Source organism: Streptomyces sp. NBRC 109706, from assembly GCF_000974485.1.
Classification (GTDB): domain Bacteria; phylum Actinomycetota; class Actinomycetes; order Streptomycetales; family Streptomycetaceae; genus Streptomyces.
Genome location: NZ_BBOM01000009.1, coordinates 398,319 through 511,064, shown reverse-complemented (window position 1 = coordinate 511,064; position 112,746 = coordinate 398,319). Strand labels below are relative to the sequence as shown.

At 71.9% G+C, this 112,746-nt stretch carries 105 protein-coding genes and 3 pseudogenes (2 of these 108 running past the window's edge); 59 read left to right on the top strand and 49 right to left on the bottom strand.

The window, feature by feature from the left end; all coding sequences use genetic code 11:
- The 16 genes from AOM46_RS21850 to AOM46_RS21775 form a co-directional block, all read left to right on the top strand.
- Positions 1–2,170, top strand: the 3' portion of a protein-coding gene (locus AOM46_RS21850; protein ID WP_062214269.1) for an NB-ARC domain-containing protein. 572 nt of this gene lie to the left of the window's left edge; only the last 2,170 of its 2,742 coding nucleotides appear in the window; its start codon lies beyond the left edge, outside the window; it ends in the stop codon at positions 2,168–2,170.
- A 211-nt stretch (positions 2,171–2,381) separates the two neighbouring features.
- Positions 2,382–2,723 carry a hypothetical protein gene (locus tag AOM46_RS21845; protein WP_062214268.1) on the top strand — a complete coding sequence of 114 codons (342 nt, stop codon included), beginning with the start codon at positions 2,382–2,384 and terminating at the stop codon, positions 2,721–2,723.
- A 52-nt stretch (positions 2,724–2,775) separates the two neighbouring features.
- Entirely contained in the window at positions 2,776–3,093 is a 318-nt protein-coding gene (locus tag AOM46_RS21840; RefSeq protein WP_062214267.1) for a hypothetical protein, read from the top strand.
- 59 nt (positions 3,094–3,152) lie between these two features.
- Positions 3,153–3,533, top strand: coding sequence for a hypothetical protein (locus tag AOM46_RS21835; protein WP_062214266.1), 381 nt, complete (start codon positions 3,153–3,155; stop codon positions 3,531–3,533).
- A 3-nt stretch (positions 3,534–3,536) separates the two neighbouring features.
- A complete protein-coding gene (locus AOM46_RS21830; protein WP_062214265.1) occupies positions 3,537–4,955 on the top strand; it encodes a hypothetical protein in 1,419 nt (472 codons plus the stop codon).
- A gap of 48 nt (positions 4,956–5,003) precedes the next feature.
- The gene (locus tag AOM46_RS21825) at positions 5,004–5,354 is read left to right on the top strand and encodes a hypothetical protein (RefSeq protein WP_062214264.1); all 351 of its coding nucleotides are present in this window, start codon (positions 5,004–5,006) and stop codon (positions 5,352–5,354) included.
- A 55-nt stretch (positions 5,355–5,409) separates the two neighbouring features.
- On the top strand, positions 5,410–7,929 hold the full coding sequence (locus AOM46_RS21820) for a hypothetical protein (RefSeq protein ID WP_062214263.1): 2,520 nt from the start codon (positions 5,410–5,412) through the stop codon (positions 7,927–7,929).
- 38 nt (positions 7,930–7,967) lie between these two features.
- Positions 7,968–12,005, top strand: a complete 4,038-nt coding sequence (gene eccCa, locus AOM46_RS21815; protein ID WP_234313901.1) for a type VII secretion protein EccCa — start codon at positions 7,968–7,970, stop codon at positions 12,003–12,005.
- Positions 12,002–13,483, top strand: coding sequence for a type VII secretion integral membrane protein EccD (gene eccD / locus AOM46_RS21810; protein WP_078857058.1), 1,482 nt, complete (start codon positions 12,002–12,004; stop codon positions 13,481–13,483). Before eccCa ends, eccD begins: the two co-directional genes overlap by 4 nt.
- A 2-nt stretch (positions 13,484–13,485) precedes the next feature.
- On the top strand, positions 13,486–14,847 hold the full coding sequence (locus AOM46_RS21805; protein WP_078857057.1) for a S8 family serine peptidase: 1,362 nt from the start codon (positions 13,486–13,488) through the stop codon (positions 14,845–14,847).
- The gene (gene eccB / locus AOM46_RS21800; protein WP_062214259.1) at positions 14,848–16,278 is read left to right on the top strand and encodes a type VII secretion protein EccB; all 1,431 of its coding nucleotides are present in this window, start codon (positions 14,848–14,850) and stop codon (positions 16,276–16,278) included. It abuts the gene before it with no gap.
- On the top strand, positions 16,275–17,414 hold the full coding sequence (locus AOM46_RS21795; protein ID WP_062214258.1) for a type VII secretion protein EccE: 1,140 nt from the start codon (positions 16,275–16,277) through the stop codon (positions 17,412–17,414). Before eccB ends, AOM46_RS21795 begins: the two co-directional genes overlap by 4 nt.
- Positions 17,415–17,532: 118 nt before the next feature.
- Positions 17,533–18,261 carry a hypothetical protein gene (locus AOM46_RS21790; RefSeq protein WP_062214257.1) on the top strand — a complete coding sequence of 243 codons (729 nt, stop codon included), beginning with the start codon at positions 17,533–17,535 and terminating at the stop codon, positions 18,259–18,261.
- Positions 18,262–18,265: 4 nt separating this feature from the next.
- Complete coding sequence (locus tag AOM46_RS21785) at positions 18,266–19,189, top strand: LLM class F420-dependent oxidoreductase (RefSeq protein WP_062214256.1); 924 nt, start codon at positions 18,266–18,268, stop codon at positions 19,187–19,189.
- A gap of 5 nt (positions 19,190–19,194) precedes the next feature.
- The gene (gene mmuM, locus AOM46_RS21780; RefSeq protein WP_062214255.1) at positions 19,195–20,100 is read left to right on the top strand and encodes a homocysteine S-methyltransferase; all 906 of its coding nucleotides are present in this window, start codon (positions 19,195–19,197) and stop codon (positions 20,098–20,100) included.
- A gap of 504 nt (positions 20,101–20,604) precedes the next feature.
- Positions 20,605–21,246, top strand: coding sequence for an NADPH-dependent F420 reductase (locus AOM46_RS21775; RefSeq protein WP_062214254.1), 642 nt, complete (start codon positions 20,605–20,607; stop codon positions 21,244–21,246).
- Positions 21,247–21,250: 4 nt separating this feature from the next.
- On the opposite strand, the gene AOM46_RS21770 is transcribed toward AOM46_RS21775, so the two are convergent.
- The 5 genes from AOM46_RS21770 to AOM46_RS21750 form a co-directional block, all read right to left on the bottom strand.
- Entirely contained in the window at positions 21,251–22,033 is a 783-nt protein-coding gene (locus AOM46_RS21770) for an alpha/beta fold hydrolase (protein ID WP_062214253.1), read from the bottom strand.
- Between the two features lie 175 nt (positions 22,034–22,208).
- The gene (locus AOM46_RS21765) at positions 22,209–22,775 is read right to left on the bottom strand and encodes a GNAT family N-acetyltransferase (RefSeq protein ID WP_062214252.1); all 567 of its coding nucleotides are present in this window, start codon (positions 22,773–22,775) and stop codon (positions 22,209–22,211) included.
- A gap of 65 nt (positions 22,776–22,840) precedes the next feature.
- Positions 22,841–23,839: an ornithine carbamoyltransferase gene (gene argF, locus AOM46_RS21760; RefSeq protein WP_062214251.1), complete on the bottom strand. Its 999-nt coding sequence runs from the start codon at positions 23,837–23,839 to the stop codon at positions 22,841–22,843.
- Positions 23,840–24,008: 169 nt separating this feature from the next.
- A complete protein-coding gene (locus tag AOM46_RS21755; RefSeq protein WP_062214250.1) occupies positions 24,009–25,244 on the bottom strand; it encodes an arginine deiminase in 1,236 nt (411 codons plus the stop codon).
- Between the two features lie 67 nt (positions 25,245–25,311).
- Positions 25,312–26,577: an Nramp family divalent metal transporter gene (locus AOM46_RS21750; protein ID WP_062214249.1), complete on the bottom strand. Its 1,266-nt coding sequence runs from the start codon at positions 26,575–26,577 to the stop codon at positions 25,312–25,314.
- 149 nt (positions 26,578–26,726) lie between these two features.
- On the opposite strand from AOM46_RS21750, the gene AOM46_RS21745 reads away from it, so the two are divergent.
- From AOM46_RS21745 to AOM46_RS21735, 3 genes are all read left to right on the top strand, one after another.
- Entirely contained in the window at positions 26,727–27,602 is an 876-nt protein-coding gene (locus tag AOM46_RS21745; RefSeq protein WP_062214248.1) for an isocitrate lyase/phosphoenolpyruvate mutase family protein, read from the top strand.
- A gap of 205 nt (positions 27,603–27,807) precedes the next feature.
- Entirely contained in the window at positions 27,808–28,536 is a 729-nt protein-coding gene (locus AOM46_RS21740; protein ID WP_062214247.1) for a class I SAM-dependent methyltransferase, read from the top strand.
- A 770-nt stretch (positions 28,537–29,306) separates the two neighbouring features.
- Positions 29,307–29,732: a helix-turn-helix domain-containing protein gene (locus tag AOM46_RS21735; protein WP_062214246.1), complete on the top strand. Its 426-nt coding sequence runs from the start codon at positions 29,307–29,309 to the stop codon at positions 29,730–29,732.
- Positions 29,733–29,756: 24 nt separating this feature from the next.
- On the opposite strand, the gene AOM46_RS21730 is transcribed toward AOM46_RS21735, so the two are convergent.
- Positions 29,757–30,029, bottom strand: coding sequence for a hypothetical protein (locus tag AOM46_RS21730; RefSeq protein ID WP_062214245.1), 273 nt, complete (start codon positions 30,027–30,029; stop codon positions 29,757–29,759).
- 403 nt (positions 30,030–30,432) lie between these two features.
- Between AOM46_RS21730 and AOM46_RS21725 the strand changes: the two genes are divergently transcribed.
- The 5 genes from AOM46_RS21725 (at position 30,433) to AOM46_RS21705 (ending at position 35,133) form a co-directional block, all read left to right on the top strand.
- Entirely contained in the window at positions 30,433–30,906 is a 474-nt protein-coding gene (locus AOM46_RS21725) for a septal ring lytic transglycosylase RlpA family protein (RefSeq protein ID WP_234313900.1), read from the top strand.
- 43 nt (positions 30,907–30,949) lie between these two features.
- Positions 30,950–31,555 (top strand): hypothetical protein, encoded by a 606-nt coding sequence (locus AOM46_RS21720; protein ID WP_062214244.1) that lies wholly within the window; start codon positions 30,950–30,952, stop codon positions 31,553–31,555.
- Between the two features lie 13 nt (positions 31,556–31,568).
- Positions 31,569–32,441, top strand: a complete 873-nt coding sequence (locus AOM46_RS21715; RefSeq protein ID WP_062214243.1) for a MauE/DoxX family redox-associated membrane protein — start codon at positions 31,569–31,571, stop codon at positions 32,439–32,441.
- Positions 32,442–32,601: 160 nt separating this feature from the next.
- Positions 32,602–33,891: an ABC transporter substrate-binding protein gene (locus AOM46_RS21710; RefSeq protein ID WP_158920542.1), complete on the top strand. Its 1,290-nt coding sequence runs from the start codon at positions 32,602–32,604 to the stop codon at positions 33,889–33,891.
- A 174-nt stretch (positions 33,892–34,065) separates the two neighbouring features.
- Positions 34,066–35,133 carry a hypothetical protein gene (locus AOM46_RS21705; RefSeq protein WP_062214241.1) on the top strand — a complete coding sequence of 356 codons (1,068 nt, stop codon included), beginning with the start codon at positions 34,066–34,068 and terminating at the stop codon, positions 35,131–35,133.
- A 65-nt stretch (positions 35,134–35,198) separates the two neighbouring features.
- Here the strand turns inward: AOM46_RS21705 and AOM46_RS21700 are convergent, their stop codons facing one another.
- A complete protein-coding gene (locus AOM46_RS21700; protein ID WP_062214240.1) occupies positions 35,199–36,728 on the bottom strand; it encodes a UDP-N-acetylglucosamine 1-carboxyvinyltransferase in 1,530 nt (509 codons plus the stop codon).
- Positions 36,729–36,921: 193 nt separating this feature from the next.
- Between AOM46_RS21700 and AOM46_RS21695 the strand changes: the two genes are divergently transcribed.
- The 3 genes from AOM46_RS21695 to AOM46_RS21685 all read left to right on the top strand — a co-directional run bounded on the left by AOM46_RS21695 (position 36,922) and on the right by AOM46_RS21685 (position 39,227).
- Complete coding sequence (locus AOM46_RS21695) at positions 36,922–37,890, top strand: DUF1648 domain-containing protein (protein WP_062214239.1); 969 nt, start codon at positions 36,922–36,924, stop codon at positions 37,888–37,890.
- Positions 37,890–38,264, top strand: a complete 375-nt coding sequence (locus AOM46_RS21690) for a GntR family transcriptional regulator (RefSeq protein WP_062214238.1) — start codon at positions 37,890–37,892, stop codon at positions 38,262–38,264. Before AOM46_RS21695 ends, AOM46_RS21690 begins: the two co-directional genes overlap by 1 nt.
- An 87-nt stretch (positions 38,265–38,351) precedes the next feature.
- Positions 38,352–39,227 carry an aminoglycoside phosphotransferase family protein gene (locus AOM46_RS21685; protein ID WP_062214408.1) on the top strand — a complete coding sequence of 292 codons (876 nt, stop codon included), beginning with the start codon at positions 38,352–38,354 and terminating at the stop codon, positions 39,225–39,227.
- Positions 39,228–39,272: 45 nt separating this feature from the next.
- Here the strand turns inward: AOM46_RS21685 and AOM46_RS21680 are convergent, their stop codons facing one another.
- The gene (locus tag AOM46_RS21680) at positions 39,273–39,803 is read right to left on the bottom strand and encodes a hypothetical protein (RefSeq protein ID WP_062214237.1); all 531 of its coding nucleotides are present in this window, start codon (positions 39,801–39,803) and stop codon (positions 39,273–39,275) included.
- 354 nt (positions 39,804–40,157) lie between these two features.
- On the opposite strand from AOM46_RS21680, the gene acnA reads away from it, so the two are divergent.
- The 10 genes and pseudogenes from acnA to AOM46_RS34760 form a co-directional block, all read left to right on the top strand.
- Positions 40,158–42,878 (top strand): aconitate hydratase AcnA, encoded by a 2,721-nt coding sequence (gene acnA, locus AOM46_RS21675; protein ID WP_062214236.1) that lies wholly within the window; start codon positions 40,158–40,160, stop codon positions 42,876–42,878.
- 282 nt (positions 42,879–43,160) lie between these two features.
- Complete coding sequence (gene ngcE / locus AOM46_RS21670; protein ID WP_062214235.1) at positions 43,161–44,573, top strand: N-acetylglucosamine/diacetylchitobiose ABC transporter substrate-binding protein; 1,413 nt, start codon at positions 43,161–43,163, stop codon at positions 44,571–44,573.
- A gap of 84 nt (positions 44,574–44,657) precedes the next feature.
- A complete protein-coding gene (locus tag AOM46_RS21665; protein WP_078857056.1) occupies positions 44,658–45,635 on the top strand; it encodes a carbohydrate ABC transporter permease in 978 nt (325 codons plus the stop codon).
- A gap of 49 nt (positions 45,636–45,684) precedes the next feature.
- Complete coding sequence (locus AOM46_RS21660; protein WP_062214234.1) at positions 45,685–46,623, top strand: carbohydrate ABC transporter permease; 939 nt, start codon at positions 45,685–45,687, stop codon at positions 46,621–46,623.
- 177 nt (positions 46,624–46,800) lie between these two features.
- A complete protein-coding gene (locus AOM46_RS21655; RefSeq protein ID WP_062214233.1) occupies positions 46,801–47,982 on the top strand; it encodes an ROK family transcriptional regulator in 1,182 nt (393 codons plus the stop codon).
- Positions 47,983–48,268: 286 nt separating this feature from the next.
- Positions 48,269–49,390 (top strand): sugar ABC transporter substrate-binding protein, encoded by a 1,122-nt coding sequence (locus AOM46_RS21650; RefSeq protein ID WP_062214232.1) that lies wholly within the window; start codon positions 48,269–48,271, stop codon positions 49,388–49,390.
- 118 nt (positions 49,391–49,508) lie between these two features.
- Entirely contained in the window at positions 49,509–50,327 is an 819-nt protein-coding gene (locus AOM46_RS21645; protein WP_062214231.1) for an ATP-binding cassette domain-containing protein, read from the top strand.
- Complete coding sequence (locus AOM46_RS21640) at positions 50,324–51,553, top strand: sugar ABC transporter permease (RefSeq protein ID WP_062214230.1); 1,230 nt, start codon at positions 50,324–50,326, stop codon at positions 51,551–51,553. The genes AOM46_RS21645 and AOM46_RS21640 overlap by 4 nt, the downstream gene beginning before the upstream one ends.
- Positions 51,554–51,711: 158 nt before the next feature.
- The gene (gene dxs, locus AOM46_RS21635; RefSeq protein WP_062214229.1) at positions 51,712–53,631 is read left to right on the top strand and encodes a 1-deoxy-D-xylulose-5-phosphate synthase; all 1,920 of its coding nucleotides are present in this window, start codon (positions 51,712–51,714) and stop codon (positions 53,629–53,631) included.
- Positions 53,632–53,703: 72 nt separating this feature from the next.
- A pseudogene (locus AOM46_RS34760) lies at positions 53,704–53,886 on the top strand (IS5/IS1182 family transposase); the annotation flags it as partial.
- On the opposite strand, the gene AOM46_RS21630 reads toward AOM46_RS34760, so the two are convergent.
- Positions 53,886–54,401: a DinB family protein gene (locus tag AOM46_RS21630; protein WP_062214228.1), complete on the bottom strand. Its 516-nt coding sequence runs from the start codon at positions 54,399–54,401 to the stop codon at positions 53,886–53,888. The pseudogene AOM46_RS34760 and the gene AOM46_RS21630 overlap by 1 nt on opposite strands.
- Before the next feature lie 192 nt (positions 54,402–54,593).
- Here AOM46_RS21630 and AOM46_RS21625 point away from each other — a divergent pair, with 192 nt between their 5' ends.
- From AOM46_RS21625 to AOM46_RS21615, 3 genes and pseudogenes are all read left to right on the top strand, one after another.
- Positions 54,594–54,989, top strand: coding sequence for a VOC family protein (locus AOM46_RS21625; protein ID WP_062214227.1), 396 nt, complete (start codon positions 54,594–54,596; stop codon positions 54,987–54,989).
- Entirely contained in the window at positions 54,986–55,879 is an 894-nt protein-coding gene (locus AOM46_RS21620; RefSeq protein ID WP_062214226.1) for a sigma-70 family RNA polymerase sigma factor, read from the top strand. The genes AOM46_RS21625 and AOM46_RS21620 overlap by 4 nt, the downstream gene beginning before the upstream one ends.
- A pseudogene (locus AOM46_RS21615) lies at positions 55,876–56,993 on the top strand (FAD-dependent oxidoreductase). The gene AOM46_RS21620 and the pseudogene AOM46_RS21615 overlap by 4 nt, the downstream one beginning before the upstream one ends.
- 10 nt (positions 56,994–57,003) lie before the next feature.
- On the opposite strand, the gene AOM46_RS21610 reads toward AOM46_RS21615, so the two are convergent.
- The 5 genes from AOM46_RS21610 to AOM46_RS21590 all read right to left on the bottom strand — a co-directional run bounded on the left by AOM46_RS21610 (position 57,004) and on the right by AOM46_RS21590 (position 59,350).
- Positions 57,004–57,279 (bottom strand): DUF397 domain-containing protein, encoded by a 276-nt coding sequence (locus tag AOM46_RS21610; RefSeq protein WP_062214225.1) that lies wholly within the window; start codon positions 57,277–57,279, stop codon positions 57,004–57,006.
- Positions 57,280–57,322: 43 nt separating this feature from the next.
- On the bottom strand, positions 57,323–57,679 hold the full coding sequence (locus AOM46_RS21605) for a hypothetical protein (RefSeq protein WP_062214224.1): 357 nt from the start codon (positions 57,677–57,679) through the stop codon (positions 57,323–57,325).
- A gap of 150 nt (positions 57,680–57,829) precedes the next feature.
- A complete protein-coding gene (locus tag AOM46_RS21600; protein ID WP_062214223.1) occupies positions 57,830–58,117 on the bottom strand; it encodes a DUF397 domain-containing protein in 288 nt (95 codons plus the stop codon).
- Positions 58,118–58,270: 153 nt separating this feature from the next.
- On the bottom strand, positions 58,271–58,471 hold the full coding sequence (locus AOM46_RS21595; protein ID WP_062214222.1) for a DUF397 domain-containing protein: 201 nt from the start codon (positions 58,469–58,471) through the stop codon (positions 58,271–58,273).
- A 15-nt stretch (positions 58,472–58,486) separates the two neighbouring features.
- A complete protein-coding gene (locus AOM46_RS21590) occupies positions 58,487–59,350 on the bottom strand; it encodes a helix-turn-helix transcriptional regulator (RefSeq protein WP_062214221.1) in 864 nt (287 codons plus the stop codon).
- A gap of 177 nt (positions 59,351–59,527) precedes the next feature.
- Between AOM46_RS21590 and AOM46_RS21585 the strand changes: the two genes are divergently transcribed.
- The 3 genes from AOM46_RS21585 to AOM46_RS21575 all read left to right on the top strand — a co-directional run bounded on the left by AOM46_RS21585 (position 59,528) and on the right by AOM46_RS21575 (position 60,946).
- Positions 59,528–59,866 (top strand): ATP-binding protein, encoded by a 339-nt coding sequence (locus AOM46_RS21585; protein WP_062214220.1) that lies wholly within the window; start codon positions 59,528–59,530, stop codon positions 59,864–59,866.
- A 207-nt stretch (positions 59,867–60,073) separates the two neighbouring features.
- Complete coding sequence (locus AOM46_RS21580; protein ID WP_062214219.1) at positions 60,074–60,454, top strand: hypothetical protein; 381 nt, start codon at positions 60,074–60,076, stop codon at positions 60,452–60,454.
- Between the two features lie 42 nt (positions 60,455–60,496).
- Positions 60,497–60,946 (top strand): NUDIX domain-containing protein, encoded by a 450-nt coding sequence (locus AOM46_RS21575; RefSeq protein ID WP_158920540.1) that lies wholly within the window; start codon positions 60,497–60,499, stop codon positions 60,944–60,946.
- Positions 60,947–60,963: 17 nt separating this feature from the next.
- Here AOM46_RS21575 and AOM46_RS21570 read toward each other — a convergent pair whose 3' ends face one another.
- The 7 genes from AOM46_RS21570 to AOM46_RS21540 form a co-directional block, all read right to left on the bottom strand.
- Positions 60,964–61,365 (bottom strand): VOC family protein, encoded by a 402-nt coding sequence (locus AOM46_RS21570; protein WP_062214217.1) that lies wholly within the window; start codon positions 61,363–61,365, stop codon positions 60,964–60,966.
- Between the two features lie 76 nt (positions 61,366–61,441).
- Entirely contained in the window at positions 61,442–61,897 is a 456-nt protein-coding gene (locus tag AOM46_RS21565) for an NYN domain-containing protein (protein WP_062214216.1), read from the bottom strand.
- A gap of 10 nt (positions 61,898–61,907) precedes the next feature.
- The gene (locus AOM46_RS21560) at positions 61,908–64,034 is read right to left on the bottom strand and encodes a 3-hydroxyacyl-CoA dehydrogenase NAD-binding domain-containing protein (protein ID WP_062214215.1); all 2,127 of its coding nucleotides are present in this window, start codon (positions 64,032–64,034) and stop codon (positions 61,908–61,910) included.
- A gap of 46 nt (positions 64,035–64,080) precedes the next feature.
- Positions 64,081–65,292: an acetyl-CoA C-acyltransferase gene (locus AOM46_RS21555; protein WP_062214406.1), complete on the bottom strand. Its 1,212-nt coding sequence runs from the start codon at positions 65,290–65,292 to the stop codon at positions 64,081–64,083.
- Between the two features lie 104 nt (positions 65,293–65,396).
- Positions 65,397–66,659 (bottom strand): HRDC domain-containing protein, encoded by a 1,263-nt coding sequence (locus AOM46_RS21550; RefSeq protein ID WP_062214214.1) that lies wholly within the window; start codon positions 66,657–66,659, stop codon positions 65,397–65,399.
- Between the two features lie 109 nt (positions 66,660–66,768).
- Complete coding sequence (locus AOM46_RS21545; RefSeq protein ID WP_062214213.1) at positions 66,769–67,428, bottom strand: response regulator transcription factor; 660 nt, start codon at positions 67,426–67,428, stop codon at positions 66,769–66,771.
- 200 nt (positions 67,429–67,628) lie between these two features.
- Positions 67,629–68,222, bottom strand: a complete 594-nt coding sequence (locus AOM46_RS21540) for a DUF3000 domain-containing protein (protein ID WP_107080133.1) — start codon at positions 68,220–68,222, stop codon at positions 67,629–67,631.
- Positions 68,223–68,354: 132 nt separating this feature from the next.
- On the opposite strand from AOM46_RS21540, the gene hemE reads away from it, so the two are divergent.
- A complete protein-coding gene (gene hemE / locus AOM46_RS21535; protein ID WP_062214211.1) occupies positions 68,355–69,386 on the top strand; it encodes a uroporphyrinogen decarboxylase in 1,032 nt (343 codons plus the stop codon).
- Positions 69,387–69,426: 40 nt separating this feature from the next.
- On the opposite strand, the gene AOM46_RS21530 is transcribed toward hemE, so the two are convergent.
- Positions 69,427–70,524 (bottom strand): DUF4349 domain-containing protein, encoded by a 1,098-nt coding sequence (locus AOM46_RS21530; RefSeq protein ID WP_078857055.1) that lies wholly within the window; start codon positions 70,522–70,524, stop codon positions 69,427–69,429.
- Between the two features lie 130 nt (positions 70,525–70,654).
- On the opposite strand from AOM46_RS21530, the gene hemG reads away from it, so the two are divergent.
- Both hemG and hemQ read left to right on the top strand, forming a co-directional pair.
- The gene (hemG, locus tag AOM46_RS21525) at positions 70,655–72,058 is read left to right on the top strand and encodes a protoporphyrinogen oxidase (RefSeq protein WP_062214209.1); all 1,404 of its coding nucleotides are present in this window, start codon (positions 70,655–70,657) and stop codon (positions 72,056–72,058) included.
- A 5-nt stretch (positions 72,059–72,063) separates the two neighbouring features.
- On the top strand, positions 72,064–72,774 hold the full coding sequence (gene hemQ, locus AOM46_RS21520) for a hydrogen peroxide-dependent heme synthase (RefSeq protein WP_062214208.1): 711 nt from the start codon (positions 72,064–72,066) through the stop codon (positions 72,772–72,774).
- Positions 72,775–72,911: 137 nt separating this feature from the next.
- Here the strand turns inward: hemQ and AOM46_RS21515 are convergent, their stop codons facing one another.
- From AOM46_RS21515 to zapE, 3 genes and pseudogenes are all read right to left on the bottom strand, one after another.
- Positions 72,912–73,820 carry a TIGR04222 domain-containing membrane protein gene (locus AOM46_RS21515; RefSeq protein WP_158920538.1) on the bottom strand — a complete coding sequence of 303 codons (909 nt, stop codon included), beginning with the start codon at positions 73,818–73,820 and terminating at the stop codon, positions 72,912–72,914.
- A 5-nt stretch (positions 73,821–73,825) separates the two neighbouring features.
- Positions 73,826–75,125: pseudogene (locus AOM46_RS31410) on the bottom strand (DUF692 domain-containing protein).
- Positions 75,126–75,258: 133 nt separating this feature from the next.
- Positions 75,259–76,353, bottom strand: coding sequence for a cell division protein ZapE (zapE, locus tag AOM46_RS21500; protein WP_267887815.1), 1,095 nt, complete (start codon positions 76,351–76,353; stop codon positions 75,259–75,261).
- Between the two features lie 66 nt (positions 76,354–76,419).
- Here zapE and AOM46_RS21495 point away from each other — a divergent pair, with 66 nt between their 5' ends.
- From AOM46_RS21495 to msrB, 4 genes are all read left to right on the top strand, one after another.
- Positions 76,420–77,193 (top strand): dihydrofolate reductase family protein, encoded by a 774-nt coding sequence (locus AOM46_RS21495; RefSeq protein WP_062214204.1) that lies wholly within the window; start codon positions 76,420–76,422, stop codon positions 77,191–77,193.
- 138 nt (positions 77,194–77,331) lie between these two features.
- Complete coding sequence (locus AOM46_RS21490; RefSeq protein ID WP_062214203.1) at positions 77,332–77,799, top strand: hypothetical protein; 468 nt, start codon at positions 77,332–77,334, stop codon at positions 77,797–77,799.
- 87 nt (positions 77,800–77,886) lie between these two features.
- A complete protein-coding gene (gene murC, locus AOM46_RS21485) occupies positions 77,887–79,281 on the top strand; it encodes a UDP-N-acetylmuramate--L-alanine ligase (protein WP_062214202.1) in 1,395 nt (464 codons plus the stop codon).
- 52 nt (positions 79,282–79,333) lie between these two features.
- Positions 79,334–79,750 (top strand): peptide-methionine (R)-S-oxide reductase MsrB, encoded by a 417-nt coding sequence (gene msrB / locus AOM46_RS21480; RefSeq protein WP_062214201.1) that lies wholly within the window; start codon positions 79,334–79,336, stop codon positions 79,748–79,750.
- On the opposite strand, the gene AOM46_RS21475 is transcribed toward msrB, so the two are convergent.
- From AOM46_RS21475 to AOM46_RS21465, 3 genes are all read right to left on the bottom strand, one after another.
- Entirely contained in the window at positions 79,704–80,684 is a 981-nt protein-coding gene (locus tag AOM46_RS21475) for a carbohydrate kinase family protein (protein ID WP_067226437.1), read from the bottom strand. The two genes, msrB and AOM46_RS21475, sit on opposite strands and share 47 nt — an antisense overlap.
- A 59-nt stretch (positions 80,685–80,743) precedes the next feature.
- Complete coding sequence (treZ, locus tag AOM46_RS21470; protein ID WP_062214200.1) at positions 80,744–82,546, bottom strand: malto-oligosyltrehalose trehalohydrolase; 1,803 nt, start codon at positions 82,544–82,546, stop codon at positions 80,744–80,746.
- An 85-nt stretch (positions 82,547–82,631) separates the two neighbouring features.
- The gene (locus AOM46_RS21465; protein ID WP_062214199.1) at positions 82,632–83,552 is read right to left on the bottom strand and encodes a GNAT family N-acetyltransferase; all 921 of its coding nucleotides are present in this window, start codon (positions 83,550–83,552) and stop codon (positions 82,632–82,634) included.
- A gap of 209 nt (positions 83,553–83,761) precedes the next feature.
- Here AOM46_RS21465 and AOM46_RS21460 point away from each other — a divergent pair, with 209 nt between their 5' ends.
- The gene (locus tag AOM46_RS21460) at positions 83,762–84,328 is read left to right on the top strand and encodes a DUF1707 and FHA domain-containing protein (protein WP_062214198.1); all 567 of its coding nucleotides are present in this window, start codon (positions 83,762–83,764) and stop codon (positions 84,326–84,328) included.
- A 165-nt stretch (positions 84,329–84,493) separates the two neighbouring features.
- Here AOM46_RS21460 and AOM46_RS21455 read toward each other — a convergent pair whose 3' ends face one another.
- Both AOM46_RS21455 and AOM46_RS21450 read right to left on the bottom strand, forming a co-directional pair.
- A complete protein-coding gene (locus tag AOM46_RS21455; RefSeq protein ID WP_078857054.1) occupies positions 84,494–85,396 on the bottom strand; it encodes a lytic polysaccharide monooxygenase in 903 nt (300 codons plus the stop codon).
- A gap of 185 nt (positions 85,397–85,581) precedes the next feature.
- Positions 85,582–86,661: a lytic polysaccharide monooxygenase gene (locus tag AOM46_RS21450; protein ID WP_062214197.1), complete on the bottom strand. Its 1,080-nt coding sequence runs from the start codon at positions 86,659–86,661 to the stop codon at positions 85,582–85,584.
- Positions 86,662–86,991: 330 nt separating this feature from the next.
- Between AOM46_RS21450 and AOM46_RS21445 the strand changes: the two genes are divergently transcribed.
- Positions 86,992–87,507: a DinB family protein gene (locus tag AOM46_RS21445; protein ID WP_062214196.1), complete on the top strand. Its 516-nt coding sequence runs from the start codon at positions 86,992–86,994 to the stop codon at positions 87,505–87,507.
- Between the two features lie 365 nt (positions 87,508–87,872).
- Here AOM46_RS21445 and treY read toward each other — a convergent pair whose 3' ends face one another.
- Positions 87,873–90,287 carry a malto-oligosyltrehalose synthase gene (treY, locus tag AOM46_RS21440; RefSeq protein WP_062214195.1) on the bottom strand — a complete coding sequence of 805 codons (2,415 nt, stop codon included), beginning with the start codon at positions 90,285–90,287 and terminating at the stop codon, positions 87,873–87,875.
- Between the two features lie 123 nt (positions 90,288–90,410).
- Here treY and AOM46_RS21435 point away from each other — a divergent pair, with 123 nt between their 5' ends.
- Positions 90,411–91,640 carry an SAV2148 family HEPN domain-containing protein gene (locus tag AOM46_RS21435; RefSeq protein WP_062214194.1) on the top strand — a complete coding sequence of 410 codons (1,230 nt, stop codon included), beginning with the start codon at positions 90,411–90,413 and terminating at the stop codon, positions 91,638–91,640.
- Positions 91,641–91,648: 8 nt separating this feature from the next.
- Here the strand turns inward: AOM46_RS21435 and AOM46_RS21430 are convergent, their stop codons facing one another.
- Complete coding sequence (locus AOM46_RS21430; RefSeq protein WP_062214193.1) at positions 91,649–92,197, bottom strand: GNAT family N-acetyltransferase; 549 nt, start codon at positions 92,195–92,197, stop codon at positions 91,649–91,651.
- Between the two features lie 141 nt (positions 92,198–92,338).
- Here AOM46_RS21430 and AOM46_RS21425 point away from each other — a divergent pair, with 141 nt between their 5' ends.
- Positions 92,339–93,334, top strand: a complete 996-nt coding sequence (locus AOM46_RS21425) for an NAD-dependent epimerase/dehydratase family protein (RefSeq protein ID WP_062214192.1) — start codon at positions 92,339–92,341, stop codon at positions 93,332–93,334.
- Positions 93,335–93,777: 443 nt separating this feature from the next.
- Here AOM46_RS21425 and AOM46_RS21420 read toward each other — a convergent pair whose 3' ends face one another.
- The 3 genes from AOM46_RS21420 to AOM46_RS36135 form a co-directional block, all read right to left on the bottom strand.
- The gene (locus AOM46_RS21420; protein WP_062214191.1) at positions 93,778–94,173 is read right to left on the bottom strand and encodes a rhodanese-like domain-containing protein; all 396 of its coding nucleotides are present in this window, start codon (positions 94,171–94,173) and stop codon (positions 93,778–93,780) included.
- 34 nt (positions 94,174–94,207) lie between these two features.
- On the bottom strand, positions 94,208–94,714 hold the full coding sequence (locus tag AOM46_RS21415; RefSeq protein ID WP_062214190.1) for a cysteine dioxygenase family protein: 507 nt from the start codon (positions 94,712–94,714) through the stop codon (positions 94,208–94,210).
- 143 nt (positions 94,715–94,857) lie between these two features.
- Positions 94,858–94,944, bottom strand: a complete 87-nt coding sequence (locus AOM46_RS36135; RefSeq protein WP_370592758.1) for a putative leader peptide — start codon at positions 94,942–94,944, stop codon at positions 94,858–94,860.
- 94 nt (positions 94,945–95,038) lie between these two features.
- Between AOM46_RS36135 and AOM46_RS36130 the strand changes: the two genes are divergently transcribed.
- The 3 genes from AOM46_RS36130 (at position 95,039) to AOM46_RS33400 (ending at position 96,954) form a co-directional block, all read left to right on the top strand.
- The gene (locus AOM46_RS36130; protein ID WP_370592752.1) at positions 95,039–95,176 is read left to right on the top strand and encodes a putative leader peptide; all 138 of its coding nucleotides are present in this window, start codon (positions 95,039–95,041) and stop codon (positions 95,174–95,176) included.
- Positions 95,177–95,523: 347 nt separating this feature from the next.
- Positions 95,524–96,423 (top strand): TauD/TfdA family dioxygenase, encoded by a 900-nt coding sequence (locus AOM46_RS33405; RefSeq protein ID WP_062214189.1) that lies wholly within the window; start codon positions 95,524–95,526, stop codon positions 96,421–96,423.
- Positions 96,424–96,450: 27 nt separating this feature from the next.
- Positions 96,451–96,954 (top strand): winged helix-turn-helix domain-containing protein, encoded by a 504-nt coding sequence (locus AOM46_RS33400; RefSeq protein WP_062214188.1) that lies wholly within the window; start codon positions 96,451–96,453, stop codon positions 96,952–96,954.
- A gap of 9 nt (positions 96,955–96,963) precedes the next feature.
- Here the strand turns inward: AOM46_RS33400 and AOM46_RS21400 are convergent, their stop codons facing one another.
- The 14 genes from AOM46_RS21400 to AOM46_RS21340 all read right to left on the bottom strand — a co-directional run bounded on the left by AOM46_RS21400 (position 96,964) and on the right by AOM46_RS21340 (position 110,005).
- Positions 96,964–97,731: a sirohydrochlorin chelatase gene (locus tag AOM46_RS21400; protein WP_062214187.1), complete on the bottom strand. Its 768-nt coding sequence runs from the start codon at positions 97,729–97,731 to the stop codon at positions 96,964–96,966.
- Positions 97,728–98,642 carry an ABC transporter permease gene (locus AOM46_RS21395; protein ID WP_062214186.1) on the bottom strand — a complete coding sequence of 305 codons (915 nt, stop codon included), beginning with the start codon at positions 98,640–98,642 and terminating at the stop codon, positions 97,728–97,730. Before AOM46_RS21395 ends, AOM46_RS21400 begins: the two co-directional genes overlap by 4 nt.
- The gene (locus AOM46_RS21390; RefSeq protein ID WP_370592757.1) at positions 98,629–99,420 is read right to left on the bottom strand and encodes an ABC transporter ATP-binding protein; all 792 of its coding nucleotides are present in this window, start codon (positions 99,418–99,420) and stop codon (positions 98,629–98,631) included. Before AOM46_RS21390 ends, AOM46_RS21395 begins: the two co-directional genes overlap by 14 nt.
- A 53-nt stretch (positions 99,421–99,473) precedes the next feature.
- A complete protein-coding gene (locus AOM46_RS21385) occupies positions 99,474–100,595 on the bottom strand; it encodes an ABC transporter substrate-binding protein (protein ID WP_062214184.1) in 1,122 nt (373 codons plus the stop codon).
- A 213-nt stretch (positions 100,596–100,808) separates the two neighbouring features.
- On the bottom strand, positions 100,809–102,167 hold the full coding sequence (locus AOM46_RS21380; protein WP_062214183.1) for a sulfate adenylyltransferase subunit 1: 1,359 nt from the start codon (positions 102,165–102,167) through the stop codon (positions 100,809–100,811).
- Complete coding sequence (cysD, locus tag AOM46_RS21375; RefSeq protein WP_062214404.1) at positions 102,167–103,102, bottom strand: sulfate adenylyltransferase subunit CysD; 936 nt, start codon at positions 103,100–103,102, stop codon at positions 102,167–102,169. The genes AOM46_RS21380 and cysD overlap by 1 nt, the downstream gene beginning before the upstream one ends.
- A 26-nt stretch (positions 103,103–103,128) precedes the next feature.
- Entirely contained in the window at positions 103,129–103,674 is a 546-nt protein-coding gene (gene cysC, locus AOM46_RS21370) for an adenylyl-sulfate kinase (protein WP_062214182.1), read from the bottom strand.
- 41 nt (positions 103,675–103,715) lie between these two features.
- Entirely contained in the window at positions 103,716–104,435 is a 720-nt protein-coding gene (locus tag AOM46_RS21365) for a phosphoadenylyl-sulfate reductase (protein ID WP_062214181.1), read from the bottom strand.
- A gap of 8 nt (positions 104,436–104,443) precedes the next feature.
- Positions 104,444–104,629 (bottom strand): hypothetical protein, encoded by a 186-nt coding sequence (locus AOM46_RS21360; protein ID WP_062214180.1) that lies wholly within the window; start codon positions 104,627–104,629, stop codon positions 104,444–104,446.
- Positions 104,626–106,320 (bottom strand): nitrite/sulfite reductase, encoded by a 1,695-nt coding sequence (locus tag AOM46_RS21355; protein WP_062214179.1) that lies wholly within the window; start codon positions 106,318–106,320, stop codon positions 104,626–104,628. The genes AOM46_RS21360 and AOM46_RS21355 overlap by 4 nt, the downstream gene beginning before the upstream one ends.
- Positions 106,321–106,475: 155 nt before the next feature.
- The gene (locus AOM46_RS36125; protein WP_312846103.1) at positions 106,476–106,559 is read right to left on the bottom strand and encodes a putative leader peptide; all 84 of its coding nucleotides are present in this window, start codon (positions 106,557–106,559) and stop codon (positions 106,476–106,478) included.
- A 197-nt stretch (positions 106,560–106,756) separates the two neighbouring features.
- On the bottom strand, positions 106,757–107,242 hold the full coding sequence (locus AOM46_RS21350) for a hypothetical protein (protein ID WP_062214178.1): 486 nt from the start codon (positions 107,240–107,242) through the stop codon (positions 106,757–106,759).
- Entirely contained in the window at positions 107,242–107,865 is a 624-nt protein-coding gene (locus tag AOM46_RS21345) for a hypothetical protein (RefSeq protein WP_062214177.1), read from the bottom strand. Before AOM46_RS21345 ends, AOM46_RS21350 begins: the two co-directional genes overlap by 1 nt.
- Positions 107,866–108,352: 487 nt before the next feature.
- Positions 108,353–110,005 carry an acyl-CoA dehydrogenase family protein gene (locus tag AOM46_RS21340; protein ID WP_062214176.1) on the bottom strand — a complete coding sequence of 551 codons (1,653 nt, stop codon included), beginning with the start codon at positions 110,003–110,005 and terminating at the stop codon, positions 108,353–108,355.
- 120 nt (positions 110,006–110,125) lie between these two features.
- Here AOM46_RS21340 and AOM46_RS21335 point away from each other — a divergent pair, with 120 nt between their 5' ends.
- Positions 110,126–111,040, top strand: coding sequence for a helix-turn-helix transcriptional regulator (locus tag AOM46_RS21335; RefSeq protein WP_062214175.1), 915 nt, complete (start codon positions 110,126–110,128; stop codon positions 111,038–111,040).
- A gap of 245 nt (positions 111,041–111,285) precedes the next feature.
- On the top strand, positions 111,286–112,746 hold the 5' portion of the coding sequence (lon, locus tag AOM46_RS21330; RefSeq protein WP_062214174.1) for an endopeptidase La. 936 nt of this gene lie beyond the right edge of the window; the window shows 1,461 of its 2,397 coding nt (coding positions 1–1,461); its start codon is at positions 111,286–111,288; its stop codon lies off the right edge, out of view.

Sequence of the window (112,746 nt, the reverse complement as noted above, 5' to 3'; positions counted from 1 at the left end):
CGATCTCCCGGAGTGGGCCGCCGTCGACGAGTGGGAGCATCCGGACGGGGTGGTGGTCGAACACGACCTCGGCTCGGGGGAGTTCGCCGAGCTGGCCGAGTCGGCCGCCGAGCCGGACGAGCCGCATCCGGCGGTGGGCCTGCCGGCCGGCATCGGCACCTTTGTGGCCAGGGCGGTCGAACTGGGCCGGCTCAGACGCTGGTTGACGGACGCCTCGGCCGCACCCTCGGTCTGTCTGATCGACGGTTCGGGCGGCGTCGGCAAGTCGACGCTCGCGGTGCGGGTGGCCCGCGAGTTGGCGGATCGGTTCCCCGACGGGCTGCTCTATGTGGATCTGCGCGGGGCCGATCCGAGGAACCCGCCGCTCACGGTGGGCCAGGCGTGCCAGGTGCTGCTGGCGGCGATGGGGCGTCCCGGCAAGGAGATGCCGCAGGACGCCGAGATCGTCGGCGTGTACCAGCGGGAGTTGGCGGGCCGGCGGGTGCTGTTGCTGCTCGACAACGCGGTGGACTCGGCGCAGGTCGTGCCGCTGCTGCCGACGGAGGCCGGGGCGGCCGCGCTGGTCACCAGCCGTTCGCTGCTCGCCGGCTCGGTCGGCGGCCAGCGGCTGCATCTGGAGGCGCTGAGCACCCGCGACGCCACCACCATGGTGCGGGCCATCGCGGGCGCCACCGAGGGCCGGGGCGAGGACGAGGAGTGGGCCGAACTGGCGCGGCTCTGCGGCCGGTTGCCGCTGGCGCTGCGGATCGTCGCGACCCGGATGGCGGCCCGCCCGCGCTGGCGGGTGGCCGACTTCCTGGCGCGGCTGCGCGACGAGCGACGCCGGATGGACGAGCTGACGGCGGACGATCTCGATCTGCGGGCCAGCCTGATGGTCAGCATCGACCAACTGGCCGCCGGGGCACGGGCCGACGAGCGGCTGGCCACCGAGATCTTCCCGGCGCTCGGCGCCTCGGCGGTGCGCTCCTACTCGCCGGGTTCGGTGGCCGCGATGGTGGGCAGCACCGCGCGCGAGGCGGCGGCCGCGCTCGACCGGCTGACCGACGCGCGGATCGCCGACAGCCCGCGCCCCGAGGTGTACACCCTGCACGATCTGGTGCGTTCCGCGGCCGGCTGGCAGGCCGCCAGGAAGCCGAGGGAATGGCTGGTCGGCCGGCTCACGGCGCTCGCCAACTGGTGCGTCGGCTCGCTCTACCGGCTGAACCAGCCGCTGGCGCTGCCGGCCAACTACGAGCTGCGCTACCGCCGTGGCGCCGACCGTTTCCCCGGCGGGCGGCTGTTCACCTCGGTGGACGAGGCGCTGCCCTGGGCGGACGAGATGATGGAGGATGTGCTGGCGCTCGCCGAGCAGCTGTCCGGCCCCGAGTTCGACACGGGCGACGAGCTGGGCGGCGCGCCGCTCTCCGACTTCGCCCTGGAGAGCGTCAGGGCGCTGGAGAGCTACTTCGGCACCCGACTCGCCTGGAGCGCCCAACGCCGGCTCTGCGAGCTGACGTTGACCGTCGCCCGCCGGCGGGAGCAGCGCTTCGCGGAGGCAGCGGCGCTGGGGCAGCTGGGCAAGATGTGGGGACAGCAGGGGGACGGGCTGCGCGGCGCCGAGATGCTGCGCCGGGGGATCAGGATGTTCCGCTCGCTGGGCGAGGCCGAGGAGGCGCTGGCCCTCACCGCCAATCTGGTGCCCTGCCTGGGGTCCATCGGGCGGCTTGAGGAGGCGAAGGCCCTGGCCGAGGAGACCGTGGCCGAGCTGGTCGGCGAGGGCCAGGACGAGTTCCGCATCCAGCTGACCAACAACCTGGCGCGCTGCCACCTCTATCTGGGGGACCACGCCAGGGCGCGCGACATCCTGCTGGACAACTACGCCAGGGCCCAGGTGCCCTACCAACGCACCATGGCGGCCGGCGTGTTGACCGAGTACTACCTGGAGGTCGCCGAGTACGCGGAGGCGGAGCGCTGGAGCGAACGGGGCATGGCGCACGCGGCGGAGCAGCCGTTCGACCCGTTTGTGGCGGCCCAGCAGCGCACCTGGCGCGCCGAGGCGTTGCGCGGTCTCGGCAGGGAAGAGAGCGCCCATGTCGAGGAGATGCAGGCCAAGGCCGTGATCGAGGACCTGAACAGCCGCGAGAACAGTCACTTGCGGGTGCGAATCACCGATCGCTATCTGGCCGGCTGAGCCCCGCAACCTCCTGTTCACCGCCGGAGTTTACGGTTGCTGCAGATCTGATACATAGATGCTGCTGCAATTTTTGGCCCGGTGGCCCACCATGGATGGCGAAGCGTCAGACCCTGCCCCGCGCTGTCCTGCGAAGGCATCGGATCGCAGGGGCGAACGGTTCTGTCGAAACCGCTGAATCTGCTGAAGCCGCCGAAGTGGGAGGAATCCGATGAGTGACGAGATCAAGCTCTCACCCGAAGAGGTCGACCGGGTGAAGTTGATCATCAGCGAGGCGTTCAGCGACATGGACGAGGTGGCCCTCGGCATCGGCGGACACGGTGCCACGGTGAGCAGCGCCTACTCCGGATGCGGCACCGGCCGCGCGGTGGAGAACTACGAGGATCTCGGCCGCGCCGGCCAGGCCCTGGCCAGGGCGCTGGACGGGCTCTCCCAGGACCTCGGCCTCACCGCCAACACCGGTCGCGAGATGGACGCCGACGCGATGAGCGTGCTCAACGGCGTGCAGACCCCGGGGGTCATCCCCGACGCGGGCATCGCCTCGGCGATCTGAACACCACGCACGGCCACCAGTACTGCGGGCAGACGAGGAGAGGGAACGAGCCATGGGCGACTACGGCAAGGGCATGGTCCGGTTCGCCAACGAGGGTCTGGACACCATCCAGTCGCAGACCACCGGACAGCAGGAGCGGTACGCGGACATCTGGGCCGGCGTGCACAACCAGCTGCTCGGCCTGATCGAGGACGGGAAGGTGGACGCGTCGATCGCCGGGGTGCTGCACGAGCGGGACGAGCAGTTCCAGCGCGAGATCGGCACCTTCGACGACAGCGTCTCGGGACAGAACCGCGCGATGCGCGACGTCCAGACCATCGGCAACGAGGGCGGCGCCGCCATGGTGCGCGCCGTCGGCGGCGGCCGCTGACCCGTCCCCCGTCCCGTTGAGCAGCAGCGAGTTCCAGGAGAAGAAGGACCACCGCGCCCATGGATCCCGACGTTGAACTCAACCCCGAGGCGATGCGCGACGCCGAGTCCGCCGCCGACGGCAGCGGCGAACTCGCGGCGATGCGCGAGAAGTTCATCGATATCGCCGCCGCACGTGGCCTCTTCGGCTCGGTGCCGGGCGGCGCCGAGGCCGAGACGGCGCTGGAGACCGCGGCACGCACCATGCTCCAGGAGCTGGAGCGCGCCGGCACCTCCGTCGCCGATATCAGCGCCAGCGCCGGGGAGGCCGCCCGGATCGCGGACGAGACGGACGCGTACGCGCATCTGCGGCTGACCACCGCCCAGGAGGCGGCCGGCTACTTCGACGGCCTGATGACCGCGAGCGAACGCGGCGGCGGGCAGCAGCGGGAGGTGTACTGAACGATGGGGTTCGACGAGCGGTTCCACGGCATCGTCAACGACATCTACAGCGCCCGGCATGTGCGGATGTATGCCGCGGGGGCCGCCTGGACCGCGCTGGCCGGGGCCGGCACATCCGAGAACGACCGGCTGGCCGGGGCCGCCGAGACGGCGGCGGCCGAGCCGGGCGTCGGACTGATCGAGCTGTCCGACCGGATGATCGGCACGGCCTCCTGGGCGGCCGGGGCCAGCGCGGTGGCGATGCAGATCGCCGGGCAGCTCCAGGCCGCCGGGGACGCGGCGGCGGTCGCGACCGAGGAGGCGCTGTTCCTTGAGGAGCGGTTCGACGAGGCGTCCCAGCCGCTCGGCGGCCCCGATGTCGGCTTCGCCGCGGTGGAGGCCGCCGGGTGGCAGAGTGAGGAGCGGGCGCGGCTGGTCGCCGAGGCGCAGTCCTCGTTGGACCGGCTGGCCGCCAGCTTCGCCGCCGTGACGGGCGGCAACGCGCCCGCCGCCCCGGGCGGCGGGGCCGGCGGCGGCGTCTCCGGCGGGGGGATGGCCGGTGGCGTCGCGGGGGTCGGCGGGGGCATGGCCGGCGGGGTCGCCGGAGTCGCCGGTGGAATGGTCGGGAGTATGGTTCCGGCGGCCAACGGTGGCATGGTCGGGGTCGGCGACTATCCGCACGGCCGGCTGCTGGGCCCCGAACGCGGCGATTTCGCCGGCTGGTTGCACAGCCCAGGCACCGGTTTCCTGGTGGACCCGGCGACCGGGCGGGAGTTCGACCCACAGTCGGGCCGTTGGATCGACCCGGTCACCGGGCAGCCGTTCGGCGCCGTCACCGAGTACGCGGCCCGCTTCTCCGGGCTCGGCGTGGGCCCCGGCTCCATCGTCACCACCGGCGGCCTGGCCGCTACGGGCGCCGGAGCGGCCGGGCTGACCGGCCTGGCCGGGCTCTACGGCGGGATGATGCCGCCCAGCATCGGACCCACCGGGCCGGCGCGCGGCCAGATGGCCCGGCAGGCCGTGCGCAACCTGGGTCAACGCGCCCATGTGGCCAGCCGGTTCGCGATGCACGAGGCGGGCCAGGGCGGACGCCCGTTCACCCCGCCGCCCGGCGCGGCCGCCCACCGGCCCGGCACCAGGGCCGCCGCCGCAGGACGCGGCCTCGCCCCGCCCCCGGCCTCGACCGGCGCCGCCGCCGGCCGCCGCGCCCAGGCGGCGGGCGCCCCGCGCGGACGCGCGCTCAACGAGCGCGGCGGCGTCTGGGCGGCCCGCGCCCGAGACGCCGGCGCCCGCCACCAACTGGCCCCACCACCGGCCGCCGGCCGAACCACCCCCCGCCCCAGCGACGCCCGCCGCCCGGACGCCCGCCCCACCGACCTCACCGAGGACCCGGACGTGTGGACCGGCCAACGGCGGGCTGCCAGGGGCGTGTTGGGCGAGTAGCCGGACGGCACCCGACAGTTCGGACAGCATGGGAAGGAGAGATCTCTGATGGCCGACGGGCTCGAATACATTCCCGAGTCGATGCGCGCCGGGGGCCAGGGCAGCTACGCCGCCTCGGACGCGGCGGAGGACGCCCACACCTATCTGCGCACCGTCTCCGCCAGCGGCAGCAGCTTCGGCGGCGCCGACGGTTTCGCCAACGCGGTCAACGAGACCCGCGACACCCAGTCCCGAGGCGTGGAGAACGCGGTCGAGGGCCGGTCGGCCCTGGGCGACATCGGCTACCAGACCGCTTCCTACGGCGAGGACATGGACGCCGCCAGCCAGAGCGCGGTGCTGCGCGGCGTCGCCCAGAACAGCCGGAGCGGCGAGTTCATCCGCATCGCCGACGCCATCTGACCGATTGCCGGGCCCCGGCCCGCACCGCACGCAGCAAGGAGCGAGGACCACTTCCATGGCCGGCGTTGACTTCACCCGTGAGGACGTGATCGAGGAGTCCGGCGTCGACCCCTGGGAGCTGGCCGACGACTTCGCCGAGGAGGTCGACCCGGAGGAGATGGCCGAGGCGTCCCGTGGGTTCGCGGCGGCCGCCGGCGAGGCCGGCAGCGCCGGCGAACTGGCCGTCCGGGCCTCGGAGCTGTCCCAGGACGCGGCCATGACCGACGAGGTGGCGCACCACAACGCCGAGGAACACATCACCATCACCGACCAGGACCTCCAGGGCAGCGGGCAGGACATCCAGGACGTCGCCGACATCATCAACTCCGCCACCGAACTGGCCCTGGAAACCTGGGAGTCGGTCGCCGACCGCCGCTCGGACGCGGTCGGCAAGGTCCATGAGCACCTGACCGATGCCAGGACCATGTACAACGTCAAGTTCGGGGAGCTGAAGGAGCAGGCCGACGCCGAGGTGGTCATGGACAACCCCACGGTCTACTTCCAGGGCACCGCCTACGAGGCGGACGGCAGCCGGCAGATGGGCTGGTCGATGCCGAGCCATCTGGTGACCGCGATCCGCGAGGAGTACCTGGGGAAGGCGGTGGAGGACGTCACGGCCATCCACGAGCGGATGGACACCGAGATCGACGAGTACCGGAGCTGGATGATGGCCCGCGCCGGCGAGTTGAGCGACCTCGGCTACGACCTGGGCACAGGGCCGCACACGATGTGGCACACCGAGGACATGGCGGAGTGGGCCGCCGAGGGCATCGAGGAGGAGCTGGCCAAGGACGAACCCGACCACACCGCGCTGGAGAACTACACCGCCGGCCTCGCCGCCATCAGCAACGGCATCTACGACCCCAACGACCCCACCACCCCGCTGCGCGACCTCGAACCCGGTGAACTCGACTACCTGGAGGCGTTCTACAACAACATCGACGAGGAGACGCTGGCCAAGCTGGGGGAGCTCCAGCCCGATCCGCGGGGTTCGCTGGACGCCGCAGCGGCCTCGGCCGAACGGCTCGCGGCGATCCAGGCGAACGTCGCCAACGGCATCAACATCATGCTGAACAGCGATATCGGGGGCATCGACATCGATGTCGACGACCCCGCCTCGGTCGTCCCCGAGTCCGTCAGGGCCTACGTCTACGAAGCCGCCGACGATCTGGGCGCCGCAGGGGGACTGGAAAGCCAGCGCGAGGTGCTGGACCGGTTCAACGGCTTCGGTGCCCTGATGGAGCAGGCCACCGTACCGCCCAGCGGCGACTTCGCCGACCATCTGACCACCGCGGCCATCGACGTCCAGCATGAGACCCAGGAGATCAACCGCCGAGCCTACCTCGCGGCAAGGGGGGAGGAGCTGGAGTACAACTCCGGCTTCGTCATGCCCGACTTCCTGGAGAACACCGGCAGCAGCGGGCTGTTGACCAACGTCGCGCAGAACACCGAAGCGTCGTTCGACCTCCTCAACGACGAAGGCGTCCGCGAGGATCTGCTCAACGCTCAGTGGGCCGACAGCGACGGCGTCGGGGACTTGGTGCGCAGTGCCGTCCTCCCCCAGGGGGACGCGAACGACGACGCGCGCAACGCCCTCGCGGACGAAGTGATCCAGCACTTCCTGGGAGAAAATCGAAAGCTCCTCATCGAGGACTGGGACAACTCCGGCCTGCACGGAGGCCAGGGTCGCTACCCCTGGGACCCCACCGGACTTCAGGGTGCGATCGCCGACGCCACGGTCTCCCGACTGGACGCCATCATCGACTTGAAAAATGGAGAGTTTCCCGGTGTCTGGAGTACGGCGGACCGGCATGAGGTGTTCAGCCTGATGGCCGCCTCCGACGGCAGCGTCTACCAGGACTTCAAGGCCGGGGTCTTCGAGATGCAGAGGAACCTGGCCTGGGAGTACTACTCCTCCCCCCCCGGCGAGGTGCTGCCGGGCGACGTGCCCGAGACATTCCAGAACATCGGCATTCTGAACGGGCTGCTGAACTGGGGTGAGCAGGACGTCATCAATTGGTATGGAGGTCGGGCCGACGCCGCAGCGGCGCTGGAGCACAAGTTCACCACAGCAGGCATCGGCGCCGCCTTCTCGTTGGCGGGTACGTTCAGCCCGGAGAAGTACGCCACCGGGGTCAGCCTCAGCTCGACCGCGTACAGCCTGGCAGAGTCGACGCTGTTCCCCGCCCCATCGCCGCAGGAGCCGCTGGACCAGGAAATCTTCGAAATGACAGAGGGAGAGATCAACAACATGATGGCGCACCGTGCCATCGCCGCCGGCGCCATCGACGCGCATAACCAGAATCTCGAGCCCGGGGCAGAGCTGATGGAAGTGATCTCCGGCGGAGAGATCGTGACTGACTGGTCGGGGCACGGGTCTACGCCCACAGCCCTCAACAGGGCTGCCGATGGTGTGAAACTAGACGCTGCGTACGAGGCGGTCTACGGGGGGAATTTGATGGTCGAAAATGAGGTCAGCGGATACGACTTCGAAGAGACCAAAAGTCTCTCCTACCGAAACCGCCACGGCAGCTGAGCCCGCCCCGCCCACGACCCCCGATGAAGGAACGTGCGTTGACCACCCCCACCACCGTGCTTCGCCGGCCGCCGCGGGCCGTGCGGCCGGCTGTGCCGCAGGAGGAGCTGCTGCTCAAGGCGCCGCCGGAGCTGCCCAAGCCGGAGGACAACAACGTCTGGATGACGGCGCTGCCGGCCCTCAGCGGGCTCGGTTCGGTGCTGTACATGCTGACGATGGGGCGGGGCCCGATCGGCTACATCGTGGGCGGCATGTTCCTGGTGTCCTGTCTGGCGATGGTCGTCGGCTCCGTGCTCCGTCAGCGCGGTTCCACCAAGAACCAGGCGCGCAACGACCGTCGCGAGTACCTGCGGTACCTGGAGCGGACCCGCGCCGAGGTGCGGGGCACGGCCGACGCGCAGCGCACCGCGCTGCTGTGGGACGGCCCGCCGCCCGACACCCTGTGGACGGTCGCGGAGAGCCGCCGGCTGTGGGAACGGCGCGGCGGCGACCAGGACTTCGGGGTGGTGCGGGTGGGCACCGGGCCCCGTTATCTGGCCACCCCGCTGGTGCCGGGGGAGTCCGCGCCGGTGGAGGATCTGGACCCGCTCTGCACCGTGTCGCTGAAGCGGTTCATCGACACCCAGGCCGTGGTGCCGGAGCTGCCGGTGCAGGTGGCGCTGCGCCGGTTCGCGTCGTTGGCCGTCGTCGCCGGGGAGGATCCCGACCGGGCCAGGGCGCTGTTCCGCGCGGTGCTGGCGCATGCCGTCACCTTCCACTCGCCGCGCGATCTGCGGATCGTGGTGTGCACCGGCGATGTCGAGGGGCCCGGCTGGTCCTGGGTGAAGTGGCTGCCGCACGCGCACCATCCGGAGGAGTTGGACCATGTCGGTCCGCTGCGGATGACGCATGCCTCCCTCGCGGTGCTGGAGGAGTGGCTGGGCGCCGAGCTGACCCGGCGCACCCGTTTCCAGCGCGGGGCTGAGCCCGATCCCGATCTGCCGCATCTGCTGGTGGTGTTGGACGGCGGCGTGGTCAGCGGTGCCGAGGCGCTGCTCGACCCGCATGGCATGCAGGGCGTCACGGTGCTGGACGTGGACGGTCGCGCCGCCGCGCTCACCGAGGCGCACGGGGTGCTGCTGGAGATCGACTCGGCCGGCGCGCTGGCGGTGCGCGCGGGGGAGACCAGCGACGAACTGGGCGTCGCCGACGGGCTGTCCGTCGCCGAGGCCGAGGCGCTGGCCATGCGGATCGCGCGGTTCCGGATGGACAGCGGAGCGACCGGCGGCGACAGCGAGGATCTGGCCACCGCCGTGAACACCCTGCCCAGCCTGCTGGGCATACCCGACCCGGGACAGCTGGATCTGGACACGCTGTGGCGGCCGCGCCCGATGCGGGACCGGCTGCAGGTGCCGATCGGCGTCTCGGCGGACGGCGGGCTGCTGGAGCTGGACATCAAGGAGTCCGCGCAGAACGGCATGGGCCCGCACGGGCTGCTGGTCGGCGCCACCGGATCCGGCAAGTCCGAGCTGCTGCGCACCCTGGTGCTGGGCATGGCCACCACCCACTCCTCCGAGCAACTGAACCTGGTGCTGGTCGACTTCAAGGGCGGCGCCACCTTCGCCGGGATGGCCGAGCTGCCCCATGTGGCGGCGGTGATCACCAACCTGGAGGACGATCTCACCCTGGTCGACCGGATGCGGGAGGCGCTTTCGGGCGAGATGAACCGCCGCCAGGAGGTGCTGCGGGACGCCGGCAACCTGGTCTCGGTGCGCGACTACGAGCGGGCCAGACAGCGCGGCGCGGCCCTGCCGCCGCTGCCCAGCCTCTTTGTCGTGGTCGACGAGTTCTCCGAACTCCTCGCCCAGAAGCCGGACTTCGCCGATCTCTTCGTGCAGATGGGCCGGCTGGGCCGCTCCCTCGGCCTGCATCTGCTGCTCGCCTCCCAACGTCTGGACGAGGGCCGGCTGCGCGGTCTTGAGGCGCACCTGTCCTACCGGGTCGGGCTGCGCACCTTCTCCGAGAGCGAGAGCCGCACCGCGATCGGCGTGCCGGACGCCAACCACCTGCCCAGCGCCCCCGGGCACGGCTATCTCAAGACCGACACCAGCACCCTCAAACGGTTCCGGGCCGCCTATGTCTCCGGCCCCTACCGCACCGGCGACGACGCGGGCGGCCCCGGGCTCGGCGGCGCGTTGACGGTGCGCCGGTTCCCCGCCGGGGTGGTGCCCGTGCCCGCCGAGCAGCGCGCCCCGGAGCCCCGACCGGAGCCGGCCGCCGACGAGTTCGGCGAGTCGGAGGAACTGGGCGCCACCGTGCTCGGGGTGATGGTGGAGCAGCTGACCGGGCAGGGCCCCCAGGCGCACCAGGTCTGGCTGGAGCCGCTGGAGCACCCCGAGCCGCTGGACCGGCTCCACGGCGACCTCGCCGTCCGCCCCGGACGCGGCTTCGGCTCCGATCCGTCGGGCCCGCCGCTCACCGCCCGGATCGGCATCCTGGACCTGCCGTTCCGGCAGCGCCGCGATCCGTTGACGCTCGACCTCTCGGGCGCCGGCGGCCATCTGGCCGTGGTGGGCGGCCCGCACAGCGGCAAGTCGACGGCGCTCCGCGCGCTGATCTGCTCGCTGGTGCTGCGCCACACGCCGGAGGAGGCGCAGTTCTACTGCCTGGACTTCAGCGGGACGCTCTTCGCGTTGGCCGGGCTGCCCCATGTGGGCGGCGTCGCCGGCCGGTTGGACGCCGAGGTGGTCAACCGGACGGTCGCCGAGGTGCTTGAGGTGCTGGAGTACCGGGAGACCCGCTTCCGGGAGCTGGGCATCGAGTCGATGTCCGCCTACCGCACCGCGCACGCCGAGGGCCGGATCGCCGAGGACCCGACGGAGTCCGGCCGGGGCATCCCGCGCGGCGACGTCTTCCTGGTGGTGGACGGCTGGGCGGTGCTGCGGCAGTCCTACCCCGATCTGGAAGCCACCCTGATGGCGCTGGCCGGGCGGATGCTCACCTACGGCATCCATCTGGTGGTCACCGGCAACCGCTGGATGGACCTGCGGATGGCGCTGCGCGATCTGATCGGCACCAAGGTCGAGTTGAAGCTCGGCGACGCGCTGGACTCCGAGATGGACCGCAAGGCCCAGCGCACCATCCCCGCCGGCCGCCCGGGACGCGGTATCAACGCCGACAAGGAGCACTTTCTGATCGCGGTGCCCCGGGTGGACGGGCGGCGCACCGACGACGGGCTGTCCGACGGCGTGGCCGAGCTGGTGCGCCGGGTGGCCGAGGCATGGGAAGGCCAGCGCGCCCGCCAGGTGCGGCTGCTGCCCACCTCGTTCCCGCTGGAACGGGCGCCGGCCGCCGCCGGCGGCGTGGTCGTCGCGCTGGAGGGGAACCGACTGGAACCGGTGGTCTTCACCCCGGGCGAGGAGGCCGGGCTGATCGCCATCGGCGACAGCGAGTCGGGGAAGACCTCCCTGCTGCGCGCCGTCGGCCGCCAGGTGATCGCCCGGTACACGCCGGAACAGGCGAAGCTGATCGTGCTCGACCACCGGATGAGCATGCTGCGCGAGCTGGACGGGCCCAACCTGCTGGGCTACTCGACCACCCACGAACGGTCCATGGAGGTCGTCAGCGGGCTGGCCGAGGGCCTGAAGAAACGCCTGCCCGGCACCGATGTCACCCCCGAGCAGCTGCGCGACCGCTCCTGGTGGACGGGCCCTGAGATCTATCTGCTGGTCGACGACTACGATCTGGTCGCCACCTCGCGCGGCAACCCGCTGCGGGCCCTCGCCGACTTCCTGCCGCAGGCCCGCTCCATCGGCCTGCACATCTACCTCGCCCGGCAGGCGGGCGGCGCCGCCCGGGCCGTCACCGAGCCGGTCCTCGGCCGCCTCAAGGAACTCAACACGCCCGTCGCGCTGTTGAGCGTCCCCAAGGACGAACTGCCCATCTGGGGCGTCAAACCGGCCAAACGCAAGAAGGGCCGCGCCCTGCTGATGCACCGCCGGCTCGGCAACGTCCCGGTGCAGCTGGTGCGCGCCGACTCCCCGCTGAACTCCCCGCCGCCGGCCCCCACCGGACCCTCCGTCAGGAACACGCCATGACCGCCCACCTCGTCCACCCCCCGTCGGGACAGCCGGCCCCCGGCACAGCTGCTTCCCACGGCGGAGCTGCTTCCCACGGCGGAGCTGCTTCCCACGGCGGAGCCGAGTTCATCCGCATCGGGCTCGCCGGTCCCGCCGGCCGCGCCGATCTCGCGGTGCCGGCCGGCGTCCCCGTCGCCCGGCTGCTGCCCACCCTGCTGGAGCAAGCCGGCGCCGAGCCGGGCCCCGACGGCTGTGTCGGGCACGGCGGTTGGGTGCTGCGCCGGGCCGACGGGACCCGGCTGGGCGCCGCCGACCCGCTCGCCGCCCAGGGCGTGGTCGAGGGCGATGTGCTCTTCCTCGGCCACGGCGCCGGCGACGCCACCGAACCGCTCTACGACGATGTGGTCGAGGTCATCGGCCGGCACGGGGTCGGCGGCGGCTGGCCGGCGCCGGCCACCCGCCGGGTGAGCGGCGCGCTGGCCGGCGTGGCCACGCTCGCCGCCACCGGCGCGCTGGCCGCCGCGCCGGGCCGGCTGCCCGGCTGGCTCGGCCTGGCCGTCGCGCTGCTGGCGCTGCTCGTCGGCGTGCTGATGTCCCGCGCCTTCGGCGATGTGCCGGCCGGCACCTGCGCCGCCGTGCTGGCCGCGCCGCCCGCGCTGCTGGGCGCGGTGCGGCTGCTGGGCACCGAGGCCGGCACGGTCGACGGCTTCACCGCCGGCCATCTGCTGCTGGCCTGCGCCGTGTTGGCGTTGCTCGGCATGCTCGGCCCGCTGCTGGTCGGCGGCGGGGACACCGCCTTCACCGCGCTGCTGGTCGCCGGCCCGCTGGCCGGCGTCGGCGCGCTGCTCTGCACCGTCTGGGACGTGCCGCCGGCCAGGGCCGCCGCCGTGGTGGCGCCGCTGGCCCTGGCGTTGACGACGCTGTGGCCGACGGTCGCGCTGCGCGCCGCCCGGATGCCGGCGCCCGCGGTCGCCGCGTCCACGGAGGACCTGGAGGCGATCCCCAGCCAGTTGGCCCAGGACCAGCTGCGGGCCCGGGTGGTGCGGGCCCGCCGGCTGCTGGTGGGGCTGCTGGTGGGCAGCCAACTGGTCGCCGGCGGCGCCACCCTGGTGCTCTTCGCCGGCGGCGAACTGTGGCCCGGCATGCTGGCGCTGGCCCTGGTCGTTCTGACGCTGCTGCGCGCCCGGCTCTTCAAGGAGGCGAGGCAGACGGCGATTCCGCTGGTCACCGCGCTGCTGGTGGCGGCGGGCGGCGCCACGTTCGCGCTGACCGAACGCATCGGGGAGAACCTTCCGCTGCTGGGCATCGCGCTGCCGGCGGCGCTGCTGAGCGCGCTGATCGCGGCCTGCGTCGGCCTGTTCGCCGGCCGCTACCGTCCCAACCCCCGGACGTCCCGCGCGCTCGACATGCTGGAGACCACCGTGCTGCTCTCCGTCGTCCCGCTGGCCCTGGCGGTCTGGGACGTCTACGCCGGCCTGCTCAACCTCAGGGTCTGACCATGGGACGAAGCGGCGGATCGCGCGGCCGGGCACGGGCGTTGACCCTGGCGGCCGTCACCCTGGGCGCACTGCTGCTGCCGGGGGGCACCCGCGCCGCCCTGGCCGACGACTGCTCGGGTATCCCGGCCACCGGCGAGGAACTGCCCGACGGCGCCGGGCCCTACCCGCTGATCGGGCAGCTCGGCCTGCGCCAGGCATGGGACCTGGCCGCCGGCGAGGGCGTGACGGTGGCCGTGCTGGACTCAGGGGTGGACGGGCGGCATCCGGATCTGGCGGGCGCGGTGCGGCGCGGCAGCGAGTTCACCATGGTCCCCGAGGAGCGGGAGTTCGTCCGCTCCACCCCGCCGCCCGAGGTGGACTGCGTCGGGCACGGCACCGCCGTCGCCGGCATGATCGCCGCGGGGCGCGCCGAGGGCGACCGGATGGCAGGGGTGGCGCCGGCCGCCTCGATCTACCCGATCCGGATCGCCGACGGAGTGGACCGCGCCTCCCCCAACACCCTGGCGGCGGCCGTCGACGACGCCGTGGACGCAGAGGTGGACGTCCTCAACCTCTCCTTCGCCTACCCGGTGGACGTCGAGCCGCTGCGGAACGCGGTGGCCCGCGCGGTGGACGCCGGCATCCTGGTGATCGCCGCCGCGGGCAACGAGGGCAACACGACCCCGACCGGCGGCCTGATGTATCCGGCCGCCTACGAAGGGGTGTTGACGGTCGGCGCGGTCGGCGCCGACGGGCAGCCGCTCGAATCCTCCAACGGCGGCGACTGGGTGGACCTGGCCGGCTACGGCCAGGAGATGCCGGTGCCGGCGCCCGGCGGCGGCTACCGCGTGGAGGGCGGCACCAGCTTCGCCACCGCCCAGGTGTCCGGCGCCGCCGCCCTGGTGCTCTCCCGCTTCCCCGAGTTGACGGCCGCCGAGGTGGCCGAACGGCTGATCGCCTCCGCCACCCCGGTCGGCGGCGGACGCGGCGACCGCACCGGGGCCGGCATCGTCGACCCGTTCGGCGCGCTCACCCATCTGGACGCGCACACCGACGGGGCCGCCGAGGCCGCCGCCCGGCCGGGACATATCCCGGTGCAGGCCATCCCCGAGGACCGGCCGCTGCTCGGCTCGACCGCCGCCACCGCCCTGGCGGTCAGCGGCGGGCTGCTGCTGGCCGTGGTCCTCGGCCTGCTGGGCGGCCCTGCCCTGCGCCGCGCCGCGCACCGGGGCTGGCGCGCCGGTGAGGTGCCGGAGGAGCGCACCGCCGCCGAGGCCCCGCCGTCCCCGCCGCCGGCGCCCCGCCTCGACTGGCTGGGCGGCACAGGCCCCACCGACCCCACGTCCAAGACCTCCCAGACCTCCCGGAGCCGGACCCGATAGATGGCCACCACACGCGAACAGGCCGACGCCTACGCCTACGAGAACCGCCGCCGGACCACCAGCCTGCTGCGGGGCGTCGACGAGGCCAGGCAGGACCCGCGCCGGCGGCTCAACCGCGCGCTGGGCGGCGGGATCGCCATCGGCATCCTGATCATGGCCGGCTTCGGCATCGCCGGCTGGCTCGGCGGCGGCCGGGGCCCGAACCTGCCGACCAGCGGCGCGGTGGTGGCCGGCGGCAGCGGCGACCGCTATGTGGTCGACGACGGGGTGGTGCATCCCGCGCTCAACCTCGCCTCCGCGCTGCTGGTCGGTGGCGGGGAACTCACCGAGGTCCGCCAGCGCACCCTGGACGAGGCGCCGCGCGGACTGCCCGTCGGCATCCCCGGGGCTCCGGACGCGCTGCCGGACGCGGACCAACTCACCGACGAGGACTGGACGTTGTGCGCGACGCCGGCCGAGACCGGCGGACCGCCGACCCGTACCGCGCTCTATCTCGCGGTGCCCGGCGTCGCACCCGCCGAGGACGAGGGCCCGGTGGGCGGCGCGACCGTGCTGGCGCAGGGCGAGGACGGCGACCTCTGGCTGCTGACCGAGGGCCGCCGCTACTCCCTCACCCCGGGGATCAGGGACCTGCTGGGCCTGCAACAGGTGTCGGCCGTCCAACTCCCCGGGCGGTTCGTGGCCACCCTGCCCGAGGGGCCGGCCATCGAGATCCCCGAGGCCGGGGACGGCGTGGGCGCCGCCCCGTCGGTGGAGCTGCCCTTCGACGCGCTGGTCGGCGATCTGGCGCACACCCCGACCAAGGCCCCCGGGCAGCAGTTCTATCTGGTGCGGCCCCAAGGGCTGGTCGCCGTCTCGCCGTTGCTGCACACCCTGCTCAGCGCCCAGGCCGGCGCCGACCACGAGATCGCCCTCCCGCAGGCGGCCCGCGCGCCCCGCGCGGACGAACGGGCGCCGGGCGACCGGGCCTGGCCGACCGCGTTGCCGCAGGCCGAGGAACCGGGCCGCGACCAGCCGGTCTGCGTCAGCACCCAGCCCGGCGGCCAGCCCGGCGACGCGCCCTGGCCGGCCACCGTCCACCTGCCGGGATCCCTCCCGGAACCGGCCGGCCTCTCCCCGGTGACCAGCGCGGACGGCGAACGGCTCGGGCTGCTGGACGCGATCTATCTGCCGCCGGGCTCGGGCGCCGTGGTGCGGGCCACCACCTCGGCCGGCAGCGGCGGCACCTACACGCTGATCACCGACAGCGGCACCGCCTACCCGTTCGCCTCGCCGGAGGCCGTGGAACGGCTGCGCTATCGGCCAGGCGACGCGCCCTCGGTGCCGCAGTCCTATGTCGGGCTGCTGCCGGCCGGCCCGGTGCTCGACCCGCAGGCCGCCGCCCGCGAACAGCGCGGGGCCGGCAACGAGACGGAAGGCGACCAGAGTTGAGCACACCAACCGCACGCTTCGGCCGGGCCCGCCTGGTCGCCCTCCAGGCGGGCCTCGGCTGCGCGGCGACCGGCGTCGTCATCGCCGGGCCCTGGGGTTACAGCCTGGCCGGCGGCGGTGCCGCGCTGCTCGCCGGCGCACTGCTGCGGCGCGACGGCGAATGGCTCGACCAGCGGCTGCTCGCCGGGCTGCGGCGGGGCGCGCTCACCCCGGAACCCCCGGCCAGGGCCGCCGACGATCCGCAGTGGCTGGGGCTCGCCCACACCGTGCTGCCCGCGCTGGACGTGGTCGAGGTGGAGAACCGCAACGGACCGACGCTCGGCGTGCTGGCCGACGGGCGCGGCCTGGCCGCCGTGCTCGCCTGCCCTTCGGGCGCGCTGCCCACCCTGCCGGTGGGGCTGCTCGGCGACTTCCTCACCCGCGACCCGGCGGGTCCCGCGACGGCACAGCTGCTGGTCGAACAGTTCGGCGTGCCGCCCTGGGACCACGAGCACCGCTACCAGCCGACCATCGCCTACCGTCAACTGCCCACCCAGCAACGCCCGGTGGCGCTCCGCGCGCTGCTGGTGGTGCGCTACGAGCCGTGGGAGGCGCCGGCCGCCGCCGAACGGCGCGGCGGCGGCGCGCGGGGGGAGCGCGCCGCCGTGGCCGCCGCCACCGCGCGGCTGCGCGCCCGGCTGGCGGCGCAGGGCGTGCGCTGCGCGCCGCTCGGCCCCGAGGCGCTGCGCGCCCTGCTGCGGGAGACCGGCGATCCGGACGGCCGGGGCCAGCCGCTGCCCGGGGTCTGGGCCGGCGCCTCGGCCACCCACTGCGTGGCCGGCGCCGCCGTGCCCGACCAGCCGTCCTGGACCCGGCTGTTGGGCACCCTGGTCGGCTCCGCCACCGACCGGGTGATCACGGCGGCGACGCTGCGCGCCGAATCGCACGGCGTCTCGGTGCGGGTCGGGGTCCGCCTGGTCAGCGCGGTGCCCGCGCAGGCGAACGCCGAACGCGAACGGCTGACCGCCGCCGGCGTCCTGTCCGCCCGCCCGCCCGAGACACGCGCCGGACTGCTGGCCACCCTGCCCCTGGCCCACCCCGCCTCCCCCCTGACCGAGGCCACCGGCCTGCTCCCCGTCCCGAGCGCCCGCGGATGACGGCCCGTCGGGGCGTGCACGGCGCCCCCGTCGCCCGCGCCGCCGTCTCCGGGCACCCGCCGGTGGCGCGTTCCCACAGGACCCACCGTCGCCGGTGGCCGGCTTTTCGAGGTGAAGGATGAACGCGAAGCGCAGCGGTGGCCACGATCCCGAGTGGGAGAGTCTGCCCGCCACCGTCTGGCGGCCGGCCGACGCGGGCGACGCGTCCGCGTTGCGGCTCACCCCGGTCGCCACCGGCGTGCACCTGGGCACCGGATCCGCCGGGCAGCCCGTGGCGCTGCCGGGTCCGGCCCCCGACGGGGTGCGCGTCGGGGTGCTGGGGGAGTCCCTTTTCGGCCGGCTCTTCGCCCTGCGGCTGTTGGGCGTCGGGGCGCGGGTCACCGCCGCGACGCGGGTGCCCGACCAGTGGCGCGGCGTCGCGCTGGCCGCCGGCGACCGGCTCGGCGTCACCGACGGCGTCACCCGGTGGCCCAGCCACCCGCCCACCGGTCCCTCGGTCGGCGAGGGGCCGCAGGCGTTGGTCTGCGATCTGCGTCGGCCGCCGTCGGCCGCGCTGGCCGACGGGCCCTGGCGGACCGTGGTGCATGTGACGCGCAACCCGCCGCGCAGGTCCACGTTCTGGGCCAGGGTGCGGGTGGTGGTGGCGCTGGACGCGCAGTTCGCCGGCGAGGCGGCCCGGCTGCTCGGCCCGCCGGCCGGCGCCGTGGTCGAAGCGCTGCCCCCCGGGCAGGTCGCGGTCTTCCACGACGGCGTCGCCGAGACCGTCAGACCCGATATCTCCCCGGGGGAGAACGCGCTGCTCACCCCCGGGCGGCCACGCCCCGGTCGGGGGCGGGGCGCAGAATAGGGCCATGGATCTTCGTATCTTCACCGAACCGCAGCAGGGCGCCGGCTACGAGACGCTGCTGCGGGTGGCACAGGCCACCGAACAGCTGGGCTTTGACGCCTTCTTCCGTTCCGACCACTATCTGCGGATGGGCGACGGCGATCCGCTGCCCGGGCCGACCGACGCCTGGGTGACGCTGGCCGGTCTTGCCAGGGAGACCAGCCGGATCCGGCTCGGCACCCTGATGACGGCCGGCACCTTCCGGCTTCCCGGGGTGCTGGCCATCCAGGTCGCGCAGGTGGACGCCATGTCCGGCGGCCGGGTCGAGTTCGGCCTGGGCGCCGGCTGGTTCGCCGAGGAGCACACCGCCTACGGCATCCCGTTCCCCAAGGAGAAGTTCCCCCGTCTGGAGGAGCAGCTGGCCATCGTCACCGGGCTGTGGGGGACGCCGGTGGGGGAGACGTTCTCCTTCCGGGGCGAGCACTACCAGCTGACCGACTCGCCGGCGCTGCCCAAGCCGGCGCAGGAGAGGGTGCCGGTGCTGGTCGGCGGCATGGGCAAGGTCCGCACGCCCAGGCTCGCGGCGAAGTACGCCGACGAGTTCAACATCCCGTTTCGGTCGGCGGCCGAGAGCGCCGAGCAGTTCGCCGTGGTCAGGGCCGCCGTCGAGGAGTCGGGCCGCAAGGCCGACGAGTTGGTCTACTCCAACGCGCTGGTGGCCTGTGTGGGCCGGACCGACGCCGAGGTGGCCCGCCGGGCCGCCGCCATCGGCCGGGACGCCGCCGAGCTGCGCGCCGACGGCCTGGCCGGCACGCCCGCCGAGGTGGTCGAGAAGATCGGTGTCTACCGGGAGGCCGGCTGCCAGCGGATCTACTTCCAGATCCTGGATCTGGACGATCTCGACCATCTGGAGCTGATCGCCTCCGAGGTCGGCCCCCAGCTGGACTGAGCCCGATGCCGACCGCCCCACCGCTCCGGCCGGACACCCCGGCGTCGGGGACGCTGCTGCTGGACGGTGGGCTGTCGGTGCCGCTGACCGCGCTCGGCACCGATCTGGCCGATCCGCTGTGGACGGCCAGGATGCTGGTCGACGACCCGGAGCGGCTGATCGCCGCGCATGCCGCCTATCTGCGGGCCGGCGCCCAGGTGGTGACCACCGCCAGCTACCAGGCGTCCGTCGGCGGCTTCGCCGCCCGTGGGCTCGGCCCGACGGCGGCGGCCCGGCTGATCGGGGACAGCGTCCGGCTGGCCAGGACGGCGATCGCCAGGGAGGGCGCCACCGCCTGGGTGGCCGGCTCGGTCGGCCCCTATGGGGCGGTGCGCGCGGACGGCGGCGAGTACCGGGGTGACTACGGCCTCTCGGTTGCCGAGTTGGCGCGGTTCCACGCGCCGAGGGTGGCGGCGCTGCTGGCCGGCGAGCCCGATCTGCTGGCCCTGGAGACGGTGCCGGACAGCCGGGAGGCCGAGGCGCTGCTGCGGGTGGTCGCCGGCTGCGGCGTCCAGGGCTGGCTCTCCTACACCGTGGACGGCGACCGCACCCGCGCCGGGCAGCCGCTGGCCGAGGCGTTCGCGGTGGCCGCCGAGGCGCCGGAGATCGTCGCCGTCGGCGTCAACTGCTGCCGGCCGGAGGACGTCGCCCCCGCCGTCGCCACGGCCGTGGCCGTCACCGGGAAACCGGCCGTCGCCTACCCCAACTCGGGCGAGAACTGGGATGCCGCGCACGGGCGTTGGGACGGCCGGGCCACGTTCCGGCCGGCGGACGCCCGCGCCTGGCGGGCGGCGGGGGCCCGGCTGGTCGGCGGCTGCTGCCGGGTCGGCCCGGACCGGGTCGCCGCCCTGGCCCGGGCGCTCAACCCCTGAACTGCAAAGGGCTGAACCCCTGAATCCGGGCGCCGAACCCCTGAATTCCGGACGATCTCGCCGTCGTGTCGAAGACCGTCGAACACCCCGGATTCCCCACCGTTAAGCCTCACGTTCGGTAGCTGAAGAGGCGCGTAACGTCGTTGAGTTGACCGAATACTCACGGTGGCGGAGCCGAGTGCGCCAGAATTCTCCGGGCGGCGCACCTCCGCAGTGCAGGGCGGAGGCCGTGGCGCCCACCCGTCCGCGCGCTGGGGCATGCCTCCCCGCACCACCCATGCGCGCGGACCAAGGCCCTCCTCGGGCCTGCTCCGCCCGGCGGTCGCCGTGGCGGGGGTGACGGGGCGTGGCGACGGCCGGCCACCGAGCGGGCGCGGGCGCGGGGGCACCGCGTACGGGTGCTCGGCCGTCGTCCGTCCGTCCCCGGGCGTAGGCCCCCGGGACCAGGGGAGTTGGGCCGGCCGGCCGAGGTGGCGGCCCGGTGCGGCTGCCTAGCCTCGGGGCATGGTCGACACACAGAGCACACGGATAGGCGTCCTCGGCACCGGGCATGTGGGACGCGCGGTGGCCGGGGGATGGGCGCGCGCCGGACACCGGGTGGTGTTCGGTTCCCGCAAGCCCGAGGAGCGCACCGAACTCGCCCAGCCGGTGGTGAGTTGGGCGGCCGCCGTCGAGGAGAGCGAGGTCCTGGTCAACGCGACGCCCGGCGGCGACTCGCTCGCCATGCTGACGGCGATCGGCGCCGACGCACTGGCCGGGAAGGTGCTGATCGATATCGCCGTCGCCCTCACCGAGGACTGGGATCTGGGCCATCTGGACGTCAGCCTCGGCCAGTTGATCCAGCGGGAGTTCCCCAGGACCCCGGTGGTCAAGACGCTCTGCACGATGGACTCGACCGTGATGGTCGACCCGACGGTGCTGGCCGAGCCGAGCACCGTCTTCCTCTCCGGCGACAGCGCCGAGGCCAAGCGGACCGTCTCCCGCCTGCTGACGGACCTCGGCTGGGACGAGTCGACCCAGCTGGACCTGGGCGATATCGCCACCGGACGTGGCCAGGAGCATTTCGCGCTGCTCTTCATGGGCATCGCCGGCGCCACCGACGGGGTCGACTTCAACATCCGGGTGGTGCGGCCCGCCGGCGCCTGACGGCTCAGCCGGAGGGGCGCAGGAACTCCACCAGCAACGCGGCGACCTCGGCCGGCCGCTCCAGGCTGGGGAGATGGCCGGCCCAGGGCAGCTCGTGGTGCCGGGCGTTCGGCAACAGCCCGGGCAACGCGGCGGCGGTGCGCCGGAAGTCCGGCAGATCGTGCCCGCCGGAGACGGCCAACGTCCTGGCCTTCACCTGCCCCAGCCGGTAGTCGGCTTTGGGCGTGGCGAACTCCTCGGCGGCCCACCGCACATCGAACGCGTGCCGCTGCATCAGCCGGACCATGGCCCGGGTGTTGCCGTCGGCCTCGGGACCCAGCCAGGTGGCGACGTTCAGCTCCACCGCCCTGGCCAGCTCGCTGGCCGCGATCAACTCGGCCTGGTTGGCCCGGAACGCGGCCAGCCCGGGCGTCGGCGGATCGAGCGGCGGGGCCGCGTTCAACAGGACGAGCGCGGTGACCCGCCCCGGCCAGCGGGCCGCCACCTCCAGGGCCACCCCACCGCCGAACGACGAGCCCACCAGGGCCGCCTGCGGGATCTCCAACGCGTCCAGCAGATCCCGCACGTCCTCCGCGTCACGGTAGGGGCGGTCGGCCGCCGGGCTGTCGCCATGGCCCCGGAAGTCGCAGCGCACCACGCGGAAACCCGCGTCGATCAGTATCCGCCACTGCGGGTCCCACATCCGGCGGTCGCAGACCGTCGAGTGGAGCAGCAACAGCGCGGGGCCGTCGCCGGCCACATCGTGGGCGAGATGCGAATTCGAGGTCACGGGTAGCCATCGTTCCATGGGTGTCCTCCTCTCGCCCGAGGTCCGACGAAACGTCACGCCCGACCCGAGGCGAACTGACGCACGGCCAGGGCGCGCACGCCGGCGCACACGGCGCGTGGGGCCGAACGCCGCCCCGCACGCGGGCCCACCGGGCGGTCGCCCGTCCGTCGGACAACGCTCGTGATCGGTACGGCTAGCGCAGCTCGCCCTCCAGCAGGCTCATCAGCAGCATGTCGTGCCAGCGGCCGGCGCCCCGGAAGCACTCGCGGTGGCGGCCGTCCACGGCGAAGCCCACCTTCTCGTAGGCGCGGACGGCCCGTTCGTTCTCGGCGACCACCCAGAGCGCGATCAGATGGAGCCGCATCCGGTCGAAGCCCCAGCGGCACAGGGCGCGCACCGCGTCCGTGCCGTAGCCCTGGCTCCAGCAGTCCTTCTCGCCGATATAGATGTCGAGTTCGGCGCGGCCGCTCTCGGGGCTGGCGTCGCGCAGTCCGCAGACGCCGATCAGCCGGCCGTCCGCGCGCCGTTCGATCATCAGCAGCGTCTTCTCGAAGGTGTTGGTCCTGGGCTCGGCGAACCTGGCCTCGGTCCTGGCCAGGGACTGCGGCGGCTCCACGTCCAGCCAGCGGACGACCTCGGGATCGCTGTGCCAGCGCCACAGATCCCTGGCGTCCGCCGGCTCCATGGGGCGCAGTCGCACCAGCTCGCCCGTCAGCGGCGGAAGGGTCGGGGCCGGGGCGTCGTCGTCCTTGGGGTCCATGGCAGGGCATCCAACCAACCGCGATGCCGCGCCGGCCACCCAATTACCTGCTGTCGGCGGGGAGTTCAGCCGAGGGTGGCGACCAGCAGCGCCTTGATGGTGTGCAGCCGGTTCTCCGCCTGTTCGAAGACGACCGAGGCCGGAGATTCGAACACCTCGTCGGTCACCTCCAGGGAGTCCAGGCCGTGCTGTTCGTGGAGGGTGCGGCCCAGCTCGGTGCCCAGATCGTGGAAGGCGGGCAGGCAGTGCAGAAACCGAACCTCGGGGTTGCCCGTGCCGGCCAGCACCTCGCTGGTCACCGCATAGGGGCGGAGCAGCGCGATCCGCTCCCGCCACCGCTCCACCGGCTCGCCCAGCGAGACCCACACGTCGGTGGCCACGAAGTCGACGCCGGTGGTGCCCTCGGGAACGTCCTCGGTGAGGGTGATCCGGGCACCGGTCTCCTCGGCCAGCTCCCGCGCCCCGGCCACCACACCGTCCTCGGGCCACAGCCGGCGCGGCGCGACGATCCGCACGTCCATGCCCAGCAGCGCTCCCGTGACCAGGTAGGAGTTGCCCATGTTGTTACGGGCGTCGCCGAGATAGGCGTAGGAGATCCGCTCCCAGGGGCCGGCGTGGAGTTCGGTCATGGTGAGCACGTCGGCGAGCATCTGGGTGGGGTGCCAGTCGTCGGTGAGCCCGTTGTAGACCGGCACCCCGGCGTGCGCCGCCAGCTCGTCGACGGTCCGCTGGGCGCTGCCCCGGTACTCGATCGCGTCGAACATCCGGCCGAGCACACGGGCGGTGTCCCTGGCCGACTCCTTGTAGCCGATATGGGAGCCGGCCGGATCCAGATAGGTGGTGCGCGCGCCCTGGTCGGCGGCGGCCACCTCGAAGGCGCAGCGGGTCCTGGTGGAACTCTTCTCGAACAGCAGCGCGATGTGCTTGCCGGCCAGCAGCGGCACCTCGGTCCCGGAGCGCTTGGCGGCCTTCAACCGGCCGGCCAGCTCCACCAGATGACGGAACTCGGCCGGGGTGAGGTCCAGCTCCTTGCGCAGGTGGCGGCCGGTGAGATCTGTCGCCATGGACGAGGACTCCGATCTGTGCTCGCTGCTGAGCGTCGAGGTTGTCCCGATGCGGGCGCAATCATATACGTCGCATCTTATGGTTATGCAATGCCCCCGGGTGTCCCACCGCCCGGCGTCGACGAGGCGACGCCGGGCGGTGGCGGCTCGGACAGGACCCGTCCGCGGCTCAGGACACGGGATCGCGCTCGATCGGACAGCTCATACAGCGCGGGCCGCCCCGGCCGCGCCCCAGCTCGCTGCCCGGGATCTCCAGCACCTCCACGCCGTTGCGCCGCAGCTCGGTGTTGGAGGTCACGGTCCGCTCGTAGGCCACCACCACGCCCGGCTCGACCGCCAGCACGTTGCAGCCGTCGTCCCACTGCTCGCGCTCCGCCGCGTGCGGATCCTGGGTCGCGGTCAGCACCCGGATCGCGCCCAGGCCCAGCGCCTCCGCGATGGCCCGGTGCATATGCTCCGGCGGATGGTCGGTGACCGTCAACTCCCGTCCGCCCACGCCCGGTTCGATGGTGTAGGAACGCAGCATGCCAAGCCCCGCGTACTGGGTGAACGTCTCCCCGTCCACCATGGTCAGCACCGTGTCCAGATGCATGAAGGCCCGCCGCTTGGGCATGTCGAGCGCCACTATGGTGCGCGCCGAACCGGCCGCGAACAGCCGCCTGGCCAGCTGCTCGACCGCCTGCGGGGTGGTCCGCTCGCTCATCCCCACCAGCACCGCGCCCCGGCCGATCACCAGCACGTCGCCGCCCTCGATGGTCGACGGATGCGCGCCGTGCGGCGCCGACCAGTAGTGGAACGGGCCCCCGGTCGCCCCGGCGAAGAGCGGATGGTAGCGGTAGATCGCCTCGAAGTGCACGCTCTCCCGCTGCCGCGCCGGCCAGCGCATCGCGTTGATCGCCACCCCGTCGTAGACCCAGGCCGAGGTGTCCCGGGTGAAGAGGTGGTTGGGCAGCGGGTGCAACAGGAAGTCGTCCGGCTCCATCACATGCAGCCGCACCGAGGCCGGCGCCGGATAGCGCTCCAGGAACTCCCGCTTGGTCATCCCGCCGATCAGCGCCTCGGCCAGCTCGGCACCCGGCAGCCCCTCGAAGATCTCCCGCAGCGGGGCGGTGGCCAGCGGCCCGTACTCCCGCTCGTCGAAGACCCGGTCGAGCACCAGGGCACGGGCCTGGGGAACGTCCAGGCTCTCGGTCAGCAGATCGCCGAGCAGCCGGACCTCGACGCCCCGGCTGCGGAGCAACTCGGCGAAGATGTCGTGCTCCTGCTGGGCGCGCCGCACCCACAGCACATCGTCGAAGAGCAACTCGTCCTTGTTGGTGGGCGTCAGGCGCTTGAGTTCGAGACCGGGGCGATGGAGGATCACTCGGCGCAGCCGGCCGGTCTCGGAGTCGACATGGAAGGTCATGCCCCCATTCTGCGCCCCGCTCCGGCGCTGTCACCGGTCCGGTCGCACGGCATGGCCGCCGCCTCCGTCACCAGGGCAGATCGCGGATCTGCTGCACACACAGGATCAGAAACAGCACCCCCGACCCGGCCAGCGCCAGATTGCTGACCCTGCCGTTGCGCCAACGCAACGGCACCTGACCGGTGTTGAGCAGCCAGAGCAACGTCAGCGCCAGGAACGGCATGAAGAACGCGCCCAACACGCCATAGGTGATCACCAGGCCGATCGGCTGATCCAGAAAGAGCAACCCCATCGGCGGGAACGTCAGCCACAGCAGATAGGCCCGGAACGGCAGCGACCGCTCCCGGTCGCCCTCCAGCGCCACCCGCCCGGCCCGATCCGGCCGGGTGCGCACCACGAAGTCCGTGAACAGCAGGCTCACCCCGTGCCAGACACCGATCACCGAACTGAACGAAGCGGCAAAGAAACCGAACAGGAAGAAGTTCGCCGTCGTCGCCCCGAAGCGCTCCTCCAGCACCGCCCCCAGATCCAGCAGCCCCCGATCGCCACTGGTCAGCGCGATATCCATCGAATGCAGCAGCTCGGCGCCCACCACCAGCATGGCGATCACAAACACACCCGTGGTCAGATACGCGATCCGGTTGTCAAGCCGCATCATCGGCAGCCACGCGGGACCGCGCCACCCCTTGGCCGTCACCCAGTAGCCGTAGGCGGCCAGCGTGATCGTGCCGCCGACCCCGCCGATCAGCCCCAGCGTGTACACCACCGAACCGTCAGGCAACGTCGGCCACAGCCCACCGCCCAACGCCCCCAGATGCGGACCGACCCGCACCGCGAGACCCACCACCACCACGAACATCAGCCCGGCGAAGACCATCATGATCTTCTCCACCACCGCATAGCGGTTGAACCAGACGCACAGCAGGCCCAGAACGCCGGCCAGCGCGCCCCAGAACCGCAACGAGGGCCCGTCCGGGAAGAGCGCCACCAGCGGCAGCCCGCTCGCCGACATCGCCGTGGCCCCGTACACGAAGCCCCACACCACGATGTAGATCCCGAAGTACCAGGTGGTCCAGCGGCCCATCGTCCGCCAGCCGTCGAAGACGGTGCGCCCGGTGGCCAGATGCCAACGGCCCGTCGCCTCCGCCAACGCCACCTTGATCAGACAGCCGACCACCGCCGCCCACAGCAGCGTGTAGCCGTAGCGGCTGCCGGCCACCATCGTCGCCACCAGATCCCCGGCCCCCACCCCGGTGACCGCGACCACCAGGCCAGGACCGATCAACCGCCAGCGTTTGGCGGGAGGTTGAGACTTGCTGTGCGTCGTCGCCACGCCCGGGAGCCTGCCCAGCCGCGGCCGTTTTCAGGCCACCGCGCGCCACACCGACGCCCCCGCGCGCCACACCGACGCCCCCGCGCCACAGGAACGCCGCCGTCCGGAAACCGCCAGCCCCACCCGTCCCACACTGCTCTACTGGCCCCATGAGTGAGACAGCCAACCGCGTCACCAAGGCCCGACTCCTGCACAGCCTCCACCACGGAGCCGAACCGCTGGTCCTGCCCAACGCCTGGGACGCGCTCAGCGCTCGACTGGTGGCGAGAGCGGGCGCCGCCGCCATCGCCACCACCAGCTCGGGCGTCGCCTGGTCCCTCGGCGCCCCGGACGGCGACATGCTGGCCAGGTCGCTCGCGGTCGACCTGATCGCCCGGGTCGCCGCCGCCGTCGACATCCCCGTGACGGCCGACATCGAATCCGGCTACGCGCCCGACCCGACCGGCGTCGCCGAGACCATCCGCCAGGTGCTGGCGGCCGGCGCGGTCGGCGTCAACCTGGAGGACTCCGCCCACGGCGGCAGCACGGCCCTGCGCCCGGTCGCCGAGCAGCGGGAACGGGTGGCCGCCGCGCGAAGGGCCGCCGAGGAGGTCGGCGTCCCGCTCTACCTCAACGCGCGCGTCGACGTCTTCCTGCGCGGCGCGGGCGAGGGCGGGGCGCTGCTGGACACCACGCTGGAACGGGCCAGGGCCTACCTCGACGAGGGCGCCAGCGGCGTCTTCGTGCCCGGCGTCACCGACCCCGAGATCATCCGCACCCTGGTCGACAACCTGGACGCCCCGGTCAATGTGCTGACCGGGCCCGGCGCACCGACCATCCAGGAACTGGCCGCCGCCGGCGCCGCCCGGGTCAGCGTGGGCTCGGGGCTCACCCAGTCCGCCTACGCCGTCGCCGAACGCGCGGCCGTCGAACTCCTCACCAAGGGCACCTACCAATCCCTCGAACGAGGTTATGAATACGGCGAACTCGACACCCTGATGCGCACCAACACCCCACCCCGCGCCCACCCCGCGCCCACCTCGTGAACCAAGCCGCCTCGCCCCGCCGGGAAAGCCGCCGTCCGGCCCCCCGGCGGGGGCCGCACCGCCCCTTCGGCCGGTCCCCTTCCCCCGCTGCCGCCCGCCCGCCGCAGCCCCGGGAGCCGCCCGCCCGGCGCCCCGCCGCACCCCCGCTGAACTGGCCTTTCTCCCGTCCGCTGGTTAGCGTTCCGGCAGCGCGAGAGGAGTTCGGATGGACCGCAACATACGCACCGTCGAGGATGTACTGAGGCTGCTGGACGGGCTGTTCACCCCCGACGCCAACCGGTGGACGGTCGACGCCGGCGACTGGTGGGACACCTTCTACACCGACCGCTCCCGGCCGGTCCCCTTCTTCGTCGACAAGCCGGACGAACACCTGGTCGCCGCGCTCGACCGTGGCCTGATCACCCCGCGCCGCGCCCTCGACCTCGGCTGCGGTCCCGGACGCAACGCGCTCCACCTGGCCGCCAGGGGCTGCGCGGTGGACGCCGTCGACCTCTCGCCCACCGCCATCGCCTGGGCCCGCGAACGAGCGGCCGCCCAGGGCGCCGAGGTGCGCTTCCTCACCGGCGACGCGTTCGCCCTCACCACGACCGAACTCACCGGCCCCTACGACCTGATCCACGACTCGGGCTGCTTCCACCATCTGCCGCCGCACCGCCGCGTCAGCTATCTCTCCCTGATCGACCGGGTCCTCGCCCCCGGCGGCCACCTCGTCCTCAGCTGCTTCGCCACCGGCGCGATGGGCTCCGAACTGCCGGACGAGGCCTTCTACCAGGACTCCCACCTCCACGGCGGCCTCGCCTACACCCCCGAAGAACTGCGGTGGATCTTCTCCGACCTCACCGAGATCGAACTCCGCCGCATGCGCGAAGAACCACCAGACGCCCCCACCTTCGGCCACCCCTTCCTCTGGACCGCCATCTTCCAACACCCCTAACCCCCCGCCCCCGCCCGCCCGCCCACCCCCGCCTGCCCGGCGCGGCCAACGGCCCCGGGCCGCCGGGCCGTTGCCGAGTGCTCCGCAAAGGCCGCTGCGGCCGGCACGGCCAACAGCACTGGACGGCCCATCCGTTGCTGTCTGGGAACCTGGCGGTGTGCTCGGCCCGGCCAGCGCGGCCAACGACTCTGGACGGCAACGCGGTTGCCTCTTGCCACCCCGCGCTCGCCCGGCCCGCCGTTGCCGTTGACGGCTCAGCCGGCGTGGCCAGCGCGCCGCGCCGCTCGGCCCGTTCGCCCGTTCCGGTCCGGCCGGCGCGGCCAACGGCCCCGGGCGGCCCCGCCATTTCCGCCGCCCCGCCCGGCTGGCGCGGCCAGCGCTGCGCGCCCCATCCCGCCCCGGCTCGCCTCTACGTGCTTACCCGGCGCGGCCAGTGCCCCTCCGCCTGGGCCGTTCGACCGTTCCCGGCCAGACCGGTGCGGTCAACGACCTTGGACGGCGACGCGGTTGCCTTTGGCCGCCCCGCGCTTGCCCCGGCGCGGCCAGCGCTCCGCTCCGCTCCGTTCCGCTCCGCGTCCCGCGCCGCTCGCTCCGCCCGCGCCGCCCGGATCGTTCAACCGTTCCCGCCCAGCCAGCGCGGCCAGCGCTCCGCGCCCCGTCGCCCCCGCCCAGCCGGCGCGGCCAGCGCACCCCGCCGTCGCTGTCTGGCCGGCGCGGCCAGCGCACCGTGGCATGGGAATACGCGCCGTTCTCTGGTATTCAGGGACCTCATGGATACTGGCTTCGATCACGAGAAACACGGCGAACACGGCTGCTACGACGTCTTCTCGCGCGACTGCCCCCCGCGCGCCGTGCTGGAGCTGATCGCGGGCAAGTGGACCATGCTGGCGCTGGTCGCGCTGGCGGACGGCCGGGTCATGCGTTTCAACGAACTGCGTCGCCGGCTCGACGGCGTGACCCAGAAGATGCTCACCCAGACCCTGCGGGCGCTGGAGCGCGAGGGCCTGCTGACCCGAACCGTCTTCCCGACGGTGCCGCCCCGGGTGGAGTACCGACTCACCGCGCTGGGCCGCGAGATAGCCCAGCTGGTGACCGGCATCGCCGCGTGGAGCACCGCCAACATCGACGAGATACGCGCCGCCCGAGCCAGCTACGACCGACGAACGGACAGCCGCCCCCGACCCCTCAGCGCGTAGCGCTCGGCGCGACGCCGTGAGCGGCTAACTCGCCGCCGCCACCAGGAGATAGGGGAGGCTTCCGGCGAGCAGGCCGGCGAAGATGACCGTGGCCGTCCTGGCCACCGCGCCCTCGCGGTCCCTGGTGACCAGGCCGGTGACGACCAGCCCCAGAGCGCCGACGAGCAACTCGTGCAGGAAGAAGACGGGGGACAGGGCCATGGCGCACGCGACCGTCGCCGCGAACAGCACCCTGGTGCGTCGCGTGGTCTTCCTGTCCAGTCGGTTGTCCAGTCTGTTGTCCAGCGTCTGGTCCATGACGGAACTCCTCACCGCTGCCGGGTACGACCGGTCCTGCTGATCACTGTCCCCCGGATCGCGGTAGGTCATGCGCCCTGACGCGTCCGACCGGTTCACCGGAGGAACACGAGCGGAAGCTCCGCTTCCCCGACCGCGCGCCCATGGCCGAAAATGCCCCGTCTTCCATGGAGAACCCGCCATATACCGCACCAATGACGGTCGGTCGGCCCTCTGGCGCCGCACGGGTACGGAGGAGCACTATGGGCGACGGTCGCCGCTCCGCCAGCACCGCTCTGGACCCCCCACCCCCACACCGCGCATGGCATCACGGCGACGACGCCGCCCCCCGGCGTAACCCTCCGCACCCGCACCCTTCGCACGATCCCCGACACTCGCGCGAGCATATGCACGTGCATGTCATGTGCATATCAAATCGAGCGAACGCACCCCCGACGAAAGGGAGTTCATCGTGGCCTGCTCCTCCAACGCCCTCTGGGCAGGGGAAACCACCTGGTTCTGCTGCGGCGCCGCCTGGGGCCCCTGCGGCACCGAGGGCGGCGGCGCCTGCGGCAACTGCCGCTCCGCCGCTCTCCACGGCGCCTGGCCCAACGCCTCCCAGGCGTGCTGGGACATCACCCGCCCCGACCTGTGCGGCGAGGGCGGAATCCCGCGCCGAGGCTGTGGATCGGTCATGAACGTGACGCACCAGTGCTCGGGCGCCAACGTCTGCATCACCATCACCGACTGCGGGCCGCGCACCCGCAGCTTCTGCGGCGAGCAGTCCTGCTGCGGCGGCCAGTGCCGGATCAACCGGGTGCTGGACCTGACGCCCGCCGCGTTCGCCGCGCTCGGCAGCCTGGACTCCGGCGTACTGCCGGTGCTGATCACCGAATGACCCGGACACCCCCACACCCCGGCAGACGCGAGGAGTTCCGCACATGACCCGACCGAACCGGTTCGCCCGCCGCGACTTCCTGACCAGCGCCGCGCTGGGCGGCGCCACCATCGTGGGCGCGTCCGCGCTCGGCGCCCTGGACGCCGACGCCGCGTTCGCCGCGCCCGGCCCCTCGCTCGACCCCGCCGTCTCGCGGGCGAGCTTCGCCGAGGGACGCGTCGGCGCCGTCCGACGTTCCCTGCTGCATGTCGCCGGCTCGCACGGGGAGACCCACCGGCTGCAACTCACCAACGCCACCAGCGTCTGGAAGGCCCGACCCACCACCGCCGAGGACATCGAGGTGGGGGACGGCCTCTACGCCAGGGGCGTGACCATGCCGGACGGCACCATCGCGGCCGACGCCGTCTGGGTCAACATCGTCAACCTCTACACCACCATCCGTGGCATCGAACGCCAACGGCTCCATCTGACGCACGGCCAGCAGGCACTGGTGGGCCGGACCATCCCGGAGACCACCGCCTCCTACGCCGGCGGCGCGCTCACATCGGATCTGTCGCGGCTGCGGATCGGCCAGCCGGCCCAGGTGCTGGGCGCCTGGCGGCCGTCCGACGGCGCCGTGGACCTGGTCCGCGTCACGGTCGGCCACTGAGGCGGGGGCGGCCATGACCTCGATCATCGCCTCTCTGCTGCCGCCGCTGGTCGGCTGCCTGCTGCTGCTCAGCGGCGCCGACAAGGTGGCACGCCGCTCGCTGCGCGCCCAGGCGGCGCGCAGCGCGCTGCCCAGGCTGCTGCGCGATCCGGGCCGCGCGGTGCGGCTGCTCCGTGCCACCGGGGTGGCCGAACTCGCCGTCGGCGTCGGCCTGTTGGTCGCTCCCCTGGCGTCGGCGCCGATCCTCGGCGGGGCACTGCTCGGCGCCGGCTTCCTGGCCTATCTGGTCGCGGCCAAGCTGGTGGCGCCCGACGCCTCCTGCGGATGCACGGCTTCCGACACCGCCCCCGTCGGCTGGTACTCGTTCGCCCGTGCCGGCGCGGTGGCGCTGGGCGCGGCGGTCGGCACGTTCGCCGACGACGCCTGGTGGACGGTGGTCGGGGACCGTCCCCTCGGCTCGGCGGCGACGCTGCTGGTGGGCGCCGCCGGCCTCGGCTGGCTGATGGCGGCGCCGGAGCACCGCTGGCTGACGCCGCTGCGCCGCCTCCGACTGCGCCTGTTCGGCCACCCGTTGACCACGGGCGGCGCCGGCACCCCGGTGGCGGCCTCGGTCGAACTCCTGGAACGCTCCCTCGCCTGGGAGACGGTCTCCCCGATCATCCGCTCGGGGCTGTTGGAGCACTGGGACGAGGACGGTTGGCGGATCCTCCACTACGCGGGCGCACACCGCGTCGGCGAACAGGAACGCCCCGTCTCCGTCCTCTTCGCCCTCGACGTCCGCTCCACCGGGGACGGCCGCTCCGAACGCGTCATCCGCGTCGGCGTCGTGGACCGCGAAACCGAAGCCGTCCTCACCCCGGATCTCGTCCTCACCCCCGACGGCTGACCACTGCTGCAAGAAATTGCGAAATTGCTTGCGGAAGTATTGACCTCCCGCGGCCACCCTCCTAGCGTGACGCGGAGTAGTCACGGGGGGATGTGGCCCGGGGGGTCGGCGGTCCGTTCCCCCTCGTCGCGACGCCCGTGCCGGTCGGTCTGGAGGGCGTGTGCGAAGAGTGCGGGGTCGGTGGGCGGCGGCGGCCGGGGTGATGGCTCTGATCGTGGTGGCCGCGCTGCTCGTGGTGGGGCGCGGCTGGCGTGGGGAGGCATTCGAGGGGCGTGGCCCCATCACCTATGCGGCCGGCGAGGATCTGACCGGCGTGGTGCGCGGGCAGCTCGACCGGTGGAACGAGGAGCGCCCGGACGAGCGGGTCACCTTTGTCGAGCTGTCGGCCGATCCCGACGAGCAGCGCCGGGAGCTGGTGCGCGTCGCCGAGGCCGGTTCCGACGAGTTCGCGGTGCTCTCACTGGACGTGGTGTGGACCGCCGAGTTCGCAGCGAACGGCTGGATCGCCCAACTGCCGGAGAAGCGTTTCCCGTTGGACGCCATGCTGCCACCGGTGGTGGAGACCGCGCGGTACGGGGACGAGCTGTACGCGGTGCCGATGAACGCCGACGGCGGACTGCTGTACTACCGCACCGATCTGCTGGAGCGCGCCGGCATCGCACAACCCCCCATGACCTGGGCGGCGTTGCGCGACGCCTGCGCGGCGGTGCTCGCCCTGCCGGAGGCCGGCGAAATGTCCTGCTACGCCGGCCAGTTCGAGCGGTACGAGGGGCTGACGGTCAACTTCGCCGAGGCACTGCACTCCGCCCGCGCCGAGATCGTGGACCGCGACGGACGCCCCCGGGTCGACACCCTGCAGGCGCGGGCCGGCCTGGACTTCCTGGTGGACGCCTTCCGGGACGGCCTGGTGCCGGAGGGGGCCATCGCCTTTACCGAGGAGGAGGGGCGGGAGGCGTTCCGGGACGGCGAGTTGGTGTTCATGCGGCAGTGGCCCTACGCCTACACCTCGTTGGCCGCCGACGACGGATCGAGCGCGGTGGCCGGCGACTTCGATGTCGCGCTGCTGCCGGGGCTGTTGGGGCTCGGCTCGTCCAGCCTGGGTGGCCACAACCTCGCGGTGTCCTCGTTCGCCGAGCACGGGGCGACCGCGATCGACTTCATCCGTTTCATGACCAATGAGGAGAACGCCCACGCCAATCTGGCGGTCGGCTCCAATGCCCCCGCCTACGGGGATCTTTACGACGATCCCGAGTCGGTGCGGCGCTATCCCTATCTGCCGGTGCTCAAGCAGTCGATCATCGGCGCCCTGCCGCGACCACAGACGGTGAACTACAGCCAGGTCAGCGCGGCCGTCCAGGAGGCCGCCCAGGCGGCGATGACCGGCGAGAAGCCGAGCGATCTCGCGCTCTCCGAGCTGCAGGAGACCCTGCTCGGGCTGGTCGGCGAGTGAGCCGCCCACGCGTTGACCAGCGTTGACGCCCCGGTTTCGGCCCGATGGCGGGGTTCCCTGTGAGAACTGTTTACACCCCGGGGGAACGCCCATACGATGCCGCAAGTTTCTGCATCTTCTTGCAGAACGGCCGCTGGCGCGTGTGGCCTTCCGCAGCAAGCCGAAGGAGCCGTTGTGCGCAGAAGTTCCCCCACCAGCCGTACCGGTCCGCGCGGCCGGGCCGGGCTCGCCCTGGCCCTGACCGTTCTCCTCGCCCCGCTGGCCGCCGGCCACGCCCTGGCGACCGGCCCTGCCGCCGCCGAACCCGACTCGGGCAGCCCCTACTACGCCACCAACCCGGAGGGTGGCGTGGGCGGTTCGGCCACCATCACGGTGGACGGCGCGGCCGACGACTGGACGCCGGAGCTGGTCATCGCCCAGGGCGTGGCCAATGACGACCCCCGCATCTTCCGGGGCAGCCACGAGGGGCCGGTCTACGACCTGTATGCCCTCTCCGCCGCCTGGGACGACGAGAACCTGTACCTGATGTGGCAGTACACCAATGTCACCGATGTCGCCGACCCCGCGCAGGACTACCCGCAGTCGGGCAACGGCAAGCCCTACGCGATCGACCTCCCCGTCTCCATCGCCCTGGACGTCGACCCGGCCGCCGGATCGGACGGCGTGGTGGGCGCGGGCCCGGACGGGGTCTGGGACATCCGCACCTCCTTCGCCAACGAGGAGGTCGACCGGCTGGCGAACTTCTCCACCAAGCCGGGGGTCGGCGAGCCTGCGCTGTTCGGCCTCAACGCCGAGGGCGGCTTCGACCACCAGCCGGCCAACAACACCTCCTTCGCGGAGGCGGGCATCGAGTACGCGTACGGGGACGGGCTCACCGTCGACGAGGTGTGGGGCATCGAGGGCAACGGCCACGCCGGCTACACCCCGGACGACCTCGCCGATCCCACGCTCTACAGCGATCTGCTCGCCGGCGGTCACGACCCCGAGCAGGACACCGTCTACGAGATCGGGATCCCGTTGGCCGCCCTCGGTCTGACCAGGGCGGCGGTCGAGGAGCAGGGGCTGGGCGTGATGGTGGTCTCCACCTTCGGCCAGTCGGCCGTGGAGTCGCTGCCGCACGATCCGACCGTGCTGGACAACGCCCTTGAGCCTTACGGGCCCGACGAGTCCACCTCACACGAGAAGGAGGACTACGACGCCTTCACCGTGCCCTTCGCCCGGGTCGGCGCCCTCGCTCCCTGAGCGCCAGGGCGGGCCGCCGCACCCCGCTCCCGGGTGCGGCGGCCCGCCTTTCCGGAACGGCGGGATCAGATGTCGCGGAAGGTCTCGATCTGGGCGCCGACGGAGTTCAGCCGTTCGGCCAGGTCCTCGTACCCCCGGTTGATCACATAGACGTTGCGCAGCACCGACGTGCCCTCGGCCGCCATCATCGCCAGCAGCACCACCACGGCCGGGCGCAGGGCCGGCGGGCACATCATCTCGGCGGCTCGCCAGCGTGTGGGGCCCTCGACCAACACCCGGTGTGGGTCGAGGAGTTGGAGCCGGCCGCCGAGGCGGTTGAGGTCGGTGAGATAGATGGCGCGGTTGTCGTAGACCCAGTCGTGGATCATGGTCGAGCCGTGCGCGGTGGCCGCGATCGCCGCGAAGAACGGCGCGTTGTCGATGTTCAGGCCGGGGAACGGCATCGGGTGGATCTTGTCGATCGGTGCCTCCAGCTTGGAGGGCCGGACCGTCAGGTCGGCCAGCCGGGTGCGGCCGTTGTCCGCCTTGTACTCGGGGCCGAGGTCGTGGTCCAGGCCCATGCCCTCCAGCACCGCTAGCTCGATCTCAAGGAACTCCATCGGCACCCGGCGGACGGTCAGCTCGGACTCGGTGACCACCGCGGCGGCGATCAGGCTCATCGCCTCGACCGGGTCCTCGGACGGGGAGTAGTCCACATCGCGGTCGATCTCGGGGACACCGTGCACGGTGAGCGTGGTGGTGCCCACGCCCTCGATGCCGACGCCCAGTTGCTCAAGGAAGAAGCACAGATCCTGAACCATGTAGTTGGACGAGGCATTGCGGATCACCGTGGTGCCGTCGTGCCGGGCGGCGGCCAGCAGCGCGTTCTCCGTGACGGTGTCGCCGCGCTCGGTCAGCACGATCGGGCGGTCCAGGCTCGTCTCGGGGTTGACCGTCGCGTGGTAGACGCCGTCGGTCGCGGTGACTTCGAGGCCGAAGCGGCGCAGCGCCATCATGTGCGGCTCGACGGTGCGGGTGCCGAGGTCGCAGCCGCCGGCGTAGGGGATCTTGAAGCGGTCCATCCGGTGCAGCAGCGGGCCGAGGAACATGATGATGCTCCTGGTGCGGCGGGCCGCGTCCTGGTCGATCGCGTCCAGATCGAGCTCGGCCGGCGGCACGATCTCCAGGTCGGCGCCCTCGTTGATCCAACGGGTGCGCACGCCGACCGAGTTCAGCACCTCCAGGATGCGGAAGACCTCCTCGATCCTGGCGACCCGGCGCAGCACCGTGCGGCCGGAGTTGAGCAGGCTGCCGCACAGCAGCGCCACACAGGCGTTCTTACTGGTTTTCACATCGATGCTGCCGTGCAGCCGTCTGCCGCCGACGACCCGCAGATGCATCGGACCGGCGTAACCCAACGAGACGATCTCGCTGTCAAGCGCCTCGCCGATGCGGGCGATCATCTCAAGGCTGATGTTCTGGTTTCCCCGTTCGATACGGTTGACCGCGCTCTGACTGGTGCTGAGCGCCTCCGCGAGCTGGGACTGTGTCAGGCCACGATGTTGGCGTGCGTCCCGAATGAGCTGTCCGATGCGGGCCAGGTAGTCATCGATCATGAGTACGAGCTTATCTCACATATGAGATTGCTCCTCCCCAGCTGCTCCGTTCGAGTGATGACACGCCGGACAGTCATATGTTCTACTTGTTCTCATTGAATGCGAACAATCGGCGGACGTCCATGCGAACGGCGGCGCGGGGCCCGGGGTTTCGACCGGGACGGGGCGCCCGCCACGAGCCAGGGGAGAGCACATGCGCAGCGTCAGAAACGTCGTCCTGGTGGCCCTGCCCTTCGCGGTGGCCGCCACCGTCTATCTGGTCACCGCGATCCGTCTCTACGACCGGCTGCCGGACCGGGTGGCGACGCACTTCGGCGGCTCCGGCGGGGCGGACGGCTTCCTGTCGCGCGACTTCGCCGTGATCGGCGGCCTGTTCACCCTGGTCGCCACGGGTCTGGTGATGGTCCTGTCCGTCTGGCTCGGCCGCTTCGGGCCGCCCAGGTTCCTGGTCGCCATCGGCGCCGCCGTCGCCACCGTCACCGGCGCCGTGCTCATCTGCGCGCTGGTCGTCAACGCCGATCTGACGGATCCGGCGGCCGCCGAACTGCCGCTGTGGTGGCTGCCGCTGATCTTCGGCGCGGCGGCGCTGGTCGGCTGGGCGGCCTGGCTGCTGACCGGCCGGTCGGGCGCGGCGGACGACGACGGCTCCTGGCCGGGCCAGGCCGTGCCCCCGGTCCCCGCGATGCCGCTGGCCGACGGCGAGAACGCCGTCTGGAGCCGGTCGGTCGGCTCGCGCGCGCTGCTCTTCGGGGCCGGGGTCGCCGCGCTGGCGGCGGTGCTGCCGCTGGCGATGGGGGACTGGATCCCCGGCGTGATCGTGCTGGTGACGGCGGCGCTGGTCGGCGCCTGCGCCGCCGCGCGGGTCACCGTCGACGAGCACGGCCTGCTGGTGGATCTGCCGCTGCTGCCCAGGCCCCGGCTCTCCGTCCCGATGGAGCGGGTGGTGGACGCGGGCGTCCGCCAGGTCAGGCCGGTCGCCGACTTCGGCGGCTGGGGTTATCGGGTGCGCCCCGGCGCCTCGGGTCTGGTGCTGCGCTCGGGGGAGGCGCTGTCGCTGCGGCTGGCCGACGGCCGGGCGTTCGTGGTCACCGTCGACGACGCCGAGACGGCCGCGGCGCTGCTCAACGGGCTGGCGGAGCGTCGGCGGGGGAGCGCGGCCTGATGCTGTTCCGCGTCACCCCCGACTCGCCCGTCCCGCTGGGTGATCAGATCGCCGGCTGTGTGCGGGGCGCCATCGCCGACGGCACCGCCACCGCCGGCGAACGGCTGCCGCCGGCCCGCTCGCTGGCCGACTCCCTGGGGATCAACGTCCATACGGTGCTGCGGGGTTACCAGCGGCTGCGGGACGAGGGCCTGGTCGAGGTGCGCCGGGGGCGCGGCACGGTGATCACCGGCCGGACGGACGCGCCCCGCCGCGCGCAGCTGGTGCGGCTGGCCGCCGAGCTGGTCGCCGAGTCCCGCCGGCAGGGCCTCGGCGACCACGAGATCCTGCATCTGGTGGAGACCCAACTCCCCAACCACGCGGGCCGCCCCTGACCCGCGCCGCCGTCCGGGCGGGGAAAGCCGGTGGACAGCGGCCAGGGGAGCGGCACACTGACCCGGATGACGGAAGAGTTCATCGATCTGGCGAGCCTGACCACCAGAATCGTCGGCCGGTTCGGCCCGGAAGCCGCCGCCTGGTGCGCCGACACGCCCGAACTGATCGCCCGGCTGGCATCCCGTTGGGGCCTGACGCTCGACGGGCCGCTCCCGGACGGCGCCTCGTCGGTCACCCTGCGCTGCCGCTGGCCGGACGGAACGCCGGCGGTGCTCAAACTCAGCCCGGAACGCGCCCTGTTGGCCGAGCAGACCCGGATGCTGGCCCGGTTCGCCCCGTCCGGCCGGGTGCCCGCCGTGCTGGCCTTCGACGAGCACGCGGGCGCCATGGTGCTGGAGGAGATCGTGCCGGGAACGCCGGCGGATGACCTGCCGGCCGCCTCGCTCCCGGCGCGGTGGGCCGAACTCCTCGCCGCGCTGCACTCGGTGCCCCCGCCGCCCCGGCCCACACGAACGCTGCGCGGCCGGATGGAAGAAGCCTTCGCCCGGGTCGGCCGGCGGCTGACCGAGCCGGCGATCGCGGCCCGCCTCGACACCGCCGCCTGGGATCTCGCCGTCCGACGCTGCGAACGACTGCTCGACACGCCGAGCACCACCGTGCTGCTCCATGGCGATCTGCACCTGGGCAATGTGCTCGACGGCGGCCGGGAGCGGGGGCTGATGGCCATCGACCCGAAGGCGTGTGTGGGCGATCCCTGCTTCGACGCGGTGGACTATGTGGTGGCCGGCGCCGGAACGGACGGCGTCGGGGCCCGCTGCGCACGGGTGGCCGCGGCCTGCGGACTCGACCCCGACCGCCTCCACGCCTGGAGCCGAACCATCGCCCCCTTCGCCGCCGTCGCCCACCTCGCCTCGGGCGGCCCGGAACCCGCGATCGACGAACTCCTGACGTTGACCCGTTGACGCCGCCGTGGCCGCCGAAAGCCGGGCCCGGAGTCAGGTCCGGAGTCAGGCCCGGCGGCGTCGGTGGTACGCGTAGGTGAGGGCCAGCAGCAGCGGACCCCACAGGCTCATCAGCCCGCTCACCGTCATCGCCAGGAGATCCCAGCCCGGGGCGTAGGGCCAGGCGTCCCTGCCGCTGGTGGTCGCCTCGTACACCCACTGGACGGTGATCGCCGTGAGGGCGAGGCCGCCCAGGGTCGCGGGGACGGTCACAGCGGCGGGCGGGACGCGCCGCCCGCCGAGCCGGGGCACCCACCGGGGCACGATCTCGCCCCAGCGGCGGACCAGTCCGAAGCCGAGCAGCGCCAGAAGTTCGCTGAGGACCGTCAGCCCGACGACATACGGGTCACTGAACCAGGCCGAGGGCATCGGCTCGCCGCCCATGCCGTGTCCGAAACCGATCGGCAGCCGCCAGACGCCGACCGGCAGCACGACCAGCGGGATGGCGTGCGCGACGCGCTCGGCCCAGGCCGGCACGGGCGGCCGGGCGGGCCCCGCGGTTCCTGGGCCCGGCCCGGGCGCGTTCGTGGTGGTCATGTGCCCAGCCTGGTAGGGCCGATGGGGGTGCGGATCAGCTCCGTGGCCGGACCTTGTTCCGCCCGGCGGGGGACCGGCGCCCGGGCCGTCCACCCCGGGGATGACGGGGGCGAAGTGGGCCGCCCACCCCGGCGCCCGGGCCCGGCGCGGCGTCCCGCTCTCCGACACCTGTCCGAGGGGATGCGGTAGAGTTATCTCGACATCGAGATATCTTTGACGGCGGAAAGCCGGAAGCAGCCTGCCGGCGCTCTCGTTGTGCGGGAACTACTTAGGGTTCCCTTAGCGAGTGGTGGCCCGGTGCGCACGGCAGGATTGCGGTAGAACGCGCGAAATCATGTGGTGAAGGAGACAGTCGTGTCGGCGAACAGCTTCGACGCTCGCAGCACCCTGCGGGTGGGCGACGAGTCGTACGAGATTTTCCGGCTGGACAAGGTGGAGGGCTCGGCCCGCCTGCCGTACAGCCTGAAGGTGCTGCTGGAGAACCTGCTCCGTACCGAGGACGGGGCGAACATCACCGCCGATCACATCCGGGCCCTGGCCGGTTGGGATGCCAGCGCACAGCCCAGCCGCGAGATCCAGTTCACGCCGGCGCGGGTGATCATGCAGGACTTCACGGGCGTGCCCTGTGTGGTGGACCTCGCCACCATGCGCGAGGCGGTGCGCGAGCTGGGCGGCGACCCGGCGCGCATCAACCCGCTCGCCCCCGCCGAGTTGGTCATCGACCACTCGGTGATCGCCGACAAGTTCGGCACCGCCAACGCCTTCCAGCAGAACGTGGAGCTGGAGTACGGCCGCAACCGCGAGCGTTACCAGTTCCTGCGGTGGGGTCAGACCGCGTTCGACGAGTTCAAGGTGGTGCCCCCGGGCACCGGCATCGTGCACCAGGTGAACATCGAGCATCTGGCCCGCACCGTGATGGTCCGCAACGGGCAGGCGTACCCCGACACGCTGGTCGGCACCGACTCGCACACCACCATGGTCAACGGCCTGGGCGTGCTGGGCTGGGGCGTCGGCGGCATCGAGGCGGAGGCCGCGATGCTCGGCCAGCCGGTCTCCATGCTGATCCCGCGCGTGGTGGGCTTCAAGCTCACCGGCGAGCTGCCCACCGGCACCACCGCGACCGACCTGGTGCTCACCATCACCGAGATGCTGCGCAAGCACGGCGTCGTCGGGAAGTTCGTCGAGTTCTACGGCGAGGGCGTGGGCGCCATCCCGCTGGCCAACCGGGCCACCATCGGCAACATGTCGCCGGAGTTCGGCTCCACGGCGGCGATCTTCCCGATCGACGGGGAGACCATCAGCTATCTGCGGCTGACCGGCCGCGACGCCCAGCAGCTGGCGCTCGTCGAGGCGTACGCCAAGGAGCAGGGCCTGTGGCTGGACGCGGCGCACGAGCCGGAGTTCAGCGAGTACCTGGAGCTGGACCTGTCCACCGTGGTGCCGTCCATCGCCGGGCCCAAGCGCCCGCAGGACCGCATCGTGCTGGCCGACGCCACCGCCAAGTTCGCCGACGATGTGCGCGCCTATGTGCCGAACGCGGACTCCGACGAGGCGGGCAAGGAGTCCTTCCCGGCCTCCGACTCGCCGGCGGTCAGCAACGGGACGCCCACCAAGCGGGTCACCGTCACCACCGCCGAGGGCGCCAGCTTCGAGCTGGACCACGGCGCGGTCACGGTCGCCGCCATCACCTCCTGCACCAACACCTCCAACCCCTCGGTGATGGTGGGCGCGGCGCTGCTCGCCAAGAAGGCGGTGGAGCGCGGCCTGACCAGGAAGCCGTGGGTGAAGACCACCCTGGCGCCCGGTTCCAAGGTGGTCATGGACTACTACGACCGCGCCGGCCTCACCCCCTACCTGGACAAGCTCGGCTTCAACCTGGTCGGTTACGGCTGCACCACCTGCATCGGCAACTCGGGCCCGCTGCCCGAGGAGATCTCCCAGGCGGTCAACGAGCACGACCTGGCCGTGGTGTCGGTGCTCTCCGGCAACCGCAACTTCGAGGGTCGGATCAACCCCGACGTCAAGATGAACTACCTGGCGTCCCCGCCGCTGGTGGTCGCCTACGCCATCGCGGGCTCGATGAAGGTGGACATCACCAAGGAGCCGCTGGGCGCCGACCAGGACGGCAAGCCGGTCTACCTGCGGGACATCTGGCCCAGCGAGCAGGAGATCGAGGAGGTCGTGGCCTCGGCCATCGGCCAGGAGATGTTCGGCGAGAGCTACGCCGACGTCTTCGCCGGCGACACCCAGTGGAACGCGCTGCCCATCCCGACGGGTTCGACGTTCGAGTGGGACCCGGAGTCCACCTATGTGCGCAAGCCCCCGTACTTCGAGGGCATGACGGAGCAGCCGTCGCCGGTCGTCGACATCACCGGGGCGCGGGTGCTGGCCAAGCTCGGGGACTCCGTGACCACCGACCACATCTCGCCGGCCGGCGCCATCAAGGCGGACACCCCCGCCGGCAAGTACCTCACCGAACACGGCGTCGAGCGGCGGGACTTCAACTCCTACGGCTCGCGGCGCGGCAACCACGAGGTGATGATCCGGGGCACCTTCGCCAACATCCGGCTGCGGAACCAGATCGCGCCGGGGACGGAGGGCGGCTACACCCGCGACTTCACGCAGCCGGAGGCGCCGGTCTCGTTCATCTACGACGCCTCCAGCAACTACCAGGCGGCGGGCATCCCGCTGGTGGTGCTGGCCGGCAAGGAGTACGGCTCGGGTTCGTCCCGGGACTGGGCGGCCAAGGGCACCGCGCTGCTGGGCGTGCGGGCCGTGATCGCCGAGTCCTACGAGCGCATCCACCGCTCCAACCTGATCGGCATGGGCGTGCTGCCGCTGCAGTTCCCCGAGGGCCAGTCGGCGACCTCGCTCGGCCTCACCGGCGAGGAGACCTTCTCCATCACCGGGGTCACCGCGCTCAACGAGGGTTCGGTGCCGAGCACGGTCCGGGTCTCGACCGACGGCGGGGTGGAGTTCGACGCCACGGTGCGGATCGACACCCCCGGCGAGGCGGACTACTACCGCAACGGCGGCATCATGCAGTACGTGCTGCGTTCGCTGCTGCGTAAGTGAGTTTCCGCCAGGTTGACCGTGCCGACGGGGGCCCATGTGCCGCCAGATGCGGCTGAGTTGACAGCCCGCCGGATATAACGCCTGGTCAACGCGAGGGCCGGCCACGATTCCGAGATTCACTCGGATGTGGCCGGCCCTCGATGTGTGTCACGGAGATCTCAACTCGGAAAAGCCTCCCGACGATCTTCGTGCGCGATCTTCCCCGTGCGCGCCAAGTGGACTATACCTGTCGGGCAGTCGGCGGCCATCCGTCCGACTCCCCTCAGGAAGGCGAGGCTGCGCATGAGGTCCAACCTGAACCGCCGTTCCCTGCTCACCCGTTCCGCCGCCGCCGGGCTCTTCACCGTGCCCGCCATGGGCGCGTTGGCCGGCTGCGCCAGCGGCGGCGGCGACGACGATTCCGCCGAGCGGGGCGAGGTGTCCGACGACAACCCCTTCGGCGCCGACCCCGACGGGGAACTGGAGGTGGTCATCTTCGACGGAGGGTTCGGCGACCAGTACGCGCTGGACGCCGAGGCGATCTACCAGGAGGATTTCGGCAGCGTCCAGCACGACAAGACCACCGAGATCTCCCGCAGACTCCAGCCCCGCATGGTGCAGGGCGAACCGCCCGACGTGATCAACAACGGCGGCGCCGACGCCATGGACATCGCCGCACTGATCCGTAACGACCAGGTCTACGACCTGACCGAGCTGCTGGACGCGCCCTCCCTCGACGATCCGAACGTGACCGTCCGCGACACCCTGATGCCCAGCACCGTGGAGATGGGCCAGTTCGGCACCGAGGAGGTGTGGCGCCTCAACTACGCCTTCACCGTCTACGGCCAGTGGTACTCGCGGACCGCCCTGGACCGGCTCGGCGTCGAGTACCCGCGCACCTGGGACGAGATGATCGCGGTCTGCGAGGCGGCGAAGCGCGAGGGCATCGCCGGCTGGACCTACGCCGGGCAGTACCCGTACTACTTCAACTTCACCCTCTACCCGTTCATCGCCAAGATCGGCGGCGCCGACGTGATGCGCGCCATCGACAACCTGGAGCCCAACGCCTGGCGCCATGACGCGGTCAAGGCCGCGTTCGAGGCGTACCATGAACTCGCCGCGCGCGGCTATGTGTTGCGGGGCAGCCCGGGCATGACGCACGAGGAGTCGCAGGACGAATGGAACGGCTACCGCGCGCTGTTCATCCCCAACGGCTCCTGGGTGGAGAACGAGTCGCGGCGCAACACCCCCGAGGACTTCGACATGGCGGTCGGCCCGCCCACCGGCCTCGACTCCTCGGACGCCATGCCCTTCGAGACGCTCTGGGCCTCGGCCGGTGAGCCGTTCTTCATCCCGGCGGACGCCGCCAACCCCTATGGCGCGCTGGAGTTCCTGCGCATCATGCTGGGCCAGGAGTCGGCCAAGAACTTCACCGGTCTGGTCTCCTCGCTGACCTGTGTGCGCGGCGCGGCCGACGGGCTCGACCTGCCGCCCGGACTGGCCAGCGCCAAGGAGTCCTTCGAGGCCGCCGGCGACAACCTGATCGTGCCCCGGCTGCCGGACTGGTACAAGCAGTTGAACAACGAGGAGGTCGGCGGCGCCATCGCCACCATGATGGCCGGCGACATCGATCCGGAGGAGGCGATCAACCGCTGTCAGCGCGCGGCGGACGCCACCGCTCAGGACGACTCGATCCAGAAGTTCCAGCACGTCTGAGCGGTGAGGGGCGGCGGCATGAACGTTGCTAAGGAAAAGACTGCCCGGAGTACCGAACAGGCGGAGGACCGCCTTACCCCGGGTATGAGACTGCGACTTACCGCGGCGTTCTTCCTGCCGCCCCGGTTCACTCCACAGAGTGTCCGTTACGACCGGAGATACCGGAAGCTGGACCAGTACCGCTTTATCGTCTGGTTTCTCTCCCTTCCGCTTCTGGTGTACGGGTTCTTTGTCGTCTCGCCGTTTCTCCAGGCGTTCTTCTATTCGCTGACCGACTGGACGGGATACAGCAGCGACTACAACTTCGTCGGGTTCGACAACTACGAGAGGATGTGGAACGACGACAAGTTCTGGGACGCCACCCGCAACAGCCTGCTGCTGTTGGTGATCGCCCCGCTGGTCACCCTGGCGATGGGGCTCTTCTTCGCCTATATGTTGAGCGCGGGCGGGCGGCGGCGGAGCCACGGCGTCTCCGGGGTCGCCGGCTCCGGGCTCTACAAGATCGTCTACTTCTTCCCGCAGGTGCTCTCGCTGGCGATCATCGCCGTCATCTGGGCCAGGATCTACAGCCCGCGCAGCGGCGCGCTCAACGCGGGTCTTGAGGCGGTGGGCCTCGACTCCTGGGCCAGGGAGGACTGGCTGGGGAGTTCCTGGGCGATCTGGTGTGTCCTGGTCGTGCTGTGCTGGTCCTTCGTCGGTTTCTATGTGGTGCTGTTCTCGGCCGCGATGAGCGCCATCCCCACGGAGATCTACGAGGCGGCCAGGCTGGACGGCGCCGGCCGGGCCACCACCTTCTTCCGGATCACCTTCCCGTTGACCTGGGAGACGGTGCGGACGGGCTGGATCTATATGGGAATTCAGGCCCTGGATGCGTTCGCGCTGGTGAATGTGATGGTTCCGGAGCACGGCATGGACGTGCTGCCGAGCTATCTCTTCGAGAAGTCCTTCCGGGACGCGCAGGCCGGCTACGCCACCACGATCGGGGTGGCGCTCTTCCTCATCACCCTGGTGTTCGCCACGGTGATGATGCGGCTGGGTCGACGCGAGCGGATCGAGTTCTGACCGTGGCCCCGTCCCTCGTTTCCCCCGACTGCCCTTGGGAGCACCGCAGATGAGTCTCACCCGACCCACCGGGGACCCGTCAACCGGCGACCCGTCCACCGGCGATCCGTCGGCGTCCGACGCCGGTGCCGGCCCCGCCGCCGAGCGGCGGGACTCGGCGGCCGGCACCGTGCTGAACGTCTTCTCGCACTCCTTCCTGGTGCTGTGGCTGGTGATGGCGGCGGCCCCGGTGCTGCTGGTGGCGATCAACAGCCTGCGCCCGCACGGGGAGCTGGTCTCCGAGCCCATCGGGCTGCCGACCGGCCTGCACTGGGAGAACTTCAGCAACGCCTGGACGTCCGCGAGCATCGGCCGCTACGCGCTCAACTCGCTGATCATCCTGGCGGGTTCGCTCACCGGCACCATGCTGCTCGGGGCCATGGCCGCCTATGTGCTGGCCCGGTTCACGTTCCCCGGGAGCAAGCTGATCCATCTGCTGTTCGTCGGCGGGATGATGTTCCCGGTCTTCCTCGCCCTGGTGCCGCTGTTCTTCGTGCTCAACAACTTCGGCCTGTTGAACACCCGGCCAGGACTGATCATCGTCTATATCGCGTACTCGCTGCCGTTCACCATCTTCTTCCTGGTGGCCTTCTTCCGCACGCTGCCCGGCGGGGTGCAGGAGGCGGCGACACTGGACGGCGCCTCGCACACCAGGACGTTCTTCCAGATCATGATGCCGATGGCCAAACCGGGGCTGATCAGCATCGGCATCTTCAACTTCCTCGGCCAGTGGAACCAGTTCGTGCTGCCCCGGGTGCTCAACGTCGGCGATCCGGACGACGCGGTGCTGCCCCAGGGCCTGGCCGCGCTGATGGTGCAGCAGGGGTACGAGGGCGACTGGGGTGCCCTCTACGCCGGCGTCACCCTGGCGATGATGCCGGTGCTGGTGGTCTATGTGGTCTTCCAGCGGCAGGTGCAGAGCGGACTCACCGCGGGCGCGATCCGTTAGCGAACGCGACGACTTCGGGGCCGCCCGGCCAGGGATTCCTCCGCCGACCCCCCGGGGGCGGTCTGAACTTCCTATAGTGGGCCCGGCGCCGTGCCCCGTCGCTGGTGGGGCGGCCGGCGGGAGCCCTGTCGCTTGCGCCGGGTGACGGGAAGCTCGGTTAGGGAAGTGGAGTGAGCCGTGAAGACTCCGGGATCGCAGTCCTCGCTGCACCGGGCCAACCTGGAGCGGGTGATACGCGCGGTTCGCGCCGCCGGATCGCTCACCCAGGCGGATATCGCCAGGACCACCGGGCTGTCCGCGGCCACGGTGTCGAACATCGTTCGGGAGTTGAAGGAGCTGGGCACGGTCGAGGTGCGCTCCACCTCGGCCGGTGGCCGGCGGGCGCGCAGCGTCTCGCTCTCCGGTGACGCCGGGATCGTGGTGGGCGTGGACTTCGGCCACTCCCATCTGCGGGTCGCCGTCGGCAATCTCGCGCACCAGGTGCTGGCGGAGGAGGCCGAACCGGTCGATGTGGACGCCTCGGCCGACGAGGGCTTCGACCGCGCGGAGAAGCTGGTCGGACGGCTGCTCACCGTCGCCGGCGTGGACCGGGGCAAGATCATCGGCATCGGCCTCGGCGTCCCAGGACCCATCGACATCACCAGCGGCACCATCGGCTCGACCGCGATACTGCCCGGCTGGCGCGGCACCAACCCCCGGGAGGAGCTGGCCGCCAGAACGGGCGTGCCGGTGCATGTGGACAACGACGCCAACCTCGGCGCCCTGGGCGAGTCGGTTTGGGGGAGCGGCCGGGGTTCGGGCGATCTGGCCTATATCAAGGTGGCCAGCGGCGTCGGCGCCGGACTGGTGATCAACGGCCGGATCTACCGGGGCCCTGGCGGCACCGCCGGCGAGATCGGCCATGTCACGCTGGACGAGTCGGGACCGGTCTGCCGCTGCGGCAACCGGGGCTGCCTGGAGACGTTCACCGCCGCCCGGCATGTGCTGCCGCTGCTCCACCCCATCCACGGCCCCGAGTTGACCATGCAGCGCGTGGTGCAGCTGGCCCGCGAGGGCGATCCGGGCTGCCAGCGGGTGATCGGCGACATCTCCCGCCATGTGGGCACCGCCGTGGCGCAGTTGTGCAATCTGCTCAACCTCAGCCGGGTGGTCCTCGGCGGCGACCTCGCCGAGGCGGGGGAGATCGCCCTCGGCCCGATCAGGGACTCCGTCGGGCGGTACGCCATCCCCAGCGCCGCCCGACAGTTGACGCTCGCCACCGGGGCGCTCGGCCCGCGCGCCGAGGTGTTGGGGGCACTGGCCCTGGTGCTGCGGGAGATGGGCGACGGAATGCTGCTGGGCGCGGGCCCCGACACCTGAGCGCCGGTCCGGGCACCTGAGCGCCGGTCCGGGCGCCCGCGCGCCTGGTTGAAGCTTCAAGAGGTAAAACGAACAGAATGGAAACCAGGGCCCCATTTTCCACCAGGCGAGGGCGCCCTTTAATGCCCGGTCATAACGGTTGCCAAACCTTCGCTTCGAGCCTAAGGGAAGGTATCGGTTTGGTTGAACTTGGATTTATGTATTGACGCCAAGAAGCCTCCGGAGTTAGCTCTCGTCCGACCGAATGGCCGCGGAGCAGCGGCCCGAGCGGGAGGCATGAGTAACGATGCGTCAACAACTGCGATTTGTCGGGATAGGTGTCGCGACCCTGGCCCTGACGGTGGCGCTGGCCGCCTGCGGTGAGGCCGGCGGTGGCGACGACGACGACAACAACGAGGGAAACGGCAACGAGGGTAACGGCGGATCCGGCGGCGGCACCATCGGCCTGCTGCTGCCCGAGGACTCCACCACGCGCTACGAGTCCTTCGACCGCCCCTATATCGAAGGCAAGATCGCCGAACTGTGCGAGGACTGTACCGTCCAGTACAGCAACGCCAGCGAGGACACCAACCTCCAGAAGCAGCAGTTCGACGCGATGCTCACCGGCGGCGTCGACGTGATCATCCTGGACCCGGTGGACGCCTCCGCCACCGGCAGCTGGGTCGAGGAAGCCGCCGCCGAGGGCGTCCCCGTGGTCGCCTACGACCGGCTCGCCGAGGGCCCGATCGACGCCTATGTCTCCTACGACAACGAGGCGGTCGGCCAACTCCAGGGCCAGGCCGTGCTCGACGCCCTGGGCGACGAGGCCGAAGGCGCCCGGGTCGTGATGATCAACGGTTCGCCCACCGACCCCAACGCCGCCCTCTTCAAGAGCGGCGCCGAGTCGGTTCTTGAGGGCACCGCGGAAATCGTCTTCTCCCAGGACATCGACGGCTGGGACTCCGCCCTGGCCAACGAGGAGATGAACGCCGCCATCGAGTCGCTCGGCGAGGACGGCTTCGACGCCGTCTACGTGGCCAACGACGGCATGGCCGCCGGTGTCATCAACGCCCTCCAGGCGGCCGGGATCGACGACGTCCCCGTCGGCGGCCAGGACGCCGAACTCGCCGGTCTGCAGCGGATCGTCACCGGTGAGCAGACCTTCACCATCTACAAGGGCCTGCGCGCCGAGGCGGAGATCACCGCCGAGATCGCCGTCCGGCTGCTGAACGGCGAGGACATCGCCGACCTGGCGCCCGACAGCGTCGACAGCCCCACCGACTCCGGCATCGCCAGCACCCTGCTGGAGCCGATCCCGGTCACCGTCGACACCATCAACGACACCGTGATCGCCGACGAGTTCTACGCGGCCAGCGACATCTGCACCGCCGACTTCGCCGACGCGTGCGAGGCAGCCGGCATCGGCTGACCCCGGAACGCCCGGGCCTCGTTCCACCCACCCGCCCAGGAACGGGCCCGGGCCAACTTCCGTGGGAGTCCGTTCTCCACCCCCGTTCCCGCGCGGGGGTATCCACGAAGGAATCTTGATGCCCGTCGAACCCGTCGAACCCGTTCTGGCGTTGCGCGGCGTCTCCAAACGGTTCGGCGCCGTGCAGGCGCTGACCGATGTCGACCTGGAGATCCGTCCCGGTGAAGTGACCGCCCTCGTGGGCGACAACGGAGCCGGCAAGTCCACCCTCATCAAGACCATTGCCGGCGTCCACCCGATCGACAGTGGCAGCATCGTCTGGAAGGGCCGGACGGTGCGCATCGCCAAGCCGCACGACGCCCAGGACCTCGGCATCGCCACCGTCTACCAGGACCTCGCCCTGTGCGACAACCTCGACGTGGTCGCCAACCTCTTCCTCGGCCGGGAAGTGCGCAACCTCCATGTGCTGGACCAGGTCACCATGGAACGCCAGGCCCGTGACCTGCTGGACACCCTCTCCATCCGCATCCCCAGCGTGCGCATCCCGGTCGCCTCGCTCTCCGGCGGCCAGCGCCAGGTGGTGGCCATCGCCCGCGCCCTGGTCGGCGACCCCGAGGTGGTCATCCTCGACGAACCGACCGCCGCACTCGGCGTCGAGCAGACCGCCCAGGTGCTCGACCTGGTGGAACGCCTCCGGGACCGGGGGCTCGGCGTCATCCTGATCAGCCACAACGTGGCAGACGTCCGCGCCGTCGCCGACGAGGTCGCGGTACTCAGACTCGGCCGGAACAACGGCGTCTTCAGGGCCGCCGACACCACGGGCGAGGAGATCATCGCCGCCATCACCGGCGCCACCGACAACGCGGTCACCCGCCGCAGTCTCCGCAAGGACAGCACCGCCGGCGGAGACGGCCAGGGGGAGGAAACAGCATCATGAGCGACAAACTCGCGCCCGACCCCCGACTGTTGGTGCGGGAACGCGGCCTCGCCGGCTATGTGGAGGACTTCCGCCGCCGGATCAGCGGAGGTGAGCTGGGCTCCATCCCCGTGGTGATCGGCATGATCATCATCGCCATCGTCTTCGAGGCGCAGACGGGCACCTTCCTCTCCCCGCGCAACCTCAGCAACATCACCGTCTATATCGCGGGCCCCGGCATCATGGCCGTCGGCATCGTGCTGGTGCTGCTGCTGGGCGAGATCGACCTCTCGGTCGGCTCCATGGCCGGCCTGTCCGCCGCCATCTGGGCCGTCCTCTCGGTCAGCCACGGCATCAACGACCTCGTCGCCATCGGCCTCGCCATCCTCGCCGGCGCCGCCGTCGGCACCATCCACGGATTCTTCTTCGCGAAGATCGGAGTGCCGGCCTTCGTGGTCACCCTGGCCGGTTTCCTCGGCTGGAGCGGCCTCCAGATCTGGGCGATGGGCGACGAGGGCACCATCAACATCCCCCGCAACAGCCTGGTGCGGGACTTCAACAACTTCTACTTCTCCGATATCGCCGCCGCCTACGGCCTGGCCGCCGTGCTCACCCTCGGGTACCTCGGTGCCCTGGTCTACCAGGAACGGCGCCGACAGGCCGCCGGGCTGCCCACCCGCCCGCTGAGCGAGATCGCCCTGCGGGTCGGCCTGGTGGCGGTGGCCGCCTTTGCCACGGCCTACACCCTCAACCAGCACCGGGGCCTGCCTCTGGCCCTGGTGATCTTCCTGGCCGTGCTGCTGCTCGTCGACTTCGTCGTCCGCCGCACCACCTACGGACGGCAGATCTTCGCCGTCGGCGGCAACGCCGAGGCCGCCCGCCGGGCCGGCATCAACGTGGCCCGCGTCCGGCTCACCGTCTTCACCATCGCCAGCTCGCTGGCCGCGCTCGGTGGGCTCTTCTGGGCCGCCCAGGCCGGTGGCGCGTCCAAGAGCCTCGGCTCGGGCAACCTGCTGATGAACGTGATCGCCGCCGCCGTCATCGGCGGCACCAGCCTCTTCGGCGGCCGCGGCTGGGTGTGGTCGGCACTGCTGGGCACGCTCGTCATCCAGTCGATCACCACCGGACTCAACCTGATGGGCATGGCCAGCGAGATCCAGTACATGATCACCGGAGCGGTTCTGTTGGTCGCCGTCGTGCTCGACTCCGTATCGAGAAAGACCCAACGCACCGCAGGACGAACATAGTTACCCTGACAATCCGCTTCCTGCCCTATTCATGACAGTTCTTTGTCACCCGGGTCAGCAGTGACCCGGGTGACTTGGCGCGCAGCTGGGATCCCCGTGACGGTCGGGCCGCACTAGACTCTCCGGATGGTGTTAGTGCCCCGACGCGAGGAGGAACGGTGGCGTTGCTGACCGGTATTTCGGGACCCCGCGATCTGGACCGGCTCAGCCCGGTCCAGTTGGAGGAGCTGGCTTCGGAGATCCGTACCTTCCTCATCGACGCCGTGTCGAAGACCGGGGGCCATCTGGGCCCCAACCTCGGCGTGGTCGAGCTGACCATCGCCCTGCACCGCGTGTTCGAGTCCCCCACCGACAGCATTCTCTGGGACACCGGCCACCAGAGCTATGTGCACAAGCTGCTCACCGGCCGCCAGGACTTCTCCGGACTCCGCACCAAGGACGGCCTCTCCGGCTATCCCTCCCGCGAGGAGTCGGAGCACGACATCATCGAGAACAGCCACGCCTCCACGGTGCTCGGCTGGGCCGACGGCCTCGCCAAGGCCAACCAGCTGCGCGGCCTCGACAACCGGGTCGTCGCGGTCACCGGCGACGGCGCGCTCACCGGCGGCATGGCCTGGGAAGCGCTCAACAACATCGCCGGTGCCAAGGACCGCCCGCTGGTGATCGTCGTCAACGACAACGAGCGCTCCTACGCCCCCACCATCGGCGGCCTCGCCAACCACCTCGCGACCCTGCGCACCACCGACGGTTACGAGCGCTGGCTGGAACGCGGCAAGCAGATGCTCAACCGCACCCCCGTCGTCGGCCGCCCCATCTACGGCACGCTGCACGGCGCGAAGAAGGGCCTCAAGGACGTCATCGCCCCCCAGGGCATGTTCGAGGACCTGGGCATCAAGTACGTGGGCCCGATCGACGGCCACGACATCCAGGCCCTGGAGTCCGCGCTCCAGCGCGCCAAGCGCTTCGGCGGGCCGGTGATCGTGCACTGCCTCACCGAGAAGGGCCGCGGCTACCAGCCGGCCCGGGAGGACGAGGCCGACCAGTTCCACGCCGTGGGCGTCATCCACTCCGACACCGGCCAGCCGGTCTCCGCCTCCGGCGCCGACTGGACGTCCGTCTTCGGCGAGGAAATCGTGCGTCTTGGCCGCGAGCGCGAGGACATCGTCGCCATCACGGCCGCGATGCTGCGCCCCGTCGGCCTCGGCCGGTTCGCCGAGGAGTTCCCCGACCGGGTCTTCGACGTCGGCATCGCCGAACAGCACGGCGCGGTCTCCGCCGCCGGCCTGGCCACCGGCGGGCTGCACCCGGTCTTCGCCGTCTACGCGACCTTCCTCAACCGCGCCTTCGACCAACTGCTGATGGACGTCGCGATGCACCGCTGCGGCGTCACCTTCGTGCTGGACCGGGCCGGCGTCACAGGGCCCGACGGCGCCTCCCACCACGGCATGTGGGACATGTCGGTGCTCCAGTGCGTGCCCGGCCTGCGGCTGGCCGCCCCGCGCGACGCCGACCAGCTCCGCGCCCAGCTGCGGGAGGCCGTCCAGGTCGACGACGCGCCCACCGTGGTCCGCTACTCCAAGGGCAAGGTCGCCGCCCCCGTGCCGGCCGTCGGCACGGTCGGCGGCATGGACGTGCTGCGCGCCGCCGACACCGACCGGCCCGATGTGCTGCTGGTCTCCGTCGGCGCCCTCGCGCCCGTCTGCCTTGAGGTGGCCGAGCTGCTGAACAAGCAGGGCATCAGCTGCACCGTCGTCGACCCCCGCTGGGTCAAGCCCGTCGACCCGGCGCTGCCAGGCCTGGCCGCCGAGCACCGCGTCGTCGTCACCGTCGAGGACAACGGCCGCGCCGGCGGCGTCGGCTCGGCCATCGCGCAGGCGCTGCGCGATGCCGACGTCGACGTTCCACTGCGCGACTTCGGCATCCCCCAGCGGTTCCTCGGCCACGGCAGCCGGGGCGAGATGCTGGCCGAGGCCGGCCTGACCGGCCCCGCCATCGCCCGCCAGGTCACCGGCCTGGTCGCCCGCCTCGAAGGCCGCCTCGACGCCGCCGGCGCAGCCGCCTTCGGCGCCACCGACTGACCGGGCACACCCCACACGGACGGGCCCCCACCCACACGGACGGGGGCCCGTCCGTGTGGGTGGCGGCGGCGCGGACGGGCCGGGCGCCGCCCGCTTGCCCTGCTGATCACACCAGGCCAGTGGGGCGACGCCCCGCAGCTCATCCCCGTAACGGAACGCGTCCGAGTTGCCCGTCTCCACGGCGGGCGCCCGCGCACCCGGCCGGGCCATCTCGGCGGCGACAAGGCGTACTCCTCCCGCCGCAACCGCCACTACTAGACGCCGGTCCGTCCGTCGACCAGCTCTCGCACGATGTCGAGATGCCCGTTGTGTCGGGAGACCTCTTCGATGAGGTGGAGGATCACCCAGCGGAGGTCCACGTGGCGGCCGTCGCTGATGGGGCGCTTGGCCCTTGAGTTCAAGTCGTGGTCGGACAGCAGGCCACGGTAGCGGTCACTCTGCGCCTCGTATTCGGTGAGCAGCCGAGGCAACGGGATGTCGACCGCTGTCCGCATCTCGGGGTCGGGGTCGTCGTCGCTCGCCCGCGTGAGCGGACCCGCTGGTTCCTCCCCCAGGAACATCACCTGGACCCAGTGGTACTCGACCCACCGCAGATGGCTGATCAGCCCGCACAGGGTCATCAGCGGTGAGTTCGGAAGCGGGGCTCTGCGGGCGTCTTCCGCGGACACACCCTCGCACTTGGCTCGCGCCGTGTCACGGGCGTAGTCCAGGAAGGTGATCAGCTGCGTGCGCTCGTCCCAGGTGGGAGGCGTATCGGTTCGTGGCGTCATCGCGGAGAGTTTCCCCCAGGTCGGAGGAACGGACGAGCGATTAATGGGCGGCCCCGTCGATGACCGCCTCAACGGCGCGGACGGACTGGCCCGCCCGCCCTGTTACCTTTTCGCCTCGGCGCTCGTCATGGGGGAGACGACCGGATACGAACGGTCGTTCTGGCCTCACCAACGAGTGAATCGAGAACGCATATGCTGACCAACCTCATGTTTGCCACGGTCTATGTCACCGACCAGGACCGCGCGCTGGGGTTCTATGTCGACGGGCTCGGCCTGCAGAAGCGGTTTGACGCGCCGGGGCCCGACGGGCGGTTTCTGACCGTCGGATTTCCCGACAGCCCGGTGCACATCCTCCTCTGGTCGCACCCGGCGTCGGCGGGACAGCCGGGTGATGACGAGGGCCGGATCGCCGCGCCAGGCCCGCTGATCCTGGAATCCGACGATCTGCACAAGGACTTCGCGGACATGCGCCAACGAGGCGTCGTCTTCGAGCAGCCCAAGCCCGAGGACTACCCGTTCGGCATCCGCGTCGAGGCGCTGGACCCGGACGGCAACCGCATCTCGCTCCGCGAGCCGCGGAAGCGATGACCATCCCCTCGCCCGAGGCGTTCGAAGCCCAGCGCGACCGGCTGCGCGCCGTCGCGCACCGCGTGCTGGGCTCGCACGCCGACGCGGAGGACGTGGTGCAGGAGGCATGGCTGCGCCTGGTCCGCCAGGACCCGGCGACCATCGACAACCTGCCCGGCTGGCTGACCACCGTCGTCGGCCGCCTCAGCCTTGACCTGCTGCGATCCCGCCGGGCCCACCCCGAAACGGGCTACGGCCAGGACGCCGCCGACCTGGTGGTGACACCCGACGACGCCCCCGCGCCGGACGAACAGGCCGCGCGGGCGGACTCGGTCGGCCGCGCCCTGCTCGTCGTGCTCGACTCGCTCACCCCCGACGAGCGCCTGGCTTTTGTCCTGCACGACATGTTCGCGGTCCCGTTCCGCGATATCGGCCAGATCCTGGGCAAGTCCACCGACGCCAGCAAGTTGATCGCCAGCCGCGCCCGCCGCAAGGTCCGGGCGCAGGACCGGCCGGCGGCCCCCGGGCGCGAGGACCGCGAGGCCGTCCTGGCCTTCCGCGCCGCCGCCCTCAGCGGCGACTTCGAGGCGCTGCTCCGCGTCCTCGCCCCGAACGTCAGGCTGGCCGTCGACACCCCCGACGGCACGGTCGTCACTCTCGGCGCCACCCAAGTCGCCACCGGCGCCCGCCAGTTCGCCGGCACCGCCGTCCACCACCACCCGGTGCTGGTCAACGGCACCCTCGGCTATCTGTCCTGGCGCGTCGACGGAACCCCGCTCTCCCTCATCTCCTTCACCGTGGTCGACGGCCGGATCACCGACATCCACATCGTCATCGACCCCGCCAGACTTGCCGCGATCACCAGCGAGTGGCCCGATGCAGGCCCGGCGCCGTACGTTGGATCGTCATGAGCCCCCGTATCGCCGTGATCGGCAGCGGTCCCGCCGGACTTACCCTCGCCCGCGTCCTGCACGGTCATGGCCACCCCGTCACCGTCCTCGAACGCGATCCCGCCCGCGACGCCCGCCCCCCGGGCGGCACGCTGGACCTCCACGAGGGGCTTGGCCAACTGGCCCTAAAGAAGGCCGGGTTGCTGGCGGAGTTCCAGGCACTGTCCCGTCCCGAGGGCCAGGCCATGCGCATCCTGGACACGGACGGGACCGTCCTCCGCGACTGGCAACCCCGTCCCGGCGACCAGGCCAATCCCGAGATCGACCGCGGGCGACTCCGCGACCTGCTGCTCGGTCCACTGGACGTCCAGTGGGGACGAGCGGTGGCCGAGGTGGTGCCCAAGACCCCGGACGCGTGCTGGTCCGTTGCGCCGACGGGCGAAAGGAGACGTTCGACCTGGTGGTCGGCGCGGACGGCGCCTGGTCCCGGGTCCGTCCGGCGGTCTCGCCGGCGACGCCCCAGTACACCGGCGTCACCCTGGTCGAGTCCGCCCTGGACGACATCGACGCCCGCCATCCCGACCTCGCCCGGCTGGTCGGCGACGGCTCGGTGGCCGTGTACGGCGTGAACCGCGCGCTCGTCGCCCAGCGCAACAGCGGCGGACACGTCAAGGTCTACGCCCAGTTCCGCGTTCCGCCGGACTGGCGTCCGGCCCCGGACCCGGCCGACGCCGAGGCCGTGCGATCAACCCTGCTGGCGCTCTTCGACGGCTGGGCCGCCCCCGTCCTCGACCTCCTCCGCCACGGCGGAACTTTTGTACACCGCCCCCTCTACGTCCTTCCGGTGTCCCACAGCTGGCCCCATGTCCCCGGGGTGACGCTGCTGGGCGACGCCGCCCATCTGATGCCCCCGTTGGGCGCGGGCGCGAACCTCGCGATGCTGGAAGGCGCGGAACTCGCCGAGGCGATCGCCGCCGACCCCGGGGACCTGGACGAGGCCGTCCGCGCCTTCGAGGAACGGATGTGGGAACGGGCCGGCACCTGGGCCACCATCACTGCGGCCGGCCTGGAACGCCTCGTGAGCCCCGACCCCACCGAAGCCCTCGCCCTCTTCGACGAGGTCCAGCCGTCCTGACCGCAGCCCGTCAGCCCACCGGCCCTTCCCCGACGGCCAGCCGCAGAAACGCGGTCCACTGCGTGGCGCCGAACGCCAGCTGCGGGCCGGGCTTCTTCGAGTCCCGCACGGCCCGCCCGGCATCGGTCACTACCGCGACCTCGACGCAGTCCCCGTTCCCCGCGCTGTGGCTGCTCTTGCGCCAGAGGTTCTTCGTGTCCCGTGCGGCGAGAATGGCGACCTCTACGCAGTTGCCGTTGCCGCCGCTGTAACTGCTCTTGATCCAGGTGGGGTTGTCCTCAAGCATTATTGGTACCTGCCCTTCTGTTGGTGATGCCCGGCGAGGGGCCTCACGACGCACGTGCGATCGCCTCGAAGATGTCCGCGTCGGTCTCCCGTTGCCACTCCGGGAGTTCGGGCCAGTCCGCGACATAGCTGGCCTTCGGGGCCTCGAAGTGCTTGTGGATCTGGGCGATCCAGCAGATGGCCACGAACCGGCCCTTCTGCTCCCGGCTGAGCGCGTCCGTACGGCCGTCGCTCACCGCGACAAAGTCGCGGACCTGCCGCTCGACGGCTGCGGCGGCCAGGCGTTCCCAGTCGGGGGTCTCACCCCACGGCGTGACATACCCCGGCTTGGGCACGCCCGGGTAGTGCTTCTGCACGCCTGCGATCCACGCTTCGCGAAACGCGCGACCCGGTTCTGTCATGGTGAGCGGCTTCCTTCGGTGAGTGGGGCTTCGACGGTGATCGCTTCGTCACCGAACGCCAGCTTATGCGGGATCAGTTGGCGCGGGGCGGAAAGTGGACGGGCCTCCACCCGGTGGGGTGGAGGCCCGTGGTGTTCAGGCGGGGGTGGGTCAGTCTTCCGGCTGGTCCGTGGTGGCCAGGTCGAGGAAGGCGGCCCACTGGGAGGGGGTGAACGTCAGGTGGGGGCCCGGGTTCTTGGAGTCCCGCACGGCGCGGGTGTCGCCGTTCAGTGCGGCGATCTCTAGGCAGTTGCCGTTGCCCGCGCTGTAGCTGCTCTTGCGCCAGGTGTGCTTCGTGTCCCGTAGGGCCACGGTCTCGTCCAGGAAGGCGACTTCGACGCAGTCTCCGTTGCCGCCGCTGTAGCTGCTCTTGAACCAGGTGGCGTTGCGTGTTGCCATGGTCCGGTCCCTCGCGGTTGGAAGCGGATGGTGATGCTTCCACTATCCCGAAGGAACCGGGCGCTGGGTAGTTGGCGATGCCAGACGTGGACGGGCCCCCACCAGGTCGGTGGAGGCCCGTGTGAGGGGCGATCTCTGAACCCGCTTGGCGCGTCAGCGCGCCTCGAAGTAGTGCTCGTCGTTCAGCGCGGACAGAAAAGCGGCCCAGCCGTCGGCCTTGAAGGCGAGCAACGGGCCATTGTGGTCCTTTGAGTCGCGAGACTGAACACCGTCGAGGCTGCTCCGAATTTCGACGCAGTCGCCATTTTCGGCGCTGTAGCTGCTCTTGAACCATGTGGCTTGGTTTGCTTGCATTTCTGCTGTTTCTTTCTACTTGGTCTCTTTGGTGATGTCCCTGATCAAAGCCTGGCTCTCCAGCTCGCCAAGTGCCGTAGCGCGCAGGTAGTCGAAGATCTCCGAGTAGAGGCCGATGTCTCCTGGGTCCTCAAGGTAGGTGTGGCTCACCTGGTTCTCCAGGAGGATGACCTCCATGCTGGATGGCTCGGGGAATCGGTAGATCTTGAATGGGAAAGGGCCGCCACGGTAGGCGCCAACTGAAAATGGTAGTACCTGCAAGGTGACGTTGGTAAGGCGAGCGATCTCGATTACGTGGTCCAGTTGACGTCGGAGCGTCTCTGGGCCGCCGTATTGCTGCCGCAACGCGGCCTCACCCAGGATCATCCACACCGAGATCGGGTTCTCCGAGCGGGTCAGCGCCTCTTGCCGTTCAAGACGCACTTGTAGCTTCGTTCGCTTGCTTTCGGTGAGAGGGTCCGGCGACCCGGCGCGGATCACCGCTTCCGCGTAATCAGGCGTCTGGAACAGCGCGTCGATCACGCCCGGTTGGAAGCCGCGACAGTACGCCGTGTCCTCTTCGAGGCCGATCAGGTCGAGGAAGTCCTGCGGGAGGCGGTCCTCCAGGACGCGCCACCACCGTTGTTGGCGACTCTCGCGCGCGATTGAGAGCCAGCCTTCTCTGGCAGCGGGGTCCGAGACTTCGTAGAGGTCGAGCAGGGCCTTGAGGTCCAGCGGACGGATGGGGCTGCGGCCCGATTCGATGCGGCTGATCTTCGACTGGTTGCAGCTCAAGTGCCCTGCGGCGTGCTCCAGGTAGAGGCCACGACCCTCGCGTAGTCGGCGCAGGTTGGTGCCAAGCACGCGGCGGCGAACGGTTGGTCTCGGGTCCTCAGGCATGTTCTCCCTCCCTGATCGGCAGACAGCGTACTGCCGGTGGAGCATCGTCACTCGATAGAAGCAATGCATCGTGCATCACTTGCACGGTGGTGGTGTTTCACGTCATCCTAACTCTGCGACGGAGCGCGTCACTTACGTGACTTGCTGTCGCCTCGTGTCGTCGAGGCTGGAGGAGCTATGACCGTTCCGGTTCGATCCCTCGCTGGTCAGCAGGTCCACGGGTGGGCGTTGACGGTCAGCGCTGGGGCGATCGAGTACTGGCGGGGGGAAGTGACGTCCCTGGTACGGGGGTTGGGAGCCTCGCCCCAGGCCGTGGAGGTGGCGCGGTTGGGGGTATCGGAACTGTTGTCGAACGTCCTGAAGCATGTTGAGGGGCGTTGGTGCTGCTTGACGGTCTGCCAGTCGCAACTCGCCGTCGTGGTCGTGCAGGTGCTGGACCGGTCGCCGGGGGTGCCGTCCGTCCGCTGCCCGGCCTGGGACGCGGAGTCGGGACGGGGGCTCTGGCTGTTGCGGTAGATGGCCGACGGGTTCGGGTGTTTTCGGCATGTGTGGGACGACGGGGTGGTCGGCAAGTCCGTCTGGTTCGCGCCGGCTGGACGCGTCGGCGTCGGCTTCCGTCGAAGACGAAACTCCCGTGGATTCGCATGAGCGGCTGCGCGCGCGGTTGAAGGCGCGAAACTCGGCGAGCGAATCCAACTATCGGATCAAGAGTGGGGAGTTGCCATGAGTCTGGTGGCGTCGCAGGTGGTGAAGGGGGCGGACTGGATACTCAGCGAGGTGCGGGATCGGGGGGCGCCGCCCGCTGTTCAGGGTGCGGAGTGCATGACCTGTGAGGCCCGTTCGCCGCTGGTGGACGACGTCGATCCGCAGCGGATGGCGGTCTGGGCCATAGGGCACACCCAACAGCGGCCGGAGCACACGATGTTCCTGCTGCGCACCGAGAAGCACTGGCGCGTTCAGCATCTGGTCCAGGACTTCGCGGCGAACGAGCCGGAGGAGCCGATGACGCCGGACGAACAGACCGGCGGGTGGTTCGGGCCGGTGTTCGTCGGGTTGATGTGTCTGCTGACGGCTGCCGCCGGCCTGCTGCCGGCGCTCCGCTGAAGCCAACAAGTTGTCATTGATCAAGGAGAGTTGAACCCTGTGGTGCGTACCGTGATTGCCCGTTCGCCCGTCCGGATGGTGTTTCAGGTGCTGGCGACGACGGCCACCGATCATGTGCTGATGGTGCATGGTCCGGACGGGTGGGTGTTGCCGGGTGGGGAGCTGCCGCCGGGGAAGTGCATGATCCTGGCCGCGCGGGAGGCGCTGTGGAAGGCCACCGGCTATGAGCGGGGGCTGACGGATGTCCTCGCCACGTCGTTCGACACCGATGACGAGGGTGAAGTCAACCGGATCGTCAGTGTGTTGGACGGTCATGTGTTGCCGAGGGTGCCGGCGGATGCCAAGCAGTTGCCGTCCTCCGCGGCCTGGATGCCGTTGCAGGAGTGGGGCGAGGCGCCGCCGTTGGCGCAGTACGCGGTGATGTCCGCCGGGCGGCGCAACCGACTGCCCTTACTGATCAACGGCGATCGCCCCGAGTCCGCGTTTCTCTGAGCGGGGCGACGGTCCGGTCAGGGCACCGCGGACGGGTCCATCCAGATGACTTCCCACTGGTGGCCGTCCAGGTCCTGGAAGCTGCGGCCGTACATCGGGCCCTCGCTCATCGGGTCCATCGTCTGCTGGCCGCCGGCGGCCAGGGCGCGGTCCGCCAGCTCGTCCACGGCCTCGCGGCTGTCGGCGCTCAGGGCGACGATGACCTCGGTGTGGGTGGTGGCGTCGGTGATCTCCTTCTTGGTGAAGGTCTTGAAGAACGGCTTCACCAGCAGCATCGCGTAGATGGTGTCGCTGATCACCAGACAGGCCGCGTTCTCGTCGGAGAACTGGGGATTGAACGAGTAGCCCAGCTTGGTGAAGAACTCCTTGGACCGCTCCAGGTCCGCGACCGGCAGGTTGACAAAGACCATCGTGGACATGAGGACTCCCTCGGTTTGGCGGCCACCGCCGAGTGCGGTGACGTTCACCAGGACAGACCAGGGGCCCGGGGGAAACTCATCGCTCCCCGGGAGAAGAATCCTCGGGAGAATTATTCGCGACGCGTTCGAGCAGCTGCCTGGGGCCCAGGGTCTCCGCGCCCAACACCCTCACCCGCTCCCGTAGTTCGCGGTCGGCGGTGACCACCAGGCAGCGGCGTCCGGTGGCCTCGGCGCGCACCAGCTCCACCATCGTGTCGTCGCCGCTGCCGGGCGCCGACACCACGCGCACCCCGGGCACCGACGTGACGCCACGGGCCGCGCCCTCCACCACCAGCACCACCTCCGCCGGCTCCGGCCAGCCGCCCAGCCGGTGCCGCAGCCGGTCCCGCAGTCGTTCCGCCGCGCGGCGCCGGTCGCGCCACCAGCCGTCCGGCACCGAACCGACCACATTGGCGCCGTCCACCAACAGCAGCGGCGTCCGACCCGATTCGCTCGGGTCGGACGCCGCCGCGTGTTCCTGCTCGTCCGTCACACCACGGACTCTACTGCGGCACGCTCGCCACGCCCGGTGCCAGCAGGCGTCGGCCCAGCACCCGCTGGGAGACGCCGGCGCGGTCCAGGTAGGGGGTGATCCCGCCCAGGTGGAACGGCCAGCCGGCGCCGGTGATCAGGCACAGGTCGATGTCCTGCGCCTCGGCGACGACGCCCTCGTCCAGCATCAGGCCGATCTCCTCGGCGATGGCGTCCAGCGCGCGGGCGCGGACCTGCTCCTCGCTGAGCACCTGGTCGCCGACCTGGAAGAGCGCGGCCACCTCCGGGTCCAGCTCCGGCTTGCCGCCGTCGTGGACATAGAGGGTGCGCTTGCCGGCCGACACCACCCGGCCCAGGTTCTCCGAGACGCCGAACCGGTCCGGGAACGCCTCGTGCAGGGTGCCCGCGACATGGTGCGCCACGGCCGGGCCGACCAGCTCAAGCAACACCATCGGCGACATCGGCAGGCCGAGCGGCGCCAGCGCGCCGTCCGCCACCTCGACGGGGGTGCCCTCGTCGATGGCGCCCAGCACCTCGCCCATGAAACGGGTGAGGATGCGGTTCACGACGAACGCCGGCGCGTCCTTGACCAGCACCGCCGACTTCTTCAGCTCCTTGGCCACCTTGAAGGCGGTGGCCAGCGAGGCGTCGTCGGTGCGCTCGGCGCGCACGATCTCCAACAGCGGCAGCACGGCCACCGGGTTGAAGAAGTGGAAACCGACGACCCGCTCCGGATGCTTCAGCTGGGACGCCATCTCGGTGACCGAGAGGGACGAGGTGTTGGTGGCCAGGATCGCGTGCTCCGGGACCACGGCCTCCAGCTCGGCGAACACCTGCTGCTTGACGCCGATCTCCTCGAACACGGCCTCGATCACGAAGTCCGCGTCGGCGAACGCCTCCGCCTTGTCCAGCGAGCCGGTGACCAGCGCCTTGAGACGGTTGGCCGCGTCCTGGTTGATCCGGCCCTTGAGCAGCAGCATGTCCAGCTGCTCGTGCACCCAGCCGACGCCCTTGTCGACGCGCTCCTGGTCGATGTCGGTGAGCACCACCGGCACCTTGAGCCGCCGCACGAAGAGCAGCGCCAGCTGGGACGCCATCAGCCCGGCGCCCACGATGCCGACCTTGGTGACCGGACGGGCCAGCGACTTGTCGGGGGCGCCCACCGGGCGCTTGGCCCGGCGCTGCACCAGGTTGAACGCGTAGAGGCCGCTGCGCAGTTCGTCGCCCATGATCAGATCGGCGAGCGCGGTGTCCTCGGCCTCGAAGCCGGCCCGCAGATCGCCGTTGCGCACCTGGGCGATGATGTCCAGCGCCCGGTAGGCGGCGGGGGCCGCGCCATGCACCTTCTCGTCGGCGATCCCACGGCCCCTGGCCACGGCCTGGTCCCATGCCTCGCCCCGGTCCGGGTCCTGCCGGCCGACCTCGATCTCGCCGCGCAGCACGGCGGCCGTCCAGCGCAGGGACTGCTCCAGGAAGTCCGCCGCCTCGAAGATGGCGTCGGCGATGCCCAGTTCATAGACCTTGGGGCCGGAGAGCATGCGGTTCTGGTTGAGCGCGTTCTCCACGATCACCGTCACGGCGCGGTCGGCGCCGATCAGGTTCGGCAGCAGGGTGCAGCCGCCCCAGCCGGGGACCAGGCCGAGGAAGACCTCGGGCAGGCCGAACGCGGCGATCGACTCCGAGACCGTGCGGTAGGTGCAGTGCAGGCCCACCTCGACGCCGCCGCCGAGCGAGGCGCCGTTGTAGTAGGCGAACGTCGGCACGGCCAGGCCGTTGAGCCGGCGGAACACGTCGTGGCCGCCGGTGCCGATGGCCAGCGCCTGCTCGCGCTGGCTCAGCACCTCGACGCCCTTGAGGTCGGCGCCCACGGCGAACACGAACGGCTTGCCGGTCAGGCCGACGCCGACGATCTCACCGGCCAGCGCCTCCGCCTCGACCTGGTCGATCGCGGCGTCCAGATTGGCCAGCGACCGGGGGCCGAAGGTGGTCGGCTTCTTGTGGTCGAAGCCGTTGTCCAGCGTGATCAGCGCGAACCGGCCGGTCTCGTGCGGCAGATCCAGATGGCGCACGGTGGCCTGCGTGACCACCTCGTCGGGGAAGACCTCGGCCGCTGAACGCAGCGTGTCGGCGGTACTCACTGTGACTCCCTTGTCTTGTCGCTCGCCCGATGTTCCGCGCCGGCCCTCACTTGCCCTCCCAGTGGGGGTTCTCCCAGATGACCGAGCCGCCCATGCCCATGCCGACACACATGCTGGTCAGCCCGTAGCGGACGTGCGGCTGCTCCTCGAACTGCCGGGCCAGCTGCGTCATCAGCCGCACCCCGGAGGAGGCCAGCGGGTGACCGAAGGCGATCGCGCCGCCGTACTGGTTGACGCGGGGGTCGTCGTCCGCGATGCCGTAGTGGTCCAGCAGCGCCAGCACCTGGACGGCGAACGCCTCGTTCAGCTCGAACAGCCCGATGTCGTCGATCGTCAGGCCGGCCTTGGCCAGCGCCTTCTCCGTCGACGGAATGGGGCCGAAGCCCATCACCTCGGGCGCGACGCCGGCGAACGCGAAGGACGTGAGCCGCATCTTCACCGGCAGGCCCAGCTCCTCGGCGATGTCCTCGCCGGCGAGGACGGAGGCCGTGGCGCCGTCGTTGAGCCCGGCCGCGTTGCCGGCGGTGACCCGGCCGTGCGGACGGAACGGCGTCTTCAGGCTGGCCAGGCCCTCCAGGGTGGTGTTCGGGCGCATCGGCTCGTCGGCCGTGGCCAGACCCCAGCCCAACTCGCCCTCGCCCTCGGTGCGGCGCACCGAGATCGGCACCAGATCCGGCTGGATCTTGCCGTCCGCGTACGCCTTGGCGGCCTTCTCCTGGCTGCGCACCGCGTACTCGTCGGCGCGGGCCTTGGACAGGTGCGGGAAACGGTCGTGCAGGTTCTCCGCGGTCATGCCCATGAAGAGGGCGGACTCGTCGACCAGCTTCTCCGAGACGAAGCGCGGGTTGGGGTCGACGCCCTCGCCCATCGGGTGCCGGCCCATGTGCTCGACGCCGCCGGCGATGGCGATATCGCTGGCGCCGAACGCGATGGCGCCGGCGCTGCTGGTGACGGCCGTCATCGCGCCGGCACACATCCGGTCGATGGAGTAGCCCGGCACGCTCTGCGGCAGCCCGGCGAGCAGCGCGGCCGTGCGGCCCAGGGTCAGCCCCTGGTCGCCGATCTGGGTGGTGGCGGCGAGCGCCACATCGTCGACCCGCTCCGGCGGCAGCTGCGGATTGCGGCGCAGCAGCTCGCGGATGCACTTGATGACGAGGTCATCGGCGCGGGTCTCGTGGTAGATCCCCTTGGGACCCGCCTTGCCGAACGGGGTGCGGACGCCATCAACAAAGACGACGTCCCTGACGGTACGCGGCACGATGCCCTCTCTCTCCACGCCGAGACATTCGATCCACCGCCCATGCTACTAGCGGGTAACCGATGGGCAAGAGCGGACCACCGTCCCACGCCACCAATCGGTGCTCAGCCGGCGTCGGCGAGCGCCGTGGCAAGCCGCTCGGCGGTCTGCCCGATCTGCCAGTCGCGCGCGCCGAGCCCGCGCAGCGCCTCACCGATCGCCTCCACCGTCAGCCGGGCCGGCGGCTCCCAGCACAGCCGGCGCACCACCTCGGGCGTCAGCAGATTCTCCTGCGGCATCCGCAGCTCCTCGGCGTGCGCCGTGATCGTCGCCCGGGCCGCCGAGAGCCGCGCCGCCGCCACCGGATCCCGCTCCGCCCAGGCGCGCGGCGGAGGCGGGCCCTGCGGCGGCTGCGCCGTCTGCGGCAGCTCGCTCTCCGGCAGCCGCAGCGCGCGGTCCACGGCGGCCTGCCACTGCTGGAGCTGGCGCCGGTTGGTGCGGTGGCCGAACCCGGGCAGCGCGGCCAGCGCGCGGGTGTCCTTCGGCAGGGCCTGGGCGGCGGCGACGATGGCGGCGTCCGAGAGGACCTTGCCCGGCGACAGATCCCGCCGCTGGGCCGTCTCGTCCCGCGCCGTCCACAGCTCCCGCACCACGCCCAACTGCCGGCGCTTGCGCACCTTGTGGACGCCGGAGGTGCGGCGCCAGGGCTCCTTGCGCGGCGGGGCCGGCGGCGCCGAGGCGATCGCGGCGAACTCCTCAAGGGCCCAGTCCAGCTTCCCCTGGTGGCGCAGCTCCTCCTCCAGGGCGTCCCGCAGATCGACCAGCAGCTCGACGTCGAGCGCCGCGTAGCGCAGCCAGGGCTCGGGCAGCGGACGGCTCGACCAGTCGACGGCGGAATGGCCCTTCTCCAGGCTGTAGCCGAGGACCGTCTCGACCATCACGCCAAGGCCGACGCGCGCGAAACCGGCCAGCCGGCCGGCGAGTTCGGTGTCGAAGAGGACCCCGGGGCGCATGCCTATGTCGCGCAGGCAGGGCAGGTCCTGGGTGGCCGCGTGCAGCACCCACTCGGCGTCGGCGATGGCATCGCCGAGCGGCGTGAGATCGGGGCAGGCGACCGGATCGATCAACGCGGTGCCGGCGCCGGCGCGGCGCAGCTGCACCAGATAGGCGCGCTGCCCGTAGCGATAGCCCGAGGCGCGCTCCGCGTCCACCGCGACCGGGCCCGACCCCGCGCCGAAGGCGGCGATCGCCTCGGCGAGCGCGGCCTCGTCGGCGATCACCGGGGGAACGCCCTCCCTGGGCGTGAGCAGGGGGACCGGAACGGGCCCTGACGGCTCAGCGGAGGGGAGTTCGGGCGTTGTCTCGGTGATCTGTTGGGCGTCGGTCACCTGTCAAGGGTAACTGTGCGCTCATGGAGCACAACGTCTCCTCGCGCCGCTGGCGCACGCCCGGGGTGGGGGCGTGCGCCAGCGGCGGGGAGGGGGTGCTCGACGGGGTTCAGTGGATGATGCCGGTGCGGAGCGCGACGGCGACCATGCCGGCGCGGTCCCCGGTGCCCAGCTTGCGGGCGATACGGGCCAGATGGCTCTTGACGGTGAGGGCGGAAAGCCCCATGGAGACGCCGATGGCCTTGTTCGACTGGCCCTCCGCCACCAGCCGCAACACCTCGACCTCCCGGCCGGACAGCTCGCGGAAGCCGCCCTGGTGGGACGGGGCACCGGGCTGCCGGCGGTGCATACGGGAGGCGGCGCCGATATGCGCCGCCCCTGGCCGGCTGGGCGGGCCGAGGTTGTTGCGGGTGCCGGTGACCACATAGCCCTTGACGCCACCGGCGAGGGCGTTGCGCACCGCGCCGATGTCGTCGGCGGCGGACAGGGCGAGACCGTTGGGCCAGCCGGCGGCCCTGGTCTCGGACAACAGAGTCAGGCCCGAACCGTCGGGCAGGTGGACGTCGGCAACGCAGATATCGCGCGGGTTGGCGACTCTGGGGCGGGCCTCCGCGATCGACGACGCCTCGATCACGTCCCGAACGCCGAGAGCCCACAGATGGCGGGTCACGGTGGAACGGACGCGAGGGTCGGCCACGACGACCATGGCCGTCGGCTTGTTAGGGCGGTAGGCGACCAGGCTTGCGGGGTGCTCAAGGAGAACAGACACCGGGCCTCCCGGGAAGTGGGTGGGAAGGATCCGACTCCTTCGAGGAGGAGTCGGGGCGATCCGGATGGAAGGGTCACAGACCTCTTCGGCAGGAAGGTTCCGGGCCTTTAGGAATGATCACGAACCGGTGATTCGTCATCGCCGCCCTGACAGCCGGCGCGTCGCCCGCCCGGGGTGGGGCGGGGCTGTCAGCCGGACCGTCAGTTGGAACGGGGCCCGCGGCGGCGGGGGAGCGCGGTGACGGCGGTGGCGGTGCCGGACTCGGGCGGCAGCCCGGCGCACTGGGCCAGCAGACCGCACCAGGCGAGCAGATGTCCGCCGGCATCGGCCGGATCGGCCGGGGTCCAGGACGCCCGCAGCTCCAGCTCGGCCTGGCCACGGCGCTCGGCGAGGCCGCCGAAGAACGCCGAATCCGCCCTGGTCACCGTGCCGTTGGGCGCGTGCATCGGCAACGCCCTGGCGTCCAGGGCCTCCATCAGCCAGGACCAGGCCACCTCGGGCAGCAGCGGATCACCCGCGAGGTCGGGCTCCAGATCGGCCCTGGCCAGGGTGACGACCCGGAAGTCGCCGCGCCAGCTGTCGTCGCCCGCCGGATCGTGCAGCAGCACGAACCGTCCGTCGGCCAGCTCCTCGCCACCCTCGGTGACCGTGGCGCCCAGCGCATGCGCGTGCGGGGCGAGCCTGCGGGGTGGGGGAAGCGGGGAGAGCGTCACCTCGGGGCGCGGCCGGGCCGCGGCGAGCGCGGCCACCGCCTGCCGGAAGGCGGACGGTGCCCCAGCCCCGGGGTCGCTCATATCCGCTGACTCCTCCGCCGTATGAGTGCGAGACGCTGCCATGGCGGGTAACCCTAGGCGCCTGGGCCGCCCGCCGCCGGTAGCCACACCCGTGCGCGAGAGCGGAACCGCACGCCGTGGGAGACTTCCCCTGTGACTGTGACCGACTCCCCGTTTCTGAAGGCATGCCGTCGCGAGCCGGTGCCGCACACCCCCGTCTGGTTCATGCGGCAGGCCGGGCGTTCGCTGCCCGAGTACCGCAAGGCCCGCGAGGGGATCGCGATGCTGGACTCCTGCGCCCGGCCGGAGTTGGTCACCGAGATCACGCTGCAGCCGGTGCGCAGGCACGGGGTGGACGCGGCGGTCTTCTTCAGCGACATCGTGGTGCCGCTCAAGGCGATCGGCATCGACCTCGACATCAAGCCGGGCATCGGCCCGGTGATCGCCGAGCCGATCCGCACCCGGGCCGATCTGGCGCGGCTGCGCCCGCTGGATCCCGAGGACGTCTCCTTTGTGACGGAGGCCGTCGGGCTGACCGTCGCCGAGCTGGGCGACGTGCCGCTGATCGGCTTCGCCGGCGCCCCGTTCACCCTGGCCAGCTATCTGGTCGAGGGCGGGCCCTCGCGCAACCACGAGCACACCAAGGCCATGATGTACGGCGATCCCGAGCTGTGGGCCGAGCTGCTGGACCGGCTGGCCGGGATCGCCGCCGCTTTCCTCTCGGTGCAGATCGAGGCCGGTGCCTCGGCGGTGCAGCTCTTCGACTCCTGGGTGGGCGCGTTGGCCCCGGCCGACTACCGGCGTGCGGTGCTGCCCGCTTCGGCCAAGGTGCTCTCCGCCGTGGCGCATCACGGGGTGCCGAGGATCCACTTCGGTGTGGGCACCGGGGAGTTGCTCGGCCTGCTGGGCGAGGCCGGCGCCGATGTGGTCGGCGTGGACTGGCGGGTGCCGCTGGACGAGGCCGCCCGCCGGGTCGGTCCGGGGAAGGCGCTGCAGGGCAACCTCGACCCGGCGGTGCTGTTCGCGCCCCCGGCCGTGGTCGCCGAGCAGGCGGACCGGGTGCTGGCCGCCGCCCGCGACCTGCCGGGCCATGTCTTCAACCTCGGCCACGGCGTGCTCCCGGACACCGACCCGGACGCGCTGACCCGGCTCGTCGCGCACGTCCACGAGCGCACCGCCCGCTAGCCGAGTACGGGGCGGGCGGTGCGCTCGGGCCTGGGCCTCGTCAGGCGTCGGGCTGGTCCGGACGGTCGTCGTCGCGCCGGTCGGCGGTTCGCTGTTCGTCGCGCTGGGCGTGCAGGGACTCGCGGGTTCCGATCAGCGGCGGGGGCGCGGTGACCGGCGGGGGCGGGACGGGGCTGTTGCGGGTGCGGGTGAGGCGGTGCAGCGGCAGCCGGCGGCCCAGCAGTCGCCAGAGCAGCCAGAGCACCGCCAGCAGTGCGATCACCGGCAGCGAGGCGCCGACCGCTATCGCCAGCCAGACCAGCAGCAGCCAGACGAACTCCAGGCCGCCGAGGAGCGCGTCGACCACACTGGGCCGGTCGTCGTCCTTGTCGGACTCGGCCTCGGTCGCCTCCTCGACCATCAGCTCCAGGGAGATGGTGGCCAGCGCGGTATCGCCCCGCAGGCTGGCGATACGGGCCTCAAGCGACTCCAACTCGGCCTGCCGCCTGCTGAGTTCGGACTCCAGCCGGACGATGTCCTCCAGTGACTGGGCGTCCTCCATCAGTGCCCTGACCCGTTCGATGCTCTCCCGCTGGGTCTCCAGCCGGCTCTCCACGTCGACGATCTCGTCGCCCACGTCCTCGGTCGTCAGCTCCCGATGGGTCAGGTCGCCCAGCTCGGAGAGCTCGTTCAGCAGGGCGGTGTACCCCTCGGCCGGTACGCGCAGGGTCAGCATCGAGTACGCCATCCCGCCCTCGCCGCCGCTGGTCGACTCGTCGCTCACATAGCCGCCGGCCCGCTGCGTCAGCCGCACGGCCTCGGCGTGGCCGTCCGACAGCTTCTCCACCACCACGGAGATCGACGCGGACTGGATCAGCCGGCTGGGGTCGGGCACCTCGGAGACGGTGCCGATGTCCTCCGGGTTCAGGGGCTCGGCGTTCTCGCCGCTGCCGGCGTCGTCCGGCACGGCCTCGTCGACGTCGTCGGCCCCTGACCATGCCTCCTCGCGCATGTCGGCCTGGCTGCCGCCGCCCTCGTCCGAGGTGGCGGAGTCCGAGGACGACGATGTGCAGCCGGCGAGCAGCAGGCCGCCGACCAGCAGGGCCACCAGTGCCGCCCCCGGTCTCTGGTGTCGCCCTGTTCCTGCGCGTTGCCGCATGACGGAACCCCCTTGTCACGATGACCTGTTGTCACCCGTTGGACGGATGGCACGGGAGTCCGGTTGTCGCTAAGGGGTTCCGATGAGGTCACGCGTCAGACTCGGCGCGGCGTCTGCGACAGTAGGGGCCATGCATGTGATCGTCGTCGGCGGTGGGATCTCGGGTCTCGCCGCCGCCCATCGGCTGCTCGCCGCCGGAGTCCGGGTCACCCTCCTGGAATCGGATCGGCGCCTCGGCGGCAAACTCCACACCGGCCGGATCGCCGGTGTCCCCGTCGATCTGGGGGCCGAGTCGCTGCTCGCCAGACGGCCGGAGGCCATCGAGCTGGCGAAGGCCGTCGGCCTCGGCGACGCCCTGCGGCCGCCCAGTGTGACCACGGCCGGGATCTGGTCGCGCGGCACGCTGCGGCCGATGCCGCAGGGGCAGGTGATGGGGGTGCCGGCGACCGCGGCCGCGCTGGCCGGGGTGCTCTCGGACGCCGGCCTCGCCCGGATCGCGCGCGACACCGAACTGCCGCCGCTCGACCTGTCCGAGGACATCGGCATCGGGCGACTGGTCGCCGACCGGATGGGGACCGAGGTGGTCGACCGGCTGGTCGACCCGCTGCTCGGCGGGGTCTACGCGGGCGACGCCTACCGGATCTCGCTGCGTGCCGCCGTGCCCAAGCTCTACGAGGCGGCGCGCAAGCACGACTCGCTGCTGGCCGCCGTCCGCTCGTTGCGCCCGGCGCCCTCGGCCGCCACCGCCAACACCCCGGTCTTCACCGGCATCGAGGGCGGCGTCGGCACCCTCGCTGCGGCCGTCGCCGAGAACGTCGCCGGGCGCGGCGCCGTGGTGGAGACGGGGGTCACCGTCACCGGGCTGCGGCGCACCGCGCGCGGCTGGGCGGCCGCGCTGGACGACGGCCGTTCGCTGGTCGCCGACGGGGTGCTGCTCGCGGTGCCGGCGCCGGCCGCCGCGCGGCTGCTGGCGGCCGAGGCGCCGGCCGCCGCGGGGGAGTTGGCGGCCGTCGAGTACGCCTCGATGGCGCTGATCACGATGGCCTTCCGCCGCTCGGAGCTGGCGCGGCTGCCGCGCGGCAGCGGCTTCCTGGTGCCGGCCGTCGACGGCCGCACCATCAAGGCGGCCACCTTCACCAGCGGCAAGTGGGAGTGGGCCGCGGCCGCCGACCCCGGGCTCTTCGTGCTGCGCACCTCGGTGGGGCGGTATGCCGACGAGGGCCCGCTGGAGTGGGACGACACGGATCTGGTGCGGGTGGCGCTCGGCGATCTGGAGGAGGCGGTCGGGCTGCGCGCCACGCCCGTCGACCAGGTGGTCACCCGCTGGTGGCAGGGGCTGCCGCAGTACACCGTCGGCCATGACTCCCGGGTGGCCAGGGTCCGCGGCTATCTCGCCGGGCTGCCGGGTCTCGGCCTGTGCGGCGCGGCCTATGACGGGGTGGGCGTGCCCGCCTGTATCGGCGGGGCCGAGCAGGCGGCGGCCGATCTGCTGCGCACCCTGCCGACCGGGCCCAGGGGCGAGGCGGGAGAATAGGCGCCATGACGAACGCACCCGAGAAGCCCACCGGCAAGCGCGCCAAGGAACTGAACGAGGTCATCCGCTACACGCTGTGGTCGGTGTTCCGGCTGCGGGACGCGCTGCCCGAGGAACGGGCCGGGCTCGCGGACGAGGTGACCGAGCTGTTCACGCAGTTGGCCGCCAAGGACGTGGTGGTCCGGGGCACCTATGACGTGTCCGGGCTGCGCGCCGATGCCGATGTGATGATCTGGTGGCACGCCGCCACTGCGGACGCCCTCCAGGAGGCGTACAACTTCTTCCGCCGCACCCGCCTCGGCCGGCTCCTCGATCCGGTCTGGTCGAACATGGCGTTGCACCGGCCGGCGGAGTTCAACAAGTCGCACATCCCGGCGTTCCTCGCGGACGAGACCCCGCGCGACTATGTGAGCGTCTACCCCTTCGTCCGCTCCTACGAGTGGTATCTGCTGCCGGACGAGGAGCGGCGGGCGATGCTGGCCGACCACGGCAAGATGGCCAGGGGCTACCCCGATGTGCGGGCCAACACCGTCGCCTCGTTCTCGCTGGGCGACTACGAGTGGATCCTGGCCTTCGAGGCCGACGAACTGCACCGCATCGTCGACCTGATGCGGCACCTCCGCGCCTCGGAGGCCCGCCGCCACGTCCGGGAGGAAGTCCCCTTCTACACCGGCCGCCGCCGCGAACTGCCCGAGCTGGTCGCCGGCCTGGCCTGACCGGGGCCCGCGCCGCTGCGCTTGCCGCGCGGACGGGCCGACGCCGTCGCGCTGCCGCGCGGGCGGGCCGGTGTCTCGTTGGTGCGGTGTCGTGTCTGCTGCTTGGCGCCGGCGGTCAGACCTACCGTCCGCGCCGGTCAGCCGCCGCACCCCCCGCAACCGCCGCAGCCTCCGCATCCGCCGTCCCCGCCACCGCCGTCTCCGCCACCACCGCCGTCGCCCCCGCCACCGCTACCGCCGTCTCCGCCGCCGCCCGTCGCGCCGGCGTCGCCGCCGCAGCCGGGGCCCCAGGTGGTCGCGGTGGTGCCGGTGGCGGCGACCGGGGCCGCGGCGGCCTGCGCCGTCTGGAACTGGGAGCGCAGCGCCGGTTCGAGCACCATCGCCCCGGTCAGCGCCAGGGCGGCGGGCGCGCCCAGGGTGACGAACGGGACGGTGCGGCGCAGCCGCCACAGCTCCTTGTTGCCCTCGTCGGTCAGCGCGGAGGAGACGGGCCCCGCGATCAGGGAGCCGACCAGGGCCACCAGGGCGCAGCCGGGGCCGATCAGCGCGGTGGGGTCGTCGAACGCCGAGGTGGCCAGACCGTAGGGCAGGGTCAGCAGCCCCAGCACCGCCAGGGTGCGGGTGAGCCAGATGGCGCGGCGCCACGCGGCCTGCCGTCGGGGCTCGAAGAGCAACCCACGGGCGGTGAGCGCGTCGCCGATGGCCTGCACCTCGGGGGAGCCGATCAGCGCGGCGCGCACCTTCCTCAGCGGGGTGTGCCAAGCGTCACCGCAGACGGCCAGCGCCGCCCGTTCCAGCGCGTCATCGGCCTTGGGCTGCCGCACCACGAACTGGTCGTCCTCGATGGCGACGCGTTCCTTGGTGACCAGGCCGTAGATCACCGTGTCGGCGACCCGGCCGGCGCCGCCGGCCAGGAAGGCGGACTCCGCCATGGTGTGCACGGTGGTGTCGTGGACATCGCCAGGTGGTTGGGCCAGGGCCCGTCGCCGCAGCGCGACGACCAGGCAACACAGGGCGAGCACTCCGGGTGCGAGTAGCAAGAGCATCGCGTTCACCTCTCCTCGCGCCGCCGAAGCGGCGCCTTCCACAGGCCACGGATCGATCTCGGGCGCGCGGGACTCCGCGCGCCCAGCCAGCGGGTGAGCCGTTCGCGGACGGCGGGGTCGTCCGCCGGGCCGCCGTCGGCCAACAGCTGTCGGACGAACGCGACGGCGTCCTCGTGGTACCCGCCGGTCAGCGGGTGCCGCTCGGCATGGCGTCGGGCCGCCGCGCGGTAGCCGCTGCCCAGGATCTCGGGCAGCTCGGGGGCGACCTTCGCCAGCACCCGGGCCCGTTTGGCGGCCAGCGCCTCGGACTGGACGCGCAGCCGGTCGACGTCGAAGCCGGCGGGCGGCGGCCCGCCGCCGACCAGCGCGGCGAGCAACTCGGCCTGGGCGAGGGCCAGTCGGTGCCGGGCGGCGTCGAGGGGGTCCAGGGCGTCCCGTTCGGCCGGCTCGGCGGGCCCCGGGATCTCAGGCATGGCTCACCGCCCGGGACTCCACCACGGCGCGGATCGCCGCCAGCTCGGCGGCCAGCTCGGCCGGCGCGGGGAAACCGTCGTCCCGCTCCAGCATCACCCCGGGCGGCCGGATCCGGTCGCACAGCTCGCCCAGCACCTCAAGGACGCGCGGCGGCACCGGATGTGCGTGGCTGTCGTGCCAGAGACCGTCCCGTTCGACGCCGCCCGCGACATGCACATAGGCGAGCGCTTCGAGGGGGAGCGCGTCCAGCGCCTCGGCCGGGTCCTCGCCCCGGTTCACCTCGTTGGTATGCAGGTTGGCCACGTCGATCAGCAGCCGCACCCCGGTGCGCTCGACCAGCTCGCTCAGGAACTGAGCCTCGGTCAGCTCCTCGTCGGGCCAGGAGAAGAGGGTGGCGATGTTCTCCAGGGCGAGCGGCACCGGCAGCGCGTCCTGGGCGATCCGCACATTGGCGCAGAGCACGTCCAGCGCGTCCCTGGTGCGCGGTACCGGCAGCAGATGGCCGGCCTCGACGCGGGGCGTTCCGGTGAGCCGCCCGCCGGCGCGGACAAAGGCGATGTGCTCGGTGACCAGCGGCGCGTCCAGCGCCTCGGCGAGCCCGGCCAGCGCCATCAGCCGTCCGGGCGCCGGGCGTTCGGCGCCGCCCAGGCCCAGGCCGACGCCGTGCGGGATCACCGTGGTGCCGCGCTCGCGCAGCCGGGCCAACGGCGCGGGCGGATGGTCGGCGCAGATGTTCTCCGCGACGACCTCGACCCAGTCGACGCCCGGCAGCTCCTCGATCACATCGGCGATCTCGGGGCGCCAGCCGATGCCCGTCCCCAATGTGCCCATGACGCCTCCCCGTTCGCGCCGGAGAACCGACGGTACCCGGCGCGCTGTCCCCTTCATCCCCCGGTGTCCGGGGGCCAATCCGGTTACCCGCCGGTTTTGAGGCAGTCCAGAGGTTTGGCGCGCGGGTCGGGCGTCAACCCAGCTCGCCGGCGTCCCTGGCGAGGGCGGTGAGCCGGGAGACGGCGCGGAAGTACTTCTTGCGGTAGCCGCCCTCGCGCATCTCCCGGCTGAACAGCTCGTCGAACGGGGCGCCCGAGGCCAGCACCGGGATCTCGCGGTCGTAGAGCCGGTCGGCCAGCACCACCAGGCGCAGCGCCGTGCTCTGGTCGGGCACCGGGCGCACGCCGGTGAGACAGACGACGCGCACCCCGTCGCAGAGCGCCCCGTAACGGCTGGGGTGCACCCGCGCCAGATGGTCGAGCAGGGTGCCGAAGTCGTCCAGCGTCGCGCCGGGCGTGGACCGCGCGGTGGCGGTCACCTCGGCGTCCGGACGCGGCGGCGGCGCCTCGGGCAGGCCACGGTGGCGGAAGTCGTCGCCGTCGATCCGCACCGGCCGGAACCGGGCGGCCAGGCCCTGGATCTCGCGCAGGAAGTCGGCGGCGGCGAACCGCCCCTCGCCGAGCCGGCCGGGCAGCGTGTTGGAGGTGGCGGCGAGCGCCACGCCCTCGGTGACCAGCCGGGAGAGCAGCGAGGAGACCAGCACCGTGTCGCCCGGATCGTCCAGCTCCAACTCGTCGATGCAGAGCAGCCGGTGGCCGCCCAGGGTGCGCACCGTCTCCCGGAAGCCGAGCGCGCCCACCAGATTGGTCAGCTCGACAAAGGTGCCGAACGCCTTCTCCTCGGGGGCCGCCGGCGTGGCATGCCAGAGCGAGGCCAGCAGATGGGTCTTGCCGACGCCGAACCCGCCGTCCAGATAGACGCCGCGCGGCTCGGCGGCCGGCCCGGGCCTGCGGCCCCAGGGCCGCCACCCCCGCCGCCCGCCGGAAGCGCCGCGCGGGCCGAGCCCGGCGGCGAAGTCCTCCAGCACCTTGACGGCGGTGCGCTGGCTGGGCTGCTGGGGGTCGGGCACATAGGTGTCGAACCGGACGGTGTCGAAACGGGGCGGCGGCACCATCTCGGCCACCAGACGGCCGGCCGGCACCTCGGGATCGCGGGCGCTGAGCGACGCCGGCTCTCGGGGGTGGTCGCCCTGGCCGTCGTCGGGGATGGCTGCGCTGCTGGTGGACACGATCTCCCAGTTTACGCCAGATGGGCGATCCTGGCCGGCCGTGCCCGGTGTGCCACACTGCGGCCCATGCGACGTCTGTTCCCCCCGCCCGAGGCGGCGGCCGTCCCGTCGAGCGGGCTGTCGGGTCTCCCGGGGCTCGCCGATGCCTACGCCTATCCGGAGCCGGTCGCTTCCGACGGCTGTTGGCTGCGGGCCAACATGGTGACCTCCCTGGACGGCGCCGCGCACCACGAGGGGCGTTCCCAGCCGCTGTCGGGCCCGGCCGACATGCGGGTGTTCGGGGTGCTGCGGGCGCTGGCGGACGCGGTGGTGGTGGGCGCGGAGACGGTGCGTCAGGAGCGCTACCGGCCGGCGCGGGCGCGCGCCGAGTTCGCCGAGCGCCGGGCCGCCGCCGGGCAGGCCCCCGCGCCCGCCGTCGCGGTGGTCAGCGTCGGCCTCGACCTGGACTTCTCCTGGCCGCTCTTCGCCTCGCCCACGGTGCCGACGCTGCTGGTCACCGGCGCCAAGGCGCCGCCCGAGCGGCTGGCGGCGGCGGCCGAGGCGGGCGTCGAGGTGGTGTTCGCCGGTGCCGGCGCATCCGCCGAACCGGCGTTGATCAGGGCCGAGTTGGCCGCGCGCGGCTACCGCAGGCTGCTCACCGAGGGCGGGCCGAGGCTGCTGGGCGCGCTGGCCGGCGCGCGGGCGCTGGACGAGCTGTGTCTGACGGTCGCGCCCCGGCTCGCGATCGGCTCGGCACCCCGGGTGACGAGCGGCCCCGAGATCCCGGAGCCGCAGGCGTACCGGCTGACCGATCTGCTGGAGGACGAGGGGTTCCTCTTCCATCGGTATCGGGCGATCTGAGTGGGTCTGACAATCTGCGGAATGTGACGTTCCGCTTATCCTGGTGTGGGCAGACTCAAGGGCGCAACGCCGTGTCTCCCCGCGGCCCGTGGTGGTCCCCGCCGGGAGCGCGGACCTCGCAGACGAAGGGCGCAAATCGTGATCACGACGGTCCTGATGATCGAGAAGGCCATGGTGCCCACCGACGTCGAGATGGTCACCACGCTGCACGGTGACGAGCCGCAGTCGTTCGTGGTGCTGATGCAGCCGCGTGGCGAGCAGGACCAGCTGCTGCGCGCCCTCGACGATGTGGCGCTCGGCGAGTTCGGGGACGCGGTGCGGGAGCCCGAGGAGCCCGAGGGCGAGGACGCGCTGCCCCCGGCGCGGCGCGGCCTCGACCATTCGCTGGCCGCGCTGCGCGCCGCCGGCGCCGACGCCGTCGGCCAGCTGATCGAGGACCACCCGCTGGAGCTGCTGGCCTCCGTGGTGGAGCGGACGGGCGCCGACGAGGTGGTGGTGCTGACCGCCCCGCACTATGTGGAGGAGCTGTTCCACCGGGACTGGGCCTCGCGCGCCAGGCACCAGGTCGGCGTCCCGGTGCTCAAGCTGTTCGCGCACGGCGAGTAGCCCGACCGGCGCAGGGCCTGGCTGCGCGCCACCTCTCCTATCGGGTGCGACAATCGGGGCGCACATGACTAGCAGGGAGACTGACGGATGACGACGGCGATCCCGCCCGCCATGGAACGACCGCACTTCATCGGCGTCGGCGGCGCCGGCATGTCGGGCATCGCCAAGCTGCTCGCCCAGCGCGGCGCGCGGGTCGGCGGCAGCGACTCCCGCGAGTCCGAGACGGTGGCCGCGCTGCGCGCGGTGGGGGTCGACGTCCGGATCGGGCACCGCGCCGACCAGCTCGCGCCCGACGCCAGCTGTGTGGTGGTCTCCAGCGCCATCCGGCAGGACAACCCCGAGCTGGTCGAGGCCGGCGGGCGCGGGCTGCCGGTGGTCCACCGGGCCGAGGCGCTGGCCGCGCTGATGGCCGACACCCGCGCCATCGCGGTGGCCGGCACCCACGGCAAGACCACCACCACCTCGATGCTCGCCGTCAGCCTCACCGAGCTGGGGCTGTCCCCCTCCTATGCGATCGGCGGCGATCTGGACGCCCCGGGATCCAACGCGGCCCAGGGCACCGGGGACATCTTCGTGGCCGAGGCCGACGAGAGCGACCGCAGCTTCCACCACTACCGGCCCGAGGTGGCCGTCGTCCTCAACGTGGAGCTGGACCACCACGCCAACTACGCCTCGATGGACGAGATCTACGACTCCTTCGAGACCTTCGCCGAGCGGATCCGCCCCGGCGGCACGCTGGTGGTCAACGCCGACCAGGAGGGCGCCCGCAAGCTCACCGCGCGGCTGACCGGCCGGCCCGGGCTGACCATCGTCACCTATGGCGAGGCGCCGGACGCCGACGCCCGGGTGGTCCGGGTGCTGCCCAGGGGGCTGACCAGCGAGGTCACCGTCGCGATCGACGGCGGCGAGCTGACGTTCGACGTCTCGGTGCCCGGCCGGCACTACGCGCACAACGCCGTCGCCGCGCTGGCCGCGGGCGTGGCCGCCGGGGTGCCGGCCGCCGATCTCGCCCGCGCCCTCGGCAGCTACACCGGGGTGCGCCGCCGACTCCAGCCCAAGGGCGAGGCGGCCGGGGTGCGGGTGATCGACTCCTACGCACACCACCCCACGGAGATGACGGCCGATCTGGAGGCGATCAGGTCCGGCGCCGGCGACGGCCGGGTGCTGGTGGTGTTCCAGCCGCATCTCTTCAGCCGTACCAAGGAGTTGGCGACCGAGATGGGGCAGGCGCTGGCGCTCGCCGACTCCTGTCTGGTGCTGGAGATCTATCCGGCCAGGGAGGATCCGATCCCCGGGGTGACGAGCGAGCTGATCATCGAGTCCGCGCGCACCCATGGCGCCACCGTCGAGGCCGTCGCCGAGACGGACGCCGTTCCCGACACCGTCGCGGGAATCGCCCGGCCGGGTGATCTGGTTCTCACCATGGGCGCGGGTGATGTCACCGAGCTGGGCCCGAGGATCCTGGCCCGGCTCGCGTCCTAGAGCGGACCGGTTCCCCCCTCGGACCGGCAGTCAGAAGTGCAAAGGAGAGACCATGGCGTACCAGGTGGAGAAGTCCGACGAGGAGTGGCGCGAGCAGCTGTCGGACGAGGAGTACCGGGTGCTGCGCCAGGCGGGCACCGAGCCCGCGTTCACCGGCGAGTACACGGACACCAAGACCGCCGGGATCTACCAGTGCCGGGCGTGCGGGGCCGAGCTGTTCCGCTCCGACACCAAGTTCGAGTCGCACTGCGGCTGGCCGTCGTTCTTCGACCCGGCGGACAGCGACGCGGTGGAGACCAGGCCGGACAACTCGCTGCCGGGACGGCCGCGCACCGAGGTGCTCTGCCGCACCTGCGGCTCGCACCTCGGCCATGTCTTCGCCGGCGAGGGCTACAACACCCCCACCGACCTGCGGTACTGCATCAACTCGATCGCGGTGAAGCTGGACCCGACCGGGGGCCCGGCGTAGCGCGAGCGGTCGCGGCGGCCAACTCCCCGGCCAATTCACCGGCGGTGATGTGCCGTTCGTGGGTGCCGTGGTGGGTGGTGGCGAACGCGCCGGCCAGCAGGCCGGCGTGCACACAGCGCGCCAACGGGGCGCCGTCGAGCAGCGTGTGCAGAAACGCGGTGGCGAACGAGTCGCCCGCGCCGTTGCTGTCCACCACGGGGCCCGGCGGCGTCACCGCGGGGAAGTGCCGCACCTCCCCGTCGCCGCCCGCCTCGGGCCCCGCCAGCAGATAGCAGCCGGCGGCGCCGTCGGTGGCCACCACGAGGCGGGCCCGGCCGCGCGCCAGGATCATCCGCAGCACCTCGGGCGCCCGGCCCTGGATCGAGGCGGCGCTCAGAAAGACATGGTCGACGCCGAAGACCCAGGGGTGGGCGGCCGGATCCACCCCGTCCCAGGCGTGCACATCGGTGGACGTGGTGACGTCGGGCCGGTCCGCCAGCGCGGTCAGCAGCTCCCGGTTGAAGTCGCTGCGCCCCACATGCACATGGCGGGCCCGGTCGACCAGCGGCAGCGCGATATCGAGCGGCAGCGTCAGACCGGCCGGATGCCGGCCGTCGTAGAAGGAGAACCGCCGGCCCTCGGCGTCCACCAGGTTGACGCTGCGCGGGGTGCCGGCCGGCGCCGGCAGCGTCACGAAGTCCACCCCGGTGGCGGCGAACCGGTCGCGGACCAGCCGCCCGGGGTCGTCGTCGCCCAGAAAGTCGAGAAAGGTCGTCGGCCGCCCCAGCGCGTGGAACGCCAGCGCGTAGCCGGTGCCGGTGTGCGCCACATAGTCCCTGATCGGCTCGACGGACACGCTGTCGCCCGGCGGCACGGCCAGCCGCTCGACCCGGACGATGGTGTCCACCCCCGAGCCCCCCACGACGAGAATCCGTTCCCGTGCGCTCTCCGGCATGCTGCTCTCCCACCCTCGGCGAGCTGTCAGCGTATCCACGCTGTGCCTTCCGGTGTCGTTCAGGTACGCAGCAGCACCTGTGCGGAGCTGGGCGGCAGGGCGAGTTCGCCCCGGGGCGGCTCCTGGTGCGCGGTGGTGTGGGTGGCGGCCAGGGTGGTGAACGGTCCCGGGCCCAGCGTCAGCACCCTCGGCTCGGGGGCGAGGTTGACGGCCACGGTCAGCGGCCCGTTGTGCAGCACCAGCCAGCGCGCGGTCTCGTCGAACTCCACCCGCACCTGGTCCAGGCGCAGTCCCGGCGGCAGATGGCGGTGCCGGATCGCGATCAGCCGGTGGCACCAGTCAAGAAGCGCCGCCTTGGCGCCGTCCCGCAGCGGTTCGTCCCAGTCCAGGCAGGAGCGGTCCCGGGTGGCCGGATCCTGCGGATCGGGCACCTCGGTCGCCGTCCAGCCGTGGGTGGCGAACTCACGGCGCCGGCCGTCGCGGACCGCCTCGGCCAGCGCCGGGTCCTGATGGTCGGTGAAGTACTGCCAGGGCGTGGTGGCGCCCCACTCCTCACCCATGAACAGCATCGGTGTGAAGGGACCGCACAGCACCAGCGCCGCGACCGGTGCCGCGCGCACCGGGCCGAGCAGGGCGGCGAGCCGGTCGCCGAGGGCACGGTTGCCCACCTGGTCATGGGTCTGGGCATAGCCGACCAGCCGGTGCGTCTGGACCGCGGACCGTTCCAGCGGCCGCCCATGGCGTCGGCCACGGAACGCGGAGAACCCGCCGTCATGGAAGAAGCCGCAGGTCAGAACCTTTGCCAGGGCGGTGAGCGGCGCGCGGGCGAAGTCCGCGTAGTAGCCCTGGGACTCGCCTGTCCAGGCGACATGCAGCGCGTGGTGGAAGTCGTCGTTCCACTGTGCGTCGAGGCCGAGACCGTGCGAGGAGCGGGGCGCGACGGTGCGCGGGTCGTTGCGGTCCGACTCGGCGACCAGAAACAGCGGCCGGCGTTCCGCCTCGGCCAACGCGGCCACGGCGGCGGAGAGTTCGGCCAGCAGATGCTCGGCCCTGTCGTCCACCAGCGCGTGCACCGCGTCGAGCCGCAGCCCGTCGAGCCGGTAGTCCCGCAGAAACGCCAGCGCGCTGCCCACGAAGTAGGCCCGCACCTGGTCCGAGCCGGGACCGTCCAGATTGACGGCCGCGCCCCACGGGGTGTGGTGCCGCTCGGTGAAGTAGGGGCCGAACGCGGGCAGCCGATTGCCCGAAGGGCCGAGGTGGTTGTGCACCACGTCGAGCACCACGCCCAGGCCGTGCCCGTGCGCCGCGTCGACAAAGCGGTAAAGCCCCTCCGGCCCGCCATAGGGCTCGTGCACCGCCCAGGGCGCCACCCCGTCATAGCCCCAGCCGTGCCGCCCGGGAAACGGGCAGACCGGCATCAGTTGGACATGGGTGACGCCCAGATCGGCAAGGTGACCGAGCCGTTCGATCGCGCCGTCGAAGGTGCCCGCGGCGGTGAACGTGCCGATGTGCAGCTCGTAGAGCACGGCCCCGTCCAGGGCCAGCCCCGGCCACGAGTGCCGCCAGGCGAAGCGCGTCGGATCGACCACCGCGCTCAACCCCTCGGGCCCGTCGGGCAGCGCCCGCCCGCGCGGATCGGGCAGCACCTCGCCGCCGTCCAACGAGAAGCCGTACCGCGCGCCGGAACCGGCCTCGGCCTCGACCTCCCACCAGCCCTCGCCGCCCGGCGCCCGGCGCATGGGAAGGTCGCGTCCGTCCAGCCGGAGGGTGACCTCGCCGGCGTGCGGCGCCCATACCTCGAACACCCGGACCGCCCGGCCCGCTTCGACTGCCCCGACCGTTTCGAATCCCTCAACCGACATGACATCCATGCTGTGCCGCCCGGCGGGCTCAGGCCAGACCCCCCGCCGGGCGGCGTCGACTCACTCCGGGCCCGAAGGCCAGGGGTCAGTCCACGGTCATGCAGTAGCGGTGCTGCGCGATCGGATAACCGGCCCGGGCGAACGAGGCGGCCATCGCGCTGTTGCCCACGTCGGTGGCCGCCGCGATCCGCTTGGCGCCGTGCGCCACCAGCGTGTGGGTGCACTCGGCCAGCAGGTCGTAACCGTAGGAGTGGCCGCGCTGTTCCGGCACCACCCCGATCAGCCCCACACAGGCCCCCGCCGGGTTCTGCCCGGGAATCTGGATGCCCACCAACGCGCCCTCGGGGGTGTAGGCGAGCCGCAGCGTCTCCCGGCCCGAGGGAAGCCAGTTGATGAAGTCCATCTCCTCCTGGGCCGCCCCGTCGGGCCCGTGCTTCGCGATGGCCCGCAGGGCGTGGTGGTCCCTGGTGTCGCTGTGTATCCGGCGCAGCACGTCGAAGACCGCCCCGTCGTCCGGCTCGGGACGGAACTCCAGCCGGCCCGGGTTCTCGGGCAGCCCGCACTCGGTGGTCCAGACATAGCGGAACCGTTCGGTCAGCGTCCGGTAGCCGGCTTCGGTGGCCGCCTCGATCCTGGCCTCGGCCGCCGCCAGGGCCGCCGGGTCCTCGCGCCAGCCGGGCGGCAGGACCAGCTCGTACTCGGCGTCAAACGGGGTGGCCCTGAGCAGCGCCACCGCCGCCTCGCGGTCGGTGAAGTCGAACCAGTCCAGCGCCTTGGGGGATGCGTCGTTCTCGCTGCCCCAGTAGGCGACGCGGGCCACCACCGTGTCGCCACGGAACGCGAGCCAGGTCCACTCGGGGCGGTACTCGCCGCCGGCGGCGACGGTCTCGAAGCGATCGTGCGGCGACGGCAGCAACGCGCGCCCCACCACACCGGGATCCGGCAGGGAGTGGAACGGGGCGGAGGTCTCGTCGTCGGCCAGGGGGCGAATGACCAGATCGGTCATGGGGGTCCTTCCGGAAAGGTGTTCACACGCTTCCGGATCAGCCCGAGGAACGCCCAGACGGAAGGCGGCGGAAGCATGAATGAGCAAAACGGTGCATGATGTCCGCCTCCTTCCAGAATCGTTGGGCGTTGCGAGGAGATTAACTGATCATCGCCATGGCGGCAAAGGAAATCTGGACAGCCGGGCTGACCGTCACGGAGAATTTCCGTATGACCCCGTCCGAGTCCGAAGCCCAACAGCCGCGCATCTCCGACGCGGACCGGGAGCGGGCGCTCGACGTGCTGCGGGAGAGCATGGCCGAGGGGCGGCTCTCGCCCGACACCCTCCTCGGACGGATCGAACGCATCCTGGCCGCCCGGCATCCGGACGAGCTGGTGGCCGTGCTGGGCGATCTGCCGGAGCGTCAGGTCGAACGTCGCCGGGGCTGGTTGCTCGGCTCGGTCACCCGGGTCTCCGCGTTCCACCAGCGCCTCCGGCTCGCCTGGCGCGCGGAGCGGCTGCCGCAACTGGTGCTGCCGGCGCCCGGGCCCCGGCCGTTGGCCATAGGGCGCGCCTCGGGATCAGGGCTCCGGCTGAACGACGCCAGCGTCTCCCGCTACCACGCCCAGCTGCGCGGCACCGCCGCCGGCTGGACGCTGCGCGATCTGGGCTCGGCCAACGGCACCTGGGTCAACGGGCGCCGCGTCGTCGACACCATCCCGGTCCGCGCGGGGGACCAGGTCCGCTTCGGCGCCGTCTCCTACCGGCTGGCGCCCCGCGACCCGCAACAGCCCTGAACGATCCCCAACGGCCCTGAACGAGGGGGGCGTCGCCGAACGTGGAAACCCCGAAGCCGGCCTGTCGCCCTAGCGGGGGCTGGGAGGTCGGGACGACAGGCCGGAGTTCGGGGGTTGCGTGCCGCTACCGGGTGCGCGTGCGTCGACGCGGCCGGCTCGGCCCGCTCAGTCGGCCAGCAGCTGCAGGAACGCGCTCCTGGCGGCGGCGCCGGTGGTCACGGCGGTGGCCTGTGACGCGGACTCGACGTGGTGGGCACCGTGCTCGGCGTGCTCCCCGTGCTCGTCGGCGACCGGCGCGGTGAACTCGTTCATCACCTCGGGGGAGGCCGCGTCGGCGCCACCGGGAACGGTGACCTCGCCGTTGCCGCCGTCGAAGACGACGTCGGAGCAGCCGTAGAAGGTCTCCTGGCTGTCGGAGCGCTCCCATACGGTGTAGATGATGTGCCGACCGCTCTTGCCCGAGGGGAGCTGGGCGTCCCAGTAGTACTCGGATTCGGCGCTGCCGACGTTGCCGCGCATGGGCGGGTCGGTCTCGGAGTGGAACGGGGTGTCTTCGAGGTCGTCCCAGGTGAGCGGACTGCTCGGGTCCCAGCCGTCGACGGTGACGTACTGGTGGAAGGTGCCGGGGTGGTGGGCCCAGGGGTTGTAGGTGAACTCCCAGTCGGCGCCGGAGGTGAGGTGGGTGGTGGGCCAGTCCTCGTGGACGAGGTCGAAGCCGGAGAAGTCGTAGACGGTGGCGCCGCCGCTGCAGAGTTCGCCGTCGGGGATGAAGCCCTCGGTGCGGCCGGCGCCGTCCGAGCGGAGCACGGCGAACCAGTTGTAGAACGCGTTCGCGCCGCCCTCCGCCAGGGCCGCGGCACACGCGGCGTTCGTCGGATCGATCGCGCCGGTCTCGTTGACGCTGTACTTCCAGCACAGATAGGTACGGCTGCCCGGGTCCATCGGGGCACCGTGCGCGGACGCGCTGCCGCCGGTGAACACGACGGCGGTCATGGCGGGGAGGGTGGCGGCCGCGGTCAACAGGCCGAGCTTACGGAGGCGGCCGCTGCGCTTCTTCTGGTCTCTCATCGCGTTGCGTCCCTTTCGCCGTGATGAGGTGGGGGGAAACCTGTGGAGCTGTGAGAGCGCTATGGGAGCGCTCCCAATTTGGGACGGTAGTGCCAAGCGGATGCGCCTGTAAAGACATGTGCGTTACCTGATCGCGACCGGCCCGGCCGTCGGGGGCGACGGCCGGGCCGGTCGGTGACGCGGGGTCAGTTGGCGACCACGCAGCCGATCAGGGTCGACTCGGTCGGCGGCGAACCGTCGGACGAGAAGCCGAAGGTTGTGGTCCCGCCCGCCGGAACGGTGCCGTTCCAGGCGGCGTTGGAGACCATGATGTGGGTGCCGTGCGAGATCATCGAGCCGTTCCAGACGCTGTGGATCTCGTTGCCCATCGCCTCCGACCAGTCCACGGTCCAGTTGGAGATCGGTCCGTCGCTCGGGTTGGTGACCGTGATCTGCGCCTGGAAACCGCCCGCCCACTCGTCCACGCCGGTCAGCGCGGCGCGGCAGTAGCCAGGCGTCGGGCCGGGCTCGCCCGGCTCCTCCGGGGAGCCGTCCCCGTCCGGAACGGTGACCTCGCCGTTGCCACCGTCGAAGACGACATCGGAGCAGCCGTAGAAGGTCTCCTGACTGTCAGACCGTTCCCATACGGTGTAGATGATGTGGCGGCCGGTCTTGTCCGAGGGGAGCTGGGCGTCCCAGTAGTACTCGGATTCGGCGCTGCCGACGTTGCCGCGCATGGGCGGGTCGGTCTCGGAGTGGAAGGGGGTGTCTTCGAGGTCGTCCCAGGTGAGGGGGGTGGTGGGATCCCAGCCGTCGACGGTGACGTACTGGTGGAAGGTGCCGGGGTGGTGGGCCCAGGGGTTGTAGGTGAACTCCCAGTCGGCGCCGGAGGTGAGGTGGGTGGTGGGCCAGTCGTCGCGGGCGAGGTCGAAGCCGGAGAAGTCGTAGACGGTGGCGCCGCCGCTGCAGAGTTCGCCGTCGGGGATGAAGCCCTCGGTGCGGCCGGCGCCGTCCGAGCGGAGCACGGCGAACCAGTTGTAGAACGCGTTGGGTCCGCTCTGGTTGAGCGCCGCACGGCAGGCCGGGTTGGTCGGGTCGATCGCGCCGGTCTCGTTGATGCTGTACTTCCAGCACAGGTAGGTGCGGCTGCCCGGGTCCATCGGGGCGCCGTGCGCGGACGCGCTGCCGCCGGTGAACATCAGCAGACAGAGGGCGGGCAGGGCGGCGAGCAGGGTGAGGAGGGTGATTCTCCGCTGGCGTGCGCGGGCGGTCGGCCGGTCTCTCATCGCGTGCGGTCCCTTTCGCGTGATGAGTGGGATGAGCGGGGCGGGGGCTGACATGGTGGGCCCAAAGAGATGGGAGCGCTCCCAGAACTGTGCGGCCGAAGGTAGCGTCGGGTGCCCGTGCTGTAAAGGCATCGCGCCGAAGCTGTGTCCTCCGAGGCGGGGCAAGGGAGTTGACGCCGTCGCCGTCCGCTGTCGATGCGTCAGCCGGGCCCTCGCCGGGCGAGGAGTCGACGCTCCCGCGTTGCCGGCCCGCGCCCTGGTCGGGGCTGTGCGCGGCCGGGGTGGAAAACCCCGCGACAGCCGGGGGCCGGCGCGCTAACGTCCGCCGGCATGGCTCCTTCACTCGAACGTCCCCCCTTGCGGGGTGACGAGCGCACCGCGCTGGTCGGCTGGCTGGATCTCCAGCGGCGGATCGTGCGCTGGAAGTGCGACGGCATCAGCGAGGCCGACGCGCACCGTTCCGTCCTCCCGACCTCGCCGGCGATGACGATGGCCGGGCTCGTCCGCCATCTGCGATGGGTCGAACACACCTGGTTCGAGGTGGTGTTCCTGGGCGCGGACGCGGCGGGCAACCCGTCCTTCGACGAGGCCCACGAGGACGCCGACTGGCTTACCGACGGCCTCACCCTGCCGCGGTTGCTCGCGGAGTACGAGGCGCAGTGCGCCCGAAGCAACGAGATCGTGGCGGCGGCCTCCCTGGACGATGTCGGTCGCAACACCGAGTACCGCGCGGGCGGGGCCAGCCTTCGCTGGATCCTCATCCACCTCATCGAGGAGACCGGCCGCCACGCGGGCCACGCGGACATCGTGCGGGAACTGCTGGACGGGGCGAAGGGGTACTACTAGGCGGGGGCCGGCAGGCCAGGTCGGGGCGTTCCCATCGGGTTGTCGGGTGCGATTTCCGGCCGGTGGACTGGGCAGGTGGGTGCTCCGTCGGGCTTCTGGCGGGGTGCCCATGCCGGCCGATGCCATGGGGAAGGCATCGGCCGTGGGCGTGTCCGGGGTGGGGTGGGGCGGAGATCACCGCCGAGTGGGTGCGGGGGCTGTGGCGGCTGGGCGATGATCTCGCCGCCCGGTTGCCGTGGCGACGCCGACGGCGGACGCCGCGACCCCGCGCCGTGGGCGCGGCGTCGCGGTGGACGCGCGCCCTCGTCGGGCTCTTCATCGGGCATGCCGGCCCGGTCGGGTGGCCCCCGGCCCGGCGGCCGGCGTCAGTCCTGGTTGACGAGGAGGGCGACGGGGCGGGTCGCGAAGAGGAGGGCCAGGGGGGTGGCCCCGGTGTGCCGGTCGCCGCTGAGCTGTTCCCGCCAGCTGCCGGGGGGCAGCGCGAGATGGGTGTCCGTCCAGCCGCCGCCGGTGGTGGTGAGGCGGTGGGAGAGCCGGGTCACGGCGGTGATGACGCGTTCGCCCCGGCGGAACGCCACGCAGTGGTCGGCCGCGTCGCCCTCCGCGAACAGCGGTTCGTAGCTCGCGCGTTGATCGAACCACTCGGGGTGGTCGCGGCGCAGCCGCAGCGCGGTGGCGGTCAGCCACAGCTTTTCGTCGGCGAGGGCGGGGCCCTCCTCGGGGCCCTCCAGGTCCAGCGCGGCGAGTCGGTCGACGGGCAGCTCGGCGGGGCGGCGGTTGTCCGGGTCGACCAGCGCCAGGAACTGCGCCTCGCTGCCCCGGTAGATGTCGGGCACCCCCGGCATGGTCAGGTGGAGCAGCGTCACCGACAGCACGTTGGCCCGGATCGCCGGTGCCGACCGCAGGGCGAACTCGGTGAGCTGGTCGAACGGTTGACCGCAGGGGCCGGCCAGCGCGAAGCGTTCGACGGCCGCCTCGTACTCCTCGTTGGGCTCGGTCCAGCTGGTGTGGAGGGCGGCCTCGCGGACCGTCTTGAGGAGGGTGGCCAGCAGCCGCTGCCGGTCCTGGCCGCCCAGGCCGAAGGCGGTCTGCCAGGTGGTCCAGGCGAGATGCGGATCCGGCGGCCTGATCCCGGCGGCCGCGGTCGCCTCGGTGACCTGGGTGACCAACGCGGCCCAGTCCCTGGGGCGTTCGGTGAGGGTGGCCTGGGCGGCCCTGACGTCTCCGCTGCGCTTGGTGTCATGGGTGGTCAACACCGTGCCGGTGAGCGGCCAGTCGCGTTGCAGCCGGGCGCAGAAGGCGTGGAAGGCGGCCGGTGGCAGCGCGGGGGAGCCCGGGTCCATCCCGACCTCGGCGGCCGAGAGCAGCGGCACATAGCGGTAGCCGGCCGTGTCCTCCACCGCCTTGGCGCGCAGCGCGGACGCCACCTGGGCGAACCTGACGCGGAAGTCGGTGCGGTCCGCGCCCTCGCCGAACCGGCCGAGCGCCAGATCGCGCACCGTGGCCACGGCTGCGGCCTCCGCCGGCACCTGGAACGCGGCCCGTGCCCCGTCCGCCGCCGTGGCCAGCAGGGCCTCGTCCACCGGCGACGGCGGGGCCTCGTCGGTGACATAGGGGCGGTAGACCGGCAGCCGCACCAGCAGCTCGATCAGCGCGGTGCGCAGCGCCCAGGGGGCGTGGTCCCGCTGCCGCAGGCCGGCAACCTCGCGGCAGACGCGCAGGGCGGTGCGCAGCAGCCGTTCGCGTTCGGCGACCAGCTCGTGGTTGATCATGCGGTACGCGGCGCGGCGCACCGTGGCGTCCCAGGAGCCGCCCTGGTCCGGCGGCGCGCCGGTGAACGCGCGGTAGTGCTCGGTGAGTTCGGCCCAGCCGTCGGGGTCGATGAAGAGGGCGTCCAGATGGCGGAGGGCGTCATAGCCGGTGGTGCCGGCGATCGGCCAGCCGCCGGGCAGCTGTTCGCCCGAGGCGAGGATCTTCTCGGCCACGATCCAGGCGCCCTCCGTCGCGTGGTGCAGCCGGCGCAGATAGCCGCCCGGGTCGGCCAGCCCGTCCGGATGGTCCACGCGCAGCCCGTCGAGCACGCCCTCGTCGAGCAGCCGCAACACCAGGGCGTGGCTGGCCTCGAAGACCTCCGGATCCTCCACCCGGATGGCGATCAGATCGCTGACGGTGAAGAAGCGCCGGTAGTTCAGCTCGCTGCGCCCGAGGCGCCACCAGGCGAGGCGGTAGTGCTGGGCGTCCAGCAGTTGGGGCAGGGGCAGCTCCTCCGTGCCGGGCCTGAGGGGAAAGCGATGCTCGGCGTAACGGAGCGTACCGTCGGCCACTGACAGTCGGCCCAGCTCCTCGCCCAGCGGACCGCCCAGCACCGGGAGCAGCAGCCGTCCGTCGCCGGCGTCCCAGTCGATGTCGAACCAGCGGGCGGTGGCCGCCGAAGGACCGTTCCGCAACAGCTCCCAGAGCGGGGCGTTGGCGGCGGTGTCGGCCGGCAGCGCCATGTGGTTGGGCACGATGTCGAGGACCAGCCCGAGCCCGTGCTCGCGCGCGGCCCCGGCGAGACGGCGCAGTCCGTCCTCGCCGCCCAGCTCGGGGCGGATCCGGCGGTGGTCGGTGACGTCATAGCCGTGCTGGGAGCCGCGCACCGCGTCCAGCACGGGGGAGAGGTGGAGATGGGAGACCCCGAGCGAGGCCGCGTACGGCACCACTCGCTCGGCGGCGGCGAACGGGAACTCGGGGCCGATGTGGAGTCGGTAGGTTGACGTGGGCACCCGTGCTGGCGTCATGCGGTTCGCCTGCCCCGGGCGGACGGACGGCAAGCGCGGGGGATTCCGGATCTTGCTGCGTGGCGGGGACGTGCCACAGTAGGCTTCCTTGATCCATCAGTGGCGCGGAAGGCGGTACGAACGGTGGGCTCTTCGGGCCTGGAGCTGCCATCGGGCAACGGCGGCGAGGCCGCCGAGGCGGCGGCCGGGGCCGTTCCGGTACCGCGCCCCATGGAGATAGGGGCCGATCTGGAGTGGAGCGCCGAGGACTGGTCGGAGGTCCGGCTGCGGGTGGAGCGGGCCGGGCGCGCGTATGTCTGGCTCAACCTGGTGGAGCAGCGGCTGCGGTCCGTGGTCGGCGCGGTGCTGCGCCCGGTGTACGAGCCGGTGCACGGGCCCGAGTGGGAGCTGGCGGCGGCCGGCCCGACCGGCCAGGAGTGGGTGCAGCGCGCGGCGGCGCTGCGCGAGGTGAGTCGCCGCAAGGGGCATCTGCTGGATCCTGCCGATGACACGGTGCTCGCCTTTCTGACCCTGCCTCAGTTGCGTGAACTCATGGTGCAGCACTGGCCGTGCTTCGCGCCGTATTTCGACAACCGTCGCGAGGTGGAGCTGACGCTGGACGAGCTGGAGGTGGCGCGTAGCGCGGTCAGCCGCAACCGGGGCATCAACCGGGCGGTGCTCGAACAGGCCGAACGGGGCTGCTCGCGGCTGCTGAAGCTGCTGGACTCGGGCGCCCCGCCGACGGACGGCCGGCTGCCGGCGGATGTGGTGGAGCAGTTGGTGGGCGACCGGTTCACCGATGTGGCCGGGGTGCATCCGGACCGGGTGCGGCTCCAGCGGCAGCTGCCGGCCGAGGAGCTGTTCGCCGGGGCGCGGCGGCTGGACGCGATGGGCATAGGGCTGGGCCTGCTGGTGCAGAACTACCCCGGGCGGCGGCTGGCCCGACTGGCCGAGTCCGGCTGTCGCACCCGGCTGCTCTTCCTCAACCCGGCCAGCGGCGCCATGCGCCGTCGCGAGCGGGAACTCGGCCTGAAGCGGGGCGAGTTGGCCCGGGCGGTGGAGACGAACATCCTGCAGGTCCGACGGGTCCGCGCCCGGCTGCGGGATCAGGAGGCGTTCGAGATCCATGTGTTCGACGAGACGCCCAGGTTCAGCGCCTACTTCGTGGACGGCGACGGGGCCGACGGGGTCGCGGTGATCCAGTCGTATCTGCGGCGCAGCCGTGGCGTCGAGACCCCGGCGCTGGTGCTGCGCCGGGCCGGGCGGGAGATCGTGCAACGGGACGCCCCGGCGGCCGACGGCGAGCTGAGCCTCTTCGAGACCTACCGGGAGGAGTTCGAATGGGCGTGGGAGCACTCCCGCTCGGTCTCCTGAGCCCGCGGTCAGTCGCTGGCCAGCCGGGCGTGGGTCTCGACGTCGTGGCGGACGGCGCCGTAGCGGAGCTTGGCACGTTGCAGCCCCTCCGCGCGGTAGCCGGCTGCCAGGGCCACCCGGCAGGATGCGGGATTGTCCATCCGATGCCCCAACTCCAGTCGGAACAGCTGGAGTTCGTCGAAACACCAGGCGCTTAGCGCGCGCACGGCGGCCGTGGCCACGCCCCGGCCCTGGGCGGCGGGAACGGTCCAGTACGCCGTCCAGCCGCTGTTGTGCACATGGTTGACCTGGCTCACCGACACGCAGCCGAGCACGGTGGGGCCCTCGGCGACCGCCCAGGAGTAGGCGCTCTCCTCGTCCCAGCGCTGGTTGACGCGGGCGATCCACCGCCCGGCCGCCGCGTCGTCCACCTCGCCGTTCTCCACGGTGGAGCCGAACTGCCGGTACATGCCCGGCGCGTTGAAGGCGTCCCGCACGGCCGGCAGATCGGCCTCCGTCCAGCGGCGCAGCAGCAGCTCGGCCCCCGCCGCCGAGCCGGCCCTGAGTCGGTCGTTCATCCGCCTGATGCTAGGGAGGCGTCCGCCGGTTGCCGCGTGCGGGGTCGGCTGTCAGCGAATCCGCTGACAGGCGAAAGGTATTCCGTGGGTCCCGCCGTGGGGGCAGGGTGGGGGCATGACTGGGCAGGGAGGGTGGGAGGCATGAAGGTACTGGTGTTGGGCGGGACGGCGTTCGTCGGGCCCGCGATCGTGGACGAGGCGTTGGCGCGTGGCTGGGAGGTCACCGTCTTCAACCGGGGACGTACCCCCGCGCCGCCCGGGGTGCGGGCCCTGCGCGGGGACCGGACGGCCGAGGGCGGGCTGGCCGCCCTGGCGGACGGCGCCTGGGATCTGGTGGTGGACACCTGGAGCGAGGCGCCGGCGCCGGTGCGCGACACCGCGCGGCTGCTGGCCGACCGGGCGGGCCACTACAGCTATGTCTCCAGCCGATCCGTCTACACCTGGCCGCCGGCGGCGGGGGCGGACGAGGACAGCCCGGTGGTCGACGGCTCGCCCGACGCGGAGGCCCGCGCGTACGCCCCGGACAAACGCGGCGGCGAGTTGGCCGTGGAGCGGGAGTTCGGCGCCGGGCGGAGCCTGCTGGTGCGCTGCGGGATGCTGCTGGGCCCAGGCGAGGACGTCGGCCGGTTGCCCTGGTGGCTCTCCCGGATCGCCGCCGGCGGCGAGGTGCTGGCCCCGGGCCCGCGCGAATCGCCCCTGCAGTACCTGGACGTCAGGGATCTCGCGCGCTGGACGTTGGACGCGGCGGGCCGGGGTCTCAGCGGCCCCTATGACCTGGTCAGCCCGCCGGGCGCGGCCACCATGGGGGAGCTGCTGGAGACATGTGCCGAGGTCACCGGCTCGGACGCGGTGCTGCGTTGGACGGACCCGGACGTGGTGCTGGCCGCCGGGATCGAGCCCTGGACGGAACTGCCGGCCTGGCTCCCGCCGGGCCCCAAGTATCAGGCGCTGCACGGCTCGAACGTGAGCCGGGCCCTGGCCACCGGGCTCACGGTCCGGCCGCTGGCCGAGACAGTGCGGGACACGTGGGCCTGGCTCGGCGCGCTTCCCCCGGGCACCACCCTCGGCTCCCCCCGCTTCCCGGTCGGCTGCCCACCGGAGAAGGAAGCGGCCGCGCTAACCGCTGCGCGGGGCTGAGCCGTTGGGGCGGGCGTTGGTGGGTGGGGTTGTGGTTGTGGTCTTGGGGTCCGCTGGGCGGGGGTTGGGGTGGTGGGGGAGTGGCCTTCGGCCGGGTGTCGGGGGTTACTTCGGTCCGCTGCGCCGGGCTAACCGCTGCGCGGCGCTGAGCCGTTGGGGTGGGGGCCGGGCCGGCCCTGGCTTCGCTGCGCGGGGGCTAACCGCTGCGCGGGGCTGGTCGCTGTGCAGGGCTGTGCCGACGGGGGTGGGGGCCGGCGGGTGTCGGGCTGTCCTTGGGTCCGCTGCGCGGCACTAACCGCTGTGCGGCGCTGAGCCGTTGGGGTGGGGGCCGGTGGGTGGGGTTGTGGGTTTGGGGTGGGCGGCGAAGGAGGGCCGGGGCCGGTGCGGCGAGGGCGGGGGGCGACCGTCTCGCCGTCGGGGCGCCTGGGTGTCCGTCGCCGGGGTCAGGAGGGTGGTGGGGTGACGGGGAGGCCGGTGGCGCGCCAGGTTTGGAAGCCGCCTATGAGGTCGGTGGCGTGCGGGAGGCCGATGGCGCGGAGGGAGGCGGCCGCGAGGGAGGAGGCGTAGCCCTCGTCGCAGAAGAGGATCCAGCGGACCTCGGTGTCCCTGGCCTCCGGCACCGAAGCGCCGCTGCTCGGGTCGCACCGCCACTCCAGGTGGTTGCGCTCGATGACCAGCGCTCCCGGGACCGTGCCGTCCCGGTCGCGTTGGGGTGCGGTGCGGGTGTCGACCAGCACCGCGCCCTCGGCCGCCTCCTGGTATGCCTGGCGTGCCGTCACCCGGTCCAGGGTGGCGCGCGCGGCGGCGAGTTGGGCCGCTATGCCGAGGTGTTCCGCCATGGGTTCCGCCTGTCTCTCGTCCGGAGGGGGGCCGCTACTTCTCGACGGGGTCCGTGCGTTCCAGCCGGAGGCGGCCGTCGGCGATCTCCGTGTAGTACGACATGGTCGTCAGCGCCGGAGCGTAGGCGTGGATGCTGACGGCGGGCTCGTCGCCCCGGTTGGTCACCTCGTGCACATGGCGCGGGCCGAAGGAGCGCAGTCCGTCGGTCGTCAGGGTGCGGACGCCCGGGCCGCGGGTCGTCTCGACCTCCGGCGGGGCGAAGGAGCGTTCGGTCAGGGTGCCGCGCACCACGCCGAACGCGCCGGAGGCGCCGCCGTGGTCGTGGATCTCGGTGCCCTGGCCGGGCAGCCAGGTCAGCAGCCACACCTCGTGTTCGGCGCCCGCGTCGAGGCGGTGGTACCAGCGGTCGGGGGTGGTGAAGCGGACCAGCGGCTCCCAGAGCGCGCGGCGGGCGGCGAAGGCGCGCACCGTGGCGGCCAACTCCTGGGGTGTGCGCGGGTCCTGGGGTGGCGCGGGCAGGGCGGGGGCGGATGTCGACATGCGGTCCTCGCAGGCGGTGTGGCGCAGGTGGGGGGTGCACGGGCCGCGCGGGGCGCGGTCGGCGCGGCATCGGTGGCCAGGCGTGGTGAACGGCCAGGACCGAGGCGGCGGGCGAAGAAGGGGGAGCCGGCGGGCTCGGCGGCTCAGTCGCGGCCGCGACGACAGAGGGCGCTGGCCACCCGGACCAGGTCCACATGGCTGCGCGAGAAAAGGCGCTTGCCCGTCGTCATGGCGAAAGATTTACCGTGCCCCGCCCGGCCAGGTCAAGCCGGCTCCTTTTCCCGGAATATCGGAACGCGGACGGGCCCTGTTCCGTGATGTGAGATGGGTCGCCAATATCTTGACGGCGCCTCGGTGTTGCTGGCATGCTCACGTATCGTGAGTCAAGCTGACTTTCTCGTAACGCGGCTGCACGTCGATCTTCGGCGGCAGGCCAGCGCCATCTGTGCCGTCGGTTGCTGAAACAGCATCCAGCCGACGCACTTCCCCTGCGTGCCCTTGCGTGACGCTCTTCCCACCGCCTTAGCGGTGCGGAGTCTTTCGTCGCATTTCGCCGCTTTTCCGGTCCGGCGTCCCGAATCTCTCGTCCGGCATTCCGCCGGGATTTTCGGGTGTCGTCGATCCGGTGGTCGATCCGGCCGATAGCAGTCCGGTTGGCGTCCAGCAGACGCCTACTCGGTCGGTGAGCCAGGGGATTTCCTCGGCTGCCTGGGGACGCAATGTGTCCCACCCCACAGTGATGAACATGTCCATCCGATATCAGGCACCAGCTATCAGGCACCAGGTATCAGGGAAAGGCAGCAACAGACATGACCGGCAGTGGTTTTGACATTCGACGGGTCGGGGGCCGGATCGGCGCCGAGATCATCGGTGTCGACATCTCCCGTCCCCTCGACCCCGGCGTCGTCGCCGAGATCAACGGCGCGTTGATCGAGCACAAGGCACTCTTCTTCCGGGGCCAGGACCTGGACGACACGGCGCAGCTCAGGTTCGCCTCGCTCTTCGGCGAGTTGACCACCGCGCACCCCACGGTGCCGTCCGCCGACGGCCAGCCCAACGTTCTCGCGGTGAACGGCGAGGAGGGCATCCGTTCCAACCGGTGGCACACCGATGTCACCTTCCTGCGCACCCCGCCCAAGGCGACGACCCTGCGCAGCCTGGTGGTTCCGCCCTACGGCGGGAACACGCTGATCGCCAACGCGGCCTCCGCCTACCGCGATCTGCCGGACGCCCTGCGGGAGTTGGCCGACCGGCTGTGGGCCGAGCACACCAACGACCACGACTACGCCGAGCCGAGGACGGCCAAGGCCGCCGAGCACCGGCGGCGGTTCGTCTCCCGGAAGTACCGCACCGCGCACCCGGTGGTGCGGGTCCATCCGGAGAGCGGTGAACGCGGGCTGTTCATCGGCGGGTTCGCGCAGCGCCTGGTCGGCCTGAACGCCGACGACTCGCGCGATCTGCTGCGCATCCTGCAGAACTACGTGATCCGACCGGAGAACGTGGTGCGTTGGAGCTGGGCCCCCGGCGATCTGGTCCTCTTCGACAACCGCATCACCCAGCACTACGCCCCTGACGACTACGGCACCCTGCCGCGCCTGCTGCACCGGGTGACCGTGGCCGGAGACGTGCCCGTCGGTATCGACGGCGAGCGCAGCCGGGTCGTCGAAGGCGACGACGCCGAGCACTACACCCCCGCCGCGGCGGCCTGACCCCTTAACCCAAGGAAGGAGCCACCCATGCGGCACCTCACCGCGCTCCCCGATCTGTCCGAACTCTCCGACGTGACGGTGACCCTGGCACCGGAGAACCAGGACCAGGCGGACGGCTCCGTGCCGCTCGTCGGCTATCTGGTGCTGGCACCGGCCGGGACCCAGCCGGCGCAGCTCAGCGAACTGCTCGCCGCCCAGGCGGCGTTGACCGTGCCCAAGCCCGCGTCCAACACGGGCGGGGCACGCGGCATCGTGGTGGACACCGAGGAACGTACCGCGACCGTGGACGGTGAGCCGTTGCGGCTGACCTATCTGGAGTTCGAACTGCTGGCGCATCTGGTGCGACACCCGCACCGGGTCTACACCAGGGAGCAGTTGGTGGCCACCATCTGGGGCTACGGCCCGGTGGGGGACCAGCGCACCGTGGATGTGCATATCGCCAGGCTGCGCCGCAAGTTGGGCGAGTCCTACCGGGAACGCATCGTCACGGTGCGGAGGGTCGGCTACAAGTACGTGCCCGCCACCGGCTGAGCCTGCCGGTCAGCCGACCAACGCGGGGGCGCGCCTGAGACGGCGCGCCCCCGCATAGCGGCGCAGCAGCAGTTCGGCCAGCTCGGGGGCGGCGCCCAGCACCGGAGCCAACACGTCCGAGCCCGCCTCGCGGGCGCCGGCCGCGATCCGGTCGGGCAGCCGTCCGGGCGCGATCACATAGGGCGACACCACGACCCGGCCCAGGCCGGCGGCGCGCAGCGCGCGCACCGCCTGGGCCGGGTCGGGCGCGTGCGCCGAGGCGTAGCCGGAGACGACCGCGCCCCAGCCGGCGCTCGCGCGCCACCGGGCGGCGAACCGTTCCAGCGCGGCGCGGGCCGCCGGATCCGAGGTGCCGGCCGAGGCGAGCACCACCCCGGTGTCCGAACGGCCCACCCTGGTACCGGGGTCGGCCTCGGCCAGCCGTCGTTCCAGGGCGGAGAACAGCAGCGGATCGGGCCCCAGCACCTCGGTCTGCCGCACGCGGAGCCCGGGCAGCCGGGCCTGTTCCGCGGCGAGCACCGCGGGGATGTCCGTGGTCGCGTGATAGGCGCGGTTCAACAGCAGCGGCAGCGCCACCACGCGGCGCCGCCCGGCCGCGTGCAGCCGGGCGAGCACCGTCTCGACGCGGGGCGCGGCGAAGTCAAGGAAACCGTGGGCCACCGGCACTCCGGGGGCGCGGGCGCGCACCCGGGCGGCGAGCGCGTCGACCGTCGCGGCATGGCGGGCATCCCTGCTGCCATGCGCGACGATCAACAGCGTCGGCGGCCCGCCGGTCACAGGGTCCTGGCCAACAGCCCCCGGGAGCGCAGCACCCGGCGCTCCAGCGGGGAGAAGAACAGCAGATCGATGGCGACGCCCACGACCAGGATCAGGATGATCGTGGCCAGCACGCCGGACATGTTCTGCATGGTGCGGTAGTTCTCCATCAACTGCCCGAGCCCGGTGCCCAGATCGGGCGAGTGGACGATCAGCTCGGCCGCCATCAGGGACCGCCAGGAGAACGCCCAGCCCTGCTTCAGGCCCGCCAGGTAGCCGGGCAGCGCCGCCGGCAGCAGCACATGCCGCACGCTGGTCAGCCCGCGCGCGCCCAGGGTGCGGCCGGCCCGCAGATAGAGCGGCGGGATCTGGTCGACGCCGGCGACGATGCCGTTGGCGATCGACGGCACGGCGCCCAGCAGCACCACCGCGTAGATGGTGCCGTTGGTCAGCCCGAACCAGATGATGGCCGCCGGCACCCAGGCGATCGAGGGCAGCGACTGGAGGCCGGTCAGCACCGGACCGATCGCCGCCCGCACCAGCTTGACCCGCGCCACCAGCAGCCCCAGCGGGGTGCCCACGCAGATCGCGATGAGAAAGCCGAGGATGCCGCGCGAGATGCTGGTCCAGATGTATTCGAAGAGGGTGCCCTCGCGCCACATGTCCTGGAAGACGGACCCCACGTCGCCCGGGCTGGGCAGCAGATAGTCCGGCTGCACATCCGACCAGTAGGCGATCTGCCATACCAGGAGCACCAGGCCGATCGCGACGAACGGCGGCAGCACCTTGGTGAGGATGATCTTGCCGACGGGCGTCCGTTCCGTCGTCCCCTGGCTCTCCAGCGCGTCCAGGCCGGCCTCAAGGCCCGCCAGGTCGGTGTTGGTCTCCCGCGGCTCCTTCGTCTCGGAGGGCGCGGTCTCACTGCTGGCCATGGCGGCGGATCTCCTCCCGGAGTCGTTCGGTGATCTCCACGGAGAGCGCGGAGACCTCGGCGTCCTCGATCCGGCGCGGCTGCTCGATGTCGACGCGCCACTCGGTGACGATCCGGCCCGGCCGGGAGGAGAGCAGGATGACCCGCTGGGCCAGCCGCACCGCCTCCCGGACGTTGTGCGTCACAAAGAGCACCGAGACACCGGTCTCCGACCAGATGCGGGTCAGCTCCTCGTGCAGCACATCCCGGGTGATGGCGTCCAGCGCCGCGAACGGCTCGTCCATCAGGAGGAGTTGGCTGGCCTGGGCGAGGGCCCTGGCCAGCGCCACGCGCTGTCGCATGCCGCCGGACAGCTCGTGCACCCGCTTGTCGTAGCTGCCGCCGAGCCGCACCAGGCTGAGCAGCCGCTCCGCCTCCTCGCGGCGCTCCGCCTTGGGCACACCGCGCAGCCGCAGCGCCAGTTCGACGTTGCGTCCGGCGGTGAGCCACGGGAAGAGCGCGTGCTCCTGGAACATCAGCGCCGGGCGCCCGCCGGGGACGGAGATCTCCCCGGTGGACGGCGCGTCGAGACCGGCGGCGAGGTTGAGCAGCGTCGACTTGCCACACCCCGACGCGCCGATCAGCGTGACGAACTCCCCTGGGGCGACGTCCAGGCTGATGTCGTCCAGCACGAGTTGCTGTTTGCCCTGCCGGCCGAAGGATTTCGACACATGCTCGAACCGCACGGCGTAGGCGGCCTCGGCTGTGGCGTCCTCACCGACCGAGCTGTCGAGGGCCATGGCCATCGGAAGTCACCTCCTGGGGTGAACGTGAGCGGTTGCTTGACGAGGGCTCAGCCGATGCCGAGGCCGGCGTCGGAGACCTCGGGCAGGTCCGCCTCGGCCAGCACCGCGTTGAGGATCGACAGGTCGTAGATGCCGGTCAGGTCGGTCTCGTCCAACAGGCCGACCTCGGTGGCGTTCTCGGCGCCCACCAGCAGCGTCTCGGCCAGCGGGTCGTTGACGAACTCGACGTTCTCGAACGCCGGGTCGAGCACCTCGGCCGGCAGTTCGTTGCCGCCGGGCAGTCGGCCGAGGGCGCCGTTGAAGACGGTCTTGGCCTCGTCCGGGTTCTCGTTGATCCAGGCGTTGGTGCGCACCACGCCCCGCACCACGGCCTCGACCACGTCGGGGTGCTCGTCGAGGAAGCTCTGGGCGGCGATCACATGGGTGACCACGTACTGCCCGTTGTCCCACAGCTCGCCCTCGTCCAGCAGGGTCTCGGCGCCCCGGCTGATCAGGTTGGCGGCGGTGGGCTCCGGCACCCAGGCGCCGTCGATGTCGCCGCCCTCGAAGGCGGCCGGGATCTCCGAGTTGGCGATCCGCAGCACCGAGACATCGCCCGCGCCGCTCTGCGGGTCGACCTCGAAGCCCTGGTCGTTGAGGTAGCTGAGCAGCGCCACGTCCTGGGTGTTGCCCAGCTGCGGGGTGGCGATCCGCTTGCCCGCCAGATCGTCCAGGCCGGAGACGGTGTCCGGGTTGACGACCAGCGAGGCGCCGCCGGAGGCCGCGCCCGAGACGATGCGCAGGCTCTGGCCGTTGGAGCCGGCGAAGCCGTTGATCGCCGGGTTGGGGCCGATGAAGGTGATGTCCAGGTCCCCGGCGTTCAGCGCCTCGATCGCGGACGGGCCGGCGTTGAAGATCTGCGTCTTCACCTCGGTGCCGCCCAGCTCCTCGCGGATCAGCCCGTCGTTCTCCAGACCGATCACGCCGGTGGCGTGGGTGATGTTGGCGAAGTAGCCGATGCGCACCTCGTCGGTGGAGAGCGCGGGGCCGCTGGCGCTGTTGCTCGGGGTCGGTTCGTCGTCCTCGGAGTCGGAGCCGTAACCGCAGGCGGCGAGCGGGGCCAGCAGCAGCGTCAGGGAGGCCAACGTGGCCAGCGGGGTTCTGCGACGCGGAAGGCGGAAGACGGTCATGGCTCGGGGTTTCCTCTCGGCGGTCTCGCGCCGCCGACACGCGGCGCGAGGGGAAGGTGGGCTTACGGGCATCGGATGGTGGGGCCGGAAGACGCGCGGGGCGTCAACGGGAGCCCGCACATCGCGCGATGCCGCCGTGGCCGCTACCAAGCGACCCACTGCCCACCCGTCCGCCCTCCTTGGCGAAGGTGGAGAAAACATCCCTCGGCATGATCAGAAGTCCCACCCGTCGTCGGCGGCCGCCGCCGGCTCGGCCTCGGCCGCCGGATCGGCGAACGCCTCGCCGGCCATGCCGGCGGTCAGCGTGGCGCCGTCGGCCGGGTCGATCAGCAGGAACGAGCCGGTGGCGCGGGAGTCGGCGTAACGGTCGACGGGCAGCGGCTCGGCGGTGCGGATCACCACCCGGCCGATGTCGTTGGCCACCAGCCGTCCGGGCTCGGGGTGTTGGGAGAGATCGTCCAGGGTCAGCCGGGACGGGATCTCCTTGACGATCGCCTTGACGGTGCGGGTGGTGTGCTTGAGCAGCACCCTGGCGCCCGGCGTCAGCGGTCGGTCGTGCAGATGGCAGACGGTGGCCGTCAGATCCTGGCTGGTCGGCGCCGCGTCGTCGGCCGGGGCGATCAGATCGCCCCGGGAGATGTCCAGATCGTCCGCCAGGCTGAGGGTCACCGACTGCGGGGCCCAGGCCACGTCGACGGACTGGCCCAGCGCGTCGATGCCGGTGATCACGCTGGTGCGGGCCGATGGGGCGACCGTCACCCGCTCGCCCACCCGCAGCACCCCGGCCGCGATCTGCCCCGCGTACCCACGGAAGTCCGGGTGCTCGGCGGACTGCGGCCGGATCACGTACTGCACGGGGAACCGCGCCGGCTCCCGGGACGGATCGTGGGCGACCGGCACCGTCTCCAGATGCTCCAGCACCGTGGGGCCGCCGTACCAGTCCATGGTGGCCGAGGGGGTCACCACATTGTCGCCGGCGAGCGCCGAGATGGGGATCGGGGTGATCTCGGGGACGCCCAGCGAGGCGGCGTACCGGGTGAACTCGGCGGCTATCGCGGCGAACACGGGCTCCGCGTAGTCGACCAGATCCATCTTGTTGACGGCCAGCACCACCTGCGGGACGCGCAGCAGCGCGGCGACGGCGGCATGCCGGCGGGTCTGCTCCACCACGCCGTTGCGGGCGTCCACCAGGATGATCGCCAGTTCGGCGGTGGAGGCGCCGGTCACCATGTTCCGGGTGTACTGCACATGCCCAGGGGTGTCGGCCAGCACGAAGCGGCGGCGCGCGGTGGCGAAGTAGCGGTAGGCCACGTCGATGGTGATGCCCTGCTCGCGTTCGGCGCGCAGCCCGTCGGTGAGCAGCGCCAGATCGGGCGCCTCCTGGCCCCGGTTGCGGGAGGCCAGCTCGACGGCGGCCAGCTGGTCGCTCAGCACCGACTTGGAATCGTGCAACAGCCGCCCCACCAGCGTGGACTTGCCGTCGTCGACGGAGCCGGCGGTGGCGAAGCGCAGCAGCGAGGTGGCGGATATCGCCGCGCTGTCGGCGGTGTCGGCGGCTGCTCGGCCGGTCATCAGAAGTACCCCTCGCGCTTGCGGTCCTCCATGGCGGCCTCGGACAGCTTGTCGTCGGCCCTGGTGGCGCCCCGTTCGGTCAGTCGGGACGCGGCGATCTCGGCGATGATCTGCTCGATGGTCTCCGCCGACGACTCCACGGCACCGGTGCAGGACATGTCGCCGACGGTGCGGTACCGCACCTGGCGGCTGGTGACCGTCTCGCGCTCCCTGGGGCCGCCCCAGTCGCCCGGCGCCAGCCACATGCCGTCGCGCCGGAACACCTCGCGGTGGTGCGCGTAGTAGATCGCCGGGATCTCGATCTTCTCCCTGGCGATGTACTGCCAGACGTCCAGCTCGGTCCAGTTGGAGAGCGGGAACACCCGGACATGCTCGCCCGGCGCGTGCCGCCCGTTGTACAGCTGCCACAGCTCGGGCCGCTGCCGCCTGGGGTCCCAGCCGCCGAACTCGTCCCGCAGCGAGAAGACCCGCTCCTTGGCCCTGGCCTTCTCCTCGTCGCGCCGCCCGCCGCCGAACACCGCGTCGAAACGGTGCGTCTCGATGGCGTGCAGCAGCGGCACGGTCTGCAGCGGGTTGCGGGTGCCGTCGGGCCGTTCGCGCAGCTCGCCCCGGTCGATGAAGTCCTGCACCAGCGCGACCTCCAGGCGCAGCCCGTGCCGGGCCACCACCGCGTCGCGGTAGGCGATGACCTCGGGGAAGTTGTGCCCGGTGTCGACATGCAGCAGGGCGAACGGGAGCGGCGCCGGCGCGAACGCCTTGAGCGCCAGATGCAGCATGACGATGGAGTCCTTGCCACCGGAGAAGAGGATCACCGGCCGTTCGAACTCGCCCGCCACCTCGCGGAAGATATGGACCGCCTCGGACTCCAGCACATCCAGATGGGAGAGCGCGAAGGGCCCGGCCACCTCGTCGGTGATCGAAAGTGCCGCCGTCATGGAGGATTCCTTCCGTTCGTCCTCGATCACGCCAACCCCCGGTCGGTCAGCAGCGCGTGCAGCGCCCGCGCGGACTCGGCCACCGTCTGCTCGTGCGCCGCGATCCGCAGATCCGGGTCGGCCGGCGCCTCGTAGGGGTCGTCGACGCCGGTCAGCCCCGTCAGTTCGCCGCTGGCCTGCCGGGCGTAGAGGCCCTTGACGTCGCGCTCCGAGCAGACCTCGACCGGGGTCGCCACATGCACCTCCAGATAGCCGGTGCCGGCCGCCTGATGGTGCTTGCGGACGGCCTCGCGGCTGTCCGCGTAGGGGGCTATCACCGGCACCAGGACCTTCACCCCGTGCGAGGCGAGCAGTTCCGCGACAAAGCCGATCCGCCGGACGTTGGTGTGCCGGTCCTCCCGGGAGAAGCCGAGCCCGGCGGAGAGAAAGGTGCGGATCTCGTCCCCGTCCAGGACCTCGACCCGGTGGCCCTCGTCGGCGAGCCGGGCGGCCAGCGCCTCGGCGATGGTGGTCTTGCCCGCGCTGGGCAGCCCGGTGAGCCAGACGGTGGCACCTCGCTCGACCGTCGCCATGTCCCCACTCCTCGCGTCCCGCGCCGTTTCGGTCCTGGTCATCAGCCGTGCAACCCGCACTCGGTCTTGCCCAGCCCGGCCCACCGGCCGGCCCGCGCGTCCTCGCCGTCGGCGACCCTGCTGGTGCAGGGCGCGCAGCCGATGGAGGCATAGCCGTCCTGCAGCAGCGGGTTGGTCAGCACGCCGTGCTCGGCGACATACGCCTCCACATCGCGCTGCGTCCAACGGGCGATGGGGGCGATCTTGACCAGCTCGCGCCGCGCGTCCCAGCCGACCACCGGGGTGTTCGCCCGGGTGGGCGACTCGTCCCTGCGCAGCCCGGTGGCCCACGCGTCGTAGCCGGCGAGCCCGCGCTCCAGCACCGCCACCTTGCGCAGCGCGCAGCAGCGGTCGGGCTCGCGCTCGTAGAGCCTGGGACCCCACGCGGCGTCCTGCTCGGCGACGGTCAGCTCGGGCGTCAACGTCCGCACGTTGACGTCCAGTACGGCGGCGACCGCGTCCCTGGTGCCGATGGTCTCGGGGAAGTGGTAGCCGGTGTCGAGGAACACCACGTCGACACCCGGCCTGGCCCGGGACGCCAGATGGGCGACGACGGCGTCCTCCATCGACGAGGTGACGCAGAACCGCTCGCCGAAGGTGTCGGCGGCCCACCGCAGGACGGCGAGCGCGTCGGCGTCCTCAAGCTCACGCCCCGCACGCTCGGCCAGGTCCCGCAACTCCTCGGTGCGTGCGGCGGATCGGCTGGTGGTGGTGTCCAACATGCCCTCCTTCAGCTGGCGTCCGCGCCGTCGTCTGCGGCGGGGCGGGTGAGACCGCTGGCCAACAGGCCAAGGAACGACAGGCGGAACGCCCGGTTGCAGGCGCCGCATTTCCAGGCGCCATGGCCGGCCTCGCTGGGCCGAAGATCCTCCTCGGCGCAGTAGGGGCAGTAGAACGGTGCGGCCCGCTCGCTCACTTCAGGTCCTCCTCGGCGGCGCGGCCCACCCAGGTGGCGAAGCGCTCCCCGGGCTCCCGCTGCTCCTGGAAGGCGATCAGCACCCGCTCGACATAGTCGGCGAGGCCGGCGGCGGTGACCTTGAGCCCCCGCACCTTCCGCCCGAACGCCGGGTCGAGACCGAGGGAGCCGCCCAGATGCACCTGGAAGCCCTCGACCTGGTTGCCGTCGGCGTCGGTGACCAGCTGCCCCTTGAGACCGATGTCCGCGACCTGGATACGGGCGCAGGAGTTGGGGCAACCGTTGATGTTGATGGTCAGCGGCTCGTCGAAGTCCGGCAGCCGGCGCTCCATCTCCTCGATCAGCCACTGGCCCCGGCTCTTGGTCTCCACGATGGCCAGCTTGCAGAACTCGATCCCGGTGCAGGCCATGGTGCCGCGCCGGAACGAGGACGGCCTGGTGGTCAGGTCCAACGCCTCCAGGGCGTCGGCCAACTGCTCGACCTGGTCCTCCGGCACGTCCAGGATCAGCATCTTCTGGTGGACGGTGGTGCGCACCCGGTGCGAGCCATGGGCCTCGGCGAGATCGGCGATCTTGGCGAGCGTGGTGCCGTCGACCCGGCCGACGCGCGGTGCGAAGCCCAGATAGAACCGGCCGTCCTTCTGCCGGTGCACGCCGATATGGTCGCGCCACTCGTTGGGCGGCTGCTCGGGCGCCGGGCCGTCGACCATCCGACGCAGCAGGTACTCGTCCTCCAGCACCTGGCGGAACTTCGCCACGCCCCAGTCCTTCAACAGGAACTTGATCCGGGCGCGGGTGCGCAGCCGCCGGTAGCCGTAGTCGCGGAAGAGGGCGACCACGCCCTCGTGCACGTCCGCGACCTCGTCCAACGGGACCCAGGCGCCCAGGCGTTCGCCGAGGCTCGGGTTGGTGGACAGCCCGCCGCCGACCCACACGTCGAATCCCGGGCCGCGCTCGGGGTGGACGACGCCGACGAAGGCGACGTCGTTGATCTCGTGCACCACGTCCAGCAGCGGGGATCCTGAGACCGCCGTCTTGAACTTGCGCGGCAGGTTGGAGTACGCCTTGTTGCCGACCACCCGGCGGTGAATGGCCTCGATGGCCGGGGTGCCGTCGATGATCTCGTCGGCCGCGATACCGGCGACGGGGGAGCCCACGATCACCCGGGGGGTGTCGCCGCACGCCTCGGTGGTGGAGAGGCCGACGCCCTCGAGGCGCCGCCAGATCTCCGGCATGTCCTCGATCCGGATCCAGTGGTACTGGACGTTCTGCCGGTCGGTGATGTCGGCGGTGCCGCGCGCGAACTCCTGCGATATCTCGCCGATCACCCGCAGCTGCTCCGTGGTCAGCAGCCCGCCGTCGATCCGGACGCGGAGCATGAAGTACTCGTCGTCCAGCTCCTCGGGCTCCAGGATCGCGGTCTTGCCGCCGTCGATCCCGGGCCGCCGCTGGGTGTACAGACCCCACCAGCGCATCCGCCCCCGCAGATCGGCGCCGTCGATGGAGTCGAAGCCCCGGTGCGCGTAGATCGTCTCAATGCGTGTCCGCACATTGAGACCGTTGTCGTCCTTCTTCGTCTGCTCGTTGGCGTTGAGAGGGGTCATGTGCCCTACGGCCCACTGGCCTTCGCCGCGGTGACGGCCGACCTTGCGGCGGGGGGTGCCGGCGGGCTTCTTGGCGGAGTCCGACATGATCACGGTCTTTCTGCGGGCAGCAGGGATGCTCCGTCCTGGAGACCGGCGCGACATCGCGGCGGGCAGGGCAGAGTGAGGAGGAAGGGCGACGTGGGGAGCCGGGAGCGCGGTGGCCCGGGGCAGGCGGAACAAACCGTGCGGCTCAGCGCATATCAGGACACCGGACAGATGGCGCTGGACATTCGACCGAGATCCACATGGCGGCGACTCACCAAGGCAATTCCCGCTCGCGACATGACGGCAGCGTTGCACGCGGTGTCGTCGTCGTCCACCACCATCCACTATGTGGACGCGGCTGTCCTGCATGATGGACGGTGTGCAGGGGCTCTCACTCTCCGTGGCGCGCCCTCGACGCGGCCGCTCCCTGGCATGCGAACGGCCCCGAGGTGTGGGGTCCCAGGGGCCGTTCGTCGGGGGGACGTTCGGGGGCTGATCAGATCCGGACCAGCAGCTCCAGGAGGTCCCGGTAGTCGCGCAGCGCGGTGCGCTGCGCCTCGGTGTCGCCGGCGGCGTCCGGCTCGTCCGCCGGGCCCTGCCAGCTGTCGCGCAGCGCGCGCCGCCGGTTGGCCAGCTCCTCGGTGAGCCGGGCCACGGCCTGTTCCAGCGCGGCGTCCGCCGTCGCCACCGACTCCCCGGGACCGTCGACGAACCCGGCGACCGCGCCCTTCACCTCGGCGCGCAGCCGGTCCGCCTCCTCGGGGCTGAACAGTGGTGCGACGGCGCGGCGTTCCCCGCTCCCGACCATGCGGTCAGGGGCGCGCTCGGGAGCGGGGACGACGCCGCCGGCGGCCACCGGGTGGGGGGTGGTTCCGGTGCCGCCCTCGGAAAGGTCCTTCGGGGCCTCGGCGGGGGCCTGGGCCGGGGGCTCGGTGCGCTCGGCCTCCGCGCGGTTCCTGGCGAGGCGTTCGGTCAGCTTCATCAGGCGTCGCCTCCTCGGCTCGACGTGGTGCCGGTGGCCTCGACCGCCGCGCCCTCGGGTTCGTCCGCCGCCGGCGTCTCGCCGAGCAGCGCCTCGAACAGCTCACGGGCGGCGAGCAGCGCCGAGCGCAGCTCCTCCGTGCGCTCCGCCAGGGCCCGGGCCAGATCCTCCCGGCCCGCCAGGGTGTGCACCCGGCGGTAGCCGTCCACCTCGTGCGGATGGTGCACGGAGACGGCGGCCAACTGCTCGCCGTAGCCGTCCGACGGGTAGCCGCGCTCCCGGATCAGCCGGTTGAGCAGATGGTCGACCTCGGCGATCGCGCCGGCCGGCGAGTCGACGAACTGCTCCTGGGCCCCGGCCCACGAGGCCCGGTACGCGGCATGCCGCTCGGCAGACAGCGGACGGGCGCGGAACCCGCGATGGCGCCGCAGCCGGTTCCCCAACTCCTTGTGCGCGGCCCTGGTGTCCCCCTGGTGTCGGGTCACGGCACGCTCGTACTCCGGACCGAAGCGCCGCCGCAGCAGGCCACCGCCCGGCGCCAACCCGGGCCGCAGCAACGCCAGCCCGGCGAACACCAGGGCGGCGAGGACCGCCACGCTCAGGATGATGATCAGTGTCGTCATGACGTACCTTCCGCAGAGATCCTCTCAGCGAGGTTGTCATCAGGGCGTGTTACCCAATCGAAATACTCCAAACGTGCCCGATGATCGGACAGTTGACCGCGCGTAACCACGGCACGCTGCGCGCTGGCGCTCGGCCGGGGCGGGGCGCTGGCGCTCGGCCGCCGGGCCCGCTGCCGGGGAGTACCGGCCGGGGCGGTCTGGGTGCTGCCCTTCGGCCTGGGGGCCGATGTGCTCCGGGCGGTGCCATCCTGCTGGCGTGTCGGGTGTCCGGCGGCCGGCATTACTGCGTTCCGGCCCGGCGGCCGGCTCCGCTTCGCGGGGGGCCGGTTGCCTGGCGGCCGGTTGGTGGGGCAGCACCGCCCGGGGCGGGTTTCGTTCTGCCGGGCGGTGCTGGGGCAAGGGGGGGCCGTCGTTCGGTCAGAGCTGTTCCCTCAGTCCTCCCCCCCCGCTTCGGCCGCGCCGGGCCGTGGTCGTTCGCGCCGTCGTGTTACTCCGGCAGGGGCCTCGCGCGGTTGACCACAGCGGTCAGCGTCTCGTTGGCGGGGAGGGTGCCGAAGTTGTCGCCCCAGTCGCGGCCGAGCCGTGAGGCGCAGAACGCGTCCGCCACCTCGGGCGGGGCGTGGCGCACCAGCAGCGAGCCCTGCAGGACCAGTGCCAACCGTTCCACCACCCGGCGGGCCCTGGCCTCGATGCCCTCCAGGTCGGACAGTTCGGTCAGCAGGTCCTTGAGGGCCGCGTCCAGCCGGTGGTCGGCGCCGGCGGCCTGGCCCACCTCGACCAGATAGGCGTTGAGCGCGCCCGGCTCGCGTTGCAGCGCGCGCAGCGCGTCCAAGGCCTGGACGTTGCCCGACCCCTCCCAGAGGGAGTTGAGCGGGGACTCGCGCACCAGCCTGGGCAGGCCGGACTCCTCCACATAGCCGTTGCCGCCCAGACACTCAAGCGCCTCCGCCGTCACCGGGGTGCACCGCTTGGTGACCCAGTACTTCGCGGCGGGCAGCGCCAGCCGCAGCAGATGACGGTCGTGCGCGCTGCCGTCCGCCGCCGCGTCGACCGCGGCGGCCAGCCGCAGCGCGAGCGCCGTCGCGGCCTCGGACTCCAGCGCCAGATCGGCCAGCACGTTGGTCATCAGCGGCTTGTCGATCAGCGGGCCGCCGAACGCCGAACGGTGCGCCGCGTGGTGGACGGCCCGGGAGACCGCCTGCCGCATGATCGCAGCCGAGCCGGTGACACAGTCGAGCCGGGTGGCCGCCACCATCTCGATGATGGTGGGCACCCCGCGCCCCTCCTCGCCGACCAGCCAGGCCAGCGTCTCCCCGTCGAACTCCACCTCGGAGCTGGCGTTGGAACGGTTGCCCAGCTTGTCCTTGAGCCGTTGCAGCCGGAAGGAGTTGCGGGTGCCGTCCGGCAGCACCCGGGGCAGCAGGAAGCAGCTGAGCCCGCCGGGCGCCTGGGCCAGTACCAGAAAGACGTCGGACATCGGCGCCGAGCAGAACCACTTGTGTCCGGTCAGCCGGTAGAGGCCGGGCTCGCCGGTGGGCTCCGCCCGGCTGGTGTTGGTCCGCACATCGGAGCCGCCCTGCTTCTCCGTCATCCCCATGCCGGCCAGCGCACCCGCCTTGGCCGTCGCCGGGACGTCGAGCCCGGGCTGGTAGCGGCGCGAGGTGAGCAGCGGCTCCCATACGGCGGCCAACTCGGGGGTGGCGCGCAGCGCCGGCACCGCCGCGTGGGTCATCGAGACGGGGCAGCCATGCCCCGCCTCCACCTGGCTCCATACGAGAAATCCAGCCGTTCTACGCAACTGGCCGGAAGGGCGCGACCAGGCGTCGGTGAGGCCCGCCGCCACCGCCTGGTCGAGGAGTTGGTGCCAGGCGGGGTGGAACTCGACCTCGTCGATCCGATGCCCGCGCGGATCGAATACCCGCAGGACAGGGGGGTGTTCATTGGCCAGCCGCCCCCATTCGGCGGCCTCGGCCGAGCCGGCCTCCCGGCCGAGCTGGGTCAGCTCGGCGACCGCCTCGTCCGCCGCCTCGGGCGCGACCAGCCGCCGGAAACCCTCGGTGAGGGCGGCGTCCTGACCGAACACGTCGTAGTCGATCAAGGGGGGAACCTGATTGGTGACCGTGTGGGTGCTGGGCGTCATGGCGCCACGTTAGGCGCCGTCGAGGGGGTGCGCCATCCCCCGAACCCGCTCATCAGGGGCTACCTTTCGCCGACTGCCCTAGTACAGTGAGGCGTTCGCGGCGACGGCAGGGAGCGACCGATGGAGTTGGACCTGGATTCCGATACGGCGGTCGGCGAGTTCGACGCGTCGCCGATGGCCTTGGACTTTCGGCAGACGGGGCCAACCGTGCCCCGGATGGTCCTCGGCAACCGGCTGCGCGCCCTTCGGGAGGCCCAGGGCATCACGGGCGCCGACGCCGGGCGCCGGATCCGGGGCTCGCACTCCAAGATCAGCCGCCTGGAGATGGGCCGCACCGGCTTCAAGGCGCGTGACGTCCTCGACCTGCTCACCTACTACGGTGTCGCGGACGAGGCGGAGCGCCTGACCCTGCTGTCCCTGGCCCGCCAGTCCAACACCCACGGGTGGTGGCAGTTCTACCACGACATCGTGCCCAGCTGGCTGAACGTCTATCTCGGTCTTGAGCAGACCGCGACCGTGATCAGGGGCTATGAACTGCAGTTCGTCCCCGGCCTGTTGCAGACCGAGGAGTACGCCCGCGCGGTGATGTCCCTGGTTCCCGACGACGAGGAGCGGCTGGAACGCCGGGTGCAGCTGCGGATGGCCAGGCAGCAGGTGCTGCGCCGCGCCCAGCCGCCGTTTCTGTGGGTGATCATCGACGAGACGGCGCTCCGTCGCTCGATGGGCGGCCGTGGGCTGATGCGTCGGCAGCTGGCATATCTGCTGGAGGTCTCCCGGCTGCCCCATGTCACCGTGCAGGTGGTCCCGTTCACGGCCGGGGCGCATTCGGCCATCGCCGGCCCGGTGACCGTGCTGCGTCCGCCGGGCGGCGAGCTGCCCGACGTGGTCTATCTGGAGCAGCTGACCGGCGGTGCCTATCCGGACAAGCCGTCCGAGGTGGAGCAGTACCGCCATGTGATGAACCGCCTGTCCGTCGAGGCGCTGCCGCCCGCGGCGACCACGGACTTCCTCTTCGAGGCGCTGCGCGAACTGTGAGCCGACGGGCTCCCCGTACGGCACCGGGCGCGAACGCGGAACAGGCCCGGAACAAACCGGCTGCAAGCCCGGAACAAGGATGTCCCTCCCGTGGTGTTCCCTGCCCGGAAACGGTGCCCCCTGCGCGTTGACGTGGACGCCGTTCGGTGATCGCCCACAGCGAACAGTCACGGTGACGGGGAACATCCCGATGGGTCTCCAGCATTGAGTCGGCATAGCTCAATTTGCCTGCCAAGGGAGACGTCATGGAAGCATCGTTCGACGTACTCACTCTTCCGGTGTTGCCGTTGGAGAACGAGGTCGTGCTGCCCGGCATGGTGGTGCCGCTCGAACTCTCCGACGCCGAGGTGCGTGCCGCGGTCGAGGCGGCGCGGGCCGCCGCGCCGCGTGGGGAGAAGCCGCGTGTGCTGCTGGTGCCACGCGTCGACGGGAACTACCCGGCCGTCGGCGTCGAGGGCCGGGTGGAGCAGGTCGGCCGGCTGGCCGACGGTGATCCGGGCGCCCTGGTGCGCGGCATCCGCCGGGTGCGGGTGGGCGCGGGCACCACGGGGCCGGGCCGGGCGCTGTGGGTGGAGGTCGCGCCGGTCGTGGAGTCCGTTCCCGACCCGCTGCCCGGCTCGGTCATCGAGCTGGTCAAGGAGTACCGCGCGCTGAGCACCAGTTGGCTGCGCAAGCGCGGCGCCTGGCAGGTGGTGGACCGGGTGGCCGGGATCGACGAGGTCGGCGCGCTCGCCGACAACGCGGGCTATCTCCCCTTCCTCAGCGCCGAACAGCGGAGCACCTTGCTGGAGACGCTGGATCCGGTCGAGCGGCTGCGGGCGGCCACGGCCTGGCTGCGGGAGCATCTGGCGGAGGAGGAGGTCTCCGAGTCCATCGCCAAGGACGTCCAGGACGGCGTGGAGAAGCAGCAGCGCGAGTTTCTGCTCCGCCGCCAACTGGCCGCCGTGCGCAAGGAGTTGGCCGAGCTGAACGGGGAGGCCGAGGATGCGGGCGACGACTACCGCGCCCGCGTCGAGGCCGCCGATCTGCCCGAGCGGGTCCGCGAGGCCGCGCTCAAGGAGGTCGACAAGCTGGAGCGCGCCTCCGACGCCAGCCCGGAGGGCGGCTGGATCCGCACCTGGCTGGACACGGTGCTCGAACTGCCGTGGCACGAGCGCACCGAGGACGCCTACGACATCGCCGGCGCCCGGGCCGTGCTGGACGCGGACCACGCCGGTCTCGCGGACGTCAAGGACCGGATCACGGAGTATCTGGCGGTGCGCAAGCGCCGCGAGGAGCGCGGGCTGAAGGTGGTCGGCGGCCGGCGCGGCGGCGCGGTGCTGGCCCTGGTGGGGCCGCCCGGCGTCGGCAAGACCTCGCTGGGGGAGAGCGTCGCGCGCGCCATGGGGCGGAAGTTCGTCCGGGTCGCGTTGGGCGGCATCCGTGACGAGGCCGAGATCAGGGGCCACCGGCGCACCTATGTGGGCGCGCTGCCCGGCCGGATCGTCCGGGCCGTCAAGGAGGCCGGCTCGATGAACCCGGTGGTGCTGCTCGACGAGATCGACAAGGTCGGCGCCGACTACCGGGGCGATCCGACGGCGGCCCTCCTCGAAGTGCTCGACCCGGCGCAGAACCACACGTTCAGGGACCACTATCTGGAGGTCGAGCTGGACCTCTCGGACGTGGTGTTCCTGGCCACCGCCAATGTGCTGGAGTCCATCCCGCAG

Coding starts and splice junctions, on each gene's coding strand:
- AOM46_RS21845 (WP_062214268.1), top strand. CDS start 2,382: ATGAGTGACGAGATCAAGCTCTCACCCGAAGAGGTCGACCGGGTGAAG.
- AOM46_RS21840 (WP_062214267.1), top strand. CDS start 2,776: ATGGGCGACTACGGCAAGGGCATGGTCCGGTTCGCCAACGAGGGTCTG.
- AOM46_RS21835 (WP_062214266.1), top strand. CDS start 3,153: ATGGATCCCGACGTTGAACTCAACCCCGAGGCGATGCGCGACGCCGAG.
- AOM46_RS21830 (WP_062214265.1), top strand. CDS start 3,537: ATGGGGTTCGACGAGCGGTTCCACGGCATCGTCAACGACATCTACAGC.
- AOM46_RS21825 (WP_062214264.1), top strand. CDS start 5,004: ATGGCCGACGGGCTCGAATACATTCCCGAGTCGATGCGCGCCGGGGGC.
- AOM46_RS21820 (WP_062214263.1), top strand. CDS start 5,410: ATGGCCGGCGTTGACTTCACCCGTGAGGACGTGATCGAGGAGTCCGGC.
- eccD (WP_078857058.1), top strand. CDS start 12,002: ATGACCGCCCACCTCGTCCACCCCCCGTCGGGACAGCCGGCCCCCGGC.
- AOM46_RS21805 (WP_078857057.1), top strand. CDS start 13,486: ATGGGACGAAGCGGCGGATCGCGCGGCCGGGCACGGGCGTTGACCCTG.
- eccB (WP_062214259.1), top strand. CDS start 14,848: ATGGCCACCACACGCGAACAGGCCGACGCCTACGCCTACGAGAACCGC.
- AOM46_RS21790 (WP_062214257.1), top strand. CDS start 17,533: ATGAACGCGAAGCGCAGCGGTGGCCACGATCCCGAGTGGGAGAGTCTG.
- AOM46_RS21785 (WP_062214256.1), top strand. CDS start 18,266: ATGGATCTTCGTATCTTCACCGAACCGCAGCAGGGCGCCGGCTACGAG.
- mmuM (WP_062214255.1), top strand. CDS start 19,195: ATGCCGACCGCCCCACCGCTCCGGCCGGACACCCCGGCGTCGGGGACG.
- AOM46_RS21775 (WP_062214254.1), top strand. CDS start 20,605: ATGGTCGACACACAGAGCACACGGATAGGCGTCCTCGGCACCGGGCAT.
- AOM46_RS21770 (WP_062214253.1), bottom strand. CDS start 22,033: ATGGAACGATGGCTACCCGTGACCTCGAATTCGCATCTCGCCCACGAT.
- AOM46_RS21765 (WP_062214252.1), bottom strand. CDS start 22,775: ATGGACCCCAAGGACGACGACGCCCCGGCCCCGACCCTTCCGCCGCTG.
- argF (WP_062214251.1), bottom strand. CDS start 23,839: ATGGCGACAGATCTCACCGGCCGCCACCTGCGCAAGGAGCTGGACCTC.
- AOM46_RS21755 (WP_062214250.1), bottom strand. CDS start 25,244: ATGACCTTCCATGTCGACTCCGAGACCGGCCGGCTGCGCCGAGTGATC.
- AOM46_RS21745 (WP_062214248.1), top strand. CDS start 26,727: ATGAGTGAGACAGCCAACCGCGTCACCAAGGCCCGACTCCTGCACAGC.
- AOM46_RS21740 (WP_062214247.1), top strand. CDS start 27,808: ATGGACCGCAACATACGCACCGTCGAGGATGTACTGAGGCTGCTGGAC.
- AOM46_RS21735 (WP_062214246.1), top strand. CDS start 29,307: ATGGATACTGGCTTCGATCACGAGAAACACGGCGAACACGGCTGCTAC.
- AOM46_RS21730 (WP_062214245.1), bottom strand. CDS start 30,029: ATGGACCAGACGCTGGACAACAGACTGGACAACCGACTGGACAGGAAG.
- AOM46_RS21720 (WP_062214244.1), top strand. CDS start 30,950: ATGACCCGACCGAACCGGTTCGCCCGCCGCGACTTCCTGACCAGCGCC.
- AOM46_RS21715 (WP_062214243.1), top strand. CDS start 31,569: ATGACCTCGATCATCGCCTCTCTGCTGCCGCCGCTGGTCGGCTGCCTG.
- AOM46_RS21700 (WP_062214240.1), bottom strand. CDS start 36,728: ATGATCGATGACTACCTGGCCCGCATCGGACAGCTCATTCGGGACGCA.
- AOM46_RS21695 (WP_062214239.1), top strand. CDS start 36,922: ATGCGCAGCGTCAGAAACGTCGTCCTGGTGGCCCTGCCCTTCGCGGTG.
- AOM46_RS21690 (WP_062214238.1), top strand. CDS start 37,890: ATGCTGTTCCGCGTCACCCCCGACTCGCCCGTCCCGCTGGGTGATCAG.
- AOM46_RS21680 (WP_062214237.1), bottom strand. CDS start 39,803: ATGACCACCACGAACGCGCCCGGGCCGGGCCCAGGAACCGCGGGGCCC.
- ngcE (WP_062214235.1), top strand. CDS start 43,161: ATGAGGTCCAACCTGAACCGCCGTTCCCTGCTCACCCGTTCCGCCGCC.
- AOM46_RS21665 (WP_078857056.1), top strand. CDS start 44,658: ATGAGACTGCGACTTACCGCGGCGTTCTTCCTGCCGCCCCGGTTCACT.
- AOM46_RS21660 (WP_062214234.1), top strand. CDS start 45,685: ATGAGTCTCACCCGACCCACCGGGGACCCGTCAACCGGCGACCCGTCC.
- AOM46_RS21650 (WP_062214232.1), top strand. CDS start 48,269: ATGCGTCAACAACTGCGATTTGTCGGGATAGGTGTCGCGACCCTGGCC.
- AOM46_RS21645 (WP_062214231.1), top strand. CDS start 49,509: ATGCCCGTCGAACCCGTCGAACCCGTTCTGGCGTTGCGCGGCGTCTCC.
- AOM46_RS21640 (WP_062214230.1), top strand. CDS start 50,324: ATGAGCGACAAACTCGCGCCCGACCCCCGACTGTTGGTGCGGGAACGC.
- AOM46_RS21630 (WP_062214228.1), bottom strand. CDS start 54,401: ATGACGCCACGAACCGATACGCCTCCCACCTGGGACGAGCGCACGCAG.
- AOM46_RS21625 (WP_062214227.1), top strand. CDS start 54,594: ATGCTGACCAACCTCATGTTTGCCACGGTCTATGTCACCGACCAGGAC.
- AOM46_RS21620 (WP_062214226.1), top strand. CDS start 54,986: ATGACCATCCCCTCGCCCGAGGCGTTCGAAGCCCAGCGCGACCGGCTG.
- AOM46_RS21610 (WP_062214225.1), bottom strand. CDS start 57,279: ATGCTTGAGGACAACCCCACCTGGATCAAGAGCAGTTACAGCGGCGGC.
- AOM46_RS21605 (WP_062214224.1), bottom strand. CDS start 57,679: ATGACAGAACCGGGTCGCGCGTTTCGCGAAGCGTGGATCGCAGGCGTG.
- AOM46_RS21600 (WP_062214223.1), bottom strand. CDS start 58,117: ATGGCAACACGCAACGCCACCTGGTTCAAGAGCAGCTACAGCGGCGGC.
- AOM46_RS21595 (WP_062214222.1), bottom strand. CDS start 58,471: ATGCAAGCAAACCAAGCCACATGGTTCAAGAGCAGCTACAGCGCCGAA.
- AOM46_RS21590 (WP_062214221.1), bottom strand. CDS start 59,350: ATGCCTGAGGACCCGAGACCAACCGTTCGCCGCCGCGTGCTTGGCACC.
- AOM46_RS21585 (WP_062214220.1), top strand. CDS start 59,528: ATGACCGTTCCGGTTCGATCCCTCGCTGGTCAGCAGGTCCACGGGTGG.
- AOM46_RS21580 (WP_062214219.1), top strand. CDS start 60,074: ATGAGTCTGGTGGCGTCGCAGGTGGTGAAGGGGGCGGACTGGATACTC.
- AOM46_RS21570 (WP_062214217.1), bottom strand. CDS start 61,365: ATGTCCACGATGGTCTTTGTCAACCTGCCGGTCGCGGACCTGGAGCGG.
- AOM46_RS21540 (WP_107080133.1), bottom strand. CDS start 68,222: ATGAGCGACCCCGGGGCTGGGGCACCGTCCGCCTTCCGGCAGGCGGTG.
- AOM46_RS21530 (WP_078857055.1), bottom strand. CDS start 70,524: ATGCGGCAACGCGCAGGAACAGGGCGACACCAGAGACCGGGGGCGGCA.
- hemG (WP_062214209.1), top strand. CDS start 70,655: ATGCATGTGATCGTCGTCGGCGGTGGGATCTCGGGTCTCGCCGCCGCC.
- hemQ (WP_062214208.1), top strand. CDS start 72,064: ATGACGAACGCACCCGAGAAGCCCACCGGCAAGCGCGCCAAGGAACTG.
- AOM46_RS21515 (WP_158920538.1), bottom strand. CDS start 73,820: ATGCTCTTGCTACTCGCACCCGGAGTGCTCGCCCTGTGTTGCCTGGTC.
- AOM46_RS21495 (WP_062214204.1), top strand. CDS start 76,420: ATGCGACGTCTGTTCCCCCCGCCCGAGGCGGCGGCCGTCCCGTCGAGC.
- murC (WP_062214202.1), top strand. CDS start 77,887: ATGACGACGGCGATCCCGCCCGCCATGGAACGACCGCACTTCATCGGC.
- msrB (WP_062214201.1), top strand. CDS start 79,334: ATGGCGTACCAGGTGGAGAAGTCCGACGAGGAGTGGCGCGAGCAGCTG.
- AOM46_RS21475 (WP_067226437.1), bottom strand. CDS start 80,684: ATGCCGGAGAGCGCACGGGAACGGATTCTCGTCGTGGGGGGCTCGGGG.
- treZ (WP_062214200.1), bottom strand. CDS start 82,546: ATGTCGGTTGAGGGATTCGAAACGGTCGGGGCAGTCGAAGCGGGCCGG.
- AOM46_RS21465 (WP_062214199.1), bottom strand. CDS start 83,552: ATGACCGATCTGGTCATTCGCCCCCTGGCCGACGACGAGACCTCCGCC.
- AOM46_RS21460 (WP_062214198.1), top strand. CDS start 83,762: ATGACCCCGTCCGAGTCCGAAGCCCAACAGCCGCGCATCTCCGACGCG.
- AOM46_RS21455 (WP_078857054.1), bottom strand. CDS start 85,396: ATGAGAGACCAGAAGAAGCGCAGCGGCCGCCTCCGTAAGCTCGGCCTG.
- AOM46_RS21450 (WP_062214197.1), bottom strand. CDS start 86,661: ATGAGAGACCGGCCGACCGCCCGCGCACGCCAGCGGAGAATCACCCTC.
- AOM46_RS21445 (WP_062214196.1), top strand. CDS start 86,992: ATGGCTCCTTCACTCGAACGTCCCCCCTTGCGGGGTGACGAGCGCACC.
- treY (WP_062214195.1), bottom strand. CDS start 90,287: ATGACGCCAGCACGGGTGCCCACGTCAACCTACCGACTCCACATCGGC.
- AOM46_RS21430 (WP_062214193.1), bottom strand. CDS start 92,197: ATGAACGACCGACTCAGGGCCGGCTCGGCGGCGGGGGCCGAGCTGCTG.
- AOM46_RS21425 (WP_062214192.1), top strand. CDS start 92,339: ATGAAGGTACTGGTGTTGGGCGGGACGGCGTTCGTCGGGCCCGCGATC.
- AOM46_RS21420 (WP_062214191.1), bottom strand. CDS start 94,173: ATGGCGGAACACCTCGGCATAGCGGCCCAACTCGCCGCCGCGCGCGCC.
- AOM46_RS21415 (WP_062214190.1), bottom strand. CDS start 94,714: ATGTCGACATCCGCCCCCGCCCTGCCCGCGCCACCCCAGGACCCGCGC.
- AOM46_RS36135 (WP_370592758.1), bottom strand. CDS start 94,944: ATGACGACGGGCAAGCGCCTTTTCTCGCGCAGCCATGTGGACCTGGTC.
- AOM46_RS36130 (WP_370592752.1), top strand. CDS start 95,039: ATGGGTCGCCAATATCTTGACGGCGCCTCGGTGTTGCTGGCATGCTCA.
- AOM46_RS33405 (WP_062214189.1), top strand. CDS start 95,524: ATGACCGGCAGTGGTTTTGACATTCGACGGGTCGGGGGCCGGATCGGC.
- AOM46_RS33400 (WP_062214188.1), top strand. CDS start 96,451: ATGCGGCACCTCACCGCGCTCCCCGATCTGTCCGAACTCTCCGACGTG.
- AOM46_RS21395 (WP_062214186.1), bottom strand. CDS start 98,642: ATGGCCAGCAGTGAGACCGCGCCCTCCGAGACGAAGGAGCCGCGGGAG.
- AOM46_RS21390 (WP_370592757.1), bottom strand. CDS start 99,420: ATGGCCCTCGACAGCTCGGTCGGTGAGGACGCCACAGCCGAGGCCGCC.
- AOM46_RS21385 (WP_062214184.1), bottom strand. CDS start 100,595: ATGACCGTCTTCCGCCTTCCGCGTCGCAGAACCCCGCTGGCCACGTTG.
- AOM46_RS21380 (WP_062214183.1), bottom strand. CDS start 102,167: ATGACCGGCCGAGCAGCCGCCGACACCGCCGACAGCGCGGCGATATCC.
- cysD (WP_062214404.1), bottom strand. CDS start 103,102: ATGACGGCGGCACTTTCGATCACCGACGAGGTGGCCGGGCCCTTCGCG.
- cysC (WP_062214182.1), bottom strand. CDS start 103,674: ATGGCGACGGTCGAGCGAGGTGCCACCGTCTGGCTCACCGGGCTGCCC.
- AOM46_RS21365 (WP_062214181.1), bottom strand. CDS start 104,435: ATGTTGGACACCACCACCAGCCGATCCGCCGCACGCACCGAGGAGTTG.
- AOM46_RS21355 (WP_062214179.1), bottom strand. CDS start 106,320: ATGTCGGACTCCGCCAAGAAGCCCGCCGGCACCCCCCGCCGCAAGGTC.
- AOM46_RS36125 (WP_312846103.1), bottom strand. CDS start 106,559: ATGTCGCGAGCGGGAATTGCCTTGGTGAGTCGCCGCCATGTGGATCTC.
- AOM46_RS21350 (WP_062214178.1), bottom strand. CDS start 107,242: ATGAAGCTGACCGAACGCCTCGCCAGGAACCGCGCGGAGGCCGAGCGC.
- AOM46_RS21345 (WP_062214177.1), bottom strand. CDS start 107,865: ATGACGACACTGATCATCATCCTGAGCGTGGCGGTCCTCGCCGCCCTG.
- AOM46_RS21340 (WP_062214176.1), bottom strand. CDS start 110,005: ATGACGCCCAGCACCCACACGGTCACCAATCAGGTTCCCCCCTTGATC.
- AOM46_RS21335 (WP_062214175.1), top strand. CDS start 110,126: ATGGAGTTGGACCTGGATTCCGATACGGCGGTCGGCGAGTTCGACGCG.